Genomic DNA, 115,343 nt, shown 5'->3' with positions numbered 1-115,343 from the left:
TTTTAAAGTTATTGAATTCGGTATCCAAAAGTTCAAAATTCTCTAAATTATTGGGTGCTGGATGACTGTAATAATAGTTTGTAGCATATTTAAAAATCAAGTTATCATTGATAATCGCTTTGGTAATCGGACTCAATTTCGTGGCATCTAATTCCAAATCTGGTTGAATGCCACCGCCATCATAAACCGTTCGTCCTTTTTTAGTTTTAAAGGCGTTGTAGTTTTCTTGTTTGATACGCGTGGCCTTTCCATTCTCATCACGATTCCAGTAATCTAATGCCTGAATACAACGTCCTGAAGGTGTATAATACCTAGAAATTGTAATTTTCATTTGAGTTCCGTAGGTGAGTTTTTTAGGGCGTTGTACCAAACCTTTTCCAAAACTACGAGCTCCAATCACGACAGCACGATCTAGATCCTGTAAAGCACCAGAGACAATCTCACTTGCTGAAGCACTGGCACCATCAATTAAAACTACTAAAGGAATTTCGGTATCAATAGGATCCTTACTTGTATAATAGGTTTTATTGTATTTTTTGACTTTAGATTTTGTCGTAACAACCAATTGGTTTTTAGGCACAAAAATATTAGTCACATTAACGGCTTCTCTAAGTAAACCTCCAGGATTGCCACGTAAATCTAAAATTAGTTTTTTGGCACCTTGATTTTTTAGTGAGCGAAGTGCACTTATGGTTTCAGAAGACGTTTTCTCGTTAAACTTTCTAAGCACAATATACCCAATGGTTTCGTTAACCATCGAGTAATGCGGAACAGCGTGAATATCTACAGCTTCTCTTTTTATGGTAGTTGTTTCTGTGTTTCCTTGTCTTAAAAAGGTCACATTAACGGTTGTTCCTGCTGCACCTTGTAACAAATTACCTGCATCATCTTTAAAATCGGCAACCACCACATTATCAACCTTTATAATCTCGTCTCCAGCTTTGAGTCCGGCTTTATCTGCGGCATAATCTTTATAAGGTTCGATAATCACCAGCTTATCTTTTAAAGTCAATACATTAGCACCAATCCCAGTATAATCACCTGCGTTATTAATTCTGGCCGCTTCTACGTCTTGTTCATTGTAGTAATTTGTGTACGGATCTAAATCTTCTAACATACTCTTTATCGCCGTATCCATTAAATCGCCAGGATTGGTATCATCAACATAATTCATGTTGAGTTCTTTAAAAAGTGTGGTAAAAATTTCTATTTGTTTAGCGATTTCAAAAAAGTCACTTTTAAAGGCTGTTCCGCTAAAAAAAACAGTAAGAGCCAGTAGCGGAATAAGTATGCGTCGTTGTAGTAGTTTTCGCATGATAATTTTATTTAGTGTTTGGATACCTTTTTTGAAAAAGTATCTAAAAGTTGTTTCATTTTTGTTTCTACGGAATCAAAATCTGTTCCATCCTTACCAAGGTACAAAATCATTAACGCATAACAAGGTGAAATGTTGTTAAAATAAGTCGATTTATGAAGTCGGTAAGCTTCTCTCAATAAGCGTTTGATGCGATTTCTATCGACAGCTTTTTTAAAATTTCGCTTACTTACTGAAACACCTGTTTTAAATTGAGTATCGTCGTCAAAGCTTGTTTTTAAGTAAACCATTCGCAGCGGATAAGCCGAAACCGATTTGCCTTCAGAAAATAATTGCTCTATGAGTTTTTGACTTTTTAGCTTTTCTTTTTTTGGATATGTAAATGACATCTAGCGGCTTTATTTTTGCGAAACGCGTTGTTCTAAACTCTTGATTTTTAATTCTAAATCCTGAAGCTTATCACTCACATCTACAGGTTCGGGCATTTGTTTTGATGCGTACATGGTCACATACCACAATTCTATGATATCCTGAGCATTAATATTAAAATTGGGGTAATTACCATCAGCATTATCACTTTTTAAGGTGAGAAACCCTTGATCTTTTATACGATTGTAAACACGCTTTAAAACAATGCCGTCATTTTTACTTACAACCACATACACCCGACCATCTTTAAGGTCATCAAAGTTTTCTACATATTTTCCAAACACCATATCACCATCGTAAAAGGTTTTTAACATCGAATTCCCCTGAACTTCAAAGCAGCGAAAACTCCCATGAGTAAGTTGTGGCATATAAAAGGCCGGTAAGCTTTCAATAAATTCGGTGTCTTCGTAGCCATTTAAATAACCTGCTCGCGCCTTTGAAGGCACGTAAATCACATTTTCGTCTCCATCAGGTGTGGTTGATATAACCTTTGGTATTCCAGAATATGTTGGAGTTTTAGGGTGTTCCGACTTCAGCATTGATGTGCTTTTTCCGAAGAGATAATCAGGATTGATATCAAATTCATCAATAATAGCCAAAAGAACATCATAACCTGGTTTGGTTTTTTTACGCGAACCGTCGGCTTGAGGCCTTCCGTTAACAATACTGTCTATTGTGGTTCCTGTCACTCCAATACGTTTTGAAAACGCATAATTATTAAGGTTGAAGTGATGAATTATTGCCGTTATTTTTTGATCTATTTGTTCCATAATATTTAAGATTATAAAATTAGTCAAAAATCAAACATTTGTGGTAATATTGACTTTAATTTATAGGTTTCAGAAATTTAATCCTTATGTATCTTGCTTTAGATGTTCATTATAAATCCAATTATGCTAAAAGTGTCGGTGTCATTTTCGAAACGGTTCATGATGCAATTGCTCAACAGGTTGTTATTGCGCAAATTGATGAGGTAAAACCGTATGAGCCAGGTGCATTTTATAAGCGAGAACTACCTTGTTTACTTCAAGTTATTTCTAAAGTGAAACTCGGTTCGTTAGATGCAATTTTAGTAGATGGTCACGTGTACATTGACGATTCACTTAACTATGGATTAGGTGGTTATTTGTATGAAGCACTTGCGTCTAAAATTCCAATAATAGGGATTGCTAAACGTGCGTTTCATTCTAATAGAAATACGGTTAAAGAAGTTTTTAGAGGGTCTAGTGAAAACCCGTTGTATGTATCTGCTATAGGTATGGATTTGGATGAGGCTGCGGCTTTTATTTCTAATATGCATGGTGATTATAGGCATCCTACACTTTTAAAATCTCTTGATACACATACAAAAACACCATAAAAAAAGCCGCAATCAAAGTGCGGCTTTTAGACTATTTTAAAACTAATTTATTATTCTGAAACAGGATATACGTTATTAGCTGCGTTGACATCTGCCATCATGCCTTTTGAATCAATTTGAACAGATTTCACTGTTTTTGAAGCTTCAAAAGTATATGTTGGGAATGCCCAAGCCCAATCCTCAATCGTAGTCGCCTCGGTAGGTTTAGTACCACGCATCATACGCAATGGGATGTAAAAATCTTCAGTTGTACCATCTGTATAAGTAACTGTAAGATCTATAGGCATTGGCATAACACCAAGTCTTTCGAGGGTTACAGTACGACCTTCAACAGCGGTTACAGCATAATCAATAGTATTAGTCGTTTGTGCAAAATCTATTAAATACCAATCTAATTCTAATCCAGAAACACGTTCGGCAGTTCTTACAATATCCATTGGTTTAGGATGTTTAAATGCAAAATCTGTATAGTATTTTTTGATGGTTTTATTGAGGTTATCTTCTCCAATAATATAACCTAATTGAGCCATAAAAACGGCACCTTTACTGTAAGCTGAAATGCCATAAGCCTGATTATAAGTATAACGGTCTGCATGCGTTGTTAAAGGTTGTTCTATTCCAGAATTTGCCAAATACACATAACCTCGATACGAGCCAGTATGTGGATTATCAGAGTTTCGGTCCATTATTTCATTCATGGCTAAGCTGGAAATATAACTTGTAAACCCTTCGTCCATCCACTCGTGTTTAGCCTCGTTTGTTGCTAGTAAAAACTGAAACCATGTATGAGCCATTTCGTGAGCTGTAACACCCACTAAACTTCCATAACTACGTTCTCCGGTAATTAAAGTACACATGGCATATTCCATACCACCATCACCTCCTTGAATAACCGAATATTGTTTATAAGGATAAGGACCAATATGTTCACTAAAATACTGCATAAGTTCTGCCGTTTTAGGCTGTAACTTTTTCCAGTTTTCTAAATTTTCGGCAGGCATATTATTTTGATAGTAAAAATGTAATAACGGTCCGTCTGGAACCTGAAATGTATCATGGATAAAGTCTGGGTCTGCTGCCCAAGTAAAATCGTGAACATTTGGTGCTTTAAAGTGCCAAGTTGCCGTTTTTCCCTTTGCTTGTTTTACCTCATCAGGATTTTGAAGATAGCCAGTACCTCCAATTACATAAGATTTATCTAAGGTAATTTTAACATCAAAATTTCCCCAAACCCCATAAAATTCTCTTGCAATATAAGGGTCGGCATGCCAGCCTTCGTCATCATATTCGGCAAGTTTTGGATACCATTGCGTCATTGATAAGGCAACCCCTTCTTTGTTATTACGACCAGAACGACGGATTTGTACAGGCACCTGGCCATCAAATTCCATATCAAAATTAACAGTTTCTCCAGACTGGATAGGCGACTTTAAATCGACAATCATAACAGTGCCTTCAATCTCGTAATTGAGTGCTTTGCCGTTTTGTTTTAAAGACTTGACTTTTATAAATCCGATTTCGTCGTCTTTTAATTTTGAAATCCGACTTTCAATTTTTGGTGCTTCTTTGGTACCAACATTTTCAGTCATTCTCCCATCAGGATCTTTTATACTTAAGATACGTGCATTCATTTCGCTATCAGGCTGAAATGCGTTAAAGTATAAATGATAGTAAACACGGTCCAATACATCGGGAGAATTATTAGTGTATGCAATTGTTTGTGTGCCTTTAAACTGATAGGTGTTAACATCCATATCAATAGCCATGGTATAGTTGGCTTGCTGCTGCCAAAACCCGTCAGCTTTATAAGTTATAGTGTTATCTTGAGCATTGATTTCCGAAGAAAAAAATGCAACATACCAACACAGTAGAGCTCCAATTTTAAATTTCATAATTTTTGTTTTTAAGCCTTAATTACTTAGCATTTGCCATTTGAGATGCCATAATTAAGGCATTGTAGGCATTGACGATTCTTCCTGAAGTAGAAATTTCAGATAACGTTTTAATGTCTTTATTTTTTCCTACCGTTACTTTTGCTTTGATGGCTAAGCCAGAATCCATAAGGATTTTTTTCACTTGAGCTGCAGTAAGGCTAGGGTATTGTGAACGAATTAATGCAGCAACACCAGCAACATTAGGAGCTGCCATTGATGTTCCGCTGTTAAAATCATACGTGTTATTAGGCAATGTTGAATAAATATCACTACCAGGCGCAAAGACGTCAACATTAACTTTACCGTAATTGGTGAAACTTGATAACAAACCAGCACCATAACTTTGGGTCAATGACCCAACGGTTATAACATTATCAGAGATTTCCGGACCTGTTCCAATAGCATCGTTAGGGAAGTTTTTAGCGCTATCAATATCTTCACTATCATTTCCTGCAGCATGAACAAACAGCACATCTTTTTCAGCAGCATATTTTAGAGCATCTCTAACCCATTCGCTATGTGGAGAAAAGGATTTTCCGAAGCTGGCATTGATGATTTTTGCACCATTATCTGCAGCATAACGAATAGCTAAGGCAACGTCTTTATCGTATTCATCACCATTAGGCGTCGAACGAATTGCCATAATTTGTACATTGTTAGCCACACCATTCATACCTTTTCCATTATGACGTTCGGCAGCAATAATCCCAGTAACATGTGTCCCGTGATCTTCACCTTCTTTCATCGGTCTCGGATTGTTATTTCCGTAACCAATTTTATCATTTAGGTCATCTGGATTATCACCCGTTGTTCGCCCTTTCAGATTTTTATTAAGGTGTACGTTAAGGTATTCATTGATGCCTTCCAGGTCTTTCTTTATTTCTTTTCTGGCAACTGCCATAGACTCAATATCATTGCTAAAAATAAACTGTGCAACTTGTTTCGCCTGATTTAATTCTTCATTATCAGTTTTGATAGCTGATACTTCTTTTTTAGTATAATCGGCTTTTCCGAAGTGAGCTTTTAATTTATCATCAGCCGTAACCACAGCCTGATAAATTTGATCGTATTGCGTTTTGAGTCCGGTGAATTCTTGATACTTCTCATTGTATAAGGCTTCAGCTTCAGCATATCTTGGATTGTTTTTATCACCAGAAACGAGGAGACGCACATATTCAAACTGCTCGTCGTAACCATCGCCTACAAAGTTCCATCCGTGAATATCATCTATATAACCATTGTTGTCATCATCTTTTCCATTATTAGGAATTTCCTTGGTGTTGGTCCAGAGGACATCATCTAAATCTTCATGATCAATATCGATTCCTGAATCTAACACCGCAACAATTACTGTTTGCCCTTTTTTGTTTTTAATAATCTCTTTATAGGCCTTATCAACACTCATTCCCGGAATGGTATCTGTAGCCAGATCTAAATGAGACCAGGTGTTTTTTTCTGTTTCAGTTAACTTTGACTCTTTTATAGGAGAGGTGTCTATATTTTCGACAGGTGTTGTTAATACGCCAGTAGTAGATCCACAACCAAATAGCATTGCAGAAATAGAAAGTGAATAGAATAAGGATTTAAATGTAATGTTCATGTTAGTATTAATTAAAAATATCGTTTGTAGTATATATGTCTTTTAGTCGCACGCCTTTATCGGTGTGTTGAACGGTTATAATTTCATGATGCGCATCGTGTTCTAGAAACAAGTAAAAATTATTTTCAGCAGCTAGATTTAGAAATTTTTCTTTTTCATCTAAAGTTAATAACGGACGCGTATCATAACCCATAACAAATGGCAATGGCAAATGTCCAACCGTTGGCAGTAAATCTGCCATAAAACAAATGGTTTTATTATTATAGTTAATCATCGGAATCATTTGTTTTTCGGTATGTCCATTAGCAAAAAAGATATCAAAACCCAGTTCAGAATTTTTTAAAATATCCAGTTCTGGAAGCGCAGTAAATTTCAAATGACCGCTTTCTTCCATGGGTATAATATTCTCTTTCAAAAATGATGCCTTTTCACGACGATTGGGTTCTGTAGCCCATTTCCAGTGGTTTTCATTACTCCAGAATTGTGCATTTTTAAAAGCAGGTTCATAACCCGTTTGGTCTTTATTCCATTGGATGCTGCCGCCACAATGATCAAAATGCAAATGCGTCATAAATACATCGGTAATATCATCGCGATGAAATCCGTTGGCTTTTAAAGATTTATCTATAGAATCGTTGCCCCACAAGTGGTAATAACCGTAAAATTTGTCACTCTGTTTATTTCCCATGCCAGTGTCGATTAAAGTTAAACGGTTTCCGTCTTCAATTAACAAGCAACGCGCTGCGATATCAATCATATTATTGGCATCGGCAGGATTGGTTCGGGTCCAAAGCGATTTTGGAACAACACCAAACATGGCACCACCATCGAGTTTAAAATTTCCAGCGTTTATGGGATATAAATTCATATATGAAAATAATTGACATGCAAATTACTAAAAGCAATAAACATTCTTTAATTTAGGTCCTATTTATTGAGGGATTTTTAACATATTCAATAAAATATAGTATTTTAATTAGATAGTTTTAAAAAAGAAAATTTTACCAAATGAAAACTACTCCCAAGATTAAGAAGATGAAACTGTTGAGGTTTGGTCGTGACTTTAATCCAGACGAACAAGTTATACTGCGAGATTACTTAGCTATTGAAAGAACCAGACTCGCTAATGAGCGTACATTGTTATCTTATATTAGATCATCATTGTATTTGCTCCTAGGAGGCATTGCGTTTTTTCAACTTAAAGAATTTTCAAACTTTAAATATCTGGCATTTTTATCGTTGCTTTTTAGTGTTATTTTTTTTGTTATCGGAATCTACAGGTTTACATTACTTAAAAAGAGTTTAAAAAGAGTGTATTATAAATCTGAAGAGAAAAAATAGAAATAGTGATTTGAACCAGTAATTGTAATCTACAATGGATTTACTAATAACTTTTGCTATTATTTTAGTTGGTGTTTTTCTCTTTGTGAAAGACTACTTTTCTATAGATACAACGTCCATATTAATTATGGCAATGTTTATTGTAGCCGGCGTATTGAGTCCTGAAGAAGGCTTTTCTGGTTTTAACCATCCTGCAACCATCACCTTAGGCTGTATTTTTGTTGTAAGTGGTGGTGTTTTTAGCTCTGGTGTTTTGGACGGGCTCAGTTTTAAAATTATTAAACTGGCTAAAATTCATTATAGTGTTGCGCTAATTGTGTTTTGCTGTATTTCAGGTTTATTTTCGGCATTTATCAATGATACAGCTGTAGTTGCGCTTTTACTTCCTATTGCCTTAACCGTTTGTCGCGAAACGAATATCAGACCAAGTATGCTATTAATGCCTATTTCTTTTGCGGCATTATTTGGCGGAACTTGTACTTTGATTGGTACGTCTACTAACATTCTGGTGAGCAGTTATGCTAAAAAATATGGCGTCGAAGAGTTTGGAATGTTTGAATTTAGCGGAGCAGCCTTGTGCCTTTTAGCTATTGGATTTGCTTATATTTTTATCATCGGACCCATATTATTACCAAAAAACAGAGGCGACAACAATGAGTTTACAAAAAAGGCTGAAACATACACTACCGAACTTTTTGTTGAAGATCACTGCGAAGATATAGGTTCCTTTTTAGGAAAATCCCAACTGGTAAAAGACTATAATGTCAATGTGCTTTCAATTCTTAGAAATGAAGTTTTAAAACACAATTTTGGTTTAGATACCAAGATACTTAAAGGTGATATTTTAAAGATTATTGCACCACCAGAAACCTTGTCAAGACTTTTAGATATAAAGGGTTATAGTATCAAAGGCTCCAATCGAATGAAAGTTGCCGAAGAGAAGTTCAAATCCTTTAACCTTTACGAGATTATTATTCCTTATGGTTCTAGTTTATCGGGTGTATCTTTAAAAGAAATTAATTTCAGAAAACAATACAATTCATCAGTAATTGCATTACGACACAGAGGTCAAAATAAGTACGATAAATTAAGTCATACAATTTTAAGGGAAGGTGATATGTTGCTCATTCTAGGCCAAGAGGAAGATATTAACAATTTAGAATCCCATAAGATTGTAGTCAGGCTTTCAGAATATGTAAAGAAAAAAACTAGCTACAAAAAAGCCATACCAGCCGTATTAATCGGTGTTGGAGTTGTATTAGCTGCATCATTCAATATCACCTCTATATTAATTAGCGCAATGATTGGTGCATTATTAATGGTGTTGACAGGAATTTTAAAACCCATAGAAGCATATAAAGCCGTAGAATGGAAAGTGATTTTTATGATGGCAGGTGTACTTTCTATGGGAACAGCACTTGAAAAAGTTGGAGGCGCTAGCTTAATTGCCAATTATATTATGGAAACCCTTGGTCAATATAATGCTCAAATCACCTTGAGTATCATTTATTTGGTCACGTTCATTTGTACGAATTTAATTTCTTCAAAGGCAACCGCAGCCTTGATGGCTCCTATAGTGATTAGTCTTTCGCAAGCAATGCAAGTTAGTAACCGCCCTTTTTTGGTTGCCGTAATGTTCGCCTGCTCATTAACATTTATGACACCAATGAGCTATCCAACAAATACCATGGTTTACGCACCTGGAAATTATAAATTCAATGATTTTCTTAAAATGGGTACACCTCTCAACCTCTTAATTTGGATCGCTGCAACATTTATTATACCCTATTTTTTTCCTTTTAATTTGAGCTGATTTTCTTCGGAAATAGATTCTATGGGTGTTTACTAGACTTCCTGTTTTAAATACCAGACCAATTTTACAGGTTTTAGTTACCTAGTTGAAATGTTTCAATTATATTTAACATTTTTAAATACAAACTTATGTTAGAGTTAGCAGGAATCATCATCTTAGGTATATTAGCACAATGGGTTGCTTGGAAATTTAAAATACCAGCAATTTTACCATTAATTTTAATTGGCTTGTTGGTTGGACCGATTGCCGCTGAGTTTTTATCCCAAGATGGCACAAAATGGATAGAGCCCATTTGGAACGGAGAAGAAGGCCTGTTTCCTGGAGAAAGTTTATTCTATTTTGTCTCTCTGGCCATTAGTATCATTCTTTTTGAAGGTGGACTAACGCTGAAGCTGAGTGAAATCAAAAACGTAGGTCCTGTAATTACGAAACTTATTACCATAGGTTCGCTTGTTACCTTTTTTGGAGCCGCAATTGCAGCGCGCTTTATTTTTGAATTAAGCTGGGAGATTTCTTTTTTATTTTCGGGTTTAATTATAGTGACAGGGCCAACAGTAATTACACCAATTTTAAGGAATATTCCACTAAAAAAAGATGTGTCTGCGGTATTGAAATGGGAAGGTATTTTAATTGATCCCATAGGTGCTTTAGTTGCTGTATTGGTTTACGAATTTATTAGCGTTGACGCAGGAGGAGAGTTTACTAAAACCGCACTTATTGAGTTTGGTAAAATTGTACTCTTTGGATCGACTTTCGGATTTACATTTGCACACGCTCTTAATTTTATTTTCAATAAAAAATGGGTGCCTCATTATTTAATGAACGTTTTCGCCTTAGCAGCTGTTTTGGGAGTTTTTGTCTTATCAGATGCGTTTGCTCACGAATCAGGACTTTTAGCTGTTGTTGTGATGGGAATGGTATTAGGCAACTCCAATTCTCCTTACTTAAAAGACATCTTGTATTTTAAAGAATCACTAAGTGTATTGCTTATTTCCATCTTATTTATATTGCTTGCTGCTAATATTAATTTTGATGAATTACTATTAATTTACAATTGGAAAACGGCCCTACTTTTTGCTGCAGTGGTCTTTTTAATTAGACCGCTAGGAGTGCTATTGAGCACACTCGGATCGACCTTAAAGATTAATGAAAAACTCTTTATAAGTTGGGTTGGACCTCGAGGTATAGTTGCAGCAGGTATTGCTTCACTTTTCGGACTCAAACTAGCAAGTAAAGGAGTTACTGGAGCCGAATACATTACACCATTAGTGTTTGTTATCGTTCTAGGAACCGTATTATTAAATGCGACGACAGCACGACTATTTGCCAAATTGGTTGGCGTATTCTTAAAGCAATCTAATGGAATTTTAATTGTAGGCGCTTCAAAAGTATCAAGATTACTTGGGCATTATTTAGAAAGTAACGGAAGACATGTTGTACTTATTGATAGCAATCAAAATAACATAACAAAAGCTAAAGAATTAGGTATTGAAGCCTTAAGTACCAATATTTATTCTGAAACATTGACCGATAACATTGAATTAAGTGATGTTGGTTATTTAATGGCCATGACCGGAAACTCTGATATTAATAAGTATGCAATTAACAAGTTCAGTAAACAGTTTGGTGAGAATGGTGCATTTAGATTGGTCACCACTGAAGAGATGAACAACCCTGAAAAAAACCCAAAAGAAGGCTTGTTTTCTCATACCGATGATTACAATAATCTAGCTGAAGTGACTCGTAAATTTCCATCGATTCAAGAGATTGAAATTGATGATGAAGATCATTATAAAACCCTCATTGAAATTACAAATAATGATAAGGATATGATTCCGTTATTCTTAAAAGATGATAAAGGCGAGTTTCATATTATTTCCTCTCACAATACTGAAATTGATAATATTGGAGATGATTGCAAATTGGTTTATTTAGGAAAACCATTTGATGTTGAAGAAGTGGCTCATGAAGAAGACTAAAAAAAGAGGCTTTAAGTAATGCTAAAACCTCTTCTGATAAAGACCAATTCAAAGTATCAATTTTAAAACACAGTCTTTTATACTTGTTTTATGGTTTTGTGTGTAGTTAAACGGTCTATGTAACGACTCAAAAACTGTGTCTTACAACTATTTTAAAAGGATTATCTTTATTTATAAAGAGCGATGTCCCATCAACTTCAAATTCGCCACCGCTTTCGGGTTTAAATGTAAAACTCTCGTAGATAAATATTGGAAATTGTCCGCCCACAGACCAATCCTCACAAATTCTAATATTTACACCGCTGTAAGCACATCCGATTAGGCCTGTAAAATCATCTTTAAAGCCATTATTATCATTACTTCCAGTTGCATAATTTGCCATAATACCAACCACAAATTGAGTTTCTTGGCTAGGCGTAGCAGCAAAATTATATTGAAGTTTTGGGCCACCTTTAATGACACTCGAGCTAAAATCTCCAAAACTAGTATGTTGATAGCTTGCTTCTGCTCCAATATACCAACCTTGGTCATCACTTGAATTTAGCTGGTATAAATATTCGCCAAATACACAAAAAGTAGTTTCCTCAAAATCCTGTGCAAACCCAGCTCCAATACCAAAGCCAATGGTTTGATCTGGCATCAGGTCATTAATACCTTCAATAGCATTGAGAGCTGCAACAGGATCTATATTAGACGGTTCTTCTTTGTCTTCTTTGTCACCACAGCATTTTAGTGAAAGCACAGAAAGCCTAGAGTTCTTCGGATTCATAAAAGTGATAGTAGAACCCGTTAGTGTTCCTGAAACCGAGGCCGTATATTCATAACTTCCATTTTTTACTTCGGTAGCTAGAGCATCATTATCACAAACACAGTCAACAATTACTGTCGTTTTAAGATCCCAAGTAGCATTAGGATAACTTATCGTTTTTATAGTAATAGTGTTTGTGGAGTTATATCTGCATCTGTCGTTGATATTGTACTCATTGTTAGACTTATAATTTGTTGTTAACTCCTTTAAGGTTAGATAGTAGTCACGCAAAACATCAATATCCTTAGACAATATTTCGCCACGGAATTCTGTTTTGCCTTTAATATCGTTAACACCTTTTCCAGTATATGCTTTCACAAATGCCTCAAAATTAGCATCATTGCTTAAGGCTTGTAATGCTTTATCTGTTAGTGATTCAAATGAACCTTTATCAATAGTTTCACTTATAGCCACAGCTTGAATTCTAGAAAACAAGTTGCGTGTTACAGCATTCAGTTCATTAATACTCAGTTCTAATTGAGACTTATTGATGCTGTTTATTAAATCATTTGCTTTGCAAGGTTTGTTGTCTTTCCAATTGTTTAATGTTTCGGTTTTTAGCATTGTATTAAATGCAGCAGTTAGGTCTTTTTGAGCGTCATACATTTTGGTTAACTCATCGTTAGGATGCTCTTGAGCGTTTAAATGTGGTATAGTTCCGAAAAGCAGTACAATAAATAGAATGATACTTTTGGGTAATTGTGTTTTCATAATAGCTAGTTTTGGATAAGTAATACAGGTTTGATCTTAAAAAGTCTTTGGGTAAACCCCTGCTTTAACAACTAAAGCAAGGGCTCTCCACAAATTATGATTATCTATACGTAACCATAGTTTTATTGACTCTACTTTTAGATTAGTCTAATTTAATTCTAGCATAACCCATAATTAGGTTGTCTTTATTAATGCCTACCCAAGTATTTTGTTGTTCAAATTCAAAGCCATCAGACTCATAGGTTTGTTGTGACCAAGAAGCGATAGGAATAGTAACACCAAGGTCTAATCTAGGACTAAGGGTATAATTTGCTCCAACTTTTAATTCACCCCGATATTCTGTAAGATCTTCCTTGAAGTCAAAATTTTCAAGTGTTCCAAACCCGTAACTAAGGTCAACGCCATAGGTGATGTCTAGTTTACCATTTTTACTGGCGCGATCAAATAGTGTATACCCAACACCAACACGAGTTAGATTTAACTTACGATCATCAGCACTTTGAGAATGGTGCATTGCAAATCCTTTTAAATAGCTGGCCGAATTAAAATTATCTTTAGAAATTCTATGGTTATACCCAGCACCAATGCAAAACGAGGTTTCACTGTCATCCTCGGTAGAATTTAACCCGAAGCCTCCTGATGCTTCTATAAAGTGTTGTGGGTAGGCAACTAATTGATTGTTTCTAAAGTCATCAAGGACCTGTTCTTCAAGCTTTTTAAAGTCGATCATTCCATTTTCATCTCTAGGCATATCTTGTCCATCAAATTCTGCATCAAATAGAGCTGCGCACCCAAAATTTGTAGATAGAAGTCCGAATAATAAAATAATACCTATCGATTTCGTTATTATAGTTTTTGTTTTCATAATATGTGGTTTTAAAATTTATAAATCATCGTTTTGAATCTGGCAATGTAAATACTAGAGTAAGTATGAGGAGGTTGTTTTTGTTTATGAACCCATAAGTTTGATTATTTGTGATTTCATTGCCATCAGATTTTAGAGTTTGTTTTTCAACAGTTAAGAGGTCAGTTTGTATCATCATTGACCATTGTTTTGTCAATAATATGTGGAGCCCAACAAATAATCCGAAGGAAAACCTCGTAAGGTCATTTTTAAATCCGTCCTCAAACTTGTTAGTTCCAAAGGCATATTTTGCAAAAACACCGTATTGTGCACGAACTTGTTGAAAGCGTTTAGAAAGGACAGAAAGCATCATTACTCTTAAAGAGAGGTCAAACAATCCTACGGTCAGGAATTCAGCATTAGTATAATTATACCCAACACCAAGAGCCGCATAGGCTGCTTTATTTGAAAATGTAGCAAACCTTAAATAATATGCCGCGTGAAGGCACCAAAGGGTTTCAAGATCGGTAAACCCGAAACCTGCACCAAATGCAATCATATTAAGAGCAAAAGCGGCTAAGTTTTCTTGAGCGTCATTTTCGGTAATATTTTTTGGAGCCTTTGAGAAATCATACTGAATATCTTCATCTAAATTAATTTCGTAGGTTCTTAAATCTAGAGTTTCCGAAGCCACCATAAATTGATCAAAATCAGTTTTGGTATCGAATACATTTTGAGCGGTTAATGATGTTGTAGTGCTCATAAAAAAAAGAAGCAACACCATTGTTAATACATGTTTAGTTTTCATAATATGTGAATTTTGGTTTGTATTAAAGTTATCTTTTAGAGCAATGAAACTCTATAAAATGTGATAACTGACACAAAAAACAACATATTCAACTTAAAGTGTTAGGCGATATTTGCCTTATAAGTTCTAGAAACAGGTATTTCGATATTAGGTTTTAAAAATAAAGACTTGCTATTTAAAGCATCTATAAAGTTTTTATTGATGACATATGAGCGATGAACTCGAACAAAATTTGGAGGTAAGGTATTGAGAATATCTTTGAGTTTATTACGGTCTATAATGGTCTTATCATCGGTGACAAATTCTAAATAGTTGCCATCAGATTTGATGTACTTGAGTTGATCCAGATATACTTTTGATTTATTGTTAAGAATGACTGCAATTTCTTCGACTTTTTTGGCAATTTGCTCTTTTTCATATTCTGCCGTTTTAAGGCGTTGTATGGAACGCATTAATTTTTGGCCAAGAAAAATAGAAGCCAAAGTAGCAATTAATGCAAATAATGACCATTTCCAGATATTTTTTTGTTTTTTAGAAATAAGTAGCTCTTTGTGCTGGTTTTCCTTTTCGAGAAGCAATATTTCTTTGGCTTGTTTTTCGGTTTCAAATTGAGCGGTAATTTTAGCGATGCGTTCTTTTTCTTCAATTAAATTAAGCGAATCTTTTACGTGGTTAATGGCATTAGATATTCGAAATGCACTTTTATAGTCTCCAGCCATTTCGTAAGCCTTTGCCAAAAGCTGGTTGGTTTCTAATTTAAATGCCCTTTTAGGTGAATTGTCAAGTGCTTTTTTTAAGTAGAAAATGGCTTGGTCATCCTTTCCTAAATGATAATAAGCTTCACCAATACAAGCATAACTTCTATCTTTATTGGACGCATAATTTATACGCTCCTTAATTTTTATGGATTCGAGATGATACTTTATAATATTATTGTAATCGTTTAACGCCACGTAGCTTTGCGCCATATTATAATAGATGATGGCAGCGAGTCTAGAATTGTGTTTGTCGTCAATACCAGAAAGTAATTTTTCAGAGAGCAGCAACTTTTCATGTTCATCATGTGTGGCTGGTTGTATATTATTTTCTTCGGAAGCATGATTATCTGCGCCAGAAGCCATTGATTTATCATAGAAATAATCTGCTAAATCTGGGCGATCGAGTTTGCTGTAAATGACTCCTATTTGTAGATAGGCTTTTTGTAAACCTTTATCAATTCCGCCTTGATTGTAATGAATAATAGCACTAAAATAACTTTCAAGCGCGAGGTCATAGTTTTCTTTTAAGTAGTATATAGAGCCTAAATTATAAAACGTATCACCTTTTAATACTTCGGAAAGTGAATCTAAATGCTTTAGGTTGTAATCGAATAGACGTTCGGCTTCGTCATATTGTTTTTTGGTGATGAGGTAGGTGTTTTTGTAGATGATTGATCTAGCAATTAACGGAACGTCATTTAATGCTCTGCTTTTTGAGTAGGCAATATCGGCATAGTACAAACCACTATCTTGATTTGTCTTATGAAATACAAGTGCCTTACGTAAAAGAGTATCAATTTCAGATTTTGGTGTGACTTGAGCTAAACTGAAAAAAGAAACAAGTAGCAAAGCGGACGGTATGAAGTTTCCCCAATTCCTCATACTTAAAAATACAAAAAAACCGAAGTATTATGCTTCGGTTTGGTATTTAAAATTTATTTGTAAGATTAATCGTTCAGCTTTAAAACAGCCATAAATGCTTGTTGAGGTATTTCTACATTTCCAACTTGACGCATACGTTTTTTACCTTTTTTCTGCTTTTCTAATAATTTTCGTTTACGAGAAATATCACCACCATAACATTTTGCCGTTACATCTTTACGTAATGCTTTTATGGTTTCACGAGAAATAATTTTCGCACCAATAGCGGCTTGGATTGGAATATCAAATTGCTGTCTTGGAATAAGCTCTTTTAATTTTTCGCACATTTTTTTACCAATCGTATGTGCATTATCAGCATGAATTAAAGCCGAAAGGGCATCAACGGTTTGAGCATTTAATAAAATATCTAGACGAACCAGCTTAGAGACTTTCATTCCGATTGGCGAATAATCAAACGATGCGTACCCTTTAGAAACCGTTTTGAGACGATCATAAAAATCAAAAACGATTTCAGCCAAAGGCATTTCAAAGGTTAATTCAACACGTTCTGGTGTTAAATAGGTTTGATTCAGAATCATACCGCGTTTCTCTATACAAAGCGACATGACATTACCTACAAAATCAGCTTTAGTAATAATCGTTGCTTTAATAAAAGGTTCTTCTACACGATTGATTGTTGTGGGTTCTGGTAAATCTGATGGGTTATTTACAATAAAAGCTTCATCAGGATTTTTATTCGTGTAAGCGTGATACGATACGTTAGGAACGGTTGTAATCACAGTCATATCAAACTCACGTTCTAAGCGTTCTTGAATGATTTCCATGTGCAGCATTCCTAAGAATCCACAACGAAATCCAAAGCCTAAAGCAGCAGAGCTTTCGGGCTGAAATACTAAAGAGGCATCGTTGAGCTGCAACTTTTCCATAGAGGCACGTAACTCTTCATAATCTTCGGTATCTACAGGATAAATACCAGCAAAAACCATAGGTTTTACATCTTCAAAGCCTTCTACAATATTTGTAGTTGGGTTCGCAAAATCGGTTATGGTATCACCAACTTTTACTTCTTTAGCCGTTTTAATTCCTGTAATTAAATAACCTACATCACCTGCTTTTACACTTTTTTTAGGGACTTGATTAAGTTTCAATGTGCCTACCTCATCAGCATAATATTCTTTATCTGTAGCAACAAATTTAATTTTTTGTCCTTTTTTAATTTCTCCGTTAAAGACTCTAAAATAGGTTTCAATACCTCGAAACGTATTATAAACTGAATCAAAAATCAAAGCCTGTAAAGGTGCCTCAGGATCACCTTTTGGAGCTGGAACACGTTCTATGATAGCTTTTAAAATATTATCAACACCAAAGCCTGTCTTTCCGCTGGCATGAATCACTTCTTCAGGGTCACAACCTAAAAGATCAACAATATCGTCTGTGACTTCTTCGGGATTGGCACTCGGTAAATCTACTTTGTTGAGCACAGGAATAATCTCTAAATCATTTTCTAGTGCGAGATACAAGTTTGAAATGGTCTGCGCTTGTATACTTTGTGCAGCATCTACAATCAATAATGCACCTTCACAAGCTGCAATTGAGCGCGAGACTTCGTATGAAAAATCGACGTGACCTGGTGTGTCAATCAAATTAAGCACATAGTCTTGACCTTCAAAATGATATTCCATTTGAATGGCATGCGACTTAATGGTAATACCACGTTCGCGTTCTAAGTCCATACTATCTAAAAGCTGGTCTTGTTTTTCGCGAGCAGTTACAGATCCCGTAAAGTCAAGCAAGCGATCGGCTAGTGTACTTTTTCCGTGGTCAATATGCGCAATTATGCAAAAGTTTCTAATGTGCTTCATAACATCTTAATTCGTCTCGATAAAGATTTGCAAATATAATCGAATTATTATGCATTAAATGGCATTATTATTCATAATACGTCTAAAATGTATGGAAAATCCGTAAATAAGATTTAAAAACAAATGCTATATTGCAATCTAAACCCTAACTAAATTTGAAATCCCTACGCCACATTGTCATTTTTTTTCTGTGCTCATTTCTGAGTTATAGTCAGAATACATCGATATCTGGAGTTATTGTTGACGCAAACGGGCCTGTAGAATTTGCAAACGTGATTTTGTTTAGTGAAGACCAAAGCGACGTTATAAAAGGGACCTCTACAGATCTTAATGGCTATTTTATTCTGAATAATCTAGAACACCACACTTATACTCTTAAAGTAAGTTTTATAGGTTATCAAGAGTACAAACAAAAAATTGTACTTACTGGAGCATTAGATTTAAAAACCATTACACTTCTTGAGGATGTAGAAGCCTTAGATGAAATCACCATTAATGCTAAGAAACCAACCTTAGAACGTCAAGCTGACCGACTCGTTTTTAACGTAGAGAATACGGCTTTAGTTGAAGGTAATATGTTGGAAGTGCTGAGAAGTACGCCTGGTGTTTTGGTTCTGGGAGATGAGATTACCGTAAAAAACTCGAATCCTACGGTTTATATCAACAACCGAAAGGTCCATTTGTCTGCAGATGATTTAAATCAATTGTTAGAAGGTTCTTCAGCAAATGCGGTAAAATCGATTGAAGTAATTACCAATCCCTCGGCCAGATATGATGCCGAAAGTGGCGTGGTATTAAATATTGTGATGAGTAAAAACTTGATTACAGGTTACAGAGGAAGTGTATCTGCAAATTATACCCAAGCTGTGTTTCCAAGATATAAAGTAGAAACCAGTCATTTTTTTAAGAATGAAGCCATTAGCTTTAATGTTAATTATAGTTACTCTAAAAATAAAATTAACAGAGATGGTGATGATACTGTGAACTATTTAGATGATTCTAATGCTGTAGAAGAAAGCTGGCGTTCTATCACAAATAGAAATACCTGGTCTGAAACGCATGGCCTTAATGCTAATTTCGACTACTTTATCAACGATAATAATACCTTGAGTTTGTCAACGAACTCTTTATACCTTCCTTATTTTAAGTATCGAATTTCTAATCAGACGGAAATAACAGATGATAATGGCGCTTTTTTATCCCGATTTACAGCCGATAATTTATCGCGTGATGATAAATATAACTTAGGGTTTGATTTAGATTTTAAACATGATTTTACCAAAGGACAGCTGACATTTAATACCCACTTTACCACTTATAATTATGAAAGATATCAAGGTGTTGTGAGCGATTTTTTTGATCAGAATAATGACTTTCAAAGTACTTCCGCATTTAATACCAACGCGAATCAAGACACGCAGATTTTAGCAGCAAAAGTAGATTATACTTTACCATTATCTGAGCATTCAAATTTTGAAACAGGCATCAAATTTTCTAATATTACAACCGACAGTGATATTACTCAGTTTGATGTCGATACCAACACAGGAAATGAGACGATTGATATACAAAATTCGGATGCTTTCGATTATAACGAGCACATTTATGCGGCCTATGTCAATTATACGTTACGGAAAGAAAAATACAACCTTAATGCAGGTTTAAGACTGGAACAAACAGATCTTGAAGGAGTTTCCCCTTTATCAGATATAATGAACACACAAGATTATACTGAATTGTTTCCAAACCTAAGTTTTCAATATAATATTTCTGATAGTTACAGTATAGGTGTCAATTACAAGCGAAGTATTGCCAGACCAGGATATGCCGATTTAAATCCGTTTCGTTTTTTCTTAAATGAAAATTATGTAGTTGTAGGGAACCCTAATTTGGTGCCGACATTTGTAGATTATTATCATATTGGCTCTACGTTATTTGACGGCTTAATTACTATTGGCGCTTATTACCAAAATTTTGATGGCGCCATTTCTGAAATTCCAAGACAAAATAATGACACTAATATTATAGAATACACGTCTGTGAATTTTGACAAAACGATTGAATATGGTTTTGATTTCGAATTGTATCATTCTTTTACCGACAACTGGAGTACTTATTTCGTAACCTCTTTTTATAACCGAGAAGAAGAAACCAATTTTGGTAATGGTTTTGTCAACCAATCCCAATGGTCTAATTATTCTAATTTAACCAACAGTTTGTCTTTGTTAAAAGACAATAGTTTAAATGTCTATTTTGATGTGATCTGGTTAGGCAAAAACCTTCAAGCCTTTCAAACTCTAGAAAACAGATTGGTTAGTGATTTAATGATTTCAAAAACCGTATTTAACAAACAAGGAACTATTTCACTTTCTTTTAGAGACTTGTTTAATATGCAAGACTGGGATGTGGCCACACAATACCAGAATCAATTTAACACGCAGTTTGTTGATGAAGATAATCGCTATGTTAAACTAGGATTCCGTTATAAATTCGGAAACACTAGGTTAGAAACAAATCAGCGTACTAAAGCTACTGAAGAACGCGACAGATTAAATAAAGCGGGTAATTAATTTTTATTCGGAACTATTCTGTCATTCATAAAGAAGCGAAGAATCTCACTTTCAGAGATTTGTAAACCCCTTTAGTCTTGCCACTCTGCAATAAATAAATTGGTATCTCTTCCGCCTCCATTGTTGCGATTTGAAGAGAATGCTAAATACTTTCCGTCATTAGAAAATACCGGAAACGCATCAAAAGTTTCACCATGCGTCACACGTTCCAAATTCTTTCCGTCGATATCAATTAAGTATAGATTAAATGGAAATCCGCGTACAGCCTCAAAGTTTGAAGAGAATAAAATTTTCTTTCCTGAAGGGTGAAAAAACGGACTCCAATTAGCATTCCCTAAATCGGTTAACTGACGCAAATCACTTCCGTCAGCATTACAGATGTACAGTTCCATTTCGGTAGGTTCAACCAAGCCTTGAGCTAATAAATCTTTATAGTCTTTAATTTCTTGTTCAGTTTTAGGACGAGACGAACGGAAAATTAATTTGGTTCCGTCAGGCGAAAAGAAAGCACCTCCATCGTAACCCAATTCGTTGGTAATTTGCTTCACATCAGAACCATCAATATTCATAGTATATAATTCTAAATCACCACTTCGGGTTGAAGTAAATACAATTTTATCACCTTTAGGAGACACGGTTGGTTCGGCATCATAACCAATTTCGTTGGTTAATTGTTTTACAATATTACCTTCTAAATCGGCAACAAAAATATCGTAACTATCATAGATGGGCCAGATGTACTTTCCGTTTTTACGCAACGGTGTATCCGGACATTCGTCTTGCTTTAAATGTGTTGACGCATAAATGATATGCTTGTTATCTGGTAAGAAATAAGCACAAGTGGTTCGCCCTTTTCCGGTACTTACCATGGGAGGAACCTGATCTTTAAAAGTCTGGTCAGCATCCATCAAAAACATTTGATCACAACCTACATTCCAGGCTTTGTTATTAGATTGAAATACCAGTTGTTGATCATCAAAACTCCAATAAGCCTCAGCATTATCACCACCAAAAGTCACTTGACGAATTGATTTAAAATGTTTTTCTTCGGGATAAATTAAAGAATCATTTGCAGGTTCAATGGTTTCCGTTTGAACTGTTTTCTCTGCTTCGGAAATGGTTTTCGTTTCATTTTTACAATTGAAAAGTAATATTCCGAATATAATTAGGTATGTGTATTTCATGCTAATATTGACTAAATTTGTGCAAAATTAAGATTTCATAAGATGAAAAACATATTATTTGTACTTTTTTTGACGGTTTTTGTTGGCTGTAAATCAGATTCCAAAGAAAAAAATCAATCGGTAAGTATTAAGGAGGACGTTACTTTTTTAGCCGATGATAAACTTGAAGGTCGCCAAACCGGAACCAAAGGAGAAAAAGCAGCTGCAGGTTATATTGCTAAACGGTTTAAAAATTTAGGTCTCAAAGAAAAAGGGACACAAGGTTATTTCCAAACGTTTTCATTCAAACCTAAAACCGATCCACATCAAGAAGTAAACTACACCGTCAAAGATGGTGATAGCACCATTACAGGAACTAATGTGGTAGGTTTTTTAGATAACCAGGCCGAACATACCATTATTATTGGTGCGCATTATGACCATTTAGGTTATGGTGCTGAAGGCTCTTTATACAGAGGCGAAACAAAAGCAATTCACAATGGAGCCGATGATAACGCAAGTGGTGTTGCAGTATTGCTTAGTCTTGCCGACAAGTTAAAGTCTGCCAACAAAGGCAACAACTATTTGTTTATGGCATTTTCAGGTGAAGAAATGGGGTTGTTAGGTTCTAATTATTTTACTAAAAATCCAACCATAGATTTAAAAAAGGCAAACTATATGATTAATATGGATATGGTTGGTCGCTTAAAACAAGACAGTACTTTAGCGGTTTATGGTGTTGGAACATCTCCTATTTTAAAACAAGTTGTTAAAGCCAATAATTCAAAGTTTAAAATTATAGAAAACGAATCTGGTGTTGGTCCAAGTGATCATACGTCGTTTTACAACAGTGATCTTCCGGTGTTACACTTTTTTACAGGTCAGCATGAAGATTATCACAAGCCTGGTGATGATTCTGAAAAGCTAAATTATAAAGGTATGGCTACGATTTCAGACTATATTTTTGAAATCATAACCGATTTGGATGATAATGGTAAGTTGCCATTCAGAAAAACCAAAAACGAAAGTGAAGATTTGCCACGATTTAAAGTTGGTTTAGGTGTAATTCCCGATTATTTATTTGATGGCGAAGGCATGCGAATTGATGGTGTCAGTGAAGAAAAACCAGCACAAAAAGCCGGTCTTCAAAAAGGGGATATTGTTATAAAACTGGGAGAGAATTCAGTCACTGATATGGAAAGCTATATGCGCGCATTGTCCACTTATGATAAAGGCGACAAAACCAAAGTAGTGGTTAAACGCGGTGACGAAGAGGTGGAAGCGCTTATTGAATTTTAATAATATATTAGGTTTAAACACCAGCGATTAGCGCACCACAAATACCAAGGCTTATAATTAAATACAGGGCAGCTAAAATAAATAAGACTTTAGCTGCTTTTTTATGTTTTTTATAAACTATAATTCCAATAATGGCTAGTAAAATTGCAGGGCCAAACATGATTAATAAAATCATGACTAACAAGCCGTCAAAGTTCATATTTGGTCCTAAAATCATCATTGTTTCTATTTTAAAATCCGAAGCCTCCACAAATTCCGAAGCCTATAATTGTATATATTGTTGCAATAATTAAAATTATTTTTCCTTGTTTCTTATCTTTTGCGTATTTAATGAACCCAAAGATAAACAAGAATAAAGGAACGATAATTCCGAAGAAAATCATTAAAACAATAAAGAATTCCCAGCCGCTACCCAATATCGCGAATGCGTTCATACATATTCTTTTTTAAGTTCTTCTAAGCGCTCTTTTTTATCGTCGCGATAAAACAAATTCATCGTTTCAAAAGGAATGATTTTATTGTCTTTATCTACAATATGCACACAGGACTTTTTAATGGCGCGAACATCAAAATTATAAGCATCTATAAACTGCATAATAATGATTCTAAACAAATTATCATAACCCAGTTCTGGTGCATCAATATTGGGTAAACAACACATGATTGATTTTAAGTTTTCTTCCGCTTTTTCTACAGAATTTCCTGTGCTAAACAATTCAATCATTTTGCCATGAAGCTGCTCATCCTGTTCGTAAATAATGGTGTTTTTACTGTTGTCTAATAAGTCATTCGGATTGATATAGCGCGTCAACGGAAATACTTCTCCATCTAATTTTAAAGCATATCCCATGACCAAAGCGTCTGGGTTACAAGGCACAGGAAGTAAATCATCACTATTAAAAATTGAGGTTTGTTCCATGATTTTACGGCGTACTTCTGTCAAGGTCATGCGATCGGTTTCCGGATTAAAATTATCTAAACGCCCTGCAATTTGAGTGGGCTGAAACGTGACACCTCGCACACATCGTTGTTGTAAGGCATAATCAATAATTTTTCCGATTTCACCATCATTCAACCCTTTTTGGAGTGTCACTACCAAAGTCGTGGAAAGGTTTAAGCGGTTTAGGTTATCTAAAGCCTGTTGGCGAACGGTATTTAAATCGGCACCACGTAATTCTTGCAGCACCGTGTTTTCAAATGAATCAAACTGAAGGTAAATTTCAAAATCTGGGGCATAGCTTTTAAGGCGTTCAGCAAAAGCGACATCTTTTGCAATTTTAATACCGTTAGTATTCAGCATTAAATGCCTAATAGGTAGTGATTTTGCATAATCCATAATGTCCCAAAACTGCGGATGGATGGTAGGCTCGCCTCCCGAAATCTGAACCACATCAGGCTCTTTTTCATTTGTAACGATGGCATCCAGCATGGCTTTAACCTCTTCTAGAGTACGATGTCTTCCGTAGGTTGGCGACGAACCAGCGTAACAGGTCGGACACGTTAAATTGCAACGATCGGTCACTTCAACAACAGTCAGACAGCTATGTTGCTCATGATCTGGACACAAGCCACAATCATAAGGACAACCATAATGCGTTTTGGTATTAAAAGTATAAGGGGTTTCGCTAGGCTTATTGTAGTTTCTTATGTTTTTATAATACGTAATATCATCGGCAATGAGCACCTTACTATTGCCATGTTCATTGCAGCGTTTTAGCATGTAAACGTTTCCGTTTTCAAATACAATCTTAGCATCTACACGTCGTAAACATTCCGGACAAAGGCTTAGTGTAAAATCGTAATAGGTGTATTTTCTAACTGGCATATTTAAGTTTTATTCTGTAGTTGGGCGTTACCTTTTGCGCTTCTGTAAGTTTTAAACCTCCAAAAATTGGGTTAAAATCTTCCAGAATCACAAAACGTCGGGCTATTCGCTAAATCTTTTTTTCGTACCTCAAAAAAGGATACCGCTGCTATCCCTAACGCGCTTTCAAACGAAGTAATAGTTGAGCAATAGTCTTTGAGTAATACAACCAACAAATTACACATAAATATTGAATAGTACTGAGTCCGAAGATGTAAAATACGTTCGGTTTTAAAAATTCAATACAAAAGCGAAATCCGAAGTAAGCCAGCATAAATAGTTTAAAAAGTGTGCCATTTTTCAGTGTTTTATTTGTCTTAAGCTGTTGCAATGCTATAAATAAGAAGGCCAAAAACACCAATTCGTAAAGCGAAGTTGGGTGTCGTGAGAGTCCGTCACCTAAATCCATCCCCAATATGGAGCTGGTTACATTTCCGTAGGTAAATTCGTTGACACCAGAAAGGAAACAGCCAATGCGACCAATAAAAATGCCCAGAATAATAGGAAACACAAACAAGTCTCCCGAAGATGTTTTTTCACCAATCATTGTTTTGGCAATTTCAACACCCAATAAACCACCCAATAATCCACCCATAATGGTTTTGGTATTGAGAAGCTGAATGATATTCGTTTGAGACACATCAATCAAAGGGTTTTCTAAAAACCCAACCACACGCGATCCAATTAAAGCACCTAAAGCGGCTCCAAGAATAATCGATAAGCGATTTCCTGAAGAGATATGATCATTAGATTTTCGTCGCAATATTACATAATATCTAAAGGCGATAAAAAACGCTACATATTCTAATATCAAATGTATATTAATAGTAATACCAAAAAGTTCGGGCTCAAATGGAATTGTCAAATTGGGATGGTATTTAGTTAAACCTTGTTGAAGATACACAATTACCTAAAAAACTGTAATTTTGCGCAAAATAAATCGAGTTTGGTAAAAATAGGCGATATAGAACTTCCAGATTTTCCGTTGTTGTTAGCACCAATGGAAGATGTTAGTGATCCACCGTTTCGTGCTTTATGCAAGGAACAAGGTGCCGATGTGGTGTACACCGAATTTATTTCCAGTGAGGGCTTAATTCGCGATGCAGCAAAAAGCGTCATGAAACTCGATATCTATGAAAAAGAACGTCCTGTTGGGATTCAGATTTTTGGAGCCAATATGGAGAGTATGTTGCAAACCATAGATATTGTTGAAAAGTCTAATCCCGATATCATTGATATTAATTTTGGTTGTCCGGTAAAAAAGGTAGTGAGTAAAGGTGCAGGTGCAGGCATCCTAAAAGATGTTTGCCTGATGGAAAGTTTAACCGCTGAAATGGTAAAACGTACCAACTTGCCAGTAACCGTTAAAACCCGTTTGGGCTGGGATCACGATTCGATTAAAATCGTTGAAGTTGCCGAACGTCTTCAGGATGTAGGTTGCAAAGCGATTTCTATCCACGGAAGAACACGTGCTCAAATGTATAAAGGCGAAGCCGATTGGAAACCTATTGCGGCTGTAAAAAACAATCCGCGTATGCACATTCCTGTATTTGGAAATGGCGATGTAGATTCTCCTGAAAAAGCAGCACTTATGCGCGATAGTTTTGGCTTAGATGGCTGTATGATTGGTCGTGCGACGATTGGGAATCCCTGGTTTTTTAAGCAAGTGAAGCACTTTTTTGAAACAGGAGAGCATTTAGCGCCCATTTCTATGGCAGAGCGTGTGGATGCCGCCAGACGTCATTTACAAATGTCTATCGACTGGAAAGGCGAAAAACTGGGTGTTTTTGAAACCAGACGCCATTATACCAACTACTTTAAAGGCATTCCAAATTTTAAAGAACACCGTATGAAAATGGTGACTAGTGATGATTCAAAAGATGTTTTTGCTGCTTTTGATGAGGTCTTAGATAAGTTTGGTGATCACCAATTTGTTTAATATGACTTAGCCTTTTACCAGCTTTTTTGTGATTCTTTGTGACGCCAGTTTAGATGCTAAAACTCCTAAGATCACAATGGTTACTAAAACAATTATGATATTAACCACTTTTAATTCCACAGGATAAGGTAACGAAGGTGTTAGCATCACATAATTGGTGGTTTTTTGCAGAAATACTAGAATCAGACCTAAAATCAGACCAATTCCGCCAGCGAGAATCGTCATTAAACTGCCCTGTAAAAAGAAAATACGCCTTACATTGTTTGTGGTTGTTCCGAGATTAAATAAGGTATTAATAGATTCTTTTTTATCTAAAATCATCATAATTAAAGCGCCAATAACATTAAAAAGCGCGATGATGATTACTAAGGTGAAAATAAGATATACCGCAACATTTTCGGTATTGAGCATTTTATAAAGCGCATCGTTAAGCTGTGCTCTATCTTTTGTCGTTATTTTATTTCCGAGAGCCGATTGCAAGGCTTGCCTAATGTCTTCCTGATTTGCATTGGGATCTAATTTAAACTCAATTGACGAGACTTGATTATCATCATAATTGAGTAAATACTGGGCGGTTTCTATATTTGCAAAAACAAACTCGTTATTTAAATCTTCATTGATGTCGAAGAGCCCAACATTAAATGCATTTATAGAATTGAAAGCCCCTTCTACAGAGGTGATTTGCCCTTTACCAGGTTTTGGAACATAAATTTTTTGATGCTTTGTCAGACTTAAAACGCCAAAGGATAGTTTATTAGAAATTCCGCCTCCAGCAACAATTTGATCGGTATAGCGTTCGAGCCATTTTCCGTAGTAGACTTTAGAATCAACAGCGGTCACTTTCGTGAAATTCTCGTCAACACCTTTCATAGTCACCACTTGATGTTTATTATCAAATTCAAGAATGACACGTTCTTCAATGGTTTTTGAATAGCCTTGAATTCCTTTTATAGATTGAATGGCAACCGAATCTTCTTTGGTAATCACAAACGATTTTCCTTCCGAAGGAACTACTTTTAAGTCTGGATCGACCAGTGAAGAAAATTCGAGGCTAAAGTTTTTTAATCCAGCAAAACCCGATAAGACTATAAACAAAGCAGCTGAGGCAATAATGGTTCCTGAAGCTGCAATAATGGTCATAATATTTATGGAATTATTACTGCTTTTAGAAAACAGATATCGCTTTGCTATGTAAAGGGTGAAATTCACCTATTTCTTTTTACGATTTTCCAGGAGGTTTTGATCTTTTATTGGATTGTCTTCACCTTTTAGAGACCTTTCAATACCATCAATATATTCTAACGAATCGTCTATAAAAAACTCTAGATTAGGCATACGTCGCAATTGGTTTTTTGTACGTTGCGCCATTTCATGGCGAATCAAAGGCGTGTTCGAGCGAATCCCTTCGATAAGTTCTTTTCCTTTATTATTAGGGAAAACGCTGAGGTATACTTTCGCCACCGATAAATCTGTAGTAACATTGACTTTACTCACCGAAATAATAACGCCACGTAATCCGCCATCTGTGGCTGCTTTTTGTAAGATATCTGCGAGATCTTTTTGTAAAAGTCCGCCAATTTTTTTCTGTCGTTGTGTTAATTCTTCCATTGTCTTAAAATTTAAGTCGTTATGACCGCATCATCCGTTATTCTAATATAACGACTTTTATCAAAAATAAAACCAAGTCTTGGTTTCGAACTGCAAAAATAGGCGATAATTGAGGAATATGTTAACTTTGAAATAGGAAATGATAGAATCGTTTTACAAAAAGGTTCTATTGCCACGGAAAAACACGTATGAAAAAAATTGAACATATAGGGATTGCTGTCAAAAACCTTGAAGCATCCAATGAATTATTTGCAGCACTCTTCGGAAAAAAGCATTATAAAGTCGAAGCTGTTGAAAGTGAAGGAGTGATGACTTCTTTTTTTAAGTCGGGTCCCAATAAAATAGAGTTGCTACAAGCGACAAACCCTGAGAGTCCGATTGCTAAGTTCATTGAAAAAAAGGGCGAGGGGATTCATCACATCGCCTTTGCGGTAGCCGATATTGAAAAGGAAATTAAACGTTTAAAAAAAGAAGGCTTTAAAATGATTCACGAGCAACCTAAGAAAGGCGCCGATAATAAGCTGATTGCTTTTTTGCATCCAAAAGCTACAAATGGCGTTCTCATTGAGTTGTGTCAGGATATTGACCAATAATATTGACGCAATTTTCTTGTAGAGTATTAAAATATGTAGTAATATTGCAGCCTTATTGGTCCCATAGCTCAGTTGGTTACCTGCCTACCTGGCGGTAACGGCAGGCAGGGAGCACATAAGTAGTAATTTGAAATAATGGTTTTTGTTTACGTACTTAAAAGTTTAGTCGATGGTCGCTTATATGTTGGAATGAGCCAAGATGTCATTAACAGATTAAAAGAACATAATTTAGGAAGAACAAAAAGCACAAAAGGATATCGCCCTTGGATTAAGATTCATGAAGAAGTATATCCAGACCGACCAACTGCTAGACATAGAGAGAAGTATCTTAAATCTGGATATGGCAAGCAGTGGTTAAAAGAAAAATATAAATTGGTCCCATAGCTCAGTTGGTTAGAGCACCTGACTCATAATCAGGTGGTCCTTGGTTCGAGCCCAAGTGGGACCACATCGTGGAAAAGCTTTGCAGAGATGCAAAGCTTTTTTTGTTGAGTGTGGCGAAACAAATCTTGGCGAGAAGTTTATCCCGTTACTGTAGGTCATTGGGAAGCCAATTGGGACGACATAATAGAAAAGCTTTCTGGAAACAGGGAGCTTTTTTTGTTGCCCAAACCCAATTCCTAACGAATTCTAATTCATGCTTAACGAATTCTAGAAGCACCCAAATTTCACATTAATGTCCACATATCTTTGAAGTATCAAACAAGTATAAACCCATAAAACCGAATACTATGAAAACTTTAAAGAACACCAAAACCGTAAACAAAACACAATCCAGAGCTTCTAAACTATTTCAAGCCTTAATGATTCTTGCACTATTTTTTATGGCTTCAGATATCTTCGCGCAAACCAAAGAAGTCGAATTTGATGTCTATACCAACTCAGCAACCAAAGCTTCTCAATATCTTTTAGGAGATGATGTCGCTTTAAGAGATTGTGCTTCTGTAAACTGTGAAAAATTAACCACAATCAAAATTGGCACCAATGTGAGGTTGCTTGCAAAAAGCGAAACACCTCAAACTATAAATGGCGTTACAAGTCGTTTTTATAAAATAAAAATGGGCCCTCAAGTAGGATGGATCTGGGGCGGACTCATATCACAAAAAACGATGGTAAGTCAAATGAACCCAGAAATTAAATTCGTATTTGGTGAAGCCGGAGTCGATTATAAAGGCTACAAACGCTTTCAAATAAGAGCCGTTAGAAATGGTGCCGAAATCGATAAAATCTTCGTAAAATCGGAAACATTAAATCACGATTTAGTGAGTCTGTTAAAAAAGCAAGACCATACCTATCAAGCAGATGTGATTACGTTGTGCAGCAATGAAGGAGAAAGTTGTGATACTACAGATAGTAAATCTTATATCGTATTCAAAAACAACAAGTTGATGCAGACAAATAGTTTAGCTGCTCTAGAAAAAGTAAAACTTGAAAAAACAAACTATGCGTTCTCCTGCGAAATGGATAACCAATAAAAACAAGAATAATTATTAGTTGATGTTGTGATTATGTTTTGAGCGCTGTATATCATTTAGAGTACAGCGCTTTTTACGATAAATAAAAATTGTAGAGACTTCAACTGTAAAAACTGCGTTCAAAATTGTAAGTTGCAATGAGATAACAATACCTACATTGAAAATTAATACCACATATAAGTTAGTCGCTTTTGTTTTCTTCGGAATAACACTCATGCTCCATGGCCAAAACAAACAGTTAAGAGCATTTACTCTTGAAGACGGACTGCCTCAATCTCAGGTTTTTTCTATGATTCAGGATGAAAAAGGCTACTTATGGTTAGGAACACAAGGTGGCGGATTAGCGCAATTTGACGGCAATACCTTTAAGGTGTTTAATGATAAAAACGGGCTCGCATCAAACTACATAAATTCCTTATTAACCGTCAATAATATATTGTATTTAGGGACTAACATTGGGCTGACAATCAAACTCAAAAACAAATTCTTAAATATTGAAACCCCAGAAATCAATAAAATTATTCAACTTGATAATCATGTGTTTTTATTGACCAAACAAGGTGTGTATGAGGTTCGTGATTCGTTTGCCATTAAAAAGCTACAACTCCATCCAGAAATTGACGATTTTCAAGTTAACGATTTACGATTTTCAAATGGCAAATATTGGCTGGCGACACAAGAGGGTTTGTGGCAGTTTACAGGCTCATTACACCAGCCTAAAGCTATAGAAAAACTGGAACGTGGTGACTTTAAAGCACTGGCAGATTATAATACAAAAATAATTGCTTCAACCTTTAACGACGGCACTTTAGTCTTTGAATTTGACGATTTTAATAACCATATATTAATTCGTGAACCTTTACGAATAAATTCCATTTCTATTCTAAATTCCAATCAACTTTGGGTTGCTACAGACGCTAATGGCGTGACTGTGATTGATATGGACACCTATGCTGAATTGTTTACCCTAGAGGGTTCAAACGGATTATCAACACCAAACATAAGGCAGGTGCTTCAAGATCGTCAATCTAATATTTGGATAGCAACTTCTGGTGGTGGTTTGTATAAGTATTTTCAGAATAATTTTAAGCATTTTAATACCGAAACAGGTTTAAATGGAAACCGTGTCTATGCCGTTCATCATTCTAATAATACCATTTGGATTTCCAATTCTGAAAACGGACTCATGAAAATTGATAACTATGGAATTCATGAGGTTGATCTTCCCGAAGCGTTTTCCGAAGTAAAAATAAAAACAATTACAAGTGATCTTAAAGGTAATATTTGGGCAGGTTCTGACGGTCGCGGTTTATTATTTAAAGGAAAAGTAAGTATAGATTCCTTTGCCGTAGATACTTTGAAAAGAACAAAAAAGGCGTTTCCCAAAACTAAAATGATTACTAAAGTATTAAGTACCGATACTGGTTTTCCCTTTGATTGGATTCGGAAACTTCATATCGATAAAAACATCATGTATGCAGCTACCTATTCTAGCGGAATTGTAAGGTTTAACTACGATGCAAAAACAGATAGCTTAACAGTGTTTAAAACCTTTGCGACAGCTGAAGGTATTCAGGATCTTTACCTAAAAGACATGGCTAAAGCTGAGGATGGCCGACTCTGGTATACAACTCAAAATGGGCATTTAGGATATTTACATAATAATACAATCACGCACTTTGGTGCTGTTTTAGATTTAAACGTGCCCATCAACACCATATTATTTCATCAAAACACGATGTTTCTTGGTACGGCTGGAAAAGGAATCTGGTGGTCTAATGATGAGGACTTTAGTACTTTTAAAAAATTAAAAGGTCTAAAATCAGGATCTTCAGAAAATATTTATCAGCTTATTTTTGATAATCAGGGCTACCTTTGGGTTGGAACCGAAAAAGGGGTAGATAAGTTAGAACTTGATAAAGACAACGAAATTAAGGATGCGTTTTTCTTCGGAAGAAATGACGGATTCCTAGGTGTTGAAACCTGTCTTAATGCCGTCGATAAAGATGATAAAGGACATCTTTGGTTTGGGGCGCTTTACGGGCTCACCGAATACCAGCCAACCGATAATACCACCGAAACTGAGCAGCCAACAATTTATTTGGAAGATGTAAAAGTAGCTTATAAAAGTGTCGATTCAATTCACGTGACCAACTGGACCAACACCAATAAGGTATTACAACTCTCACCCGATCAAAAACAAATTAGTTTCTCATATAAAACAGTAGACATAGATCATCCAAATGGTGTTGAGTATCGGTATAAATTGAACGACACCGATTGGAGTCCTTGGTCTACAAGCGAAACTCAAGATTTTTCTGAACTAAATTATGGTGCGCATAATTTTATCGTGCAATCTAGAAATCATAGATGGAAAGAAAGCGAACCATTGCGTTTTTCATTCCATATTGAACGTCCGCTCTATAAAAAAGGATGGTTCCAATGGACCATCATTGGTTTAGGTGTTTTGCTGTTAGCGGCAATTACCTATCAATATATAAAGCGTATAAAGCGCAAAAATGCACAAGAAAAAGAACGATTAGAATTAGAAAACCATTTACTTACATTAGAACAAAAGGCCTTGCGATTGCAGATGAATCCACATTTTATATTTAATGTACTCAATGGCATAAAGGCAATGGCACCAACCAAGCCTGAAAAAATGAACGAAACGGTAAATAGTTTCGCAACATTATTAAGAGAAACGTTGGTGAACTCTAGAAAAGACACCATTAGTTTAGACCAAGAATTAAAAACCCTAAAACATTATATTGAAGTTGAGCGTCTCATGGCCGAAAAACCATTTGAGTATACCATAACCTTAAACACCGATTTAGATGAAGAGGAAATCCTTATTCCACCAATGCTTATCCAGCCTTTTGTTGAAAACGCCATACGTCATGGCATTTTAAAAGGTCCGAGAGCAGGCGAACTTCGTATTCAATTTGATACAACCGATGATGTTTTAAAAGTAAGCATTTCCGATAATGGCATAGGCATTTATAATTCTCAACAACAAAAGCCTAAAACCGATCATCAATCTATGGCTTTAAAAGTAACCCGAGAACGCTTAGAATCGATTTCGGGGAAAGAGGCTTTAGAAATTTCAGAATTAAAGAATAATGACGGAACGATTAGTGGTACGACCATTGTATTTAGAATTCCGTTAGAAACCGATTATTAAATATGTTAACAGCAATCATAGTAGAAGATTTATTAGATGCAATGCAACTTCTAAAACGAGACATCGAAACACAGCACCCAGAATTAAAAGTAATTGACACAGCACAAAGTGTTGTTGAAGCAGCAAAAGCACTTAGAAAAACACAACCCGACATTTTGTTTTTAGACATTATGCTAGGAGACGGAACCGGTTTTGATGTGCTTGAGATTTTCCCAGACTTAAAATCAAAAATCATTTTTGTAACTGCCAGTGATGAGTATGCGATTAAAGCTTTTAAGTTTGCAGCTATTGATTATGTGTTAAAACCCTATTCTAATGAAGAACTAGCTCAGGCTATTGAAAGAGCCAAACAACAAATAGAGCCAAGTAAAGAACGGCTGGAAATTTTAAAAGAAACCCTATCAGCTCCAGAAAAGAAGCCAGATAAAATTTCGTTACATACGCTGGATAAAATTATAATTGTCAATTTAGACGATATTGTTCGCTGCGAGTCTGATAGTAATAATACCATGTTTCATCTTCAAGATCAACGAAAAATATTTGTGACTAAAACTTTAAAGTATTTTGCAGATATGTTAAAGCCTTATGGGTTTTTAAGAATCCACCAAAGTCATTTGGTGAATTTACAATGTATTAGTGCCTACATTAAAACCGATGGAGGCTATTTGATGCTTAAAAATGGAGAAAATGTTCCTGTTTCTGTACGTAAGAAGGCCGAAGTTATTGAGATTTTAGATCAAATGCATCGTTAATTTGAACTCTTTTTTTCAAAAAAACCATTGAACGAGTTATTACGTAGATAATAGTGTAAAACGCATGATAACAATAATTTAAAACTAAAAATATGTAGATTTTGTTTTGATTATCGTAAAAAAGCATATATTTGGTTTTAATATAAATTTAACGCAAAACACACAAAATCGTGCTTTTCGTCGAAGTTTTTTGCGTTTTATGGATATTTTTTTGCTATTTAATTTTGTTGAGACCTTTTTTTTTATACATTTACGCCATAATGAGAATACAAAACAAGAAAATCCTAGCCTCGATCTTATTTGTATTAATAAGTTTTGTATGCGTAGCCCAAGGCGGTGATCCACCACCTCCTATGCCACCACCACCTCCAGGTTTACCTATTGATGGGTTTACTACAGTGGCCGCTATTTTGGGTGTTTTCTTCGGAATTAAAAAGACAATCGATAATTCTAAGAAGTAGTTATAATCGCGCTTCGTAAAGTTTCTGAATATATTTTCCTAACACATCAAACTCAAGATTCACTTTTGAACCTATTTTGAAATACTTAAAATTAGTATGTTCATAGGTATACGGAATAATAGCAACACTAAACCTGTTTTTTTCCGAATTAACTACGGTTAAGCTCACACCATTAACAGTTGCCGAGCCTTTTTCAATAGTAACATTTCCAGAGCTGCTATCATACGAAAAAGTAAATAACCAGCTACCATTATCTTCTCTTATGTCTTCACATATACCAACTTGATCCACATGCCCTTGCACTATGTGTCCATCTAAGCGATCACCAAGTTTCATGGCGCGCTCTAGATTAATAATATCACCTATTTTTAAATCCCCAATATTTGTTTTGTTAATGGTCTCTTTTATAGCGGTGACTACATAGCTGTCTTCAGTAATAGCCACAACTGTTAAGCAAATCCCATTATGAGAAACACTTTGATCAATTTTTAATTCTGAAGTTATTTGACTCTTTACTGTTAAATGAAGATTATCCTGCTCGTTTTTAAGATTAGTAACAATGCCTAAATCTTCAATGATACCTGTGAACATAGTGTCGAATAATTGGTTAAATTTGTGACTATAAAATTACATACAATAGATAATATCTTAATGGAAAAAGACAAAAAAATAAAACTCGGGATTTCAATTGGCGATTTAAATGGTATTGGTTCAGAAATTATTATAAAAACATTCGAAGACAATCGCATGTTAGAATTTTGTACACCAGTTATTTTCGCTTCTATTAAAACGATGTCTTTTTTCAAAAAACACTTCAAGAGCAATCTTAATTTTCATGGCATCAATCATACAGACCAAATCATTGATGGAAAAATCAATGTATTAAATGTCTGGAAAGAGAATGTAAACATCAATTTTGGAGAGGAAGACTTAAAAATAGGCACCTATTCTGTAAAATCTTTAGAGGCAGCAACACAAGCTTTAATAAATGAAGCTATTGATGTATTAGTGACGGCTCCAATTCACAAGCATAATATCCAATCGGATGATTTTAAATTTCCTGGTCACACCAATTACCTGGCCGAAAAATTAGGCGGAAAAAGTTTAATGTTTATGGTAACCGATGCATTAAAGGTAGGATTACTTACCGATCATGTTCCTGTGAAAGATGTACCCAGTCACATTACTTCGGAGTTAATTAACGAAAAAACCAATACAGTATACCAATCATTGAAACAAGATTTCAGGATTAGTAAACCCCGAATAGCTGTCTTAGGAATCAATCCGCACGCTGGAGATAATGGTGTTATTGGAGAAGAAGACGATCAAGTATTAAGACCTACACTTCAGGATATAAGAGACAAAGGTAAAATGGTTTACGGCCCTTATTCAGCAGATAGTTTTTTTGGTTCTGGAAATTATAAAAACTTTGATGCTATTATTGCTTCTTATCACGATCAAGGCTTAATTCCCTTTAAAACCATAGCGTTTGGACATGGGGTAAATTATACGGCTGGACTTCAGAAAGTAAGAACGTCTCCAGATCACGGAACAGCTTTTGAAATCGCAGGAAAAGGCGAAGCCGATAACGGTTCTTTTAAAGCCGCTGTGTTTATGGCGATAGAAATTTTCAAGAATCGAAACGAATATGGCGAATACTCCAAAAACCCTTTAAAAAAGGCCCCTAAAAAAAAGCAATAAATGTTATAAACATTTTTTGTTTATAACCCTCGTTTAATTAATTAAAATTTATATATTTGCAGGCTCAAAATGAATGCGATGATGAAGCCGTTAAAGGAATATACGATACCATTTGTTGGTCTCAAAGTAGGAAAGCACCATTTTGATTATCAGATTGATAAAGCGTTCTTTGAACATTTTGAGTATGATGATTTTAATGATGTAGACGTAAAAACAAGTTTGCTTTTTGAAAAGAAAACAACCTTGTTAGAGTTGTATTTTGAAATTTCAGGTGTAGTAAATGTCAATTGTGACCTAACCAATGAACCTTATAACCAAAGTGTTGAAGGCGAATTTAAACTGGTTGTGAAGTTTGGCGAAGCATACAACGACGAATTTGAAGACATCCTAATCATTCCGCATGGCGAGTACGAAATTAATGTGGCACAATACATTTATGAATTAATCATATTGTCTATGCCAGCTAAACGCGTTCATCCAGGTGTTGAAGACGGAACATTAGATTCAGACATACTTAAAAAACTAGAAGAATTAAGTCCAAAAGGCTTAGAAGAAAAAGAAGAAACATCAGAGGAAATAGATCCTCGTTGGAATACATTAAAAAAACTATTAACGGATAAATAACATATAAAATGGCACATCCTAAGAGAAAAATATCTAAAACAAGAAGAGATAAAAGAAGAACACATTATAAAGCATCTGTTCCTACAATTGCAACGTGTCCTACAACAGGAGAAGCACATCTTTACCACAGAGCTCACTGGCATGAAGGTAAATTATATTACAGAGGTCAAGTATTAATTGACAACTCAGAAGCAGAAGAAAATTTAGCATAAGTATTATGCATGCATATAATAAAACGCTCAGTAATGGGCGTTTTTTTTATGTTTAATTTCTCTAAGTCTTAAAAACGACTTAATTTGCACCATATTCGTTCAAAATTTAGTAATTTCATTATATTATTACCCTTTTTTGATGATTTTTGTCTTTTTGGGACTGTTTTTTAAAAATACAATATGAGTAAAATCACAGCTGCAATTACAGGAGTAGGCGCATATTTACCAGAATATAGATTGACCAACCAGATTTTGGAAACCATGGTCGATACCAATGACGAATGGATTACCACAAGAACAGGTATCAAAGAACGTCGTATTCTTAAAGAAGAAGGTAAAGGAACTTCACATTTAGCTATTAAAGCGGCTCAAGACCTTATCAATAAAAAGGGAATTGATCCTAAAGCTATAGAATTAGTAATCGTTGCAACAGCAACACCAGATATGAAAGCTGCCTCAACCGCAGCTTTTACTGCCACTAATATAGGCGCGACTAATGCTTTTTCTTTTGATTTAGAAGCTGCTTGTTCTAGTTTTCTCTTCGGAATGTCAGTAGCCGCAAGTTACATTGAATCAGGAAAATATAAGAATGTACTGCTCATTGGAGCCGACAAAAACTCGTCTTTCATTAACTATAAAGACAGAGCAACTTGTATTATTTTTGGTGATGGTGCAGGTGCTGTTTTGTTTGAACCTAATGAAGAAGGTCTTGGACTTCAAGATGAATTATTGAGAAGTAATGGTGAAGGGCGTGAATTTTTACAAGCGACTTATGGCGGATCCTCTTATCCAATTACAGCAGACACCTTTAATGAAGGGAAGCATTATGTTTTTCAAGAAGGAAAAACCGTATTTAAAAATGCGGTGTTTAATATGGCCGATGTTACCGAACGAATATTAGAACGAAATAATTTAACTAATAACGATATTTCATGGTTAGCAGCGCATCAAGCCAATAAACGTATTATTGAAGCGACTGCAAACAGAGTGTCATTAGAGCCTGAAAAAGTAATGATGAACATTCATAAATACGGAAATACAACTTCAGCAACATTACCGTTATTATTACACGACTATGAATCGCAATTAAAAAAAGGCGATAAAATTATATTCGCTGCTTTTGGAGGCGGATTTACTTGGGGCTCAATTTATTTAAAATGGGCCTATAATTCATAACCAAACTTTTAACTAACTAATTAAAACGACTAATAATTATGGATATTAAGGAAATTCAAAACTTAATCAAATTTGTAGCCAAATCTGGTGCAAGTGAGGTTAAACTAGAAATGGATGATGTTAAAATCACAATACGAACAGGATCAGATGACAAAGGCGATTCTACGACTTACGTTCAGCAAATTCCGGTAAACCAACCGGTTGCTCAGGCAGTACCAGCTGCAGCACCAATACAAGTCGCTGCAACAACTGAAGCTCCGGCTCCTGCTGCTGCATCAGAAGATTCAAAATATATCACAATCAAATCACCTATAATTGGTACATTTTATCGAAAACCATCTCCAGACAAACCTGTCTTTGTTGAGGTAGGCAGTACTATTGGCGAAGGAGATGTGCTTTGTGTGATTGAAGCCATGAAGTTATTCAACGAAATTGAATCTGAAATCTCTGGAAAAATTGTTAAAATCTTAGTAGACGATTCTTCTCCAGTAGAATTTGATCAACCTCTATTTTTAGTAGATCCATCATAACCAAATTTAAAATTCCAAAGCACAATTCCACTTGTATTGGAGTTTGGAATTTGAAATTTTAAATAGTATTAAGTTATGTTTAAAAAAATATTAATAGCTAATAGAGGTGAAATAGCACTACGTGTTATTAGAACCTGTAAAGAAATGGGCATTAAAACAGTGGCTGTATACTCTACAGCTGATGCCGAAAGTTTGCATGTAAAATTTGCAGATGAAGCCGTATGTATTGGCCCACCTTCAAGTAGTGAATCCTATCTTAAAATACCAAATGTTATAGCTGCAGCAGAGATTACCAATGCTGATGCTATTCATCCAGGATATGGGTTTTTATCTGAAAACGCTAAGTTTTCTAAAATTTGTGAAGAACACGATATTAAATTCATTGGTGCTTCTCCTGAAATGATTGACAGAATGGGTGATAAGGCCAACGCTAAAGCAACAATGCTTGAAGCTGGTGTGCCTTGTGTTCCAGGTAGTGAAGGGGTTATAGAAACTTTTGAAGACTGTCAAAAAATAGCCAAAGAAACCGGTTACCCAGTGATGCTTAAGGCCTCTGCTGGTGGTGGTGGAAAAGGTATGCGTGCTGTTTGGAAACCTGAAGACCTTCAAAATGCGTGGGAATCTGCTCGTGCTGAATCAAAAGCTGCTTTTGGAAATGACGATATGTACATGGAAAAACTTATTGAAGAACCACGTCATATTGAAATTCAAATTGTTGGAGATTCTACAGGAAAAGCGTGTCATTTATCAGAGCGTGATTGCTCAATACAACGTCGTCACCAAAAACTGACCGAAGAAGTACCGTCGCCATTTATGACTAAAGCGTTACGTGATAAAATGGGTAAAGCTGCTGTTAAAGCGGCAGAATTCATCAAATATGAAGGTGCCGGAACTGTTGAGTTCTTAGTAGATAAACATCGTAATTTCTACTTCATGGAAATGAATACGCGTATTCAAGTAGAGCACCCAATTACCGAACAAGTTATCGATTTCGATTTAATACGTGAACAAATATTAGTGGCTGCAGGTGTTCCAATTTCAGGAAAAAATTATTCACCTAATTTACACTCTATAGAATGTCGTATCAATGCTGAAGATCCATTTAATGACTTCAGACCGTCTCCAGGACGTATTACAACATTACATGCCCCAGGTGGTCATGGTGTAAGATTAGATACCCACGTTTACGCAGGTTATGTGATTCCGCCTAACTACGATTCGATGATCGCGAAGTTGATTACAACAGCGCAAACTCGTGAAGAGGCCATTAATAAAATGAAACGTGCTTTAGATGAATTTGTCATCGAAGGTATTAAAACAACCATTCCTTTTCATAGACAATTGATGGAACATCCCGACTATTTAGCGGGTAATTATACCACCAAATTCATGGAAGATTTTAAAATCCAACCTGTCAACGAATAAAACAACAACTCCGAAATTAACGTTTCGGAGTTTTTTTTTAGTAAACCCCAGTTTTTAAAGGTTGATGTTTTGGGTGTTTCCTAACGATAGCGTTAGGACCAGGCTATCCGTTATATCTTTTTTGCCTACAAAAAAGGATGCCACTTCTATCCTTAACACATGTCATATTTTGTAGTATCTTTAGAAAATCTAGCACCATTTTAAATGTTTAAAACGAAAGAAACTGTATTTATTTTTGCCCTGTTTTTACTGTTTTTTCCAGTTTATGCGCTATTCAATAATGCCCTTTTGTTTTTGTTTGATCATGCTTTTACTCAAGGTGAAGTCTCAAAAATTTTTAACTATAATTATACAGGAAGTTTACTAGGTTGTCTTGGTGTTACAAAATATAATGAGTTAGCAGTCTCGTTTAATTTTTTTCAAAAAAATGGCGTTTTACTAATTAGTTTTTTGATTTCAGTGCTTAGTTGTTACCTGCTTTTTAAAACGAAAGCTGCACCTAAATATTCGTATAAATGGATTTTAATTTTTTTATTTTCCTTTTTTTTGTTTTTTAGTTTAGAGTATCTATTGAGTATTATTAGAAGCTTTGAACATTTAGATTCAGCGTTTTTAAAAAGATCTTACCTATATCTCTTTGTGACAATAATTACAGTGATACTTGCTTTTTTTATAGCTTTTAAATTATTAAATCAAAAAGAAAAACGCCAAATAGTATTCATCGTTGTGCCAGCATCATTTATAAGTGCTGTTATTTGGTTGGCTTATATTGGCCCAAAAATCTTACCGTTATAAAAAAACTGTAAAACCCTTGTTAATGTAAGCGTTAATAATGTTTTTTTAGTTGTGTATCTCATCAAAACCTATTAATTTCACAAAAAATATACTTATGAAAAAAAATACACTAAAAAGGCACATCTTATTCGTGGTGTGTTTAAGTTTTTGCTTTTCCGCTTTAGCTCAAAAAAATCAATGGAAAGAATTATCAAGCGACACCCAGTTGTCTCAAGATAAGTGGCAAAGAGATGTTGCCCCATCTACAAGTAAATTATTCTCATTAAATCTTGAAAATATTAAAGATAGGCTTGCCAATGTTCCAAGCCGAAAAGAGGCGACTATCAGTTCTGGTGTGCTTTTAGATTTTCCAAATGCTGAAGGAGCTTTAGAGACATACAGCGTTTTAGAAGCTTCTGTGATGCATCCAGAACTCCAGGAGAGATACCCAGATATTAGATCTTATGTAGGACAAAATGTTGACAAACCATATATCACCATTAGATTCAGTATTTCTTATAAAGGATTAAATGCAATTATTTTAAATTCTGAATTAGGATCACAACATATTGATTGTTTAACTAAAGATCAAACGATCTACCAAGTTTATAAAATAAAAGATGTTCCGGTTCCTAGTGATGCATTTGCTTGTTATACTGAAGACGAGGGTGTAGATTTAGCAAATCGAATGCCATCACAAAATGACCTTTTAAGAAATGCAGACGACGGCACTCTAAGAGAATATAATTTAGCGTTAGGATGTACTCAAGAATACGCAGATTACCATGTTACGGAAGCAGGATTAAATATGGCTACAGACGCTGTTAAAAAAGCAGCTATTTTAGCGATTATGAACGATATGATGACGAGAGTAAATGCTGTGTATGAAACAGATTTATCGGTTACGATGACTTTAATACCAACAAACGAAAACATCATATTTTTAACAGACACCTTTTTATCTAATGATAATTTAAATGCATTAATTGATGAAAGTCGAAACTTTCTTCCATCACTTGCAGGTTCAACATTTGAAATTGGGCATATGTTAGCAGATACCTCAGGAGGTTTAGCGTATGTAAGTCGAGTTTGTGACAATTCATTTAAAGCTGGAGCGGCTTCAGGTCGCTTTGGTGTACCATCTGGTCTTGTTCATGAAAATATTATTAGACATGAAATGGGCCATCAATATGGTGCTTTGCACACTTACAATTCTAATAACTGTGCAGGTCCATCTACGCCTTCAACAGCTTATGAGCCAGGTAGTGGAACAACAACTATGTCTTACGCAGGAATTTGCGGACCTTCTTCAAATGTGATTGCAACTAACGACTTGTATTTTCACCAAATTAGCTTACAACAAATATGGGCCAATATCGATTCAGGAGCATTTGACTGTTCTACAAACACACCTAATAACAATGCATTGCCAACTGTAGAGGCAGGTGCCAATTATATCATTCCTATTGGAACTCCTTTTAAACTTACAGGTGTCTCGAATGATGCTGATGGTATAGAATCACACACCTATTGCTGGGAACAATTTGACTTAGGACCTTCAATATCAAATCCAGGTGAAACAACAATGGAAGGACCGGTTGTCCGCTCGTTTTCACCAAGCCCAAGTCCGACACGTTATATTCCTAGGTTAGAAGATGTTGTTGCTAATGGCGGAAACTCTACCGCGTGGGAAAAATTAATGTTAATTGCTAGAGATTTAAACTTTAGATTAACGGTTAGAGATAATGGAGTAAATGGTGGTCAAACGGTTTTCGATGGTATGACGGTAACGACGGCTCAAACAGGATTTTTTAGAGTAACATCTCAAAATACCAATGGGATTTCTTATGATGGTGCTACGACACAAACGGTAACATGGAATGTTGCTGGAACTACAGGTTCAGGTATTAATACCTCTCAGGTTAATATTTTACTTTCTGTAGATGGTGGTGTTACTTTTGACACAATTCTTCTTGAAAACACAGATAATGACGGTTCAGCCGATGTTGTAATTCCTAATGGAATTAATTCAACAGAATGTAGAATAATTGTAGAAGCAGTTGGAAACATTTTTTACAATATAAACCAATCAGAGTTTGAAATAGAAAGTACGCTTAGTGTAGATGACCAAAACTTGAATGATTACTTAACAGTTTATCCAAACCCAAATAAAGGGGAGTTTAATATTAAATATACTAACGGATTTAACGAAGGCTTACAAATTGAAATTTATGATATTAGAGGACGTTCTATCTTATCAAAAACTTTCGATAATACAGGAGACTTCAATGAGACGATTAAAATTCCTAATGCTACTTCTGGAGTGTATATCATAAGATTTACCGATGGGGATCAAAAAGGGATTAAAAAATTAGTAATTCAATAAAAAACATCTTGAATTAAAAAAAAGCTCCTAATTTTAGGAGCTTTTCTTTTTTTATGAATTATAGTTACTGGGAAATAAAATCGTGGTTTACCGATATAGATTACACTATAGTTGGCAGCGGTATCGTGGGTCTTAATTGTGCCTTACAATTAAAAAGACGTTTCCCTAAAGCAAAAATCTTGGTTCTTGAAAAGGGGATGTTGCCTCAAGGTGCAAGCACTAAAAACGCTGGCTTTGCTTGTTTTGGGAGCTTAAGTGAAATTATTGATGACCTTAAAACGCACACAAAAGAAGAGGTCTTTCAACTCGTAAAAAAGCGTATTGATGGCTTACAATTATTACGTAGTACATTAGGCGACACAAATATAAATTATCAGCAATTAGGAGGCTACGAATTGTTTTCTAAAACAGATGATTTATTTGAAAAGTGCTATTCCAAAACTGATGACATCAACCAATTGTTATACCCATTGTTTAATGATGAGGTTTTTAGTTTTAAAACGAATGCATTCGGTTTTAAAAATTGCCACGAGCGTTTGAGTTTTAATCAGTTTGAAGGCCAGATCGATACAGGTATGATGATGAATGCTCTAATCCAAAAGGTCTATGGTTCAGGAATTAAAATACTTAATAATATCACTGTAGAGCAGTTTTCTGAAGCTACAAATTCAGTTAAAGTCAAAACGAATGCTTTCGAATGTTCAACATCAAAATTACTCATTGCTACAAATGGCTTTGCTTCAGGTTTAGGTATTTCCGAAGTCAAACCTGCCAGAGCACAAGTGCTAATAACGAAACCAATCCAGGATTTGCATATTAAAGGAACCTTCCATTTAGACCAAGGCTATTATTACTTTAGAAATATTGACAATCGTATCTTGTTTGGAGGCGGTCGAAACCTCGATTTTAAAGGTGAAGAAACGACAGCATTTGGTCAAACAGAACGCATTCAAAATGAACTTGAACATCTTTTAAAATCAACGATTTTACCTAACACTGCTTTTGAAATCGATCAGCGATGGAGCGGTATTATGGGTGTTGGTCAACAAAAAAAACCGGTGGTCAAACAGCTCAGTAATCATGTCTGTTGTGGCGTGCGTTTGGGCGGAATGGGAGTGGCTATTGGAAGTCTTATCGGACAAGAATTAGCAGATTTGGTACACGCTTAAAAAATGAAATTTATAAAACGCTTTTTTAGATTTGTGTTCAAAACCTTGTTCTGGGTTTTTATATTTTCTATTCTAATTGTCGTGGTATTTAAATGGGTTCCTGTGCCTATAACTCCATTAATGGTCATTAAAAACATAGAGCAAACCGATGCTAATAAAAAAGGCTGGCAACACGATTGGGTACCATTAGAAACCATATCACCCAACTTACAACTGGCCGTTATCTGCAGTGAAGACCAGTTGTTTTTAACACACAACGGATTTGACATTAAAGCCATTGAAAAAGCTTACGAAAACAACAAAAAAGGACAGCGTATTAAAGGCGCAAGTACCATAAGTCAGCAAGTCGCAAAAAACGTATTTCTTTGGCCAGAACGCAGTTGGTTACGCAAAGGTTTAGAAACCTATTTTACATTTTTAATAGAACTTATTTGGAGTAAAGAGCGCATAATGGAAGTTTATCTCAATAGTATCGAAATGGGTCCTGGTATTTATGGCGCAGAAGCCGCATCTCAATACTGGTTTAAAAAAACAGCGTCAAGATTATCTAAGGATGAAGCCGCTGCAATTGCCGCTATACTGCCTAATCCAACACGCTATCAAGCTAATCCAGCAACACCGTATATTTCAAGTAGAAAAGGATGGATTACCAAACAAATGCGTTATTTTGGAAGTCTACACTATCCAAAACGAGAAAACGATGAATAGCAGTCTTAAACAAACCTTATTTAAACAATGCCAGCAGTTTGTAGACGGTCGCTTGAATGCTATTCAACAAACCATAAACGAGATTCAGGAGTCACTTACTTCTGAAACCAAAAGTTCGGCTGGTGATAAGCACGAAACTGGTCGTGCTATGCTTCAGTTAGAGCGTGAAAAAGCAGGACAACAATTGGCTGAAATTCAGAAACTAAATGAATTATTATCTAAGATAGACCTGTCTAAATCTTCCAATACAATTGGCTTAGGCAGCCTTATTTTTACAACTCAAGCTCATTATTTTATAATAATTAGTGCTGGGCAACTACAAGCACAAGACCAACAATTTTATGCGATTTCAGCAAATACTCCCATTGCAAAATTACTTCTAGGAAAACAAGCAGGTGACTTAATTACATTCCGCAATCAAGAATTTAAAATTATAGAAGTCCGTTAATTTTAATCTCACTCAATTTCGACTTATCTTTAAGGAAATTGATTAAGAAAAAGATATTGAATACAAATTCCTCAACCTTTGATGTGATTATCGTTGGCGGTGGATTGGCTGGGCTGTCTAGTGCAATTCACTTGTCAAAGTATAATCTCAACGTCTTAGTTATTGAAAAAAACAAGTATCCAAAACATAAGGTTTGTGGTGAATATGTGTCAAATGAAGTCTTGCCGTATCTCAATTTTTTAGACCTTGATGTGTTTCAATTAGGCGCTAAAAGGATTGACACATTTCAGTTATCTACTAAAAAAAGCAAACTTATTTCTGCTACATTGCCCATGGGTGGCCTCGGGATTAGTCGGTTTTGTTTAGATGCTGCATTAGCTGAAAAAGCAATAGAGCATAACGCTCAGATTTCACAGGATACTGTTGAAGATATTCAGTTTTTCGATGATAGGTTTTCCGTAGCTACCAAAAACAGTAAAAGCTATAAAGCGAAAATAGTGATTGGTGCTTATGGGAAACGTGCTAATGTCGACCTAAAACTCAACCGGAAATTTATAAAAACAAAGTCGCCATACTTAGCTGTAAAAACGCATGTTACAGGTGAGTTTCCTGACAATGTGGTCGCTCTTCACAATTTTGAAGGAGGCTATTGTGGTGTTTCTAAAGTTGAATATGACCGTATCAATGTGTGTTATATTACTAATTATAAGTCTTTTAAAAAATTCAAGAGTATAGAAGAGTTTCAACATGAAGTGCTGTTTAAAAACAAACATTTAAAGCACATTTTTAATCACACATCTCCCGTTTTTGAACAACCACTCACCATAAGTCAGATTTCATTTGAAAATAAAAAGCCTATTGACCATCATATCATTATGTGTGGTGATACTGCCGCACTTATTCATCCTTTATGTGGTAATGGAATGAGTATGGCTATAAAAAGTGCGCAAATCGCCTCTCAGCTTATTGTTAAATATTTTAATTCGGAAATTCCTAATAGAGAAGCCTTAGAAAAGCAGTATCTTAGAGAATGGAACGCCGTTTTTAAATCGCGTTTAAAAACAGGTCATAGAATAGCAAACCTATTTAATCACTCTAAACTTTCCGAAGTTTCGATGCAAGTATTACAATGGTTTCCCATGATTTTACCACATATTATAAAACGAACCCATGGAAAATTAATGCAGGTGAAATGAGTTTACTAGTGAACACAAAATATAGAAGTGACCAGCAGGAAATCATGGATGATCTGGACTATGATGGTCCGATACTCTTAGACGCCTTAGATAAACTGGCAAAAATAAATCAATGGCTTGGCGGGAATGCTGTGACGATTAACGGACTAAAAAACGCACTAAAAAATCACCCAAAAAGCGAACCTGTTACTATTATTGATTTGGGCTGTGGTGGTGGCGATATGCTTAGAGAAGTCTCGCGATTTGGAAAGCGCTATGGCTACCGTTTACAATTAATAGGAATTGATGCCAATCCCAATACAATAAGTTATGCGGAGTCCCAATCTAAAACCTATGATAACATACAATTTAAAACAATTGATATTTTTTCTGAAGCGTTTGAACAACTCGATTATGATGTGGTTTTAGCAACACTGTTTTTACATCATTTTAAAGATGAAGCGCTTATTTCGTTTTTGAAATCAGTTTTAAAACAAGCTAAGTATGGTATTGTCGTCAACGATTTACACCGACATAAATTAGCGTACTATTTATTTAAGGTGTTGTGCACAACGATACAAAACAAAACGATTATTGAAGACGGACTCACCTCTGTATTACGAGGATTTAAACGAAAGGAATTAATTCATATCTCGGAAGAACTAAATGCCAATTATCATATACGTTGGAAATGGGCTTTCCGTTATCAATGGATATTGAAGCAAAACTAATATGAGCGTAAAAATAACATCAGTAGCAAAACAGCTGCCTAAATACACGAGAGAAACCAAAGATATTATTCCGTATTTAAATCTGTGGTTATCGGGTCAGGAGGAACGTTTTCAGCGAAAAGTCATCAAGCTTTTTGAGAATGCTGGTGTGGACCGTCGCTATTCTATTATGGATGCCGAAGCCGTATTTTTAAAAACATCTTTTGAAGAAAAAAATGCTATTTATGCACGTGAAGTTGTCAAACTGGCCGAGCAATCCTTAGTCAAAGCTTTAAATAAAGCCAAGCTACAACCTACCGATATAGATTACATTATTACGGTTAGTTGCACCGGAATTATGATTCCGTCCATGGATGCCTACCTAATTAATAACCTCAAAATGAAACAGGATATCGTTAGACTTCCTGTTACAGAAATGGGTTGTGCAGCAGGCGTTTCAGGAATTATTTATGCTAAGAACTTTTTAAAAGCCAATCCCAATAAACGCGCTGTGGTCATTGCTGTAGAATCACCAACGGCAACCTTTCAGTTAGATGATTTCTCAATGGTGAATATCGTGAGTGCTGCTATTTTTGGTGATGGCGCATCAAGTGTTATTTTATCCTCTTATGAAGATGAAAAAGGTCCGAAAATCATTGATGAAGCGATGTATCATTTTTATGATGCCGAAACGATGATGGGCTTTAAACTCGTCAATACAGGATTACAAATGATTTTAGATAAAGCGGTTCCTGAAACTATTTCTGAACATTTCCCAAAAATTGTCCATCCGTTTTTAGAACGAAATCACAAAACGATTGCAGATATAGAGCATTTGATTTTTCATCCTGGCGGCAAAAAAATTGTCCAAACCGTTGAGGATTTATTTGGATCACTTGGAAAAAATATAGACGACACCAAAGCAGTTTTAAGAGATTATGGCAATATGAGTAGTGCCACTGTTTTATATGTTTTAGAACGCTTTATGGATAAACAATTGCCACAAGGAGATCTTGGATTAATGTTGAGTTTTGGTCCAGGATTCTCGGCACAACGTATATTATTAGAATGGTAAGAGAATTTAAAAATAAAAACTATTGGGCACTCATCTTAGGAGGTTCCAGCGGATTAGGTTTAGCAACAGCCAAAAAACTGGCAGCACATGGGATGAATATTTGTATTATCCATAGAAATTCAAGAACTCAAGAGGCCGAAATAGCTTCAGAATTTGAAACCATTAAAGCAGAAGGCATTCAGTTTAAATCATATAATGTTGATGCGTTTAAAACTGAAAAGCGCGCACAAATCATTTCAGAATTAAAACCCATTTTAGGTTCCGAAGGACGCATAAGAACCCTCGTTCATAGTGTCGCCAAAGGCAACTTAAAACCGATGATTTCCGAAGATAATCCAACCTTAAAAACCGATGATTTCAACTTAACCATTAATGCGATGGCCATTAGTTTATACGACTGGAGCAAAGCCCTTTTTGAAGAAAAATTATTCGCACAAGATGCTCGAATTATCAGTTTTACCAGCGAAGGAAACACTAAAGCCTGGAAACATTATGCGGCTGTTTCTGCAGCTAAAGTCACTTTAGAAGCCATCACCAGAAACATCGCTTTAGAATTTGCACCTTTTGGAATAAAAGCCAATTGTATTCAGGCTGGTGTGACAGATACAGCCTCTTTACGGATGATTCCAGGAAGTGATCAAATTAAAGCACATAGCCTAAAACGCAATCCGCATAAACGTTTAACGCAGCCTGAAGATGTCGCCAATGTCGTGTATCTTTTATCTAAAGATGAAGCGAACTGGATTAACGGTTGCGTGATTCCTGTGGATGGTGGCGAACATATCAATTAACCATGACAGCACAAGAAATCATAGCCCTTTTACCTTATCAAGACCCGTTTTTGTTTGTGGATACATTGACTGAAATTACTTCGGAAGGTATCACCGGACAGTACACTTTTAATAAAGACGCCTATTTTTATAAAGGTCATTTTAAAAACCATCCCATAACGCCAGGTGTTATTTTAACTGAATGTATGGCGCAAATCGGACTCGTTTGTTTGGGGATTTATATGCTGAAGGAAGAATTACGAGGAAATGATATTCCGCAAATTGCACTTACTTCCAGTCAGGTAGATTTCTTTTTACCAGTGTATCCTGGAGAGCAGGTGACCGTCGTATCTGAAAAAGACGTATTTCGGTTTCATAAACTGAAATGCAATGTGAAACTTTATAATGAAAAAGGCGAATTAGTCTGTCGCGGAAAACTATCAGGAATGATTAAAACTCCCGAAAAGTCTGAGTTATAATATGAAAAACAGAGTTGTTATTACAGGGTTAGGAGTTGTTGCACCAAATGGTGTCGGACTTGATGCGTTTAGCAAAGCTATCAAAAATGGCCACTCCGGAATCACACATCACCAACAATTGGCCGACTTAAATTTCTCCTGCTGTATTGGAGGTATTCCGCACATTTCTGAAGACAAAAAGCTGGAGTATCTTACACCTTTACAATTAAGAGGCTTCAATAGTTCGGGTATTTTGTATGGTTGTTTTGCAGGAATTGATGCCTGGAAAGACGCCGGATTTTCTATAAATAGCGATAGTAAGCTGGATTTTGATAGTGGCACAGTCTTCGGAACAGGCACTTCGGGTGTTGAAAAATTTAGAGAGGCTATTTATAAACTTGATGATGGTGATGTAAAACGCCTCGGAAGCACTGTTGTGGTTCAAACTATGGCAAGTGGCATAAGTGCATTTCTCGGTGGAATTCTAGGATTAGGCAATCAGGTAACAACCAATTCTTCAGCATGTACCACAGGAACTGAAGCTATTTTAATGGGTTATGAACGGATTAAAAACGGACAAGCTAAACGTATGCTCGTTGGAAGTTGTAGTGATGATGGCCCTTATATTTGGGGCGGATTTGATGCTATGCGTGTCATGACTTATAAGCATAATGAATCTCCAGAACAGGGTTCGAGACCCATGAGCGCAAGTGCCTCAGGTTTTGTGCCAGGTGCTGGTGCTTTAGTTTTAGAATCTTTAGAAAGTGCTTTAGAGCGTCAGGCAACAATTTATGCTGAGGTTTTAGGGGGACATATGAACTCGGGTGGTCAACGTGATGGCGGAACCATGACAGCGCCAAATGCCGAAGCGGTGCAACGTTGTATCACAGATGCTATTACTAATGCTCAAATTTCTGCAGCAGCTATTGATACCATTAACGGCCATTTAACAGCCACTTCAAAAGATAGCTTAGAGATTGAAAACTGGACCAAAGCCCTACAAAGAAAAGGTGATGATTTTCCTTATATCAACTCCTTAAAATCGATGGTTGGTCACTGTTTGGCTGCCGCAGGAAGCATTGAAGCTGTGGCGACTGTACTTCAGTTGAAAGACCAGTTTGTCTTTCCAAATATCAATTGTGAAGATGTACATCCGGAGATTTCTGCATTGATTTCCGAAGAAAAAATTATTAAAACAGCATTAGATACAGAACTAAACATTGCCGCAAAAGCCAGTTTTGGTTTTGGCGATGTCAATGCTTGTGTTATCTTTAAGAGCTATAATTAAGTTATGACAAACGACGAATTAATTGCCAAGTTAAAAACCATTGTTCAACCTTATATTCAAGATGAAGCGGCTTTTGAAACACTTTCAGAAGACACTGATTTTATTAACGATTTAAAGATTAATTCTGCGAATCTCGTCGATGTGATTTTGGATGTTGAGGATGAATTTGATATCAGAATCGAAAATGAAGACATGGAAAAAATGACGTCTGTAAAGGCGGCAATGGCTATTGTTACTGAAAAATTAGCAGCCAATGATAGGTAACGATATTGTCGATTTAAAACACAGTGCTTCCAATTGGAAACGACAGCGTTTTTTAGATAAAGTCTTCACTAAAAAAGAACAGTTCCTTGTTTTGTCTTCTGAAAACCAACATCAAATGTTTTGGTTGTTATGGAGTATGAAAGAGGCAGCGTACAAAGTTTATGTACAGCAGTTTGGTGAACGGTTTTTTAATCCGAAACGTTTGGTGTGTGCGCTCATTTCCGAAGCGAAAGGCATTGTAAGTATCAATAATATTAAGTATGTCACAATCTCAGAAATTACTGAAGATTATGTGTATACCATTGCAAATGCAAACCGTCAAAAAGCTGAAAAAAGCTTCATTTTTAAAGCGGAAATACATCCGTATCGTACGCAAAGTAGCTTACTGAAACAAGCTTTTATAGAATCGGTTTCTGAAACTAGAAATATAGAACCGAATGTGTTGAACATCAAAAAGACAAAACGAGGCGTTCCGCAGTTATTTATAAATTCTGAAATATCAACCCTTTCCTTTTCATTAACCCATTGCGGCCGATTTTCTGGGTTTGCGTATTGACTTATGAAAAAAGAACCGGATTATACCATTATAAAATCACTACACCAACCATGAGAAACTTATTTAACTTATTGATACTTGCGATACTATTTACTAGCTGTCAAAAAGAAGAATCCAAAAACATAACCTCGCTAACTATTAAAACCAATCTTGATTCTATAGCTAGTCCAAAGTTATTTAGACCCATTAATGGTATTTTGATGTGGGACAATAATGTAGATAGTCTATCCATAACTAATGATAATATGTTTTATGGCGAATATAATGTTGAATCCCCAGAGTATGTAAGATTTCTTTTAAACAAGAAACGACATGGCATGATATTGTTAGCCAATCAACATTATACCATCACTCTAGAGGATAAGGATCTTGTATTTTCAGGAGACAATGCTAAAGGGCAGCAGTTTTACCATAATTTGGATCGTACTCCTACAGGCGCATTTTCTTTTTTAAATAGGTTTGATGGTGATACAACTGCAGTTTTAATACAGCATCATATAGATAATTTAAAAGGCGAAGAGATATCCCAAATAGATACACTATTACAGGAAAAAGCCATAGACCAACCGTTTTATGAATTACTAAAAAATGACATTAATTACTATTACGCCAATGCGATTTTTAGTCTGGCAGATTATAGAAAAAATCAAGTAGAAAGTGAATACAAAAAGCGTTTTGAAGATCTAATGATTTCAACGATTGAAAATTACCCTTATGCAGTAGCAAACAAACCGTATAATTGGAATGACTTTGTTATGGAAACTCAAATTTATCCGGAGCTTCAAAGTAAATATTCACAAAATCAACGACAAGATTTTTATGCTAAAGATAGTATTCATCCAATTTATATAAGTACAATCAAAAGCCTTATTAAAGAACCTTATAGAGAAGACTTACTTGCAAATTATATTATTAATAATTCTAAGCAATCAAATTACGAACAAAGTTTAGTTGTTGCTTTTGACGATTTTAAGACTGATTATCCCAATAGTAGCTTCACGCCATATCTTGAAAATGATATCGATATCATAAGAGAATATCGCAAAAAGACACAAAGTAAGATGCCATCAAGTGTGACTTTTGTAGAAGGGGAAGATATCAATAGTTTAGAGGACTTACTTAAGGAGTTTGAGGGTCAAAAACTATATATAGATGTTTGGGCTACTTGGTGCAGCCCATGTAAGAAAGAGTTTTCTAATAATCATATGATTGCAGATATTCTGAAACAGAATGGCTATAAAAAACTATTTATTTCAATAGATGAAGAAAACAGAAAGACAAAATGGACAGAACTCATTAAATATTATGATTTGTCAGGATATCATCACTTAGCAAACCAAGCATTTGTTAAAGATTTTGGTGCGAAGTATTCACGAATAAAAAACGGTCTTTCAATACCTCAATATCTAATTGTTGATGAAAACGGAACTATAGTAACCAATAATGCTCCAAGACCAGGCGCTCCAGATGAGGTTTTAAAACTATTGAATTAGAAAATTTCAGTCATTGCAATAGATACTATTTACTTCATCAATGTGTTGTTCAATAATATGTGCGCCAAGATTTAACCATCGTTCAGAGCGATCTAATATCCAAGCATCAGAACTTACAACAATTTGATTACTCTCCGCTAAATGTTTATCCGGATTGTTCTCTAAAATGATGTCCCAATTAAAATTGTGGTGCTTTGCAAATTCTCTAAGCATGGTTTTAAGTTTTCCACTATTAGAAACAGGTTGATCGAAAACCCAAATAACTTTGTTGTTTTTAAGAAGCTTTCCAACCAAAAGTAAGGCGGTTTCGGTTTGTTGTACACGTTTATATGTGCCATGAACACCAGACAAATCGCGATAACAATGATCTAAACCTTTAAAAATATAAGCACCAGATAAGGCGCTTTCTAGGATAATTAACAGATTAAAACCGTCAATAATGATGGTTTCAGTATTTATATGATCAAAAGTGATTTCGTGTGATTGTCGTCGCGAAACTTGTTGTTGTGATGCACTCATGCCTCTAACTGCTTGTTGCTGTCTTACATTAAGTCGATAGTTATTACCAACCAATTGTAAGGATGATTTTTCGGCATAACCCCTACTGAGCAAATAGTGCATATCAAGGATAGCTTCTTTTAGTTTTTTCTGAATAGCTTCGGAACCAAACAATTGGTCGTCATTACTGTTTTTTCCTCTATTTCTTCGGTTGGGCATAGTGTTGTTTTCTGATTTTGAATTTAGCTGTTTCTGTTGAAAAACAAAAGCAGACCAAATGGAATTGATCTGCTAAGGCCTAAATTAAGCTTCCCACCATAGTGTTTTTCGATATAATGGAAATTCAATATCCTGACCATTCAATTGCTTTCTTAAGACAACTTTACATTTATTTCTAAATTGTTGTCTCGTGAATCTGCGATATTCCCATTCATTACTTTTCCACCAAATTTTAGCACTTCGGGTTCTTTTTTTTCTCTTGTGAACACTTTTGAAATTATAAAATTTCTTGTTCTTGTAAGATGTCATTGTATTATATGTTTAAATTAAAAACTTAATACAGAGCCCCTTTTTTGTTTTGCATGATGTTGTGTTTTTATAAAAAGCAGACTAACCCAAGTCAGTCTGCTTTTTCCTTTCTAAGACCTATTATTTACGCTTTTTATCTTGGCGTCTTTTGTTTTTCCAAGGCGCATTTTTTTGCCAGTCGCCTGCCATGATACAACCATAAGGCATGACTTCGTCAATAACAGTGCCCAAACCGTAATCGTCCATTTGTTGTCTTACAGCATTCGCATTTTTGTAGGCGCTAGGCAACTCGGTAATATCGATTTCTTTTGAGAAAAACCGAACATCCAAACCTCGCGTTTCTTCTTTAAAGATTTGCATGATGGTTCCTGTTTTACTTTTCCGATGTTGTGTTCTGCTCACATTACGACCAGCACCATGAGGCGCAAATCCTAAATTGGTTTTGGTGGTCGCACCTTCAACAATCAAAACAGGCTCGCTCATATTTAACGGAATCAATCTCGGACCTGTAATATCTGGCATAAACTTCGCATCTAAAGGTGTGGCGCCTTTGGCGTGGTAAAATAAATCACCATCCTTGAACACAAAATTATGTTCGTTCCAGTATCGGTTTTCGATGTCAATATCCAGTGTTTCGGCAACCGAATTATGCAAAACTTCGTGATTCGCTTTGGTCCATTGTCTAATAATTTGCAAGGCCTCCCAATACGATTGTCCTTCTTCAGTTTCAAATGGAATCCAGGCGTTTTGCTTTTTAGTTTCAGGAGATAACTCCTTTCTGAAACGTTCGGCGATTTTCATCCCTTTGGAATACAATCGCGCTCCCGGACCTCTAGATCCATGATGAGTGACCAGCATGGTATGTCCGGTTTTTTTAGAGGTTCCAACAAATAAGAAATGGTTACCATCACCTTGAGTTCCTAAGTGTGATCTCGCAATCTGAATCATTTGTCCGTCATTCAATAAATAGTTCGCTTCAAAAGCCTCTAATAGTTCCTTTGGAAATCGAAACTGTGCATTTCTATCGCGTCCACCAGGACCAAAATGAGTGTTCGCATGTGCTGCATCTAGAATGGCTTTTGGATCTGCTTTACCAAAATCGGTAAGCATGACCGAGCAGCAAATATCAGCACTATGCATACCTGGATGAATGGCATTTTTGGCCACGGCAACACCACCAACAGGAATGGTTCCGTCTGGACCTGCAGGACAAGCATCTGGCATAATAGCACCATCCACTAAGGTTGGTGTTTTCATCAAGGTTTGCATGGAGTTGATGACTTTAGAAACGTTGTCTTCTTCGAGTTCGTTTTCTGCTTTTATATTGATAGAAAAATCAACAGGCTTTGCATGCAACGCTATGGGATCTGGTGACTTGAATTGCTCAAGGTATATTTCCATTGCAGCGCCTTTCAAACCATTCTCATTAATATGAGCGATGGCTTCTTTCATCCATTTACCTTGTTTAAAGCCTAAAGCGATAATGTCTTTTCCTGTAATTTTTGTTTCCATGTTTTCTAATATCTTAATTATACTACAAAGATGATACTGTGTTACGCAATGTTTTTGCGTAGTTAATTTTTTTCTTAATTATTTTGATGAGATTCTGAAATTGAAGATTCATGAATACCTTAATTGGAAATAAATATTTATGAATAAATAAATTCAGAATGACGTTGATATTTACTGATCTCGCGTTAGCGATTGCAACGGCATCCTTTTGCTTTTTTGCAAAAGATATAGTGGAAAGCGCGACCCTCTGAAGCTTTTCAGCGAAAGAGGGTAACGCCCTAACACTAATTATTCACCGAGAAAATGTCTTTTAATTGCTCGATTACGTTGCCCTTACCAGCAACCGTAATTTCGCCAATTTTATCGGCAATTTTCTCAACGTATTCCATCTCTTTTAATTTAAACAACATCGTGTTGTCTTCCATTAATTTAGCGGTATTTAACAAGCTACGAGTTGACGCTGTTTCTTCGCGACGTGTCACCACATTGGCTTGTGCTTTTTTGTGAGCAATTAATACCTGATTCATAATATCTTTCATGTCTCCTGGTAAAATCACGTCACGCATACCTGTATGCAATACGGTTACACCCAAAACATTGGCTTGTGCTTTTACATCGTTAAAAACGGCTTGAGCAATGCTTTCTTTTTGCTCTAACAATTCGTCTAATGTGTAGGCACCAACAAATGCTCGCAATGCCAATTGTAAGGTAATATACAATTGCTTTTCGTAATCTTTGTTGCGCATTAAAGCGATTTCAATATCGGTGACTTTATATTGCGCGTAAAAATTAATACGAACGGTTGCTTTGTCTTTGGTCAATAATTCCTGACCAGCAACTTCTAATTGCAACTGACGCATATCTGCTTTAAGGATTTTAATGGTTTGATCGTTTTTCCAGAAATGGTAGGTACCATGCTCAAGGATTTTAACGAAGGTATCATTAACAATCATAATGGCTTTTTCGTAAGCCGCTACTTCAAATACACGAATGTATTGACGCAATTGCATATGGCTAAATAATGTTTTACTGATGTCTTCTGTGATGTCAATTTTGCTCAAATCGGCAGTCACAAATTTATAATCGACCAAGCTATTCCAAAACGCATAACGACCAGCGGTTAATACACGCTTAAAGTTATTGTCTTCGTATACCAAAACGATTTCATCATCTTTAACATCGATGATGGTTAACATGTTGGCCAAAGCTTGATCTTTAAGTAAGATTTCTAATGCTTTTGGCGCATTGAATGCTTGTGTCAAATCGTAGGTTACGACTTGTTCGCTAAATCGGATCCAATGCTTTCCAGCATTAATAACACGTGTGTAATTACCATTTTTAAACACCAAACCTACCATACCTGCATAAACTCTTACTCTTTGCATGATTTCTATTTTTTTTGTTCTGTAGTTTCTTTTGTTTACTTCAGAACGGTTAAACATTTATAATAGAGTTCCGCCTAGCGGAATGACTATTCAAAAGATCCCGCTTTTCAGCGGGATTAGTTCAACTTACGTTTTCTGAAAAGTCTAAAAAGACTTGTTCATAAATCGAGTTTCACTAACAAAGCGAAAGAAAACCATCTTTCAAACGACGGAAATACAACCGATTACAAGTGTTTTACGTGTTGTTTTGCAGACGATTAATTAGTTTGGACTTAAGCTAATTTTCAAATCCTTACCCAAAAATGAATCTTTAAAAGAACAACTAAAACGGCTTTTAATACCTATGTATCTCAAGGTGTTTTCTGGATTGCTTTGTCAATAAATTGCAAAAGCCAGTTTTAATTCACTTTGTTTTTGTCATTTAAAGTGTGACGCACTTGGTGACCTATTTTTAAAAGCTGGTCTTCTTTTCTAAAGATGGATTTAAAGTCCATTTTAAACTGTAACCTAAATACAGCGCGTCTACCATTCCGCCACAAGACCATCTGATCTTGGTAGGATTCGAACCTACACTTGTCTATTGCTTGACCGCTAAGCTATCCCGAATTTTCGGGAACAGGATTCGAACCTGTGTACATAGATGGAGGTTATTATTTGGCTAACAACCGAAGCCTTCAAGTCAAGTTGCATATAAAAACCTGATACTAAACAGTAAGGATTTATACAATAGTGCTATATCGAAACACCTAACAAGACCTGCTTGATATTATGTCCTGCAAAAGCAGGTAATCCAGTCTGAGAAGCAGGATATAACTTCGTTTTTCCTGCAATGCCTCATCTTCAATCAAATTCAAATACATTTGATTTGATTATTTTGTCTGAGAAGCAGGACTCGAACCTGCAACCTCTCGCATCCAAAGCGAGTAAACAGCCAATCGTTATCTTCTCAGGTTTTTTTAAAAGAACTTTTATTAAGCTCCGCCAGTTCCCTCGACTGGCGGAGCACTACTACCAAAGTCTAACGTATAAGACTTCTTTATGATTACACTGCAAATATTTAACCCTATTGCGCAATCTTTTTGCGTAGTAATAAAAATTTTGAAAATTTATTGAGATGCATACATTTTGTCTCTCCTGTCTATTTCGCCTAAGGGGCTTCCTTTGAAGGTTAAAATGTTTACAAACCCATTCTCTTCAACGATTAAAGAATCTTGTTCTTTAACAGCACCTATCGTTTTGTTTCCATAATCTCCAGTGAGTTTATTGGTTGCTGGATCAACGTCTCCCCAAAGTTTATCTGGTTTACCGTTGTCTATGGGTTCAACAAAATAGGTGATACCTGTTATTTTTGAACTCACAATAAATCGTCCTGTTTGATCGGTTCTGCTTAGGAATCGTTTCATTAATTCTTGTCGTTTCATCATCTTAATTTTTAAATGGTGGTTCCCATGTTTTTAAACTCATTATACGTTTGACTTCCTCGTAGCTTATCGGATAGAAATCGTGACAATCGACACCAACGTCAAAGCTGTTCATTGTTGGGTCATCCTGTAGCGTACCATGTGAATGACCGTACAAATGCCATGTACCTCTAAAGCTTGATCGCCAAACGCGCATTGCATAATGCAAAAGGATGATTTTTTGTTTGCCATTAGGCGCATCTGCATCATTGACATTGAGCTCGAAATAATCTTTAATCCATTCAAATCGGTTAGGATTTGCTAAGGCAGCACCTTCGTGATTGCCTCTTATAAGAAAGATTTTTCCGTTTAGTTGCTCAAGAATGTCTCGTAGTCGTTCTGCTTTACAGAGTCCGAAATCACCTAAATGATATACTTTGTCGTGTTTGTTGACGCGACTGTTCCAGCGTTTAATGAGTTCTTGGTCCATGTCTTCTACACTACCAAATGGACGATTGGTGAATTTTATAATATTCTCATGACCAAAATGATGGTCTGAAGTCAAGTATATGTTTCTTGTTTTATTCATATGTTCTAATTGTTTTTACTGAAATTCTCATAAGATTTTCAGGTTTATTTTTTCTTCTTTTTTGACTTCTCTTTTTTCGTTTTTTTCTTTTTGGAAGTCTTCTTTTTCTTTGGTTTTATTTTGTCTTTAACCCTGTTGATTTCAGAATCTACAAACGTTATAAAACTGTTGTTATAAACAAACAACTTCGCTTTTTTAAAAGTTTTTAGTGCTTTTTTATACGCTTCCTGACATTCAAAAAGCTGCGCTTGTAAAACTAAAAGCTCGCCTTTGCCAACCGCTTTCACATTATGAGCAAAGTCTATTAATTTTTGCGCTTCGTCGAAATCGTGATTCCAGATTAAAACCAAGATGTACATTGGGTACACTTTAATAAAATCCATTTTATTTGCCAGTGCTTCGGCAAAATAGGACTTGGCTTTTTCATAATCTCCAAACTGTTCTGCTTGTAAACGTCCCATGAGGTATAAGGCGTAGGCATTATGACGCTCGTATGACAAGGCGTAGTTTAGATTTTCTACGGTTTCTTCTAAATCGTATGGATAAGCATCTATGGCTTTTAACACGTAGTTGTTTAACAAATTCGTGTCCATTATGTTATGTTTTAATAATTCTTTTTTGCGATATATATCGCTTGAGCCCAGTTACTGAGCTTTGTATTCTAACTGTTTTGGAGGAGGTTTAACCGAATGGTTAACGATTGAAAACAAAAAATCCGAAACAGTTTTAATTGGCTTCGGATTTTTCATATATAAATTTGAAAAGTTTATCTAACGATAGTCGCGAAGCATCACAAAAGGCGGTATTCCTTTTGGACTGTTTTGATATGTTACAAATAAACTCATAGTTTCTAATTTTTAATTCAACTTCTGTTTGTTATGTTTTGGTTGAAATGCGTTGCAAAGATTTAGATTAATTTTTTAATTTTCAAAATTTATTTTTGGTTTCACTCAAAAATTGAGCACATAATACGAAGTATTATATTTTTTTAAAAAAAGCAAATAATTTTTGTTTTAATGTCAAATTCTTGTCTAAATGATAAAATTTTGATGCTCCAAATGCCTTTTTAGCGCTCCCATGATTTTTGTATTTAAGGCAAAGATCAAGACTAGTTGCGCAATCGTTTTGCGCACTAAAAATTTTCAGTTAAATTGAAGTCTAAAATCTTATAAAATGGCCGTTAATAAAAATGCATTAATTCGCTATAAAACCATTGACAAATGTCTTCAGAATCATTTCAGACCATGGACACTCAATGATTTAATTGAGGCTGTTTCTGATGCGCTTTATGAATATGAAGGTAAGGATGTTGATGTGAGTAAACGAACGGTTCAGTTAGATCTTCAAATGATGCGAAGTGATAAGTTAGGTTATAATGCACCCATTGAGGTTTATGATCGAAAGTATTACAGATATGCCGATGAGGATTATAGTATTACTAATAGTCCGATTTCCAATCAAGATTTAAGCAAATTATCAGAAGCGGTTTCATTTTTAAAACAGTTTCAGGGCTTTTCTCATTTTTCAGAGTTAGGAAGTATGGTTCAAAAACTGGAAGACCATGTATACACTCAAAAAACTCATGCAAAGTCTTTAATAGATTTTGAAAAAAATGATAATTTAAAAGGCTTAGTATTTTTAGATCAATTGTATCAATTTATTCTGAAAAAACAAGCGATAGAAATGACTTATCAATCGTTTAAAGCGCGTCATGAGAGTACGTTTGTTTTTTACCCTTACTTGCTTAAAGAGTTTAGAAACCGATGGTTTGTTATTGGAAAACGAAAGTCTAATGAAGGGATTATGAATTTAGCTTTAGACCGCATCATTGCTGTCAAAAAGAGTGATAAAACATTTGTTGTTGATAATGATTTCGATTCTGAAGCTTACTACAAAAACGCTATTGGTGTTTCTGTGAGTCCGTCACTAAAACCCGAAACTGTTGTACTTTATGTCCATCACAAACAAGCGCCATACATTTTAACCAAGCCTTTTCATCATACTCAAAAAGAAATAGCTAGAGATAATTATGGTGTGACGATTGCTTTGGAAGTTCAGTTAAATTTTGAACTTGAAAAAGAAATTTTAGGCTTGGGCGAAGGGATTAAAGTAGTGGCGCCAGAACGCTTAAAGCGATCAATTAAAGAGCGGTTGTATGATGCTGTTGATGTTTATGAAACCGAAATTAACGACAAAAATCTACGTACAATATCCAAACGATTAGAGTACAAAGGTTTTGGGATTTTAAATCATGTCTATACCAAGCGTGATATTAGAAAATTAAAGGCAAAATTAGAGGCCTATATCAAGCATCATAACGAACAAGCTTTTGGCATGCGCGAAGTCCTTTTGAAAATGCCAGAACTAAAGGATATCCTGTTTAATAAAAATTTCAAAAAGCTTATTAAGACCATAAATAAAGAAGCATTTTTAACCAAAGCCATTTATTTTGATAAATCTCCTCAAGACAATTGGTATGTGAGCTGGCATCAGGATGTGCCTATTAATGTTTTGGAAAAGATTGAAACCAAAGGCTTTACATCGTGGACCAACAAAAAGGGTGTGATTGGTGTGCGTCCTCCTGAAGACATTTCAAAAAAAACATTTGCCATGCGTATTCATTTAGATGACACGACGGTTAAAAATGGCGCTTTAAAAGTGATTCCAGGGTCTCATCAAAAGCGTTTAACAGATGAAGAAATTAAGTTGATTACGACCAATTCAATACCTTTTGTAAGTGAATTGGGAGCAGGTGGAGTTCAGTTATTAAAACCTTTATTATTACATGCCTCTTCGGCATCTAAAGTACAACGACGCCGACGGGTTTTGCACTTAGAATTTTCTTCAATAGAATTACCAAACGGGTTGCAATATGCCGAACGCGAAGATTTATAATTCTATTTTAAGGTAGATATTTTGGTCTTTTTGAAGTTGAATAAGGCTCTCAAAAAACACCTTTTCGCCATTTAAATCTGCTTCAACTAAATAGTAATTGCCTTTAAAGTAGCAAGTAATTACTGTCGCTTTCCACTTAGAATCGTTGACGACTTTTAGTTGATGCGCATAAACAATTTGGTTGTCAATTACATTAAATTCGTCAAAAAAGGAAGCGATTAAGGGTGTTTTTGGAGTTTTATATAAAGCTTCGGGTGTATCGTAGGCTTCAATTTGATTGTTGTTTAAAACGATGATATTATCTGCAAATCCGAGGACGTCATTTTTATCATGTGTAGCAACCATACACGTAATATTTTTCGATTTCAGATATTTAAAAACATTACGTCTAAGCGATTGTTTTTTAAAGTTATCAATATGACTAAAAGGCTCATCCAGTAATATGATTTCGGGTTGTTTTGCCAATGCTCTTGCTAATGCCACACGTTGTTTTTGTCCGCCAGAAAGTGTCTTCACTTTAGTTTTAGAAAAAGCTGTTAGTTCAACAACTTCGAGGAGTTCTGCGGTGCGTTCTTTTTTTTCCGTCGGAAAGAAATTAGAGAGAAACTTTCCGATATTTTCTTCGACGGATGTAAAAGGCATTAAATCAAATTCCTGGGCGACGTATTTCATAAAATCATAACCAATAACGAGATTGTGTTTTGGTCCTAAAATTTCGGTGTCTTTCCAATAAATATTTCCGAAGTTTACATCGTATTCGCCGTAAAGCACTTTTAGAAGCGTGCTTTTTCCAGAACCACTTTCGCCAATTATAGCCAAGTGATCCCCTTGCTGAACTTTAAAAGAGAGGTCTTTTAAAACCGGTGTTTTATGATATGAAAATGTAAGATGTTTTACCTTGAGCATGACGGTGCAAAAATACTATAAAAAAAAGCCGCTCAACAGTAGAGCGACTTTTAAATAGATATATAAAAGATTAACCTTTTACTTGTTCTTTTGTTTTACTAGGTAAGACATCAAATCCCATGTTATAGAGCGTAAATCCGAAAATATCGGCATACTGTTCGATGGTTTTAGAAACAGGTGTTCCTGCGCCATGACCAGCATCGGTTTCAATACGGATAAGTGTTGGATTATTACCAGATTGTTTGGCTTGTAATTCGGCAGCAAATTTAAAGCTATGAGCAGGTACAACACGATCGTCATGATCGCCTGTGGTCACCATAGTCGCTGGATATTCAACACCTTCTTTAACATTATGAACAGGCGAATATCCTTTCAGGTATTCGAACATTTCTTTGTTATCATCGGCAGTTCCGTAGTCATAAGCCCATCCAGCGCCAGCAGTAAAAGTGTGGTAGCGTAGCATGTCAAGAACACCAACTGCAGGCAAGGCTACCTTCATTAAGTCTGGACGTTGCGTCATTGTTGCTCCAACTAATAAACCACCGTTTGAACCACCTCTTATGGCCAGATAATCACTAGACGTATAGTTGTTTTCGATAAGATATTCGGCAGCAGCAATAAAGTCGTCAAAAACATTTTGCTTCTTTAATTGTGTACCCGCTTTATGCCATGCTTTTCCGTATTCTCCACCACCACGAAGATTAGGAACCGCATAAATACCGCCTTGTTCCATCCAAACGGCATTAGCGATACTAAATGATGGGGTTAAACTAATATTAAAACCACCATAACCGTAAAGAATTGTTGGGTTTTTACCATTGAGTTTTAGGCCTTTTTTGTGTGTTATAATCATTGGAACTTTAGTTCCGTCTTTCGAATTGTAGAATACTTGTTTGCTTTCGTAATCACTAGGATTGAAATCGATATCGGGCTTACGGTATAATTCTGAAGTTCCTTTTTCAATATCATATAAGTAAATACTTCCAGGTGTTACGTAGTTAGTAAAAGAATAGTATAGTTCTTTATCTTCTTTTTTAGCGCCAAATCCACCAGCACTTCCAACACCAGGTAATTTAACTTCTCTTACAAGTTTACCATCATAATCGTATTGTAAAACTTTTGAAACCGCATCGACCATATATTCGGCAAAAAAGTAGCCACCACCCTTAGAAGGGCTTAGGACATTTTGTGTTTCGGGAATGAAATCGACCCAGTTTTCTGGAGTAGGATTAGAAGCGTCAACAGTTACAATCTTTTTATTTGGCGCATTGAGATTTGTGACCAAATAAATCTTACTGCCTACGTTCTCAATTGGATAGGTGTCACTATCGGTATGATCTAAAATTGTTACTAAAGGACTGTTAGGTTTTGAAAGATCTTTTAGAAATAATTTATTACCAGAAGTTGATACACTCGCCGAAATAAAAAGATATTTATCATCCTCAGAAACGGAGCCACCAATATAACGGTGTTTTTCGGAAGCTTTTCCTCCAAAAATCACCAGATCATCTTTTTGTGAGGTTCCTAATTTATGATAGTAGACTTTATGTTGGTCGGTTTTAGCAGATAATTCGCTTCCTTTAGGTTTGTCGTAACTGGAATAGTAGAAACCTTCATTTTTATACCAAGACATCCCACTAAATTTGATATCAACCAGAGTGTCTTCAATAATTTTTTTGCTTTCGGTATCCATAATTAGGATTTTTCGCCAGTCGCTACCACCTTCAGAAATCGCATAAGCTAATGTTTTTCCGTCTTTAGAAAAACTAGTACCTCCAAGTGAAATGGTACCATCTTCTTTAAATGTATTAGGATCTAAAAAAACAGTTGCTGTACTTGGGTCCTCTCCGGTTTTATAACGGTAAATGACATATTGGTTTTGTAAACCATCATTTTTATAGAAATAGGTGTAATCTCCTTCTTTAAAAGGCGCGCCTACTTTTTCGTAGTTCCATAGTTTGGATAAGCGTTCTTTGAGTTCTTCACGATAAGGAATGTTGTCTAGATACCCAAAGGTGGCTTGGTTTTGAGACTTCACCCAACTTTCGGTGTCTTTACTTCTGTCGTCTTCTAACCAGCGATAAGGATCTTTGACATCTGTACCAAAATAATTCGTTACAGTATCTACTTTTTTTGTTTCAGGATAATTAATCACGATGTCTGATTTTTGTTCTTTAGCATCTTCTTTACAAGCGCTAAAAGTAACAATAGCCAATATTAATAATGAAATTTTTTTCATTTTGATTTTGTCTTTAATTAGTTATTCATAAAAGTAACGAAAAAAGCCTCTACAAATAATATGTAAAGGCTTTTTTAAGAATTTGTTAAGACAATTTATTGCTTAATAAATTTCTGACTTTTAATCGTATTTCCTGAAACAATTCTTAAGATATAGTTTCCAGTATTAAGACTTCTTACATCAATTGTATTTTGATTTAACTTTGAATTTAAAACACGTTTCCCGTTGATATCAAATATGGTATAAACAGCATTATGAAGCTCATCAATAGTGGAGATGTTTAATACATCTTTAGTTGGGTTAGGGTATAAAATTAAATCATTAACAAATGAGTTTTCTAAAGTTAATGTTGCGCCTTCAATCACTTCAAGCGGTTCATTAATGTCAGGATTAGAGATGGTATCAATCACACCAGATGGCCAGTAGATTACAACACTGTTAATTGAAGTTTCGGTACCAATTCCGAAGTGTGTATTTAAAGTACTCATAAACTCAAAGCCTTCTCCACTTCTTACGTCTCTAATTTGAACACCAGCATTGGTATAAAGTTCAACTCTAGCTCCAATACCATCAATATTACTTTGTACCCCAACGGTGTTAATAGTTATCCAGTTATTTGGTGTCGTAAGGTTCCAGTAAATATTTCCATTATAATACGCATCAATGAATCCGTCACTATTTAAATCTCCAAAAGACCCATTTTTATAATCTAATTGATTGCTGTCGGCATCTTCAAAAGTAAGATCTCCTTTTCCGTATAAGATCGTACCATTACATAAGATGTCTAGATAGCCATCATTATCAATATCATAACTTACATTTTCATGTCCAGTTGGCGCAACACTTACACCAGAGCCAGCGGTGACGTCTGTAAATGTTCCGTCCATGTTATTACGCATGAGTTTATGATTTCCAGAACTAGCACCAACAAAAAGATCCATATCTCCATCATTATCAAAATCTCCCCATGACGAAGACCAAGTTTGCATTGGGTCATCTAAGCCAAGAGCAGCAGCATTTTCAGTATAAGTATTGTTGCCATTATTGGTTAACATATTATTTCTTCTACGAGCAGTTTCACCACCACATTTAGCGATAAACATATCTAAATCGCGATCATTATCGTAATCAATCCATATGGATCCGTAGTTACCACCAGAAGCATAATCTCCTAAATTTACAGGAGCACCAGGAGTCACGTTAGATTGGTAGAATGTTAAGTTTCCAGAGCCATCATTGATATAATAAACATTAGGTTCAACATCATGACAAACAAAAGCATCTAAATGCCCATCATCGTTAATATCTGCAAAATTTGATCGTTGAGAAAACACATATTCAGACGTTGAGATTTCAGTAAAACCAGTACCTGAAGCATTTTGTTTCATAAAAGTAACTCCGTTACCTGCAGCATAAAGTAAATCGGTTTTTCCATTTCTATCAAAATCGGCCGCAGCCATACTCCATCCTGGTAAGTAATTGGCGCTAGGTGTCGAGATATTAACTTCATTAAAGCCACCAGTACTTAGTTGATAATGTACATTCACATTATTGGTGCTTGCTGATACAATATCATCGAGGTGGTCCCCATCCATATCAACAACGGTTAAATCGTAACCACCAATAGACATTGATTCTGTAGTGAAATTAACACGTGCAGGATTTAATGTAGAAAAAGCGATTGGTCCAATCCAGTTACTGTAGTCTGATCCTCCACAGAATCCTCTAACGTATATCTCATAGTTAGTACCAGGTGTTAATCCTGTTAATGGATAAGGGTTATTAGATGTTGTTGAGGTGCCAGAACCAGAAGGGATTCCTGATCCAGAAGCCTGCAGAGCAACTTCCCAATTAGATTCTGAACCACCAGCTTGCCAATAAGCATTTGCTGAATTAACAGTAACGTTGGTGACAGTAAGTTCAGAAATATTTGGGCAAGCAGGAGGTGTTTGAGAGCTTATAGTTGGGGATTGTATACAAAAACCCCATCCCCAAAAACCACCAACTTGCGCATCATCATAGTAAAATCTGTATCTGAAATTACTTAATTGATTTGTAGTAAATGAAGAAATATTTAGTACACTTGAGTTAAAGCTAACAGCAGTTCCAGAGCAAAAATTATCGCTTATATTATTTGTTGTTTCCGTAAAGGCATCTCCCCAATCAACCCAAGATGCACTATCAGCATCCCAATATTGAAGTTGTAATTGGTCACCTAAAGCACGATAAACGTAACTTGTTCCTACAGTAACCCAATTTTCTCCAGCAGAGTTAGCTGCAGTAAGGTTAATGACAGGTGATTCAGCAGAAATATTGTCTTGATGTCCTTGTCCGGCAGCATCATCATTATATGAAAAACTATTAGATGTTGTTGGGTCTCCTTCCAAAGCGTCAGAAGTTGCAATATAGTTACCGTCAAGTGTCCAATTGGCATTAGGCCAATTTGCAGGTTGGTTTAGTGTTTGGGAGAAACTAAAAAATACACTTAAACAAAAAAGTGCGAGGGTAATTTTTTTCATAAAGATTGATTTATTAATTAATGAAAGTCCATAAAAGTAAGAAAAAAGCCTCTAAATTATTGGTAAAGAGGCTTTTTTATTTAATTTTTCACAAACTTTTGACTTTTTATTTGAGTTCCAGAAACTATTCTTAAAATATAATTTCCTGGAGATAAACTTGAAACATCAATTGTTGATGAATGAAGTTTTGCATTCATTATTCTTTTCCCAGTGATATCGAAAATGGTATAAATCGCTGAGTTATTAAGTTCTAAATCATTGATATTTAAAACATCTTTAGTTGGATTTGGATAAATAAACAAGGCATTAGTAAGTGAGTTTTCTAAACTCAAAGTAGCGCCTTCAATAATCTCTAAAGAGTCATTTATGGTCGGATTGGAAATGGTGTCAATTATGCCAGAAGGCCAGTATACAACTATCGAATTAATGCTTGTTTCTGTACCAATTCCTATATGCGTATTGAGTGAATTCATATATCTAAATCCGTCACCACTCCTCACATCTCTGATTTTTACACCTGAATTGGTATGTACTTCAACACGCGCACCAATTCCATTAATATTACTTGCAGTTCCAACAGTGTGAATTTTGATCCAGTTATTGTTACTTTCGGCATTATTCATATAAACGCTACCAGAATTAAATGCGTCAATATAACCATCATTATTTAAATCGCCATAAGATCCAGATCCAGGAAAAACACCAGTATAAACATCAAAAGTCATGTTGCCTTTACCAAAAAGGATATTGTTTCCTGAGACTAAATCCAGATTTCCGTCATTATCAAAATCAAAGGTTACAGTTTCGGTAGAAGTGCTAGAAAGGACACTTACTCCAGAACCAGAGGTAATATCTGTAAATATTCCGTTGTCATTACGCATCAACTTATGAGAGCCTGTACTCGCTCCTACAAATACATCCATATCACCATCATTGTCAAAATCTCCCCAAGCTGCAGACCAGGTTTGCATAGGATCATCTAAGCCAATAGCAGCTGCATTTTCAGTATAGTTTCCAGATCCATCGTTGGTAAGCATTTGATTGGTTCTTCGTGCTATATTTCCTCCACATTTTGCGATAAACATATCAATATCTCTATCATTATCGTAATCAACCCATATCGACCCGTAGTTTCCTCCAGATGCATAATCTCCTAAACCTCCTTGGTTGAAGGTTAGGTTTCCACTACCATCATTTAAATAATAGACATTAGGTTCAGTATCATGGCAAACAAAAGCATCAAGATGACCATCGTTATTAATGTCTACAAAATTTGAGCGTTGTGAAAATACATCTTCTGGACCAGAAATTTCTGTAAAACCAGTTCCTGTTGCATTAGCTCTCATAAAAGTGACACCACTACTTGCTCCGTATACCAAATCATTGTAGCCGTTTCTGTCATAATCTGCAGCGGCCAAACTCCAAGTAGGAGCAAAGTCTGGATAAGTTGTTGTAATAGTAGATTTTTGAAAGCCTCCAGTAGGAAGTTGATAGCTTATGAATACATAAGGTCTAGGGACACTTACATTCCCACTACCATTGTTATAAATAGAATCTTTATTAACACAAACTAAATCGTCTAAATGATCACCATTCATATCAACAGCTCCAATTTTATAAGCACCTGAAGTTCCTCCAGCTTGTCCGCTAAAAGTGACGGGCATTGGTGGTGGAGGTGTATAATTTAAAGCCTCTAGACAAAAGCCTACATCGGATGTAGATCCTACAAAATCATAAATTTGAATGATAAGATCGTCGCCTATATTCCAGCCTGTTAAGTTGTCTGTTTCAAAAGTATCAGCACAGTCAATTTCGACAGTACCTGTAGAATCCCAAATTACAGCGCCAGGATTTCCAGGGCTTTGAGACGAAAAATATAAGGCTGTTGTCGTTGCAGTCCAAGTAAAGAATTGATCCAATCCAGAGGTTCTACAACTTCCTTGAACGCCACTATCGGTAGTCCCATCTGTTGAAAAAGGTAGGTTAAATGTTGTTACAGAGCAACCCGTTCCTTCTGGAGAGGGAGTTATAGGTATGGCTCCACTAATGTTATCATTAGCAGGTTGCCCAAAAGTTTGAGAACAAAATGCTAAAGATAAAATGGTTAATACTAGTAGTTTTGATTTCATAATTTTGTATTTGTTTTTATTCGCATTCTCCGTTAAGAGTGTTTATCCAATCATCAATTAATCTCACACCTTCAAAGTGTGTCATAGTTCGTCCTAATAAAGGCATTCGGTTTTGTTCTTCAATAGAATTGATTCTAAATCGAAGAACAGAGGCGTCTATATTATTAGGTACAATAATATGTGAGGTGCCAGAAATTTGGGTGTCTGGAGGGACACATACTCCTTTATTTGTATCATCATCATTTTCATTAAACGCAAAACGCATCGGTCTGTATTCACAATAACTTTCTTCAGAATGACAATGTGCACAATTAATATCTAAGTATGATCTTACCCTTAATTCTAGATCTAATGATTCGTCTTCCCAATTGACAGTTGATACGATTGAAGTAGGTAAATTATTTTCTAAATAGCCTACCTCTATCCATTTTTGCAATTGATTGTTGGTGCCTTCCGGATAGCTAAGGTCTCTGTTTAAATTTTGAGGTTTCGGGCCTATTGGAACCGGTGTATCAAATTTATTATGGCAGGTAAAACATTCGCTTCTTGAAGGAATTCTATAGGTTACATTGTTTGTGTTTCCGTTTTCTATCCACTCTACATTTGTAAAGCTACCTGCATTGGTAAAGCTTGCTTCTGTTTGCTCGTCATTCCATACATATTTTGCAAAATCCCAACCGTCTTCTGTCATATACATGAGTCGTGTTTCAATAATTCTAGTCGAATTACTTGGCTGTACATTGTCATAATAAAAATTCTTAATAAGGACTGATCCGACGGGAAAATCTAAAGGTGTGAAATCACTATTGTAGTTCGCTTTTGTACCCTCTGGCATCCAAACAAAACGTTTTTTATGTGCGTAATCTGAAAAAAGCGGAGAGTTTAAATCGTACGGTAAAACTCCAAATACAGGATCTAAGTCTTTTAATTCACCATCAAAAAAGTTGTATTCTGAAAGTGTAGCGTATGGCATATTGTCTAAGTCAAGACTTACAGGCGATACTGGAGAAACTGTAACAGTAACCGTTCCTGTTGCACAATTATTATTGTCATCACAGATGGTGTATTGAAATGTATCGCTTCCAACAAAGTCAAAATTTGGTGTATACAAGATAACATCATCAGAAGGGTTGCTTGGTGTTGCATTAGAGTCTATGACTTGTGTCGTTCCATTGCTTCCATTTTCAGTAGTTAAAATACCATCATTAGGAACATTGGTGTCATTTGATAGAACATCAATAGTTACAGTACTATTTTGAGACACTTCAGCAGCATCAGTATTGGCTTGAATTACTATAGGCACATAATTATCGTCCTCGCTACAAGAATAGAAGGTTAAGATAAAAGCTAAAACGCTAATAGATTTCAAGTAATTTTTTAACATTTATAGTAAAATTTGGATAGTAAATATACTTACTAAGCGAGCATCTGAATAATTAATTAGTTGTAATGTACTTTTTATCAGACAACAAGAGTCCAAATCCTAAAAAAACTGACAAATAGTTTTTTCATTTTTCAGACTTCGCTTTGTTTATACTATAAACAACTTAAACACTAAAAACCCTACCTAAATATGCAGAAGATTTACAGAAGTTTATGTGCTGTTAAATATTCAGCAATTTGAATGGTGTTGGTTGCAGCTCCTTTTCTAAGGTTATCACTAACAATCCATAGATTTAAAGTGTTAGGTTGGGACCCGTCACGACGAATTCTTCCTACAAAAACATCATCTTTACCATTAGCATAGATAGGCATTGGATAGGTGTTTACATCAATATTATCTTGAACAACCACTCCTGGAGATTCGTTTAGTAATTGTCGTACTTCGGCTAAATCAAAGTCATTTTCAAATTCAACATTTACAGCTTCACTATGTCCGCCAGCCGTTGGAATTCTAACAGCCGTTGCGGTAACAGCAATTGTACGATCGTCAAGAATTTTTTGAGTTTCTCTAACGAGTTTCATTTCTTCTTTGGTATAACCGTTGTCTTCAAAAACGTCACAATGCGGAATAGCATTTTGATGAATAGGATACGGATAAGCCATTTCACCTTTGATACCTGCAAGCTCATTTTCTAACTGTTTTACAGCTTTAACTCCAGTTCCGGTAATTGATTGATAAGTAGAAACGACAATACGCTTAATTTTATATTTTTTATGAAGAGGCGCTAATGCCACAACCATTTGTATGGTAGAACAGTTTGGATTTGCTATGATTTTATCTTCGGAAGTAAGCTTACTCGCATTAATCTCCGGAACAACAAGTTGCTTGCTTTGATCCATACGCCACGCCGAAGAATTATCAATCACTGTAATACCCGCTTCAGCAAATTTTGGAGCCCATTCTAAAGAAGTATCGCCACCTGCCGAAAATAAAGCAACATCTGGCTTCATATTAATAGCATCTTCCATTCCAACAACTTTATAGTCTTTTCCTTTATAAGAAATGTGTTTACCTATAGAGCGTTTTGATGCTACAGGAATTAATTCTGAAACAGGAAAATTACGTTCTTCAAGAACTTTAAGCATAACTTCACCAACTAAACCAGTGGCGCCAACAACAGCTACTTTCATAAGAAAAAAATTAGATATAAATAATAAGAACAAATGTAGTTATTATATCATTTTGAGACCTAAAAAAAGCATAAAAAAAACCGCTTCTTTTAAGAAGCGGTTAAAGTTAAAATATGTAGTGTAGCGATTAGTTACAAACTATTTTTTAAGTGCATCTCTGATTTCAGTTAATAAATCAATTTCAGATGGTCCTGCTGGAGCTGGTTCTTCAGCTGGAGCTTTAGTTTTGTTATAAGCTTTTACAATCATAAACAATACAAAACCAACGATAATTAAGTTAATAATAGCATTAATCCATTTTCCATACATAATGGCATTTTCTGGAGTTGTAACTGTACCATCAGCAGCAACAACTGCTGGAGATAAGACATGCTTCATGTCTTCAAAGCTTACTCCACCTGTAAAGTGACCTACAATAGGCATCATGATATCGGTTACAAAACCGTTTACTACCATTCCCATTGCACCTGCTAGTAATACCGCAACTGCTAAATCAATGACATTTCCTGTCATGATAAATTCCTTAAATTCTTTTAACATAATGTTTAAATATTTTATTAGTTAGTTAATAAATTAGACTCTAATTTAGTTAAAAAGTCACAAAGGATGGTAAAAAAAATCTAATTATCTAAAAATGTACGTTTTACACGTTGTGAAATAGCAGTAATTATTTCATAAGAAATGGTATTTGCAGTACGTGCAAACTCAGCAGCATTAGTTGTTGTTCCAAAAATAATAACTTCATCTCCTTCATTACAAGCAATATCTGTCACATTAACCATAATCATATCCATACACACATTACCAATAATGGGTGCTTTTTGACCATGAATAGTTACAAATCCTTTTTCATTACCATATTGCCGCCCAATTCCATCGGCATGACCAATAGGAATCGTAGCTGTTTTTTGTATATCCTTACTTGTATAAGCTCTATTATAACCAACAGTTTCTCCTTTTTTTATGGTGTGGATTTGCGAGATCACAGATTTAAGTGTGGCTATAGGTATCAAATTTTTATTTTCTGTTTCTGAATTTCCATAACCATAAAGTCCAATTCCAGTTCGAACCATATCGAGATGCGCTTCAGGATAATTAAGAATTCCTGAAGTATTGGTTAAATGGAGTAAAGGTTGATAACCAAGGGCGTTGCTAAACTGTTCAGTAATTGTTTTGAATCGCTTAATTTGTTGTTCAGTAAATTCCTTTTCGTTTAAATCTTCACTGGCTGCCAAATGAGAAAAAAGTGATTTTACTTTTACCGCAGTAGTGGTTTTTAATTTTAAAACCACATCAGTTACCTCATTTTCATCAAAACCTAAACGATTTAAACCCGTATTAAATTTAATATGAACAGGATAATTCTTTTGGTGTTCTTGGGAGGCTATTGTAATAAATTCGTTTAATACTTTAGCGTTATACAAACTAGGCTCTAAACAACGTTCTATTAAGGTTTTAAAGTTAATAGCCTGTGGGTGCAGTACTAAAATGGGTGTTTTTACACCAGCATCTCTTAAGGCGACACCTTCACTTACATAGGCGACAGCAAAATAATCAATATCTAAATTTTGAAGGTAATTGGCAATAACTTCAGCATCACTGCCATAGGCAAAAGCTTTAACAACGGCTAATATTTTGGTGTTGGTTTTAAGTTTAGATTTAATATACTCTAAGTTATGTTGGAGTGCTTTTAAATCGATTTCTAAAACAGTTTCTTTAGCTTTAGGCATTGGATTTACTGTCTTTATTAGAAATTTCTTCGGCATCATTAACTTTCATGTGTCGGATTTTATCTCGTAACATGGCCTTGTAAAAAGCTGCGCGACTTAAAGGTTCGTACTCGTCAACTTCACCTAGTAAAACTAAGGCTTCACTTGTGGCTTTACGATAACTATATTGTGCTAAATTTCCTGTTCTTGTACAAATAGCATGTACTTTTGTTACATATTCGGCAGTTGCCATTAAGTTGGGCATAGGGCCAAACGGATTGCCTTTAAAATCCATATCCAATCCAGCAACAATCACACGAATTCCTTTATTGGCGAGATCATTACAAACGCGTACGATTTCATCATCAAAAAATTGTGCTTCATCAATACCCACAACATCACAACCATCGGCTAAAATAGGAATATTAGCAGCCGCTGGAACAGGTGTCGAACGAATTTCATTAGCATCATGAGAAACGACCATTTCTTCATCGTAGCGCACATCGACAGCAGGTTTAAAAATCTCAACCTTTTGCCTAGCAAATTGAGCCCGTTTGAGTCTGCGAATCAGTTCTTCTGTTTTACCAGAGAACATTGAGCCGCAAATGACTTCAATCCAACCAAATTGTTCTTTATGATTTACTGTATTTTCGAGAAACATTTTGTAATTTTAACACTAAAACCAACCGAGAGTTCGTTTTGTATAAAGGTGGCGTAAATTTATTAAAAAACAAAAACCTAATTGGGAATAAAAATTAAAAAGTTATGAAGAAGAAGTTGGAAGCTGAATTAGTTAGCATTGCACATAGAATTTTAAAACTAAAAGGTAAGGAAGATGTGATAAAATTGCATGCTGAAGCTGGTGCGCTTTATGAAAAATTATGCGTTCTCAAGTTTGCCCATGAAAATTTTGAAGGCGATTTACCAACCATTGGGAGTGATTCTTCATTTTTCGGAATGTTGGATGTCGCATTCAACAATAAAATTAGTGATAATATAGAAATTGAAGATAAGATTTACATCAATCTTGATGAGAAAGAAGATGACCATATTTATGAGCCTGTCATGGAAAAAATTAAAGATATGGTAGCCCAAATGCCTCATGAAACCCAACAAGTTGATGATATGGTGGAAACAGCTGTTGTTGAACCAAAAACTCAAGAACACCTCGAGGATATCACTGCAGGTTTTGAAGAAATCCCAGAATTTGAACCTGTAAGTGAATCGACTGAAAATTTTAAAAAATCATTGAATGATAAATTAAAAAATGGCGGATTGAATATTGGTTTAAATGACAAGCTTGCGTTTATAAAGCACCTGTTTAATGGTAAAATTGAAGACTATGAGCGTGTATTGTCACAATTAAAAACCACCAGTTCCTACCATGAAGCGTCACACCTAATCAAAGACATTGTCAAACCAGATTATAATAATTGGGAAGGTAAAGAAGAATTTGAAGATCGGTTTTTAGCTATCGTTGAACGTAAGTTTGATTAGTTCCGTTTTTTTGCAACAAGAACAAGCTAATAATTAAGATACACCCAGCCAAAAATAGGCTGTTCCCCAGTGTTTAAATCCAGAATATAATAGTAGGTACCAACAGGAAGTAAACCTGATGTTATTGGCAGACCCATATTGGGCCTACCATCCCAGTCATTCTGATAGTTTCGCTGTTCATAGATTTGTACGCCTAATCGATTATAAATTTTCAGAAGATTGTCAGGATATTCTTCAATGCATTGTATCGTAAAGGTATCATTTAAATTATCGCCATTTGGTGATAAGCCCTCAGGAATAAGTAAACAAAAACCAACAACAACTTCAGCAGTATCACTATTATTAGTATCATCCCGATCAGGTTGATCAACAGCATTGAGTATAGCAGTATTTAAGAGTTCAGAACTTGAAATAATTTGAGCGATAATGCTTAAGGTTTCCGATTGGTTGCTGATTAAAGTATCAATAGACCATATGAAATTTGTGGAGTCAAAGGTGCCTTGTGAAGTTGTGGCAGAAATAAAGACCATTCCATTAGGCAGCAGGTCAACTACCTCAATTCCTGTCGCTTCAGTAGTTCCAATGTTTGTAGCTGTAATTTGAAATGTAACCTGATCTCCTATGATGGCTTCTTGCTGAGAAACACTTTTTAAAATTTCAATATCAACATCAGATGTGTCTTCTAAAACCGTTAAAGTAGCATTAGTTTGTGAGGTGTCAATATTGTTTTGAGCTTCAAAATTTGTGGCGTCGTTGAGGTAAACTCCCGGAACATCAGATGTGACAACGACACTAAATGTACATGTTGAAACGCCTTCAGGAAATACCAAATCTGTAACACCAGCAAAATGGTCACCTTGATTCCCAATAAATGTGGCTGTACAACCATTACTTTCAACCCAAGTAGGTGGTGATACAACTGTAATTTCAGACGGAAACACATCAGTAAACGAAATATCACTTTGTGAAGGATTGGATGGTAAGTTGGTAATAGTAAATGAAAGTGTGCTTTCTTCTCCTACAATAATAGTTTCTGGATTATAGCTTTTTTGTAAAACCGGAGCGACTATTTGAACATTACTAATAGACGTATTGGTTTCTGGTGAAATCTCCAGATTGTCATTTTCATCAGGAGTTGCTATGGCAATATTGTTAAATGCGCCTCCAAAATTAGGCGCTATAACCGGAATTGTAATTCGTATTGTCGAACCAGCGTCCATGTTGGCAATATTTCCTGTCACAATATTCCCATTGGTGGTTAAATCGGTACTGCAGCTAGCGGTTCCGTTGGTCACCACACATGTTGGTGTTCCTGTAATTGTAAAGACTTCATTTATCATGTCTTCTACAAAAATATTGATAGCATTAGAACTGTTCTCACTATTGGTGATGTCGATAATCCAATTAAAAGGTTGGTTGACATTAACTTGTGTAAACTCTGGAAATGTTTGAACGACTAAATCGACACAAGGCGCAATAAAGCTTATCGCTTCATCACTATTGTTAGATGTATTATTATCAAAAGCACTGTCGGCATGATTAATTTCTACACGATTAAAAACAGGGATGGCATTTATATCACATTCGGTTTCCCAAGCCACAGTAGCTTGAAATGTCACCGAACTATTGGCTGGTAAACTCCAGTTATCTTCGGCTACAATTTCCCAAAAAGTATCAGGTTCACCATTAAGAGAAATACCATCCAGCGGTAGGCCAATATTTGTATTATTAATTGTAAAGCATTCGGCACTTCCTGTAGTAGCAATACATGAAACAGAAATAAGTGTTCCTGTGTACCCAACATTTCCTGAGTTTTCGGTGAAATCAATAAGTTCGATGATAGCATCTGTATCACTTTCGTTTGAAGCCGTAATTTCATAGGTTACCTCACCAGCTTGCATCGTGTTATCTGGTGATCCTCCGTTTGGTAATACAGGGTCGATTTGAGTTTTGGTCACGCTTAAATCAACCACCGGACAAGCTTCAGTTGCGGGGAGCATTATAAAATCGGTTTGAGCACTGTTTTCTATGACATGATCAAAAATATCTGCTTCTAAAACATTGGTACCACTTCTAACATTGGCCATACTTATTTCAGTGTTTAGAGAACATTCGGGTTCTAAAAACTGAACAATAGTCGTAATGGTAATAGTCGCACCAACAGGCATCACAAATGGTTCGCTCACCCAAAATTGATCATTGATGTTTATCGTAATATCTTCACAATCGATTGCACCAGTGGTTTGAGTACAAACAACTGATATAATTTGCCAATCTATCGCAGGTGTTAAGTTTTGAAGAAAAAAGGCAACGGTAGCATCTAGCGGACCATTATTACAAACGGTTGTTTCAAAAGTAATATCTTGATTCCAGTTAGCGATGGTACTAGGATCTGGATCGATTTGAATGGTATCAATACAAATATCTGTAACCTGACATAATTCTGATTCTAATAAATTTGTTATAACACTATTCGACGTATTTGAAGATACGTTTTCATGGTCTAAAGTTATTGAGACTTTACTCGAAACAGCAATAGGTAAGAGTTCTATAGCACAGGATGGGTCTAAATATTCGTAAACCATTTCAAAGGTTGCCGAACCTCCAGCCGTAAATACATGAGAAGAAGAAAACGAAATTAATTCGGTGGTGCCACTTATTAAAGAGGTTTCGCCTGTTGGGATACCAGACACATCTGGGCAAGTTGTTCCTCCTGTGGTTCCGATACAATTAATAGATTCAACTCTAACATTTGGTCTTCCATAATCAATATTAGAAACCAAAGAAAGTTCAGCTTTAAAACTATTAATAGGAAAATCAATAGCGCTATTATTGGTAATTGTAAATTGGTAGGTGACCGAACTGTTCCATGACGGAATAGCAGTACCTTCTGCTGGCGAAATCTGCGAATGTGTTACGGTGAAATCGATTTCAACATCAATCACATCAATAGATATCAGGGATTGGTTATTTGATAAATTTAGGTCTGTTGTTCCTTCAGGCGGAGAAATAATAGCATTAATAGCGATGCCTCCAACTGTTGAAGGCGCCGTAACATCAATTTTAATTTCTACACTCGAATCGGTAGGTAAATTAGCGACTGTTCCTGTGAGAACATTATTAGTTAAAACTAAATCTGAAGCATTTGACGCGCCTCCAGAGTTATTTTGTGAACTGATATTATCACTATTTAAATTTTGAAGGTTATTTGATAAAGTAATTTCAAAAGTGGCATTATTTACAGGGCTTCCCGAATTTATAATCGTAATGAGATACTGAAAATCTTGAAAAATCTCAACTTGAGAAACACCAATTCCACTTGTAGTTTGTGCTTGAGCAACTATAGATAAATCGGTAGATTGACCATGCAATTGCATACTTATTAAAAGAAGAAAAAATAAGCGGAAACGTTTTCCAATCATACAATAATAGTGTTGTCGGGTATTATAAGAACTCAAAGCCTCAAAACTATAACAGATAAATATTGAATTTTCCTACTATAGTGTTTTACGTATTCTGAGAAACAAATAACAGATAAGCTTGGGTTAAGATAAACGAAAACATTGTAAATTTGAAAAGAAATCTTTTACAATGAGTAAACTCTTCCTTGTACCAACACCTATCGGAAATTTAAAAGACATGACTTTTCGTGCTGTGGATGTTTTAAACGACGTCGATTTAATTTTAGCTGAAGACACGCGAACTTCAGGAAAATTACTTAAGCATTTTGAAATCAAAACGCCCATGCAAAGTCATCATATGCACAATGAGCATAAAATGGTCGATCATGTAATTCAAAAACTTAAAAGCGGACAATCAATTGCTTTGATTAGTGATGCTGGGACACCTGCGATATCAGATCCTGGGTTTTTACTCACAAGAGCTTGTGTTGAAAATCAAATTGAAGTCGATTGTTTACCTGGAGCTACTGCATTTGTTCCTGCACTTGTAAACTCCGGATTGCCTAACGATAAATTTGTTTTTGAAGGCTTTCTTCCTGTTAAAAAAGGACGACAAACACGGTTAAAATTGCTTTCTGAAGAAACTCGTACCATGATTTTTTATGAAAGTCCGCACAAACTCATAAAAACACTTTCTAATTTCTGTGAGTATTTTGGAGAAGACAGACCTGTTTCAGTCTCTCGGGAACTCACAAAATTATATGAAGAAACTATTCGGGGTACAGCAACAGAAGTCTTAGCACATTATACCAATAAACCACCAAAAGGTGAAATTGTAATTATTGTTGGCGGACGTAAATAGCTCCTTATGGCAAAACGTCATTCTGAACGTGTTTTTTCATGAATCTTTGATTTCAGAATCTCACTATTATGGAAACACTTTTACACGACATACGACAATGCCGAATTTGCGAAGCGCATCTACCGCTTGGGCCACGACCTATCGCCACAGGTCATCCAGATTCTAAAATTGTTATTATTGGTCAGGCACCAGGAACTAAAGTCCATGCTTCGGGAATTCCTTGGGATGATGCCAGCGGAAAACAATTGCGTAAATGGTTAGATGTTACTGATGAAGATTTTTATGACGAAACCAAATTTGCAATTATTCCGATGGGATTTTGCTATCCAGGAAAAGGAAAAAGTGGTGATTTACCACCTAGAATAGAGTGTGCGCCTCAATGGCATCAACCATTATTAGACCATATGAAAAATGTAGAATTGGTGATTTTGATTGGTATGTATGCTCAAAAGTATTATTTAAAAGACAAAGCTGAGCGCACCTTAACCGAAACGGTTGCCAATTATAAAGCCTATTTACCTCAGTATTTTGTACTACCACATCCCAGTCCGAGAAACCGGTTTTGGCTGGCTAAGAATCCGTGGTTTGAGACTGAGGTTTTGCCAGAATTAAAAAAGCGTATTTCAAACACCCTCTAGATTTAACAAAAAACCCCTCCATTTCTGAAGAGGTATATTATAAAATCAGCTAAAAACTGTGACTGATTACTGCTTACTAATACTGCGATCCATCGTGTTTCCCAACTTCATAACCATGTTTACCTAAATACTTATTGCCACTTTCCACAGCACCTTCTTCGATATCGGTTCCCATAGAATCATTCCAGCGGTTGAGGTAACCAAAAAGAGAAATAACACCTAACATTTCTACAATTTCCCCTTCGTCCCAATGCTCATATAGACGTTTTTTAATATCGGCATTTACGGCATTTGGTACTTGAGAAGCAGCCAAACTAAAATCTAGAGCAGCACGTTCAGCATCAGAAAAAGCAGGATGTGTTCTGTACTCCCAAATGTTGTCTAATTGTTCTTGTTCTGCACCATAACGTTCCGCAGCGCGAATGGCATGTGCCTGACAATAGCGACAGCCCGTTGCATTACTAGAAACCCAGGCAATCATCCGTTTTAAAGCAGAAGTTACGCGACCTTCATTAGCCATGACAGCCTTATTTAAATTGATAAATGCTTTCGAAATCGCTGGGCGACGTTGCATTGTTAATACTGAATTTGGGCAAAACCCGAGCGTTTCATTAAAAAACTCAGCGAGTTGTTTTGTTTCCAAATCATGTTCTGCAGATAAAGGAGTTACTAATGCCATATATTGTGATTTTTAGTGGTATTTTTGAGTTAACAATAAACGAAAAATTCTTTAGATATGTCTCATAAAGTAGTCACACATTGGAAAGGAAACTTACAATTTGAATCAGATAATCCGAGTGGAAAATTACTCACCATGGATACCTCATCTGAAGATGGCGGTCACAATTCTGGATTAAGGCCTAAAGCGATGATGTTATCATCATTAGCAGGTTGTTCAGGCTTGGATGTCGTGTCTATTCTGAAAAAAATGAAAGTCCCTTTTTCAGATTTTAGAATTGATACTTATGGTGAATTAACCGAAGAGCATCCGAAATACTATCATACCGTTTCGGTTGAATATCATTTCTATGGCGACAACCTCGATGAAACCAAAATTAAGAAAGCAGTCGATTTGTCTATTGAAAAATACTGTGGTGTGATGGAAATGTTCCGAAGGTTTGCCGACGTAAAAACTTCTATTCATTATCACAATGTGTAGCGAAAATTTTCTATATTAGTACATGCGTTGGACACTCAAACCAAAACCAAACCCTGAAACGGTTGAAGTTTTACAAAAAGAACTTCAAGTAGAACATTCTATTGCCATGTTATTAGTGCAGCGAGGCATTGAAACTTATGAAGCTGCCAAGACGTTTTTTCGCCCGAGTTTAAAAGATTTGCACGACCCGTTTTTGATGAAAGACATGGATCTTGCGGTACAACGTATTGAACAGGCTTTGGCAAATGATGAAAATATATTAGTCTATGGCGATTATGATGTTGATGGCACCACTTCTGTGGCCTTAATGTCCTCTTATTTAAAAACAAAATCAAATCAAATCGCTACCTATATTCCTGATCGTTACGATGAAGGCTACGGAGTTTCTTTTAAAGGTATTGACTTTGCTCACGACAATGATTTTTCATTGATTATCGCTTTAGATTGTGGCGTTAAAGCCATCGATAAAGTAAACTATGCTTCAGAAAAAGGTATCGATTTTATCATTTGTGATCACCATAGACCAGGAGCCGAACTTCCAAAAGCTGTGGCTGTTTTAGATCCAAAACGTGAAGACTGCGAATATCCGTTTAAAGAATTATGTGGTTGCGGTGTTGGGTTTAAACTCATTCAGGCTTTAGCATCAAAAGACCATAAAACTGTTGAAGATTTAGGGGAATATTTAGATTTGGTGGCGACTGCAATTGGTGCTGATATTGTTCCTGTAACTGGTGAAAATCGCGCTTTGGCTTATTTCGGATTGCAAGTTATCAATACCAATCCAAGACCAGGCATTAAAGCCATTCTGGCTCAAGTTAAAAAACCAGAACTTACCATTACTGATGTTGTGTTTATTGTTGCGCCGCGGATTAATGCTGCGGGACGAATGAAACACGGTAATTATGCCGTGACCTTACTCACTGAAACAGATGACTTTTTAGCTGAAACATACGCCAAAGAAATTAACGAATTCAATCTCGACCGACGAGAAGCAGATCAACAAATCACAAAAGAAGCCTTAGCCCAAATTGAAGCAAATAATGAGCAAGACCGATTGACTTCTGTGGTATATCACGAGTCGTGGCATAAAGGAGTTATTGGTATTGTGGCTTCACGATTAACCGAGACTTACTACAGGCCAACCTTAGTGTTTACTAAAAGTGGTGATAGCTTAGCCGCTTCAGCACGATCTGTAAAAGGCTTTGATGTTTATAATGCGTTGCAAGCTTGCAGTGAATATATTGAACAGTTTGGTGGCCATAAATATGCGGCAGGTTTAACCTTAAAAGCTGAAAATTATGAGGCTTTTAAACAAGCTTTTGAAGATGAGGTGTCTAAGACCATAGATAGGAATTTGTTAATTCCAGAAATTAAAGTAGATGCACAAATCAACCTGAGTGACGTTACACCTAAGTTTTTTAGAATTATTCGGCAGTTTGCACCTTTTGGCCCAGGTAATATGACACCAATATTTATGACCAAAAACCTAAAGGATACTGGTTATGGGAAATGCGTTGGTGAGGATGAGAACCATTTGCGATTAACCGTAACTCAAGGTCAAGAACGCTTTGTTGGCATAGGGTTTAATTTGGGTGATAAATTACCTTTAATTCAAAATAAGCAACAATTTGATGCCGTTTATTCTATTGATGAAAACCATTGGCAAGGTCAGGTGAGTTTACAGTTAAAATTACGAGATATAAAACCATAATATTTGTATTTGCTTTTCGTTACTTCACTATGAAACTTAGCGCCTCGATTCTTTTTTGTTGTCTTCTGAAATTGTCTTTTGCCCAAAACTTAGTGTACAATCCTAGCTTTGAAGATTTTCAGGATTGTCCAAGAGATATTAGTTTTTTTCATCTTAATGTTAAACACTGGTCCATTCCAAACAATGGGACAACCGATTATTTTAATGCTTGTAGCTCGACGATGGGATTTGATAATTTTATGGGTTTTCAAAAAGCTAAATCGGGTAAAGGTTATGCAGGAATACACGTCTATTTTAAAAAGAATTATAGAGAGTATATTCAAGGGAAATTAACTGAGACTCTGCAAAGAGGCGAGCAGTACGAAATTACCTTTTACGTTAGTTTAGCTGAAAAATCTACACATTCGATTAAAGCTATAAACCTTCAGTTTTACAATACAAAAGTTGTCAATTTTTCAAAAGAGAATTTAAGCAAGTCTGTTTATAAAATACCTGAAATCCAATATTCAGAGGCGTTAGACACTTCAGAAAACTGGATAGAATTAAAAGCAACCTATACGGCTGAAGGCTTTGAAAATTATTTTATCATAGGAAACTTCGACAAGAATACCAACCTGGAGAAAATGCGAATTCCGGGCTCAAAAGGACCTTCAAAGTCTTATTATTTCATTGATGATATTTCTATTCGCCCCAAACACCCTAAAGTTCTAAAACAACCTGAAGATATTTCAGAAACACCAGAGATCAAACACAATCAAATCTATACTTTTAACCATGTATTATTCGATTTTGACCAAGCAGAATTATTAGACCATTCTATTGAAGAGTTAAATCAACTCTATCAGTATCTCAGTGAAAACCCAGATTTGAGTATTGAAATTTACGGACATACAGATGCTATTGGTTTGGATAAAAGAAACAAAGAATTATCTGAACAACGTGCTAAAGCTGTGGCAGATTATTTAATTTTGCAAGGCCTTCACGTGTCTAGAATCACCTATTTTGGGTTTGGAAGTTCTAAACCCGTCTTAGCCAACGACACAAAAGAAGGGCAACAACAAAACAGACGTGTTGAGTTTAAAATAATCCAAGAATAGATTTTGTCAAAAAAAGACCCATACGCAGCATTGCGATTTCGAGAATTTAATATGTTTTTGGTGGTGCGTTTTGCATTAATTTTTGGATGGTCTATGCAATTTGTTATTATTGAATGGCAAGTTTATAAGTTAACAAGTGACCCTTTATATATTGGATTAATTGGCTTGATGGAAATCATTCCGGCCTTAACAATGGCGCTGTTTGCAGGTCATATTGTCGATCAAAAAGAAAAACGAAACCTTTTAGCAATTTGTATTGCTGCTTTTTCATTAATTAGCTTTGGTTTGTTTTGGTTGACGTCAGAAAGCATCTCACAAAGTTGGTCTGTCAAAACCATTTTATATTGCATCTATGCGCTCGTATTTTTTGGAGGCTTACTGCGCTCTTTTTTTAGTCCGACCATATTTTCATTAGTCGCCCTTATTGTTCCGAAAAAAATATATCCCAACGCAGCCACCTGGAATAGTTCTACCTGGCAAATGGCTCGTGTTTTAGGTGTTGCTTTTGCTGGATTTTCAATTAGCTGGCTAGGTGGTGGCGTCGATGATCAAAGAGGTGTACATTGGTCCTTGTGTATTGTTTTTGGATTAGTTTTGTTTTCGTTACTTATGCTTTTTCAAATAAAACGAAAGCCTATTTTAAATCCTAAAATTGGTGAACCTGTCATGGAAAGTTTAAAAGAAGGCATCAATTTTGTGATTAAAACCAAAGCTATTTTAGGTGCACTAACTTTAGATATGGTGTCGGTATTATTTGGTGGTGCAATTGCTTTAGCGGCTGTTTTTGCTGAAGATATTCTCAAAGTAGGATCGCAAGGTTTTGGACTTATTGTCGCTGCGCCTTCTGTTGGTGCATTTTTAACCATGTTGGTTACGGCTTATATTCCGATTAGTAAAAAGGCTGGTTTAAAACTTTTGGTTGCTATTTTTGGTTTTGGTCTGTGTATTATCATTTTTGGACTTTCTTCTGTATTTTGGATTTCTGTTACCGCATTATTCTTCAGTGGTGTCTTTGACGGCGTGTCTATGGTGATTCGTCAAACCATTCTTCAGCTAAAAACACCCGATCATATGAGAGGTCGTGTATCGTCGGTAAATTCTATGTTTGTTGGATCGTCTAACGAATTGGGTGCTTTTGAGAGTGGCGTTACAGCTAAATATATGGGAACGATTAGTGCTGTTGTTTTTGGAGGAACAATGACTTTGTATACTGTTTTAATGACAGGAGTGGTTATTCCTTCCTTTCCAAAATTAGATTTAACAAAGGATATCGAAGAACATGAAAAGGAAGATGAGGTTTAGTAGGTTTTTAATTCAAAATACTCTCCATCAAACACGCCATAGGTGTAATATTTAATCCAATCGCCCAGATTGATATAACGCGACCTGTCATTAAGGTCAATTTCTAGCGGTAAATGTCTGTGACCAAATACAAAAAAATCGCGATGCTTGGTTTCCAGTTTTCGTTTACAATACTGTACCAGCCATTCGTTGTCTTCGCCCAAAAATTTAGCATCTTCGTCGCCAGAAATCATTTTATTTTTTACCGACATATAATGCCCAATACGCATCCCGAAATCAGGATGTAACAAGCGTCTAAATAACCATTTACAAACCGGATTTGTAAATATTTTTTTCATGCGTTTATAGCCTTTGTCTCCAGGCCCTAAGCCATCGCCATGACCAATAAAAAAAGTTTTGTTATTGAATGTAAATTCTTTTGGTTTGTGGTAGACCGGAATATTAAGTTCTTCTTCAAAATAACCATTCATCCATAAATCATGATTGCCAACAAAGTAGTAAATAGGAATTCCAGAATCTGAAATTTCGGCTAACTTTCCAAGGGTTCTTGTAAAGCCTTTCGGAACCACACGTCTGTATTCCATCCAGAAATCAAACAAATCGCCTAACAAAAAAATAGCAGCAGCATCTGATTTGATGCTATCAAGCCAGGCAACAAATTTCTTTTCACGAGGTAATGACGCTTCCTTTGTTGGGGCACCTAAATGATTGTCTGAAGAAAAATAAATTTTCTTTCCCTTCGGAATGGTTATGTGGGTAGGACTAGTCATTATCTGAAGCAAACCACTGCGCATAAGAGGTTGCTGTTTCCTGAAGCTTTAATGAGTGTAATTTGATATTATCGGGTAGGCGTTGTTTTATTTTTTCAGCAAAATCAATCACCATCATTTCACTCGTTGGCTGGTAATTTACCAGGAGCACATTATGGCCTCGATCTTCCAGTTCTTTGGCTAATTCAACATGAGGTGTATTTTTATTAAATACAGTAGCATGGTCAAAAACATCGACGATTTCTTCTTTCACGATTTTTTTAAGATCGCTAAAGTCAATCACCATCCCAAATTTCACATTAGAATGATCATTTATAGGTTGTCCAATAACAGTAACATCCAATCTGTAGCTATGACCATGAACGTTTTTACATTTTCCGTCATAACCGTAAAGGGCATGACCAGTTTCAAAAGAAAACTGTTTAGTGATACGAATGTTGCTCATTACCTACGTTTATATCTGTTGTAGAAATAAATTATAATTAACACGATGGCTAAAAGAAGAAATAATCTATTGCCCATAATTTTAATATTAAAAGTTAATGTAAAGTTACGTCTTTTGTGAAAGGGACAAAAATAGTTGTCTGAATTTTATAATTAGCGGCACACCTCTGGCAATTATCCATACGGTTAGAGCACTAAAGACAGCATATAACTTTAGCTCAAAATAATCTAGTAGAAATAAGATAGGAATAAACACCAAGCCTGTTGAGAGCAGCAGTAAGTTTCTTAAAAATTTCATTTTACCCATGCCTTTAAACATGCCGTCAAAAATAAATGCGAGCGCACATAGAGGTTGCATGAGCAACACAATCCAGAATACCTTATAAAACTGTTCTAAAACAGCCTGTTCTTTAGTGAAAACACCTCCAATACTATTATAAAAAATAAAGCCAGTAATGGCCAGAAGGACTCCAACACCAATACCACATTTAATTAAAAACCGGCTTAATTCTATAAGCTTTGAATAGTTTTTAGCACCTAAAAGTTTTCCAGAGAGGATATTACCAGCACTGGCATAACCATCGATAATAAAAGCGCCTAAAAACCATAAATTGATTGCAATGGTGTAGGCTGCAATATATTCTGTTCCGTAGGATGTTGCGAATCTGGTCGCAAAATAAAGCGTTGCATTAAGCGCTAAGGTTCTAACAAAAAGGTTAAGAATCATGATAATAAAATTCTTAATTTCTGTATTAAACGGAAACGTCATACGTAATGAAATATCTGTTTTTTTCAGCAAAAAATAAGCAGAACATAATGCCATAACGATTTGAGCAATGACACTTGCCCAAGCGGCTCCTTTGATGTGCATCGGACTGATAACACCTTCAATTCCATAAACAAAAGCAATATCCAGAACAATATTTACAATCGTACCAATGATGGCTATAATCATAGGATAAAAGGTGTTTTGGAGTCCTCTAAAGGTTCCAAAAATCGCAATCGTAAATAAGGTAAAGGGAAATCCGAAAACACGAATACTATAATAATCAACACTATAATCCAAAATTAGTCCTGAAGCGTTGTAGAGTTTAAAAATTCCAGAAGCAAAGGGCAAGGTTGCTATAATGATTAAAACACTTATGGATGTAATGATAAAAATGGCCTGAGCAGGAAGGTTTTTTACCTTGTCTAATTGACGGGCACCTAAATGCTGAGACACAATCGATGATATGGCGCTTCTGGTTTGCCCTAATACCCAAATAAGCATCGAAATAAAGGTTCCAACAATACCAACAGCAGCCAGAGATTCGGCAGCGTTATAATCGACATTACCAATGATTGCTGTATCAGTTAAAGACAGGATAGGCTCGGCAACTCCCGAAATTAATGCAGGAATAGCCAGTTTGTTGATATTTTTAAAGGTGATGTCTGTTTTCAAATGACTAATTCATAGCAGTAAAAAGGATGCTCACTTTGCTTCGGAAAATAAATAGTTCCCAAGCGTTGATATCCTCGAAGTTCATAAAATGTTTGGTTGCGTTTGTTTTGAGAAAAGGTATCTAAACGAATAGAAGTCGCTTTTTGTTTTTTGGCAAGTCCCTCCGCAAAATCCATAAGCTTTTGAGCATACCCTTGTCCTTGAAATTCAGGATGAATAGCTAAACGATGGATGTACATATTATGCTCATTAGGTGTTAACCATGTCACAGGACTATACTCATCGTCCATAAAAGTAGACACAACCACACAACCTTTAATAGTCCCTTCTAGATCTAGAACATAAAGTTCGTTTCTCTGAATATCATTTTCAAAAGCAGTCGGATTTGGATAGTGTTCGTTCCATTGAAAAATACCATTGCTTATCATATGTTTCGCACACGCTTTGGTCATTTTTATAATACCTGCTACATCATTAAAAGTTGCTTTACGAATCATTTGCAATTATAATAAAGTCATAATTAGTTACCTTTACCCAAAATTTATGCAAAGTTACTTTTAAATATTTTATTATGAAGTCTATTCTTGTTCCTGTTGGTTCCTCTAAAAACGCCGAAAGTCATTTGCAGTATGCTGTTGATTTTGCTAGAGCTTTTGGAGCTAAATTATATGTTGTACAGATATATAATGTTTACACTAAAGCAGGCACGATGATTAAGGTAGATCATATTTTAGAGCGTGAAAGCCTTGCCTTTTTAAAAGGACATGTTTCTAAAATAGACACCAAAGGCGTTGATGTTGTTATTAAAACATTTAAAGGAAAACTTGTAGATACTATTGAGTTGGCTTGTAAAGCTTTGAGCGTAGACCTAATAATATTAGAGCCTAGAACCAACTCGATTAAAGATGAAGTGTATTTAGGAAAAACATCTGGAAAGATTGTAAAGCAAACCAATATACCGGCTTTAATCGTTCCCGAAGGCTATGTATACAAACCTATAGTAAAAATATTGTTGGCGGTTAAATCTGCAATCATCAGAAAAGAAAATGCTTTAGATCCGCTGAAAGCTATTAAAAATCAATTTAAAGCGGTTTTAAATTTACTGCTGGTAAAGACGCCATTTCACAATGAAGGTGATTTTGATATCAACGACGACTTATCTCGTTTAATCACTAATACTACCATTGCTGAAAATGCGACGACCTATCAAGGAGTCTTAGAACATTATAAAAATAACAATCCGGACTTATTGTGCGTTGTAAGGCGTAAACGCGGATTTTTTGCTAAGACATGGGAAAAGAATACGATACTAAAGAAAGATTTTAGTAGCGCGTTACCTGTTTTAGTATTAGGCGGATTGAAATAACATAACTGGGGCATTAGCTCATTTGGCTAGAGCGCTACGCTGGCAGCGTAGAGGCGATCGGTTCGAATCCGATATGCTCCACTATAATCATAACCAGTTAGTTGACTCTGAATGCAACGTTTAAATTGTCTAATATGCAGGTGAATCAAATCCAATAGATGTGATGAAAGTATCTATTAATGGCTTGCGGGTTGATAAAAGTTTAATAAGCGTAAACTCCGGACTCAATTATGGAAGGTTTGATTATACAAATCTAGAGGTTTCCAAATATAAAATCATTCTAGCTAGTCATGAGTTTATCGCCCTTATTGAAGATACTTATAACAGTGTCAGAGACGAAATAAAACAGGATGATGAAGCACAAAATGAAACCTCAGCATTTACAACCATTAATTATGGTTCAATAACTCAGTTATTACAAAACCAACAAGCTTTACAAGACATTACTACGACCTATTTAGACCTGATGCTATTTGATAAGCTGTTTACACAATCTAACAATCCACATTATATTATTAATAGTACAGAACAGGTAGAAATGATTAATGATAATATTGAAATTTCAGGCATAAGTTATCGTAAACAATAAAGTGTTTAAGACTTTTGTACAGAGGTTTTTTTATCCGTGTGTTTAAAGAACACTTTCTTAAAAGACTACCATTCTGATAGGTTTTTAGCTACCCAATGAGGTCAATACTCTCATAATTAGTTAGTTCATTTATTGTTTTATTTCTAAAACACATCAAATAATATTCAATTTGACGAGTGCAGCTTAAATAATTTCGTAAATTAAAAATTAAAATTTCAACAATGAAATTCAAAATAGCAATAGTAATACTCTTCATGATTCCATCTATAATTCTAAGTCAAAGCGTTATTCTTGAAGCTGAACCTGTGACTGAAGCGCAAAAGCGAGTTCAAGCAATTAGAGCAGCACTTAAAAAACTGGAAGATGACTATGCAGCATCGAAGCTTCAGCATGAAAAAAACACAAGATCTTTATCGCCTAATTCATTCAGTTTAAATTCTGATAAAAAAATATTAATCCAAAAGAAAAAAGATATTCAAGCCGTATTGTATTCAATTCAAGAGAGCGGTTTAAAAGAGAAGGCAAGAGAAATTGACATACTCCGCACATCATTAGGTAATAAGTTTAGTTACAGTTTAGCCTTACAAAAACGAATAGATAGACTTAACGATAATTTCAAAAAAATTAACAATCACTTAAATGGAATTAAAAAAGCGGAAGGCGAAGAAGAAACAGATAGAATAAAACATGATGTTGAGGTTTCTAAATTAGATCAAGAGATTTCAAATCTGGATGACTTATTAGCAGCGTCTAAAGTTGAACCGAAAAAGAAAACAAAAAATCTGGATGATTTTTTAAAAGAAACGGGACGAACAAATAAACCTAGTTCCAATAACTTGGATGACCTTTTAGATGGTGATTCTGACAGCAAAAAAAAAGTATCAAATAATCTGGATGATTTATTATCGAGTAGTAGTGAGGCATCAAAAACTAAAGATAATAATTTAGATGCGATGCTAGATTCTGCAGAAGACGATACCGACTTTAAAATTGATTATAAAAATGGATTAACAGGTGTCATTAATAGTCGAGGAAAACCTTTAATTCCTTATCGAGACTGGGAAATATTAGAATATAAAATGGGTATTGCTAAGGTAAGAAAAGAATTAGAATCAAAATTTTGCTATGAAACTTGTACGGCCTATAAAGTAGGGTTTGTTGATTTTAATGGAGAGTTTATTGATGATGGTTTTGAAATTGATTTTTCTTATTCAAGAGCTCATACTGGAGGCCCATTGAAATTAATAGCAATAGAAAGTCACGACCCTAATAAGGAGACCTTTCAGCAGTTTAGTGCTCGTAAAGAAAGAGAAGAAAAGGCAAGGGAACGGAAAAAGGCATTAGAAAAAAAGCAAAAAGAAATTAAAAAGAAAAAATGTAAAATCGAATTATATAACTGGCAAAATAGTATAAAATCAAGATACAGATAATTATGAAAAAAATAATCGCAATATTTATTATAGCCCTGAGTTGTTTTCAATTTGTTAATTCGCAAAATCTGGATAAGGCAACAATAAATAAGATAAAAGTTAAAATTATAAGCGCTGAGAAATTATATGAGCAAGGTAAATATTGGGATGTGTTGGATAAAATAAAAGAAATCGAAGCAATTTCAAAAGGAATGAAATCTGCGAAAATTCAAAATTTAAAAGTTAAGACCTATATGAAGGTTGAAATGTTTCAGCGTAGTAAAGACGAATTGAACAAGCTTTATAATATGAATCCAGACGATAAAGTGATAGAAGATATTGCTTCCTACGAATCGCTAATCGATCAGGGAATCATGGAGGAGAAGGCAAGAAAAGAACGTGAGCGTTTAGCCGAAATTAGACGAGCCGAAGAAGAAAAAGCTAGAATAGAGCGAGAACGACTTGCAGACCTTAGACGAGCGGAAAAAGAAAAGGAAGCTAAAGAACGTGAACGTTTAGCCGAAATCAAACGAGAAGAAGAACGAAAGGCAAGGCTGGCTCCATTTGCAGAAAGATTTAAGTATTTAAAAAGAAAGCTTCCTGATTTAAAATACATGAATATAAAAATAAACGGAGGTTTTGCCTTTATTAATGAGCAAGGAGAGCAGGTGTTAAATTCTCATGACATTGAAGGTGATTTTGCGAGACGGAATATACATGAAGGCGTGGGAGAAGATCTTTTTCTTGTTGAAAAAAATTATAAATATGGGTATGTTGATATTAATGGCAATCTAGTTATATCATTTAAATATAATAATTCCTATGGGTTTAGTGAAGGATTAGCAAATGTTCAATTAAATGGTAAATGGGGCTTTATAAATAAAAGTGGAGCTGTTGTTATTCCAATAATATATGATGATGTCGATGCTTTTAATGATGGATTAGCAAAAGTAGAGTTAAATGGCAAATGTGGACACATTGATAAAAATGGGAAAGTTATTATCTCTATTGATTATGAGGAATCATCTATATTTTCAGAAGGATTAGCGAGTGTTAAATTAAATGGTAAATGGGGATATGTTGATAAAGCTGAAAATGTCATTGTTCCCTTTCAATATGATGAAACAGCTTCTGACTATGGTGATCCAACTTCTTTTTCTGATGGATTAGCAGGTGTTAAATTAAATGGTAGTTGGGGGTTTATTAATAAAGAAGGAACTATTGTTATCCCAGCAATATATGATTTTGCATATGCATTTAAGAACAAATTAGCAAGTGTTGGATTAGATGGTAAATGTGGGTGGATTAATACTAAAGGGAAAGGCGGTGTTCCAATAATATATGACCAGTGCTCCGATTTTGATGATGGTTTAGCATTGGTTCAGTTAAATGATAAGTGGGGATTTATTAACAAAGAAGGAGAAGTCGTTATTCCTATCATATATAAAAGAGCCTATTATTTCTCATTTACAGATGGTCTTGAAAAATCAAAAGTAGAATTGTTTAATGGAGAAAGTTACTACATCAACAAGAAAGGTGAACGGGTAGAATGAGCACTTAATCATCATTATAAATCGACTCCAAAATAAAATTCCATGCATCATACTCAAATAGTATTCGTTTTAACCGTTCTATTTTCTTTAGGTGATATCAGCAGTCAAAATGTTGATGTGTTGATTCAAAAGGCCGATTCTGGAGATGTCTCTGCGCAGTATCAAATAGGAATGGTATTCTATAATACCAGTTTAAGCTTGGAGCCTAATTCAAACTCAAAGAGTCTTAAAATGTATTATCAAAAGCAGCATGCCTTAGACCCAGTACGAGAATTAGATTCTTTAGACAATCAATTTTATAAAGAATGGGTGGAAGATAGTTATGAGTATTATATAACTAAAAGCGCCAAACAGGGTCACGATAAAGCACAACTCCAATTAGGTAAATATTACGAAAATTTAGAAGAATTTGGTTCAAAATTACGAGCGTATAAATGGTATGCTAGTAGTGCTAAAAAAAAGAACACTGAAGCTATTAAATGGATTAACGCCAAGAACAACGAAAAGTATTTAAAACAGTATATAAATGAAGAAGATTATAAACGAATAGACTTTTATGTAGATGTCCTTGATTTGTCTAATCGATTATGCTCTTTAGTAGATAATGATGCATTTAATAACACTTTAGATACGAGTATTGAAAATGAATTATTACAATTCCTAAAACTTACTAAGAAGGATAGCACTTACAGAACAAAATTGATTGATTTTTGGAATGTTTACAATAAGTTTTTTATTTGTGTTGATAATGATACAGTTACAGTCGAACATATCATGAAAAAATCACTAAAGACATTATTTTATAAGCACAATCAAATCCTTTTTGATTGGTTAATGGACTTGAGTGCAACCAAAAAAATAGACTTCAATCAAGTCATATATTTTGATGGTCACCCAGAAACTATTCTTGATTTCTTGGATGCTATTTTACAAAATAAAAACATGTATCAACAATTTGAGATCTCAGCTATAAGAGAATTAAAATCAAAACTAATTAAAGACTTTGGTGCCAAGAATTTCTATCAAATAAAGCATTAAACATTGGGATGAAATTGAGCTAAAACGTGTTAAAAACTATTCAATATTAGCATGAAACGGACTTATACTATAAAAACAAGCGTGTTTCAGCTTGGTTTTTGTATTCTTAAGGCGACTGCTTTTATAGATATTAAGCTGTAATTATTGTGTTTTTTACTGTAACAAAGTGAATTACACCCTATAAATAGGTGATTTATCGATTTTTAGCTTTAAATAAAATCATTATTAATTTTTTTCTCGTATGTTGTTCACAGTTAAATGCCCCAAACATGAAACTAACACTACTACTTACCTATTTTATAGGTCTTAGCGTTTATGCTCAAGACTTACCATTCAATCCGCAAAAAAGTAAAGGACAACTTTACGAGTACGCCGAATTTACAAATGTCAAAACTCAAGATTTTGATGTGTTAACTGTAGTAAACGACTCCTCTAAAGTTTTTCACCCTTTTAATTCTGAAAACCAAAGTGTCGGATTTACATCTGATAATTTCTGGGTTCGATTTCAACTCGAAAATACGTCTGATGAACAAGAAACGTATTATTTAGAGACGGCAAGACCAATCACAGATATTGCAAATTTGTATCAAGTTTCAGAATCTGAAGTTGAAGTATTTAAAAGTGGTGATCAAGTTGCTTTTTCTGAACGCCAAGTAGCACACAGACTTACCGTTTTTAAAATTACGCTGCAACCCAATGCGATACAAGAGTATTATTTGCATTTTAAAAGTGATGGAGAAACTATTAACATGCCTTTAAACCTTTATGACGAATCGTCTTTTTGGATGATGAATTATAAACAACAATTGTTTTTAGGATTGTTTTATGGACTACTCTTTTTGGCTAGTATCATTTACTTATTCTTTTATTCAAGCCTCAGAGAAAAAACCTTTTTATACTATGGTATTTATGTGTTTTCTATTGGATTAATGCAGGCAGCACTAGATGGTTTTATTTTTCAATACATATTACCAGAAGGTGGGTTTTTAAATAGTAGAGCTGTTTTGATTACAGCATTATCATCTAACTTTTTTCTTTTAAAATATTGTGAGTATTTCTTAAAAGTAGATACGCAACTGGCATCATTTAAAAAGGCTTATAATCTTATTTATGGCGTTTTAGCCGTTCTATTTGTGATGGTATTTATAAGTCCGAAAACATTAGAACTAGTTTACCCAATAAGTAATGTTAATGGTTTGTTCAGCTTAATTTTAATATTGGTAACAGTATTTAAAATGCGTATTAAACGTATGTCTATTGACCCTTATTTTTCTGTTGGAATATTTTTCTTAGTTCTGGGTTTATTAGGTTTTGTGATGAATAACTTAAGTTTAATTCCTAATAATTTCTACACCTTGAACAGTGCTAAATTTGGTTCTGGTTTTGAGGTCATTTTCTTATCCTTATCAATGACCAATTTATTGAGAAGATTGCGAGAAGAAAAAGAACATTCACAAGAAGAAGCGCTTCAAAAATCTGAAGAAATAAGTGAGCTGAAAACCTACTTTATGTCTAATATAAGTCATGAATTACGTACGCCAATTAATGCAATTATGGGTATTGCCGAATTAGAACTAAAAAGCCCAAAACATACTTTAGAAGACAGAGAGCAATACCAAGTTATTAAAAATGCGTCATTAAGTTTGTTGAGCAATGTTAATGATATTTTAGACTTTGAAAAGATAGAAAAGAATGAGCTCAAACTTAAAAGCGAAGCCTTTAATCCGTCCTTACTAGTCAATCAAATTAGTAATAACTGGAAATCCGAAGCAGAGAAAAAAGGTATAAGCTATAAGTTTGATATCGATTATGAAATTCCTACGACGATCATTGGAGATGCTGAGCGCTTCATACAGATTATAAATAATGTGTTGAGTAATGCTGTAAAGTTTACTGAAAAAGGACAGATTAAGTTTAAACTAAAATGCTCTCCCCAACCCAATCATATCTCTCGTTTTTCAATTCAAATAGCTGACACAGGAATTGGTATGGACGACAACAGTAAAAAGAACGTTTTTGATAGTTTTAATCAAATGCGTTTAAATCATAAGCGTCAATTTGGAGGGATTGGTCTGGGATTAACAATCGTTAAACATTTAGTTGAATTATTTGAGGGTTCCATTCAAATCGAAAGTAAATTAGAACAAGGAACCAATGTATTTATTGAATTACCATTACAGTATATAGAAGACGTTGAAGCACCTAAAGTACAATCTCGTCAACACGCAAAACTAAAGCAACATGTTTTAGTGGTTGAAGACAATAAGATGAATCAAATGGTGATAAAAAAGTTGTTGTCGACCAATTCTCAAATGAGCTTTTTTGTAGTTAACAATGGTCAGGAAGCATTAGAAGCATTAAAAAATGATGTTTTTGATGTGGTATTAATGGATCTTCAAATGCCTGTAATGGATGGCTATGAAGCCACAAAAATTATTAGAAGCGGACAATTAGGTCATACTATTAGTGAGATACCAATCATAGCTGTTACTGCTGATGCTACGGAAGAAACTCAGCAAAAAGTCATGGCTTTAGGTATGAATGATTACATGACCAAGCCTATCAATAAAGACTTGTTATTTAAAAAGATGGAAGCTTGTCAAGTACAACCGAAGCTTAAAATTGCTTAATTTTTAATAAACTTGATACTTTCTTCAACCACGAGTTGTAAGGCTTCTGGCAGTTTATCTTGTGTCCACGGATGTCTAGTATCAAAGACGTGATTTGAACCTTCTATCGGAAAAAGTTTATGGTTAGTATTACAGGCTTTTAAAATTTCAGCTTCGTTAAAAGATACCGAAGGATCCCCTTTTGCATGAATGATAAGCACTGGAGTTGTAATGCGTTTAATCGCTGCTTCTATATTCAAACGTTGTTCATTGGCTTTAAAATCTTCATAGAATTGATAGTTATGCGGCATGTATTGTTTTGTTCTTCCGTTTAAAACGTACTTGACGCCCTCTTTTTTCCATTGTTTTAAATCCCCTGTCGTTGAGGTTCGTTTTCCAAAGCTACTAACACTCGCCCAAGTGATTAATTTTGTAATGCGCTGGTCTTCAGATGTTTTTAATATCGCTATTCCGCCACATCTGGAGTGTCCGATTAGCGTTATATTGTTCGTATCTATCTCTTGTTTAAATTCAAATGCTTCAGAAGTGATAAAGTTTAGAAAGTCATCTAAATCATCAAGTTCTTTTGAATAGTTATTTTCAGCAAAAGCCTCTAAATCTGGAAAGTCAATAGGATTGTCGACCGTTCCTCCATTATGTGAAAAGTTAAATTTGATAAAGAACACATCATGTTTGCTAAAGGTTTCAGCTACCAAGTCCCAGGCTCCCCAATCTTTAAAACCCTTATAGCCATGGCAGAATACTACAATAGGTTTTTGGATGCCGCTAGATTTAAAAAACGCATCCCAAACAATGGGCTTTTTATGGTCTCGATATACTACTTGGTTTTTTGTTTTCACTATATTTCTTTTTCAATAAAATCTATGTCAGGATTATAAAGCTCTGAAATTAATGATTTGAGTTCCACCTCAAAAGCATCTAATGTTTCAGAAGTAATGGTGTAATCTTTAGATTTGCTTTGAGGTATCTTTTTAGCAAATTTTAATACTCCAGAATTCAAACTTTTAAAAGATATTATTCCCGCTTCAACAGGCAAAGAAATTACATCACTTTTATACATCATATAAGCATACATTAAAAGTTGAAAGCTTTTACTGTATTTGTCATAATCGGTCGTGATATCTTCCCAATTGGTAACTTGAACTTTACCAGGTTCGACCCTTCCTGTCTTGTAATCTATAATTCTTAAGGTTCCGTTGTACGCATCGACACGATCAACTTTACCTGTTAGAAATACTGTCTTTGAAATATTATCTAGATTTATAGCGACCTTGTTTTTAGTCTCTATCGCTATAATTTTAATGGTATTTCCTTGTTTGAGATCTTCAATTTCAAGATTTAAAAAATTAGCTATATACCGTTTGGCAATTTCAAAGATGATGAGGTTTTTTCCACTACTAATATCTCCTTCTTTAAACTCTTCTTTAAAATGATGGGCAACCACAGTATCAATCTGAGATGCCATGGCTTTTAGGTGTTCAGTTGTAAGATTTTCGCCTTCTAAGGGCTCATAAAAATCTTCCAAAGTATTATGTATAATTGTCCCTAAGGTATTAAAAGCGACATTTTCTTCGACATCTTCGTATTGATGAATTCCGAGTATTTTTTCATAATAAAAGTCGATAGGATTTCTTATATAATTCGTTAAGGATGAAGGTGAAAACCCCTTCTCTGCAACCCGATCAAGGGCTTGGAGAATTTCAGGTGATTTTTTTATAGATTGTAAACTGCGCTCTATTGAAGGGACTTCAGATGAAAGCACATACGATTTGATATTGTGTATGCCTTCAATTTCTAATTGTGTGATAAATCTGCTTTTTTCCCCACCATTGAGTACATCTGGTTCGGTATTATAAAGTATATAAGCTGTTTTAGCACGTTGTAATAAATGGTAAAAATGATAGGTATAAACGGCATCTTTTTCTTTGTATGTTGGAAGCTTGTTTTCGATTTTAACATCAAAAGGAATAAATGAACTGTTGGTTTTTCCGGTGGGTAAAATGCCTTCGTTTACCGACGTTATAATCACAGTTTCAAAATCTAAAACACGAGATTCTAGCATCCCCATAATTTGCAAACCTTGTAGTGGTTCTCCTTTAAAATCTAAGGTTTCTATTTTAATTAATTCTCTGTAAAGGCTAAACAGCGTTGAAATACTAGTAATATGAGTAAAGGATTGGTTTAAGCTTTCCAGACTATTAAAAACCTGATTAAAACGATATAAATACTCTAAAGGCAATACATTATTTTGTTTGTCTGTATCTAAATCAGATTTGAGCTTAAGAATAAGTTTAGAACAATTTTTAATAGCAATGTTGGGTGTATCTGCCCAAGAACCAAAAAGAAGGTCAATAATGTCTTTGTGCTGAGGCGTTAATTGTTTTAAATGTTCCAGCCCAAGATAGGTTTTGTTGTTTGTGCGTATGTATTTAATAATTTCCTCAGCGTCTTGATTTAAGAGTGAATTTATAAACGGGTTTGATAACACATTTATCACATCTTTATAATACAAGTTTTGGCTAGCGGATTTATGAATATAAAATAAGGTTTCAAAAAGTGATGCTAAAGGAATGACCCTTAAAGGCAATCCCATAGTAATGTTTATGGCGTTTATAGATTTTGGAATCGAATTGAGTAATGGTAATAATAAGCTTTCGTCACCTAATACGACCGCTGTATTTTGGAGGTTTTGTTTTTTATTATAAATGGTTTCTAAGAGTTCACCAACATATTTTACCTGACTGATATTTTTAGGTGCTCCAATACAATGGATTTCTTTTTCTTCGGAATAGTGGTTAGTTGCCCAATTAAACTCATGTTTATCAAAGTATTTCCAATGGGTTTTATGATGGCGTGTAAAAAGACCAGCATCATGTACAGGATTGGTGATGAAGCTTGTATCAATATCCCAGTAAATGAGTGCTAGTTCTTGTTGTAATAATTCCTGAATGATGAGTTCTTCGGCTCTGTTTAAGGCGTTAAAACCAACAAAAACGTAAGTGGTATTAGAATGTACGGAAATAAACTGTTCTAGGTTATTTACAGCCTCTCTGTATACTAAACCTTGATAGCCTTTTTTCTTGGACGTGAGTTGTTTTTGAAATTCATAATAATAGAATTTTAAACGATTCCAGAACAGTAAATAGTTTTTTATATAAGGTGTTGGCTCTTCATCAAGAGACCAATGTTGGTGTTCAATTTCTTTAATAGCACTTAAATAGTCGAAAACTTGATCCTGCGGAATAAGATAACGATCTATTTCATTAAAATCCTGAAGCAGCAATTGCGCCCATTTGGAGAACTTGTCAAAAGGTTCTATTTGATCTTTAGGCGTCTGTTTTATATAAACGTCATAAAACTCAAATAACAGTTCGGCATTAGTGGCATATTGAAAGTCTGATAAGGTTTCTACAAATGATTCAATAGAAACAATTTCGGGAGCAAATAAGGTTGATTTAACATGTTTTGATATGGCGTGCTTTAAAAAAGTTCCGGCACGTTTACTCGGCAAAACAAACGTCAATTGAGAGATATTATACTCTTTATTAATTAAATCAATAATGACGTCGTCGATGAATGTTCTCATTCTATAAAAATAAAAAACGCTCCGAATTTCGGAGCGTTTTTTTTATTTATGTTTGAGTTAAACTTATTACTTAAGTTTTACTTCTACACGTCTGTTGTTTTTTCTACCGTTTCTAGTTTTATTAGAAGCGATTGGGTAATCTTCACCAAAGCCATTAGCTGTTAATCTTTCAGCGCTAATTCCGTTAGCGATTAAGTAATCTCTAACTGCATTTGCTCTTCTTTCAGATAATAATTGGTTTGTAGATTTAGAACCTACGCTGTCAGTATGACCATCGATAGAGAAATCCGCTTGTGGGTATTCTTTAAAGATTGCTGTCATTGCAGCTAATACTTCCATAGATTCTTGCTTGAATGATGCTTTACCTGTATCAAATAAGATAGTTCTAGCATATTCGTTTAATTGCTTCATTACTTCTTCAGTTGGCTTAACTTCAGGACAACCGTTGTTAGCAACAGTTCCAGCTTCGTTAGGACATTGGTCATCTTTGTCTAACACACCGTCACCATCAGTATCAGGCCAAGGGCATCCGTTATTAGCAGAAGGACCTTTTTCGTTAGGACATTGATCATCTTTATCAGCAACACCATCACCATCAGCATCAGGACAACCGTTTAAAGCTTTTAAACCTGCAACTGTAGGACAGTCATCATCTTTATCAGCAACACCATCGCTATCAGAATCAGGACAACCGTTAAACTCAGCTAAACCAGCTTCGTTAGGACAATCATCTTTAGAATCTTCAATACCATCGTTATCAGAATCTGGACAACCGTTGAATGCTTCTAAACCAGGAACATCTGGACAAGCATCATCTTTATCGTAGATACCATCACCATCAGTGTCTTTTCCACCAAATTTGATGTTTAATCCTACAGAATGTTGCCAGTGCTTTGGTAAGTAATCTTCAAAAGCATGTTTGTAAGATGTTTGAACGTTGAACCCAAGATTATCATTGAACCATACATCAAAACCTAAAGTACCGTTTAAAGTACCAGCTCCGATTTCATCAATCCAAGTGTAACCACCACCAACACCTAAATAAGGATCGATAGTAGAAGAATTGATAATGTTTCCAAAGCTGTAAGAAACTGTACCATCAGCAGAGTAGTAAGATAAATCATCAGCTCTTGAATCACCAACCTTTTCTATTTGGTTGAATGCACCTGCAGCCGTAAATGTAAAGCCATCACTTAAATACCTTGAAACTGTTATTCTAGATAACATAGGTATGAAATTGTAATGATCATTGGCATTAAAAAATTCATCAAAGTAGTCACCTAATGGCGCTTCTTCTCCAACTGGGTAAAGGTCAACAGCATTTACACCGATTCCAATTTTCCATGGGTTGTTCTCGTCTTGTGCATTAGCATTGAAGCTTACTACTAGCACTAAAGCGAACAATAATCTGCTAAGATTTTTCATATTCTAAATAATTTTAATTTTAAGTGTTAATTAAAGGCAAAAGTAAGTTGTTAAATTTTATTAACAAAGACAAATATATAAAAATATTGCATATTCCTATTAAAAATAGGGAGTTTGGACTGATTTTAAATAATCTCTAATGTTTTTCCAACCTTTATAAAAGCAGCAATAGCTTTGTCTAAGTGAGCCGTAGTGTGGGCAGCCGAGAGTTGCACACGTATTCTTGCCTTTTCTCTTGGGACTACTGGGAAAAAGAAGCCTATAACGTATATACCTTCATTTAGAAGCATTTTTGCCATGGTTTGCGATAATTTTGCATCGTAAAGCATCACAGGAACGATGGCTGAGTCACCGTCAATGATGTCAAAACCAGCAGCTTTCATCCCTTTTTTGAAGTAATTAGTGTTGCTTTCTAAAGTATCTCTTAAAGCAGTATTATTCGCTAACATATCAAAAACCTTGATAGAAGCACCAACAATTGCAGGTGCTAACGAGTTTGAGAATAAGTAAGGTCTTGAACGTTGGCGAAGAATTTCTATCACTTCTTTTTTAGCTGTTGTATAACCGCCCATAGCGCCACCCATAGCTTTTCCTAAGGTTCCTGTGATAATGTCAATACGCCCTAAAACGCCTTTTTCTTCTAAGGTTCCGCGTCCTGTTTTTCCAATAAAACCAGTGGCATGGCATTCATCAATCATGACTAAAGCATCATACTTATCGGCTAAATCACAGATATCATCTAAAGGTGCTACCAAGCCATCCATAGAAAACACACCATCGGTCACAATAATCTTGAACCTAGCACCATTTTCATTGGCGGCAATAAGTTGCTGTTCTAAATCCTGCATGTTATTATTTTCATAACGGTAGCGAGCTGCCTTACAGAGTCTTACGCCATCAATAATTGAAGCGTGATTTAACGAATCGGATATAATAGCGTCTTCTTTGCCTAATAAAGGTTCAAAAACACCACCATTGGCATCAAAAGCAGCAGCATAAAGTATGGTGTCTTCAGTGCCGTAGAAATCGGCAATCTTCTGTTCGAGTTCTTTGTGAATATCTTGAGTACCACAGATAAAACGTACCGATGACATTCCGAAGCCATGCGTATCCATAGCATCTTTAGCCGCCTGAATCACTTCGGGATGAGAGGATAATCCCAGGTAATTATTAGCACAAAAATTTAAAACAGTTTCACCTGTGCTCAGCGTAATTTCTGCACCTTGAGGCGAGGTAATAATGCGTTCTTCTTTAAAAAGACCGTCGTTTTTTATAGTTGTAATTTCACGTTGTAAGTGTTCTTTTATTTTTCCGTACATGGTGGTTTTAATTTTTTACAAATTTAAAATTCTTTTATAGTAATAACATCATTTATATAGATAAGGATTTTTTTTATGACTGTAAACCCCATGTCTTCGAGCAGGTCTTGATAGTCATAAAGTTGTTCCTTGTGTTTTGAGTTTTCTAAACCTGTTTTGTAGTCTATAATGGTGGCTTGGTTTTCGGTATTAATGACTATTCTATCTGGGCGTAGTAATTGACCGTCTTTAGAAATAATATCTTTTTCATTATAAACGGTGAGTTGGCCATCAAAAAGGTGTTGTAATTGTTGGTGCGTTACAATAGTATGAATTGTCGGTTTTAAATCTTCCAACTGTTCTGCATTTATGAGTCCGAGATCCAAGAGATGATTTAATGCAAAATCAATATCCTCTTTAGTGGTGATAAAGGACATAATTTCATGGACCAAATTACCGCGTTCAATAGCGCGTTCTTGAGCTGTATCCCAAAGTGATCCTGAACTGGTTACAATGTTGAGATTATGCGTTTCTTTTTTTGTAGAGATGAATTCTTTTTGTTCAATGGTTTCAAGCTGTTCTTTGGGAGCTTCGGAAGGCTTTTCAGCACGCCCAAAACTGTATTCTAATTGCGTATTGTTCCAGACGCCAATAGATTTTAAATAATTGATAAATAACCCAGAATACCATGTAACTTTTTCATTTTGAGAACGGTCAACATCATAATCTGAAATTATATACAGTTGTTCTACGGCTCGAGTTAATACCACATAAAGTAAATTAAGGCTATCCAATTCTAATTGTGAGCGATAATCATTATACAATTGTTCGCCAATGGGATTAAAGGCCTCTAAATCTTTATTCATGTTGAGATAGAGGTGTGAAAAGCCATTAAACAATTGTTCATCTACCGGAAACCAAACCTTCGGATTAATATCGAAATAGATATCTTGATTGGCATAAGGAAAAATAACAACAGGAAATTCTAGACCTTTAGATTTATGAATGGTCATAATCTGAATCGCATCTTTACCTGTTGGAGATGCAATAGTAAGTTTGTCTTTTTTACGTTCCCAATGCTCTAAAAACCCTGAAAAACTAGCATTATACTGTTGTGAATAATCAAAAATTTCATCCAAATAAAACTGAATATAAGCATTAGGTTTTTCATTTAAATGGAATCCTCTTATGATACTTTCAACTGCTTCGTAAATGGGTAATTGAGCGAATTCATAAAAGTCAAAATCAAAGCCAGAGCTATTTAACGTTTTAAAAAAGGCGGCGGCATCTAACCGAATTAAGTGATCGAAAAATTCATGGGTATTATCCAATTGAAGTTTTTCTGCAATAAACCTTAGAAGCAGCGCTTTTACTTCATCATTTTTAGGCTGTAAGCTAAAAGTTATTAGGTTATTGATAAACTGAACTTCGCGAGAATTATTGATGAGTAAGCTTTCCGAAGAAATAATAGGAATACCCATATCACTTAGTTGTTCGGCAATGGTAAACCCATCTTTTTTTCGCCTTACAATGATACAAATGTCTTTAAGGGAAAAACCGTGATCTTGTGCTTTTTGGATGGTTTTTAAAACGGCTTCGCAATGCAATTCATTTTTATCTTCATCTTTGGTATCTAAAAAGGATAATTCAACATAGCCTTCCTGGTTTAAACATATATTTTGCGTAGCATTCTTATAAATGTCTCGATGCTGTTCGTTTGTAAAAACAAAGTCGGCCACATGATCAAAAAACTGATTATTAAATTCGATAATCGTTTTACAACTTCTAAAATTAGTCGGGAGATTTTTAACCGTTTTTTGGACATGAAACGGATTCCCGTCAGCGTATAAATCTATAAACTGTTCAGCACGTCCGCCACGCCATCTATAAATTGCTTGTTTGGCATCGCCTACAATCATAGCTGTTCCAACTTCACCTTTTTCATTTTCGCCAACGATAGCATTGCTTACCAAAGGAATTAAATTTTCCCATTGTAAGGCCGAAGTATCTTGAAATTCATCAATAAAATAATGCTTGAATTTTTCGCCAATACGTTCGTAAATAAAAGGAGCCGGTTGTGCTTTAATTTCGGCATTGATGATTGAGTTAAATTCGGAAATGAGTAATAAATCATCATCATCTTTAATTTCCTGAAGCGTTTTGGCAATGGCACTCAAAACCGATAAAGGCGTGATATTTTTTAGTGCATTTTTCAAAAATTTAGAGGCGAATACCAATCGCTTTATGGCAAGGTAATTGATTGCAATTTGAGGTAATATACGATCTATTGTGGCTGCTTTATGAGCATCTAAACTCTTATTGTAAATGGAGGTATTTTGCTCTAAATTTTCTTGTAGTTTGTTATCGTAAAGTCTTTCAAAGTCTAGATTACCGGCTTTTTTAAAATGATTTGGTAAGGTTTGTCTGCTAAAATCAGTGGCTTCGAGATTGTTGTTTTCAATAGATGATAAGGTGCTGTTTGCTAAGGCTACAATTTGCTTTTCGACATCGTTTTGCTGCTTTTGTAAATTGGTTTTAAGCGCTTTAAAATCGGTTAAAGTTTTGTCTTTTAATTGTTCTAAATACCTAAGGTCATTTTCGTTAACCAAAAGGCTTGCAATGGCATTAAAATCGTAGGCAATATCCCAGCTTCGGTCATCATCAGCTTTTTCAATAGCAAAGTCGACCAATACTTTGGTAAGTTCATTATCACTTCCAGCTTGATCAATAAGTTGATCTACGGCTTTGCTCAGTAAAGTTGAAGTGTCTAGCTCTACTTCAAAGTTCACTGGGAGTTTTAAATCGTAGGCAAAAGTTCTAATTAGTTTATGATTAAATTTATCAATAGTAGAAATGTCAAAAGCAGCATAGTTGTGTATAATGGTTTGTAATATTGCTTTAGAACGGAGATGAAGTGCTTTGGGTTCCATATCAAGTTCTTCGACCAGGTGCTCAAACATACTGTTAGAACTTTGAAGAATTTCTTCCTCAGAAAAGGCTTTTAGCATATTGATGATTCTTTCTTTCATCTCACCAACAGCTTTATTGGTAAAAGTAAGCGCTAAAATATGCCTAAAGGCTAACTTACTTTTAGATGTAAATAAAATCTTGAGGTAATCTTTAACCAATGTGAAGGTTTTTCCACTTCCAGCAGAGGCATTATAAACTATAAAAGGAGATTGATTTTGCACGCTTAAAATTATAAAAACTATCTATGAGTTCATAAGTATTTAATATTTTTAATTGCGCTGTTTTATGCGTAAATTTGAGGTTATTAAGTATTAACAATTAAAAAACTAATTATTATGGCTTTCGAATTACCGAAATTAAAATACGCATACGATGCATTAGAACCACATATTGATGCACGTACAATGGAAATACATCACACTAAACATCACAATGGCTATACCACTAAATTGAATGCCGCTATTGAAGGCACTGATTTAGAAGGAAAATCTATAGAGTCTATTTTAGGAAATCTAGACATGGATAACAAAGCTGTTAGAAATAATGGTGGCGGTTTTTATAACCATTCATTATTTTGGGATGTTATGAATCCTGAAGATAAAGGGTATTTATCTGGAGATTTAAAAGATGCTATTGAGGCCGAATTTGGTTCAAAAGATGCCTTTGTTGAAGCTTTTAGTAAAGCTGCTGCAACGCAATTTGGATCGGGATGGGCTTGGCTTTGTGTTCATAAAGGTGGAAAAGTTGAGGTTTGCTCGACACCTAATCAAGATAATCCATTAATGCCAGGTGTTACTTGTGGTGGCACACCAATTTTAGGATTAGATGTTTGGGAACACGCTTATTATTTAAATTATCAAAATAGACGTCCAGACTATATTGACGCTTTCTTTAAAGTTGTTAACTGGAATGAAGTTGAGCGTCGTTATGCTGAAGCGAAGTAAGTATTTCAAATTTTAGATACATAAAAGCAAACTCTATTAGAGTTTGCTTTTTTTTATATCTGTTAGTTGGCTTCGGAAACTAAAAAGGCTTATTTGGATTAGACTTAAAATGAAAAAAGCCGGACGAGAGTCCGACTTTTTTGCCCCAAATCTACCATAAACTTAACCTACTTATGTTATGGTGAAACAAATATAACAGCACTTTTATTTAATAATTTAATTTATTAGACCAACGACGAATAAATTGGCTTAAACGGAAAAAACGGTGGTCCTGAAGGTTGAACAGCTTGAATAAACATGAACTTTAAGTAATCATATAAATGCGTTGACTTGTAATGCGTTATAAAAAAACAAAACGGAAGTGATTTTTTTAGGTTTAATTTAAGAAGTGTTTAAACCTATGTCCATAAAAAAAGGTGAACAGAAGTTCACCTTTTTTTGCCCCAAATCTACCATGAACTTAACCTACTTATGTTATGGTGATACCAATGTATGTGTTTATTATCTAAGATTTGTTAAATATTAGACGAAATGCACTTTTATCGGGCGAAATGCACTTTTTTGGGATAAAGTGCCATAAATGAGCCGTTTATCTAATAAGCTCTTTCTTGATTTCCTTCATAAAAATTCACGAAAGCTCTGTTAACCACTCGGTTACCACCATCGGTTGGATAATTTCCAGTGAAATACCAATCTCCTAAATTTTTCGGACAGGCTTTATGTAGATTTTCTATAGGTTGAAAGATTGTCTTCACTTTTGCTTTTACAGTATCATCTGAAATTAACTCTGCAATCTTATCAGAAATTTCATCAGCTGTAAATTCACTATATAAGTCTTTGACAAAGTTTTTAACCTCACTATCTTTTAATTCCAGTTGAGCTTTACATTTATGATAGACCTCTTCAACTAAATGGTATTTGTCACGCTCTTTTAAAAGTTCCAGCATGGCTCTAAAAGCGATAAGGCTTTCAAGGTTAGCCATATCGATTCCGTAGCAATCAGGATATCTAATTTGCGGTGCTGAAGACACTACAACGATTTGTTTTGGATTCAAACGATCCATCATTTTAATGATACTCTTTTTGAGCGTAGTTCCTCTTACAATACTATCATCGATAATGACTAAATTGTCTGTTGATTTGATGACACCATAGGTTACATCATAAACGTGAGCAACCAAGTCATCCCGACTACTGTCTTCCGTAATAAACGTCCGAAGCTTAACATCTTTAATTGCAATCTTTTCAATGCGTGGTCGTTCTGAAAGAATTTCAGTGACACGTTCTGCAGATAGTTTCCCGTTACCATCTAAAATGGCCTGCGTTTTCTTTTCGTTTAAATGTTTTTCAACAGTTTCTATCATTCCGAAGAAAGACGTTTCCGCGGTATTTGGAATATAAGAAAACACGGTATTCTTAGTGTCGTTATCAATTGCCTCTAATACGTTTGGCATTAATAGTTTACCAAGGTTTTTACGTTCTTGATATATTTCGGCATCACTTCCGCGGGAAAAATAAATACGCTCGAAAGAACACGCTTTTCGTTCTAAAGGCGTTATGATTTCTTCAATATAAACCTCCCCAGATTTTTTAGTAATGATGGCATGACCAGGAGCTAGCTCTTTAACATCATCAAAATTGACATTAAAAACGGTTTGTATGACTGGACGCTCTGAAGCGACAACTACAATCTCATCGTCTTCATAGTAATAAGCTGGGCGAATCCCAGAAGGATCACGCAAAACAAACGAATCTCCATGGCCTAAAAGTCCTGCCATCGCATAACCACCATCCCAGTTTTTTGATGATTTTTTTAAGATTTTAGCAACATTAAGTCGTTCGGCAATTAGTGGCGAACACTCGTTTTTATTATAACCTTCTTTTTTAAGTTTTTTATAAATCTTAGCGACTGCATCGTCTAAAAAATGACCAATTTTTTCCATTATAGTAATGGTATCAGCCTTTTCTTTTGGGTGCTGACCTAATTGTACCAAACCATCAAACAACTGATTTACATTAGTCATATTAAAATTACCAGCTACGATAAGATTTCTATGCATCCAGTTATTTTGTCTTAAAAAAGGGTGAACACTTTCAACACTGTTTTTTCCAAACGTTCCGTAGCGTACATGTCCTAACAGTAATTCGCCAACATAGGGAATATGTCTTTTTTGTAAGGCTACATCGTTTTGATATTCGGGATGTTCGGTAAGCTCATCATTTATACGCTCATTAATTTGAGCAAAAATATCTTGTATAGGTTGCTGCGCAATAGAGCGTACACGACTTATATAACGCTCTCCAGGTTTGGTATCTAATTTTATGCTTGCAAATCCAGCACCATCTTGTCCGCGATTGTGCTGTTTTTCCATCATGAGATACATTTTATTAACGCCGTAAAATGCACTACCATATTTTTCTTTATAATACTCTAATGGTTTTTTAAGTCTTATGAGTGCAATTCCGCATTCATGTTTTAAAGCATCGCTCATTGTTGTGTTGTTGTTTTTGCGTGTACCAAAATTATAAAATTTCGGATTTAGTATTAATTAAAAAACGCGCTCAATGTTGAGCGCGTTGGTTTATGATAATTCAATATTAAACTGTGTAAGTCGTTTAAACTCTTTTAATCGGTATTCGACATCGTCTTTAGATATGTTTTGCATACGCTCTGTACCAAATTTCTCGACACAGAATGAGGCTAATGTGGAGCCGTAAATGACAGCGTTTTTCATATTTTCAAACGAATAGTCTTCTGTTTTTGCTAAATAACCCGCAAATCCACCAGCAAAAGTATCTCCTGCACCTGTTGGGTCAAACACTTCTTCTAACGGTAAAGCTGGAGCGTAAAACATATGGTCATTATGAAATAATAATGCGCCATGTTCTCCTTTTTTAATCACGACATATTGAGGACCCATTTCATGAATTTTACGAGCAGCGACCACCAGAGAGTATTCTCCTGTAAGTTGTCGGGCTTCTTCATCGTTAATGGTAATCACATCAATATTTTTTATAACCGCATGTAAATCGTCAAGCGCAATATCCATCCAGAAATTCATTGTGTCTAAAATAGCAAGCTTAGGCTTCTTGGCCATTTGATCAAGTACACTTTGCTGTGTAAGCGGATGTAAATTTCCGAGCATCACAACTTCTGCATCTTGATAAGCTTCCGGAACGACAGGATTAAAATGCTCTAAAACATTCAGCTCTGTCACTAAGGTATCTCTCGAGTTCATATCGTTATGATATTTCCCACTCCAGAAGAAGGTTTTGCCGTCTTTTACGATTTCAACACCTTCAATATTAATGTTTTTGTTTACTAATAAATCTAAATATTCCTGAGGAAAATCACCACCAACAACCGAAACTGCTGCTGCATCTACATCAAAATGAGAAGCCGCTAAACCAATAAAGGTTGCAGCACCACCAAGAATTTTGTCTGTTTTTCCGAAAGGGGTTTCGATAGCGTCAAAAGCGACCGTACCTACTATAACTAATTTGCTCATAAAGCGTTTAAAATTTGCTGCAAATATACATTTTTTAAGGACTAAAAAGCGAATTTATTTTCGACCAAAATCTGCAGGAATTTCACCCCAAGCTTTGGTTTCCCATTTTACAATGGTTGTGTTGTATGTATTGTTTTTTAACCAATCTACGGCACGATCAACCAATTCGAATAAGGTTTTATTTTTTGCATTACGCTCTAGTTTGGTATTACAGGTTTTTTTCCGCACCCAACTCATGGCTGTTTTTGAGTCGGTATAAATAATAAAGTCACTGTTTTTCTTTTTCAAAAAAGCCAAACCATGTACAATAGCTAAAAATTCACCAATATTATTTGTCCCTTCTTCAAAAGGACCTTGAATAAATAACTGTTTTTTTGATTTGGTCTCTACACCACGATATTCCATTTTACCAGGATTACCTGAAGAGGCTGCGTCAACTGAGATAGACTTATAATTAGGCTGACCAATTTTTTTGAGTTGTGCTTCGGAAAGTTCGCTGGTAAATTTTTTGCTCTTGCCAATATAATCTTTATAGTTGCCTTTTAAGGCTTTTTTTGCAGCGTCAAAAGTGGCAAAGGATTTATACTGTGCCCCTTGAAAATCCTTGATTTGTGCTTTACAGTCATCCCAAGATTCAAAAACACCAGTGTGGTGTCCTTTCCAAACCGTATAATATTTTTTCTTTTTTTTACTCATCTTTAGCACTCACGAAAGTGGGTGTCTCTTTATATTATTTTGCACTTCATAGCATCTCGACTCTGCTCGATGTGACAGTCATTTATTTTAAAAGCTTTTCCACAACCTTCGGAAAATGTTCCATCTCTAATGTATGAATTTTAGCAGCAACCTCTTCAGCAGTATCCGTTGCATTTACCTTGCATTTCGCCTGAAAAATAATCGCACCTTCGTCATAATGTTCATTTACATAATGAATAGTGATTCCTGTTTCTGGTTCTTTGTTAGCAACAATAGCTTTATGAACATGCATGCCATACATGCCTTTTCCGCCATATTTTGGAAGTAAGGCTGGATGAATGTTAATCACTTTATTAGGAAACTCTGCCAAAATGCTTTCAGGAAATTTCCAGAGAAAACCAGCTAAGACAATTAAACTAGGCTGAACAGATTTTAGAATGTTAAGGACATCACTTGTTTCGGTAAATGCTATTTTGTTGAATGACAGTGCGCTAACCTTTAGTTTTTTGGCACGATCTAAAACTTTGGCATGAGGATTGTTAGTGAGTACCTGAATAACAGAAGCATTTTCTCTGTTGTGAAAAAACTTAATTAAATTTTCAGCATTGGTTCCACTTCCGGACGCAAAGATTACAATACGTTTCATTTACAGACAATCGGTTACTATTATTCAGAACAAAAAAAAGAATAATAATTAACAATTAGAACGCAAAAGCTAAAATCTTCAAAGTAATTTTAGTAAATTACAATCACATTTTTAAATTAAAGGTGTGTATTGAAATAAAGTTTTTTTATTTTTGCGACCTAATTAAAACTTAAAATTAAAAAATTATGTCAGACATTGCATCAAGAGTAAAAGCGATTATCGTAGACAAATTAGGAGTTGATGAAAACGAAGTTGTTACTGAAGCGAGCTTCACAAACGATTTAGGAGCAGATTCATTAGATACTGTCGAGTTAATCATGGAATTTGAAAAAGAATTCGATATTCAAATCCCAGACGATCAAGCTGAAAATATTGCAACAGTTGGTCAAGCTGTATCTTATATAGAAGAAGCAAAATAAGAACTTTATTTTATGGAATTAAAGCGAGTAGTAGTTACCGGTTTAGGTGCACTTACACCAATAGGCAATACCAAAGATGAATATTGGGATGCACTTGTTAGTGGTAAAAGTGGCGCTGCACCTGTGACGCATTTTGATGCTGAAAAGTTCAAAACGCAGTTCGCTTGTGAAGTAAAAAACTTTGAAGTTACTGACTTTATTGATAGGAAATTAGCAAAGCGAATGGATAAGTTTTCGCAGTATGCAATGGTGGCTTCAGATGAAGCTATCGCAGACTCGAAACTTGATCTTGATGCTGTAGACAAATTAAGAGTTGGCGTTATTTGGGGAGCTGGTATTGGTGGCTTAGAAACATTTCAAGAAGAAGTGCTAAACTATGCGGCTGGTGATGGTACACCTCGTTTTAACCCGTTCTTTATTCCAAAAATGATTGCCGATATAGCTCCAGGAAACATATCTATTAAATATGGTTTCATGGGCCCTAACTATACAACAGTTTCTGCTTGTGCGTCCTCTGCCAATTCAATGATTGATGCCTTAAACACAATACGTTTAGGTCATTGCGATGTCATTATTACTGGTGGAAGTGAAGCAGCAGTAACGATTGCTGGTATGGGAGGTTTTAACGCCATGCACGCTATGTCTACTCGTAATGATAGCCCAGAAACAGCTTCCAGACCATTTGATGCTAACCGTGACGGTTTTGTATTAGGTGAAGGAGCAGGTGCTATCGTTTTAGAAGAGTACGAACATGCCAAAGCTAGAGGTGCTAAAATTTATGCTGAAGTTGTAGGTGGTGGGTTATCGTCTGATGCCTATCATATGACTGCGCCACATCCTGACGGAATTGGTGTTGTTGCAGTTATGAAAAATTGTTTGCAGAATGCTGGTTTGAATCCTGAAGATGTAGATCACATTAATACACACGGAACATCAACACCTTTAGGAGATGTTGCCGAATTAAAAGCTATATCTGAAGTATTTGGAAGCCACGCTAAAACTATAAATATTAATTCTACTAAATCTATGACAGGTCACTTGTTGGGAGCTGCGGGAGCTATTGAAGCTATTGCTTCTATTTTAGCTATGGAGCATGGTATTGTACCGCCAACAATCAATCATGAAACGGTTGACGAAAACATAGATCCAGAATTAAATTTAACACTCAATAAAGCTCAGAAAAGAGATATTAAAGTTGCAATGAGTAATACGTTTGGATTTGGCGGTCATAACGCTTGTGTATTATTCAAAAAAATAGATTAAATCCCGAATGAGTTTCATTCGTAACATACTAAAAAATTCCCGTGCTGATAAAGGCGGGAATTTTTTTTTATTACTCAACACTATTTTAGGCTATAAGGTCAAAAATAAATCCCTCTACATTAAAGCATTCACGCATCGTTCTATGAATATTAAGGACAAAAAAGGAAATGCAATAAATTATGAAAGGCTTGAGTTTGTTGGAGACGCTATGTTAAGTGCAGTAATTGCTGCCTATTTATTCGAAAAAGTACCTCATGGCGATGAAGGTTATCTTACAAAAATGCGCTCTAAAGTAGTAAGTAGAGAACACCTTAATGAATTAGGTAAGGAGTTGAAACTGATTGATTTAGTGGAAAGTAAAATTCCGAAATCTAACTTCGGAAATAATATTCACGGCAACCTTTTTGAAGCGCTTGTTGGTGCTATTTATTTAGATAAAGGTTATAAGTATTGTGAACAGTTTATTTACAAACGCGTCATTAAACCTCATGTCGATATCGAGA

General features: G+C 35.3%; 101 protein-coding genes and 3 tRNA genes (2 of these 104 cut by a window edge). 53 read left to right on the top strand and 51 right to left on the bottom strand.

Annotated features, from left to right (window positions below; genetic code table 11):
- The 3 genes in view from N4270_RS05870 to N4270_RS05860 are tightly spaced (at most 11 nt apart) and all read right to left on the bottom strand, a layout consistent with a single transcriptional unit that may run on beyond the window.
- Window positions 1-1,315, bottom strand: partial view of a S41 family peptidase gene (locus N4270_RS05870; RefSeq protein WP_260096002.1) — the 5' portion only. It extends 323 nt beyond the left edge of the window; only the first 1,315 of its 1,638 coding nucleotides appear in the window; its start codon is at window positions 1,313-1,315; its stop codon lies beyond the left edge, outside the window.
- An 11-nt stretch (window positions 1,316-1,326) separates the two neighbouring features.
- Window positions 1,327-1,704 (bottom strand): ribonuclease P protein component, encoded by a 378-nt coding sequence (gene rnpA / locus N4270_RS05865; protein WP_260096001.1) that lies wholly within the window; start codon window positions 1,702-1,704, stop codon window positions 1,327-1,329.
- Between the two features lie 9 nt (window positions 1,705-1,713).
- Entirely contained in the window at window positions 1,714-2,514 is an 801-nt protein-coding gene (locus N4270_RS05860; RefSeq protein ID WP_260096000.1) for a LexA family transcriptional regulator, read from the bottom strand.
- Window positions 2,515-2,600: 86 nt separating this feature from the next.
- On the opposite strand from N4270_RS05860, the gene N4270_RS05855 reads away from it, so the two are divergent.
- A complete protein-coding gene (locus N4270_RS05855; RefSeq protein WP_260095999.1) occupies window positions 2,601-3,104 on the top strand; it encodes an endonuclease V in 504 nt (167 codons plus the stop codon).
- 50 nt (window positions 3,105-3,154) lie between these two features.
- On the opposite strand, the gene N4270_RS05850 is transcribed toward N4270_RS05855, so the two are convergent.
- From N4270_RS05850 to N4270_RS05840, 3 genes are read right to left on the bottom strand one after another with little or no spacing between them, the layout of a single operon-like run.
- Window positions 3,155-4,996 carry a M1 family metallopeptidase gene (locus N4270_RS05850; RefSeq protein ID WP_260095998.1) on the bottom strand — a complete coding sequence of 614 codons (1,842 nt, stop codon included), beginning with the start codon at window positions 4,994-4,996 and terminating at the stop codon, window positions 3,155-3,157.
- 22 nt (window positions 4,997-5,018) lie between these two features.
- Entirely contained in the window at window positions 5,019-6,638 is a 1,620-nt protein-coding gene (locus tag N4270_RS05845) for a S8 family serine peptidase (protein ID WP_260095997.1), read from the bottom strand.
- A gap of 7 nt (window positions 6,639-6,645) precedes the next feature.
- Window positions 6,646-7,506 carry an MBL fold metallo-hydrolase gene (locus tag N4270_RS05840; protein ID WP_260095996.1) on the bottom strand — a complete coding sequence of 287 codons (861 nt, stop codon included), beginning with the start codon at window positions 7,504-7,506 and terminating at the stop codon, window positions 6,646-6,648.
- Window positions 7,507-7,673: 167 nt separating this feature from the next.
- Here N4270_RS05840 and N4270_RS05835 point away from each other — a divergent pair, with 167 nt between their 5' ends.
- The 3 genes from N4270_RS05835 (at window position 7,674) to N4270_RS05825 (ending at window position 11,771) form a co-directional block, all read left to right on the top strand.
- Entirely contained in the window at window positions 7,674-7,979 is a 306-nt protein-coding gene (locus N4270_RS05835; RefSeq protein ID WP_260096138.1) for a DUF202 domain-containing protein, read from the top strand.
- Between the two features lie 34 nt (window positions 7,980-8,013).
- Window positions 8,014-9,792 carry an SLC13 family permease gene (locus tag N4270_RS05830; protein ID WP_260095995.1) on the top strand — a complete coding sequence of 593 codons (1,779 nt, stop codon included), beginning with the start codon at window positions 8,014-8,016 and terminating at the stop codon, window positions 9,790-9,792.
- A 128-nt stretch (window positions 9,793-9,920) separates the two neighbouring features.
- A complete protein-coding gene (locus N4270_RS05825) occupies window positions 9,921-11,771 on the top strand; it encodes a sodium:proton antiporter (RefSeq protein ID WP_260095994.1) in 1,851 nt (616 codons plus the stop codon).
- Between the two features lie 127 nt (window positions 11,772-11,898).
- Here N4270_RS05825 and N4270_RS05820 read toward each other — a convergent pair whose 3' ends face one another.
- The 5 genes from N4270_RS05820 to lepA form a co-directional block, all read right to left on the bottom strand.
- Window positions 11,899-13,290, bottom strand: coding sequence for a hypothetical protein (locus N4270_RS05820; RefSeq protein WP_260095993.1), 1,392 nt, complete (start codon window positions 13,288-13,290; stop codon window positions 11,899-11,901).
- Window positions 13,291-13,432: 142 nt separating this feature from the next.
- A complete protein-coding gene (locus N4270_RS05815) occupies window positions 13,433-14,155 on the bottom strand; it encodes a hypothetical protein (RefSeq protein ID WP_260095992.1) in 723 nt (240 codons plus the stop codon).
- Window positions 14,156-14,180: 25 nt separating this feature from the next.
- Window positions 14,181-14,942, bottom strand: coding sequence for a hypothetical protein (locus tag N4270_RS05810; RefSeq protein WP_260095991.1), 762 nt, complete (start codon window positions 14,940-14,942; stop codon window positions 14,181-14,183).
- Between the two features lie 101 nt (window positions 14,943-15,043).
- Window positions 15,044-16,549, bottom strand: coding sequence for a LytTR family transcriptional regulator (locus N4270_RS05805; protein WP_260095990.1), 1,506 nt, complete (start codon window positions 16,547-16,549; stop codon window positions 15,044-15,046).
- Window positions 16,550-16,647: 98 nt separating this feature from the next.
- Entirely contained in the window at window positions 16,648-18,444 is a 1,797-nt protein-coding gene (lepA, locus tag N4270_RS05800; RefSeq protein ID WP_260095989.1) for a translation elongation factor 4, read from the bottom strand.
- 155 nt (window positions 18,445-18,599) lie between these two features.
- Here lepA and N4270_RS05795 point away from each other — a divergent pair, with 155 nt between their 5' ends.
- Window positions 18,600-21,014, top strand: a complete 2,415-nt coding sequence (locus N4270_RS05795) for a TonB-dependent receptor (RefSeq protein WP_260095988.1) — start codon at window positions 18,600-18,602, stop codon at window positions 21,012-21,014.
- 71 nt (window positions 21,015-21,085) lie between these two features.
- On the opposite strand, the gene N4270_RS05790 is transcribed toward N4270_RS05795, so the two are convergent.
- Window positions 21,086-22,198, bottom strand: a complete 1,113-nt coding sequence (locus N4270_RS05790) for a hypothetical protein (protein WP_260095987.1) — start codon at window positions 22,196-22,198, stop codon at window positions 21,086-21,088.
- A 42-nt stretch (window positions 22,199-22,240) separates the two neighbouring features.
- Between N4270_RS05790 and N4270_RS05785 the strand changes: the two genes are divergently transcribed.
- The gene (locus N4270_RS05785; protein WP_260095986.1) at window positions 22,241-23,476 is read left to right on the top strand and encodes a M28 family peptidase; all 1,236 of its coding nucleotides are present in this window, start codon (window positions 22,241-22,243) and stop codon (window positions 23,474-23,476) included.
- A 13-nt stretch (window positions 23,477-23,489) separates the two neighbouring features.
- On the opposite strand, the gene N4270_RS05780 is transcribed toward N4270_RS05785, so the two are convergent.
- The 4 genes from N4270_RS05780 to N4270_RS05765 form a co-directional block, all read right to left on the bottom strand.
- A complete protein-coding gene (locus N4270_RS05780) occupies window positions 23,490-23,696 on the bottom strand; it encodes a hypothetical protein (RefSeq protein ID WP_260095985.1) in 207 nt (68 codons plus the stop codon).
- A gap of 10 nt (window positions 23,697-23,706) precedes the next feature.
- On the bottom strand, window positions 23,707-23,910 hold the full coding sequence (locus tag N4270_RS05775) for a hypothetical protein (RefSeq protein ID WP_260095984.1): 204 nt from the start codon (window positions 23,908-23,910) through the stop codon (window positions 23,707-23,709).
- On the bottom strand, window positions 23,907-25,301 hold the full coding sequence (locus N4270_RS05770) for a radical SAM protein (RefSeq protein ID WP_260095983.1): 1,395 nt from the start codon (window positions 25,299-25,301) through the stop codon (window positions 23,907-23,909). Before N4270_RS05770 ends, N4270_RS05775 begins: the two co-directional genes overlap by 4 nt.
- A gap of 154 nt (window positions 25,302-25,455) precedes the next feature.
- Window positions 25,456-26,205: a prolipoprotein diacylglyceryl transferase gene (locus N4270_RS05765; protein WP_260095982.1), complete on the bottom strand. Its 750-nt coding sequence runs from the start codon at window positions 26,203-26,205 to the stop codon at window positions 25,456-25,458.
- A gap of 81 nt (window positions 26,206-26,286) precedes the next feature.
- On the opposite strand from N4270_RS05765, the gene dusB reads away from it, so the two are divergent.
- Window positions 26,287-27,279 (top strand): tRNA dihydrouridine synthase DusB, encoded by a 993-nt coding sequence (gene dusB, locus N4270_RS05760; RefSeq protein ID WP_260096137.1) that lies wholly within the window; start codon window positions 26,287-26,289, stop codon window positions 27,277-27,279.
- A 6-nt stretch (window positions 27,280-27,285) separates the two neighbouring features.
- Here dusB and N4270_RS05755 read toward each other — a convergent pair whose 3' ends face one another.
- Complete coding sequence (locus N4270_RS05755) at window positions 27,286-28,419, bottom strand: ABC transporter permease (protein ID WP_279309195.1); 1,134 nt, start codon at window positions 28,417-28,419, stop codon at window positions 27,286-27,288.
- A 69-nt stretch (window positions 28,420-28,488) separates the two neighbouring features.
- Complete coding sequence (gene rbfA / locus N4270_RS05750; protein WP_260095980.1) at window positions 28,489-28,887, bottom strand: 30S ribosome-binding factor RbfA; 399 nt, start codon at window positions 28,885-28,887, stop codon at window positions 28,489-28,491.
- A 188-nt stretch (window positions 28,888-29,075) separates the two neighbouring features.
- Here rbfA and mce point away from each other — a divergent pair, with 188 nt between their 5' ends.
- The 7 genes from mce (at window position 29,076) to N4270_RS05715 (ending at window position 35,352) form a co-directional block, all read left to right on the top strand.
- On the top strand, window positions 29,076-29,480 hold the full coding sequence (gene mce / locus N4270_RS05745) for a methylmalonyl-CoA epimerase (RefSeq protein WP_260095979.1): 405 nt from the start codon (window positions 29,076-29,078) through the stop codon (window positions 29,478-29,480).
- Between the two features lie 135 nt (window positions 29,481-29,615).
- Entirely contained in the window at window positions 29,616-29,864 is a 249-nt protein-coding gene (locus N4270_RS05740; protein WP_260095978.1) for a GIY-YIG nuclease family protein, read from the top strand.
- Window positions 29,855-29,928 (top strand) — tRNA-Ile (locus N4270_RS05735). The genes N4270_RS05740 and N4270_RS05735 overlap by 10 nt, the downstream gene beginning before the upstream one ends.
- 283 nt (window positions 29,929-30,211) lie before the next feature.
- Window positions 30,212-30,955 carry a hypothetical protein gene (locus tag N4270_RS05730; RefSeq protein WP_260095977.1) on the top strand — a complete coding sequence of 248 codons (744 nt, stop codon included), beginning with the start codon at window positions 30,212-30,214 and terminating at the stop codon, window positions 30,953-30,955.
- A gap of 157 nt (window positions 30,956-31,112) precedes the next feature.
- On the top strand, window positions 31,113-34,139 hold the full coding sequence (locus N4270_RS05725; RefSeq protein WP_260095976.1) for a two-component regulator propeller domain-containing protein: 3,027 nt from the start codon (window positions 31,113-31,115) through the stop codon (window positions 34,137-34,139).
- 2 nt (window positions 34,140-34,141) lie between these two features.
- Complete coding sequence (locus N4270_RS05720) at window positions 34,142-34,891, top strand: LytTR family DNA-binding domain-containing protein (RefSeq protein ID WP_260095975.1); 750 nt, start codon at window positions 34,142-34,144, stop codon at window positions 34,889-34,891.
- A 260-nt stretch (window positions 34,892-35,151) separates the two neighbouring features.
- A complete protein-coding gene (locus N4270_RS05715; RefSeq protein WP_260095974.1) occupies window positions 35,152-35,352 on the top strand; it encodes a hypothetical protein in 201 nt (66 codons plus the stop codon).
- Here N4270_RS05715 and N4270_RS05710 read toward each other — a convergent pair whose 3' ends face one another.
- Window positions 35,353-35,943 carry a riboflavin synthase gene (locus tag N4270_RS05710; RefSeq protein ID WP_260095973.1) on the bottom strand — a complete coding sequence of 197 codons (591 nt, stop codon included), beginning with the start codon at window positions 35,941-35,943 and terminating at the stop codon, window positions 35,353-35,355.
- Window positions 35,944-36,003: 60 nt separating this feature from the next.
- On the opposite strand from N4270_RS05710, the gene pdxA reads away from it, so the two are divergent.
- The 20 genes from pdxA (at window position 36,004) to N4270_RS05610 (ending at window position 54,294) form a co-directional block, all read left to right on the top strand.
- Window positions 36,004-37,053: a 4-hydroxythreonine-4-phosphate dehydrogenase PdxA gene (gene pdxA / locus N4270_RS05705; RefSeq protein ID WP_260095972.1), complete on the top strand. Its 1,050-nt coding sequence runs from the start codon at window positions 36,004-36,006 to the stop codon at window positions 37,051-37,053.
- Between the two features lie 81 nt (window positions 37,054-37,134).
- A complete protein-coding gene (locus N4270_RS05700; RefSeq protein ID WP_260096136.1) occupies window positions 37,135-37,677 on the top strand; it encodes a DUF177 domain-containing protein in 543 nt (180 codons plus the stop codon).
- A gap of 8 nt (window positions 37,678-37,685) precedes the next feature.
- Window positions 37,686-37,889, top strand: coding sequence for a 50S ribosomal protein L32 (gene rpmF, locus N4270_RS05695; RefSeq protein ID WP_204344563.1), 204 nt, complete (start codon window positions 37,686-37,688; stop codon window positions 37,887-37,889).
- A 180-nt stretch (window positions 37,890-38,069) separates the two neighbouring features.
- Window positions 38,070-39,065 (top strand): beta-ketoacyl-ACP synthase III, encoded by a 996-nt coding sequence (locus tag N4270_RS05690; RefSeq protein WP_260095971.1) that lies wholly within the window; start codon window positions 38,070-38,072, stop codon window positions 39,063-39,065.
- A 38-nt stretch (window positions 39,066-39,103) separates the two neighbouring features.
- Window positions 39,104-39,595, top strand: coding sequence for an acetyl-CoA carboxylase biotin carboxyl carrier protein (accB, locus tag N4270_RS05685; protein ID WP_260095970.1), 492 nt, complete (start codon window positions 39,104-39,106; stop codon window positions 39,593-39,595).
- Between the two features lie 75 nt (window positions 39,596-39,670).
- Window positions 39,671-41,020, top strand: coding sequence for an acetyl-CoA carboxylase biotin carboxylase subunit (gene accC, locus N4270_RS05680; protein ID WP_260095969.1), 1,350 nt, complete (start codon window positions 39,671-39,673; stop codon window positions 41,018-41,020).
- A gap of 204 nt (window positions 41,021-41,224) precedes the next feature.
- Window positions 41,225-41,815, top strand: coding sequence for a hypothetical protein (locus tag N4270_RS05675; protein ID WP_260095968.1), 591 nt, complete (start codon window positions 41,225-41,227; stop codon window positions 41,813-41,815).
- Between the two features lie 94 nt (window positions 41,816-41,909).
- Window positions 41,910-44,180, top strand: a complete 2,271-nt coding sequence (locus N4270_RS05670; protein WP_260095967.1) for a reprolysin-like metallopeptidase — start codon at window positions 41,910-41,912, stop codon at window positions 44,178-44,180.
- Window positions 44,181-44,233: 53 nt separating this feature from the next.
- Window positions 44,234-45,349, top strand: a complete 1,116-nt coding sequence (locus tag N4270_RS05665) for an FAD-binding oxidoreductase (protein ID WP_260095966.1) — start codon at window positions 44,234-44,236, stop codon at window positions 45,347-45,349.
- Window positions 45,350-45,352: 3 nt separating this feature from the next.
- On the top strand, window positions 45,353-46,057 hold the full coding sequence (mtgA, locus tag N4270_RS05660) for a monofunctional biosynthetic peptidoglycan transglycosylase (RefSeq protein ID WP_260095965.1): 705 nt from the start codon (window positions 45,353-45,355) through the stop codon (window positions 46,055-46,057).
- Entirely contained in the window at window positions 46,050-46,505 is a 456-nt protein-coding gene (locus tag N4270_RS05655; protein ID WP_260095964.1) for a GreA/GreB family elongation factor, read from the top strand. Before mtgA ends, N4270_RS05655 begins: the two co-directional genes overlap by 8 nt.
- Before the next feature lie 56 nt (window positions 46,506-46,561).
- On the top strand, window positions 46,562-47,701 hold the full coding sequence (locus N4270_RS05650) for an NAD(P)/FAD-dependent oxidoreductase (RefSeq protein WP_260095963.1): 1,140 nt from the start codon (window positions 46,562-46,564) through the stop codon (window positions 47,699-47,701).
- Window positions 47,698-48,411 carry a methyltransferase domain-containing protein gene (locus N4270_RS05645; protein WP_260095962.1) on the top strand — a complete coding sequence of 238 codons (714 nt, stop codon included), beginning with the start codon at window positions 47,698-47,700 and terminating at the stop codon, window positions 48,409-48,411. The genes N4270_RS05650 and N4270_RS05645 overlap by 4 nt, the downstream gene beginning before the upstream one ends.
- Before the next feature lies 1 nt (window position 48,412).
- Complete coding sequence (locus N4270_RS05640) at window positions 48,413-49,465, top strand: type III polyketide synthase (protein WP_260095961.1); 1,053 nt, start codon at window positions 48,413-48,415, stop codon at window positions 49,463-49,465.
- Window positions 49,459-50,256: an SDR family oxidoreductase gene (locus N4270_RS05635; protein ID WP_260095960.1), complete on the top strand. Its 798-nt coding sequence runs from the start codon at window positions 49,459-49,461 to the stop codon at window positions 50,254-50,256. The genes N4270_RS05640 and N4270_RS05635 overlap by 7 nt, the downstream gene beginning before the upstream one ends.
- Before the next feature lie 2 nt (window positions 50,257-50,258).
- A complete protein-coding gene (locus N4270_RS05630; RefSeq protein WP_260095959.1) occupies window positions 50,259-50,714 on the top strand; it encodes a 3-hydroxyacyl-ACP dehydratase FabZ family protein in 456 nt (151 codons plus the stop codon).
- Between the two features lies 1 nt (window position 50,715).
- A complete protein-coding gene (locus N4270_RS05625; protein WP_260095958.1) occupies window positions 50,716-51,981 on the top strand; it encodes a beta-ketoacyl synthase in 1,266 nt (421 codons plus the stop codon).
- 3 nt (window positions 51,982-51,984) lie between these two features.
- Complete coding sequence (locus N4270_RS05620; protein ID WP_260095957.1) at window positions 51,985-52,245, top strand: acyl carrier protein; 261 nt, start codon at window positions 51,985-51,987, stop codon at window positions 52,243-52,245.
- Window positions 52,235-52,801 (top strand): 4'-phosphopantetheinyl transferase superfamily protein, encoded by a 567-nt coding sequence (locus tag N4270_RS05615; RefSeq protein ID WP_260095956.1) that lies wholly within the window; start codon window positions 52,235-52,237, stop codon window positions 52,799-52,801. The genes N4270_RS05620 and N4270_RS05615 overlap by 11 nt, the downstream gene beginning before the upstream one ends.
- Window positions 52,802-52,851: 50 nt before the next feature.
- Window positions 52,852-54,294 carry a TlpA disulfide reductase family protein gene (locus tag N4270_RS05610; RefSeq protein ID WP_260095955.1) on the top strand — a complete coding sequence of 481 codons (1,443 nt, stop codon included), beginning with the start codon at window positions 52,852-52,854 and terminating at the stop codon, window positions 54,292-54,294.
- Window positions 54,295-54,300: 6 nt separating this feature from the next.
- On the opposite strand, the gene N4270_RS05605 is transcribed toward N4270_RS05610, so the two are convergent.
- From N4270_RS05605 to N4270_RS05570, 8 genes are all read right to left on the bottom strand, one after another.
- Window positions 54,301-55,011 (bottom strand): DUF434 domain-containing protein, encoded by a 711-nt coding sequence (locus N4270_RS05605; RefSeq protein WP_260095953.1) that lies wholly within the window; start codon window positions 55,009-55,011, stop codon window positions 54,301-54,303.
- 84 nt (window positions 55,012-55,095) lie between these two features.
- Window positions 55,096-55,320: a hypothetical protein gene (locus N4270_RS05600; RefSeq protein WP_260095952.1), complete on the bottom strand. Its 225-nt coding sequence runs from the start codon at window positions 55,318-55,320 to the stop codon at window positions 55,096-55,098.
- Window positions 55,321-55,440: 120 nt separating this feature from the next.
- Window positions 55,441-56,832, bottom strand: a complete 1,392-nt coding sequence (locus N4270_RS05595; protein ID WP_260095951.1) for an RtcB family protein — start codon at window positions 56,830-56,832, stop codon at window positions 55,441-55,443.
- Between the two features lie 284 nt (window positions 56,833-57,116).
- A complete protein-coding gene (locus N4270_RS05590; protein ID WP_260095950.1) occupies window positions 57,117-58,217 on the bottom strand; it encodes a slipin family protein in 1,101 nt (366 codons plus the stop codon).
- Window positions 58,218-59,094: 877 nt separating this feature from the next.
- Window positions 59,095-59,167: transfer RNA gene (locus N4270_RS05585), tRNA-Pro, on the bottom strand.
- 156 nt (window positions 59,168-59,323) lie between these two features.
- Window positions 59,324-59,638 carry a hypothetical protein gene (locus N4270_RS05580; protein WP_260095949.1) on the bottom strand — a complete coding sequence of 105 codons (315 nt, stop codon included), beginning with the start codon at window positions 59,636-59,638 and terminating at the stop codon, window positions 59,324-59,326.
- 4 nt (window positions 59,639-59,642) lie between these two features.
- Window positions 59,643-60,206, bottom strand: coding sequence for a metallophosphoesterase (locus N4270_RS05575; protein WP_260095948.1), 564 nt, complete (start codon window positions 60,204-60,206; stop codon window positions 59,643-59,645).
- Between the two features lie 44 nt (window positions 60,207-60,250).
- Window positions 60,251-60,799: a lipopolysaccharide assembly protein LapB gene (locus N4270_RS05570; protein WP_260095947.1), complete on the bottom strand. Its 549-nt coding sequence runs from the start codon at window positions 60,797-60,799 to the stop codon at window positions 60,251-60,253.
- 580 nt (window positions 60,800-61,379) lie between these two features.
- Here N4270_RS05570 and N4270_RS17185 point away from each other — a divergent pair.
- Window positions 61,380-63,101: a WYL domain-containing protein gene (locus N4270_RS17185; RefSeq protein WP_367399954.1), complete on the top strand. Its 1,722-nt coding sequence runs from the start codon at window positions 61,380-61,382 to the stop codon at window positions 63,099-63,101.
- Here N4270_RS17185 and N4270_RS05555 read toward each other — a convergent pair.
- From N4270_RS05555 to N4270_RS05515, 9 genes are all read right to left on the bottom strand, one after another.
- Window positions 63,096-64,007 (bottom strand): ABC transporter ATP-binding protein, encoded by a 912-nt coding sequence (locus N4270_RS05555; RefSeq protein WP_260095946.1) that lies wholly within the window; start codon window positions 64,005-64,007, stop codon window positions 63,096-63,098. The genes N4270_RS17185 and N4270_RS05555 overlap by 6 nt on opposite strands.
- A 70-nt stretch (window positions 64,008-64,077) precedes the next feature.
- On the bottom strand, window positions 64,078-66,246 hold the full coding sequence (locus tag N4270_RS05550; RefSeq protein ID WP_260095945.1) for a prolyl oligopeptidase family protein: 2,169 nt from the start codon (window positions 66,244-66,246) through the stop codon (window positions 64,078-64,080).
- Window positions 66,247-66,341: 95 nt separating this feature from the next.
- Window positions 66,342-68,765 carry an FG-GAP-like repeat-containing protein gene (locus N4270_RS05545; RefSeq protein ID WP_260095944.1) on the bottom strand — a complete coding sequence of 808 codons (2,424 nt, stop codon included), beginning with the start codon at window positions 68,763-68,765 and terminating at the stop codon, window positions 66,342-66,344.
- Window positions 68,766-68,845: 80 nt separating this feature from the next.
- On the bottom strand, window positions 68,846-70,894 hold the full coding sequence (locus N4270_RS05540; RefSeq protein WP_260095943.1) for an FG-GAP-like repeat-containing protein: 2,049 nt from the start codon (window positions 70,892-70,894) through the stop codon (window positions 68,846-68,848).
- A 16-nt stretch (window positions 70,895-70,910) separates the two neighbouring features.
- Window positions 70,911-72,278 (bottom strand): Ig-like domain-containing protein, encoded by a 1,368-nt coding sequence (locus tag N4270_RS05535; RefSeq protein WP_260095941.1) that lies wholly within the window; start codon window positions 72,276-72,278, stop codon window positions 70,911-70,913.
- Between the two features lie 200 nt (window positions 72,279-72,478).
- Complete coding sequence (locus N4270_RS05530) at window positions 72,479-73,468, bottom strand: aspartate-semialdehyde dehydrogenase (protein ID WP_260095940.1); 990 nt, start codon at window positions 73,466-73,468, stop codon at window positions 72,479-72,481.
- Between the two features lie 138 nt (window positions 73,469-73,606).
- On the bottom strand, window positions 73,607-74,008 hold the full coding sequence (mscL, locus tag N4270_RS05525; protein ID WP_260095938.1) for a large conductance mechanosensitive channel protein MscL: 402 nt from the start codon (window positions 74,006-74,008) through the stop codon (window positions 73,607-73,609).
- An 80-nt stretch (window positions 74,009-74,088) separates the two neighbouring features.
- Window positions 74,089-75,198, bottom strand: a complete 1,110-nt coding sequence (gene alr / locus N4270_RS05520; RefSeq protein ID WP_260095937.1) for an alanine racemase — start codon at window positions 75,196-75,198, stop codon at window positions 74,089-74,091.
- The gene (locus N4270_RS05515) at window positions 75,191-75,838 is read right to left on the bottom strand and encodes a thymidine kinase (RefSeq protein WP_260095936.1); all 648 of its coding nucleotides are present in this window, start codon (window positions 75,836-75,838) and stop codon (window positions 75,191-75,193) included. The genes alr and N4270_RS05515 overlap by 8 nt, the downstream gene beginning before the upstream one ends.
- 104 nt (window positions 75,839-75,942) lie before the next feature.
- Between N4270_RS05515 and N4270_RS05510 the strand changes: the two genes are divergently transcribed.
- Complete coding sequence (locus tag N4270_RS05510; RefSeq protein ID WP_260095935.1) at window positions 75,943-76,674, top strand: hypothetical protein; 732 nt, start codon at window positions 75,943-75,945, stop codon at window positions 76,672-76,674.
- 26 nt (window positions 76,675-76,700) lie between these two features.
- Here the strand turns inward: N4270_RS05510 and N4270_RS05505 are convergent, their stop codons facing one another.
- Entirely contained in the window at window positions 76,701-80,096 is a 3,396-nt protein-coding gene (locus N4270_RS05505; protein WP_260095934.1) for a gliding motility-associated C-terminal domain-containing protein, read from the bottom strand.
- A 169-nt stretch (window positions 80,097-80,265) separates the two neighbouring features.
- Between N4270_RS05505 and rsmI the strand changes: the two genes are divergently transcribed.
- Complete coding sequence (gene rsmI / locus N4270_RS05500; RefSeq protein WP_260095932.1) at window positions 80,266-80,937, top strand: 16S rRNA (cytidine(1402)-2'-O)-methyltransferase; 672 nt, start codon at window positions 80,266-80,268, stop codon at window positions 80,935-80,937.
- Between the two features lie 68 nt (window positions 80,938-81,005).
- Window positions 81,006-81,575 carry a uracil-DNA glycosylase family protein gene (locus N4270_RS05495; protein WP_260095931.1) on the top strand — a complete coding sequence of 190 codons (570 nt, stop codon included), beginning with the start codon at window positions 81,006-81,008 and terminating at the stop codon, window positions 81,573-81,575.
- Window positions 81,576-81,651: 76 nt separating this feature from the next.
- Here N4270_RS05495 and N4270_RS05490 read toward each other — a convergent pair whose 3' ends face one another.
- Window positions 81,652-82,254 (bottom strand): carboxymuconolactone decarboxylase family protein, encoded by a 603-nt coding sequence (locus tag N4270_RS05490; RefSeq protein WP_260095930.1) that lies wholly within the window; start codon window positions 82,252-82,254, stop codon window positions 81,652-81,654.
- Between the two features lie 57 nt (window positions 82,255-82,311).
- Between N4270_RS05490 and N4270_RS05485 the strand changes: the two genes are divergently transcribed.
- The 4 genes from N4270_RS05485 to N4270_RS05470 are packed head-to-tail and all read left to right on the top strand — an operon-like array spanning window position 82,312 to window position 86,844.
- Complete coding sequence (locus N4270_RS05485; protein WP_260095929.1) at window positions 82,312-82,734, top strand: OsmC family protein; 423 nt, start codon at window positions 82,312-82,314, stop codon at window positions 82,732-82,734.
- Window positions 82,735-82,756: 22 nt separating this feature from the next.
- Window positions 82,757-84,445, top strand: a complete 1,689-nt coding sequence (gene recJ / locus N4270_RS05480) for a single-stranded-DNA-specific exonuclease RecJ (RefSeq protein ID WP_260095928.1) — start codon at window positions 82,757-82,759, stop codon at window positions 84,443-84,445.
- A 29-nt stretch (window positions 84,446-84,474) separates the two neighbouring features.
- Window positions 84,475-85,542, top strand: a complete 1,068-nt coding sequence (locus N4270_RS05475; RefSeq protein WP_260095927.1) for an OmpA family protein — start codon at window positions 84,475-84,477, stop codon at window positions 85,540-85,542.
- A 3-nt stretch (window positions 85,543-85,545) separates the two neighbouring features.
- Complete coding sequence (locus N4270_RS05470; protein ID WP_260095926.1) at window positions 85,546-86,844, top strand: MFS transporter; 1,299 nt, start codon at window positions 85,546-85,548, stop codon at window positions 86,842-86,844.
- On the opposite strand, the gene N4270_RS05465 is transcribed toward N4270_RS05470, so the two are convergent.
- From N4270_RS05465 to N4270_RS05450, 4 genes are all read right to left on the bottom strand, one after another.
- Window positions 86,841-87,596, bottom strand: a complete 756-nt coding sequence (locus tag N4270_RS05465; protein WP_260096134.1) for a UDP-2,3-diacylglucosamine diphosphatase — start codon at window positions 87,594-87,596, stop codon at window positions 86,841-86,843. The two genes, N4270_RS05470 and N4270_RS05465, sit on opposite strands and share 4 nt — an antisense overlap.
- Window positions 87,597-87,606: 10 nt before the next feature.
- Window positions 87,607-88,059 (bottom strand): 6-carboxytetrahydropterin synthase, encoded by a 453-nt coding sequence (locus N4270_RS05460; RefSeq protein ID WP_260095925.1) that lies wholly within the window; start codon window positions 88,057-88,059, stop codon window positions 87,607-87,609.
- Window positions 88,060-88,164: 105 nt separating this feature from the next.
- On the bottom strand, window positions 88,165-89,499 hold the full coding sequence (locus N4270_RS05455; protein WP_260095924.1) for an MATE family efflux transporter: 1,335 nt from the start codon (window positions 89,497-89,499) through the stop codon (window positions 88,165-88,167).
- Window positions 89,496-89,996, bottom strand: a complete 501-nt coding sequence (locus N4270_RS05450; RefSeq protein WP_260095923.1) for a GNAT family N-acetyltransferase — start codon at window positions 89,994-89,996, stop codon at window positions 89,496-89,498. Before N4270_RS05450 ends, N4270_RS05455 begins: the two co-directional genes overlap by 4 nt.
- 74 nt (window positions 89,997-90,070) lie before the next feature.
- Here N4270_RS05450 and N4270_RS05445 point away from each other — a divergent pair, with 74 nt between their 5' ends.
- The 7 genes from N4270_RS05445 (at window position 90,071) to N4270_RS05415 (ending at window position 98,084) form a co-directional block, all read left to right on the top strand.
- Window positions 90,071-90,865 (top strand): universal stress protein, encoded by a 795-nt coding sequence (locus N4270_RS05445; protein ID WP_260095922.1) that lies wholly within the window; start codon window positions 90,071-90,073, stop codon window positions 90,863-90,865.
- 7 nt (window positions 90,866-90,872) lie between these two features.
- Window positions 90,873-90,946: transfer RNA gene (locus N4270_RS05440), tRNA-Ala, on the top strand.
- Window positions 90,947-91,028: 82 nt separating this feature from the next.
- A complete protein-coding gene (locus N4270_RS05435) occupies window positions 91,029-91,454 on the top strand; it encodes a hypothetical protein (RefSeq protein WP_260095921.1) in 426 nt (141 codons plus the stop codon).
- A gap of 221 nt (window positions 91,455-91,675) precedes the next feature.
- Window positions 91,676-92,884 carry a hypothetical protein gene (locus tag N4270_RS05430; protein WP_260095920.1) on the top strand — a complete coding sequence of 403 codons (1,209 nt, stop codon included), beginning with the start codon at window positions 91,676-91,678 and terminating at the stop codon, window positions 92,882-92,884.
- A 2-nt stretch (window positions 92,885-92,886) separates the two neighbouring features.
- Window positions 92,887-94,416: a WG repeat-containing protein gene (locus N4270_RS05425; RefSeq protein WP_260095919.1), complete on the top strand. Its 1,530-nt coding sequence runs from the start codon at window positions 92,887-92,889 to the stop codon at window positions 94,414-94,416.
- Window positions 94,417-94,458: 42 nt separating this feature from the next.
- Entirely contained in the window at window positions 94,459-95,454 is a 996-nt protein-coding gene (locus N4270_RS05420; protein ID WP_260095918.1) for a hypothetical protein, read from the top strand.
- Window positions 95,455-95,723: 269 nt separating this feature from the next.
- Window positions 95,724-98,084 carry a hybrid sensor histidine kinase/response regulator gene (locus N4270_RS05415; protein WP_260095917.1) on the top strand — a complete coding sequence of 787 codons (2,361 nt, stop codon included), beginning with the start codon at window positions 95,724-95,726 and terminating at the stop codon, window positions 98,082-98,084.
- On the opposite strand, the gene N4270_RS05410 is transcribed toward N4270_RS05415, so the two are convergent.
- The 5 genes from N4270_RS05410 to N4270_RS17180 form a co-directional block, all read right to left on the bottom strand.
- The gene (locus tag N4270_RS05410; protein ID WP_260095916.1) at window positions 98,081-98,923 is read right to left on the bottom strand and encodes a S9 family peptidase; all 843 of its coding nucleotides are present in this window, start codon (window positions 98,921-98,923) and stop codon (window positions 98,081-98,083) included. The two genes, N4270_RS05415 and N4270_RS05410, sit on opposite strands and share 4 nt — an antisense overlap.
- On the bottom strand, window positions 98,923-101,670 hold the full coding sequence (locus N4270_RS05405; protein ID WP_260095915.1) for a PD-(D/E)XK nuclease family protein: 2,748 nt from the start codon (window positions 101,668-101,670) through the stop codon (window positions 98,923-98,925). Before N4270_RS05405 ends, N4270_RS05410 begins: the two co-directional genes overlap by 1 nt.
- 66 nt (window positions 101,671-101,736) lie before the next feature.
- The gene (locus tag N4270_RS05400; protein WP_260095914.1) at window positions 101,737-103,095 is read right to left on the bottom strand and encodes an OmpA family protein; all 1,359 of its coding nucleotides are present in this window, start codon (window positions 103,093-103,095) and stop codon (window positions 101,737-101,739) included.
- 125 nt (window positions 103,096-103,220) lie between these two features.
- Entirely contained in the window at window positions 103,221-104,414 is a 1,194-nt protein-coding gene (kbl, locus tag N4270_RS05395; protein ID WP_260095913.1) for a glycine C-acetyltransferase, read from the bottom strand.
- A 23-nt stretch (window positions 104,415-104,437) separates the two neighbouring features.
- Window positions 104,438-107,584, bottom strand: coding sequence for a UvrD-helicase domain-containing protein (locus N4270_RS17180; RefSeq protein ID WP_260095912.1), 3,147 nt, complete (start codon window positions 107,582-107,584; stop codon window positions 104,438-104,440).
- A 114-nt stretch (window positions 107,585-107,698) separates the two neighbouring features.
- Between N4270_RS17180 and N4270_RS05385 the strand changes: the two genes are divergently transcribed.
- Window positions 107,699-108,307 (top strand): superoxide dismutase, encoded by a 609-nt coding sequence (locus N4270_RS05385; protein ID WP_260095911.1) that lies wholly within the window; start codon window positions 107,699-107,701, stop codon window positions 108,305-108,307.
- A 593-nt stretch (window positions 108,308-108,900) separates the two neighbouring features.
- Here N4270_RS05385 and N4270_RS05380 read toward each other — a convergent pair.
- The 4 genes from N4270_RS05380 to N4270_RS05365 form a co-directional block, all read right to left on the bottom strand.
- Window positions 108,901-110,799 (bottom strand): amidophosphoribosyltransferase, encoded by a 1,899-nt coding sequence (locus tag N4270_RS05380; RefSeq protein WP_260095910.1) that lies wholly within the window; start codon window positions 110,797-110,799, stop codon window positions 108,901-108,903.
- Window positions 110,800-110,889: 90 nt separating this feature from the next.
- Window positions 110,890-111,816: a PfkB family carbohydrate kinase gene (locus tag N4270_RS05375; RefSeq protein ID WP_260095909.1), complete on the bottom strand. Its 927-nt coding sequence runs from the start codon at window positions 111,814-111,816 to the stop codon at window positions 110,890-110,892.
- A 54-nt stretch (window positions 111,817-111,870) separates the two neighbouring features.
- On the bottom strand, window positions 111,871-112,512 hold the full coding sequence (locus N4270_RS05370; protein ID WP_260095908.1) for a ribonuclease H family protein: 642 nt from the start codon (window positions 112,510-112,512) through the stop codon (window positions 111,871-111,873).
- Window positions 112,513-112,594: 82 nt separating this feature from the next.
- Window positions 112,595-113,158, bottom strand: a complete 564-nt coding sequence (locus N4270_RS05365; protein ID WP_260095907.1) for a phosphoribosylglycinamide formyltransferase — start codon at window positions 113,156-113,158, stop codon at window positions 112,595-112,597.
- A 185-nt stretch (window positions 113,159-113,343) separates the two neighbouring features.
- On the opposite strand from N4270_RS05365, the gene N4270_RS05360 reads away from it, so the two are divergent.
- The 3 genes in view from N4270_RS05360 to rnc are tightly spaced (at most 12 nt apart) and all read left to right on the top strand, a layout consistent with a single transcriptional unit that may run on beyond the window.
- Window positions 113,344-113,577, top strand: coding sequence for an acyl carrier protein (locus tag N4270_RS05360; RefSeq protein ID WP_013750595.1), 234 nt, complete (start codon window positions 113,344-113,346; stop codon window positions 113,575-113,577).
- 12 nt (window positions 113,578-113,589) lie between these two features.
- Window positions 113,590-114,840: a beta-ketoacyl-ACP synthase II gene (gene fabF, locus N4270_RS05355; protein WP_260095905.1), complete on the top strand. Its 1,251-nt coding sequence runs from the start codon at window positions 113,590-113,592 to the stop codon at window positions 114,838-114,840.
- Window positions 114,841-114,847: 7 nt separating this feature from the next.
- Window positions 114,848-115,343: the 5' portion of a ribonuclease III gene (gene rnc / locus N4270_RS05350; RefSeq protein WP_260095904.1), read on the top strand. The gene runs 248 nt beyond the window's last position; only the first 496 of its 744 coding nucleotides appear in the window; its start codon is at window positions 114,848-114,850; its stop codon lies beyond the right edge, outside the window.

The organism is Psychroserpens sp. SPM9 (assembly GCF_025153525.1).
In the GTDB taxonomy this organism is placed as follows: Bacteria; Bacteroidota; Bacteroidia; order Flavobacteriales; family Flavobacteriaceae; genus Psychroserpens.
Note: the sequence above shows the minus strand (reverse complement) of the source record. Positions and strands in the feature narration are given on the sequence as shown.

Bases quoted from the DNA above. Each gene is read 5' to 3' on its own strand.
- rnpA (WP_260096001.1), bottom strand. From the start codon at position 1,704: ATGTCATTTACATATCCAAAAAAAGAAAAGCTAAAAAGTCAAAAACTC.
- N4270_RS05860 (WP_260096000.1), bottom strand. From the start codon at position 2,514: ATGGAACAAATAGATCAAAAAATAACGGCAATAATTCATCACTTCAAC.
- N4270_RS05855 (WP_260095999.1), top strand. From the start codon at position 2,601: ATGTATCTTGCTTTAGATGTTCATTATAAATCCAATTATGCTAAAAGT.
- N4270_RS05850 (WP_260095998.1), bottom strand. From the start codon at position 4,996: ATGAAATTTAAAATTGGAGCTCTACTGTGTTGGTATGTTGCATTTTTT.
- N4270_RS05845 (WP_260095997.1), bottom strand. From the start codon at position 6,638: ATGAACATTACATTTAAATCCTTATTCTATTCACTTTCTATTTCTGCA.
- N4270_RS05840 (WP_260095996.1), bottom strand. From the start codon at position 7,506: ATGAATTTATATCCCATAAACGCTGGAAATTTTAAACTCGATGGTGGT.
- N4270_RS05835 (WP_260096138.1), top strand. From the start codon at position 7,674: ATGAAACTGTTGAGGTTTGGTCGTGACTTTAATCCAGACGAACAAGTT.
- N4270_RS05830 (WP_260095995.1), top strand. From the start codon at position 8,014: ATGGATTTACTAATAACTTTTGCTATTATTTTAGTTGGTGTTTTTCTC.
- N4270_RS05825 (WP_260095994.1), top strand. From the start codon at position 9,921: ATGTTAGAGTTAGCAGGAATCATCATCTTAGGTATATTAGCACAATGG.
- N4270_RS05820 (WP_260095993.1), bottom strand. From the start codon at position 13,290: ATGAAAACACAATTACCCAAAAGTATCATTCTATTTATTGTACTGCTT.
- N4270_RS05815 (WP_260095992.1), bottom strand. From the start codon at position 14,155: ATGAAAACAAAAACTATAATAACGAAATCGATAGGTATTATTTTATTA.
- N4270_RS05810 (WP_260095991.1), bottom strand. From the start codon at position 14,942: ATGAAAACTAAACATGTATTAACAATGGTGTTGCTTCTTTTTTTTATG.
- lepA (WP_260095989.1), bottom strand. From the start codon at position 18,444: ATGAAGCACATTAGAAACTTTTGCATAATTGCGCATATTGACCACGGA.
- N4270_RS05790 (WP_260095987.1), bottom strand. From the start codon at position 22,198: ATGAAATACACATACCTAATTATATTCGGAATATTACTTTTCAATTGT.
- N4270_RS05785 (WP_260095986.1), top strand. From the start codon at position 22,241: ATGAAAAACATATTATTTGTACTTTTTTTGACGGTTTTTGTTGGCTGT.
- N4270_RS05780 (WP_260095985.1), bottom strand. From the start codon at position 23,696: ATGATGATTTTAGGACCAAATATGAACTTTGACGGCTTGTTAGTCATG.
- N4270_RS05775 (WP_260095984.1), bottom strand. From the start codon at position 23,910: ATGAACGCATTCGCGATATTGGGTAGCGGCTGGGAATTCTTTATTGTT.
- N4270_RS05770 (WP_260095983.1), bottom strand. From the start codon at position 25,301: ATGCCAGTTAGAAAATACACCTATTACGATTTTACACTAAGCCTTTGT.
- N4270_RS05755 (WP_279309195.1), bottom strand. From the start codon at position 28,419: ATGACCATTATTGCAGCTTCAGGAACCATTATTGCCTCAGCTGCTTTG.
- rbfA (WP_260095980.1), bottom strand. From the start codon at position 28,887: ATGGAAGAATTAACACAACGACAGAAAAAAATTGGCGGACTTTTACAA.
- mce (WP_260095979.1), top strand. From the start codon at position 29,076: ATGAAAAAAATTGAACATATAGGGATTGCTGTCAAAAACCTTGAAGCA.
- N4270_RS05740 (WP_260095978.1), top strand. From the start codon at position 29,616: ATGGTTTTTGTTTACGTACTTAAAAGTTTAGTCGATGGTCGCTTATAT.
- N4270_RS05730 (WP_260095977.1), top strand. From the start codon at position 30,212: ATGAAAACTTTAAAGAACACCAAAACCGTAAACAAAACACAATCCAGA.
- N4270_RS05720 (WP_260095975.1), top strand. From the start codon at position 34,142: ATGTTAACAGCAATCATAGTAGAAGATTTATTAGATGCAATGCAACTT.
- N4270_RS05715 (WP_260095974.1), top strand. From the start codon at position 35,152: ATGAGAATACAAAACAAGAAAATCCTAGCCTCGATCTTATTTGTATTA.
- N4270_RS05710 (WP_260095973.1), bottom strand. From the start codon at position 35,943: ATGTTCACAGGTATCATTGAAGATTTAGGCATTGTTACTAATCTTAAA.
- pdxA (WP_260095972.1), top strand. From the start codon at position 36,004: ATGGAAAAAGACAAAAAAATAAAACTCGGGATTTCAATTGGCGATTTA.
- N4270_RS05700 (WP_260096136.1), top strand. From the start codon at position 37,135: ATGAAGCCGTTAAAGGAATATACGATACCATTTGTTGGTCTCAAAGTA.
- rpmF (WP_204344563.1), top strand. From the start codon at position 37,686: ATGGCACATCCTAAGAGAAAAATATCTAAAACAAGAAGAGATAAAAGA.
- N4270_RS05690 (WP_260095971.1), top strand. From the start codon at position 38,070: ATGAGTAAAATCACAGCTGCAATTACAGGAGTAGGCGCATATTTACCA.
- accB (WP_260095970.1), top strand. From the start codon at position 39,104: ATGGATATTAAGGAAATTCAAAACTTAATCAAATTTGTAGCCAAATCT.
- accC (WP_260095969.1), top strand. From the start codon at position 39,671: ATGTTTAAAAAAATATTAATAGCTAATAGAGGTGAAATAGCACTACGT.
- N4270_RS05675 (WP_260095968.1), top strand. From the start codon at position 41,225: ATGTTTAAAACGAAAGAAACTGTATTTATTTTTGCCCTGTTTTTACTG.
- N4270_RS05670 (WP_260095967.1), top strand. From the start codon at position 41,910: ATGAAAAAAAATACACTAAAAAGGCACATCTTATTCGTGGTGTGTTTA.
- N4270_RS05665 (WP_260095966.1), top strand. From the start codon at position 44,234: ATGAATTATAGTTACTGGGAAATAAAATCGTGGTTTACCGATATAGAT.
- mtgA (WP_260095965.1), top strand. From the start codon at position 45,353: ATGAAATTTATAAAACGCTTTTTTAGATTTGTGTTCAAAACCTTGTTC.
- N4270_RS05655 (WP_260095964.1), top strand. From the start codon at position 46,050: ATGAATAGCAGTCTTAAACAAACCTTATTTAAACAATGCCAGCAGTTT.
- N4270_RS05645 (WP_260095962.1), top strand. From the start codon at position 47,698: ATGAGTTTACTAGTGAACACAAAATATAGAAGTGACCAGCAGGAAATC.
- N4270_RS05640 (WP_260095961.1), top strand. From the start codon at position 48,413: ATGAGCGTAAAAATAACATCAGTAGCAAAACAGCTGCCTAAATACACG.
- N4270_RS05635 (WP_260095960.1), top strand. From the start codon at position 49,459: ATGGTAAGAGAATTTAAAAATAAAAACTATTGGGCACTCATCTTAGGA.
- N4270_RS05630 (WP_260095959.1), top strand. From the start codon at position 50,259: ATGACAGCACAAGAAATCATAGCCCTTTTACCTTATCAAGACCCGTTT.
- N4270_RS05625 (WP_260095958.1), top strand. From the start codon at position 50,716: ATGAAAAACAGAGTTGTTATTACAGGGTTAGGAGTTGTTGCACCAAAT.
- N4270_RS05620 (WP_260095957.1), top strand. From the start codon at position 51,985: ATGACAAACGACGAATTAATTGCCAAGTTAAAAACCATTGTTCAACCT.
- N4270_RS05615 (WP_260095956.1), top strand. From the start codon at position 52,235: ATGATAGGTAACGATATTGTCGATTTAAAACACAGTGCTTCCAATTGG.
- N4270_RS05610 (WP_260095955.1), top strand. From the start codon at position 52,852: ATGAGAAACTTATTTAACTTATTGATACTTGCGATACTATTTACTAGC.
- N4270_RS05605 (WP_260095953.1), bottom strand. From the start codon at position 55,011: ATGCCCAACCGAAGAAATAGAGGAAAAAACAGTAATGACGACCAATTG.
- N4270_RS05600 (WP_260095952.1), bottom strand. From the start codon at position 55,320: ATGACATCTTACAAGAACAAGAAATTTTATAATTTCAAAAGTGTTCAC.
- N4270_RS05595 (WP_260095951.1), bottom strand. From the start codon at position 56,832: ATGGAAACAAAAATTACAGGAAAAGACATTATCGCTTTAGGCTTTAAA.
- N4270_RS05590 (WP_260095950.1), bottom strand. From the start codon at position 58,217: ATGCAAAGAGTAAGAGTTTATGCAGGTATGGTAGGTTTGGTGTTTAAA.
- N4270_RS05580 (WP_260095949.1), bottom strand. From the start codon at position 59,638: ATGAAACGACAAGAATTAATGAAACGATTCCTAAGCAGAACCGATCAA.
- N4270_RS05575 (WP_260095948.1), bottom strand. From the start codon at position 60,206: ATGAATAAAACAAGAAACATATACTTGACTTCAGACCATCATTTTGGT.
- N4270_RS05570 (WP_260095947.1), bottom strand. From the start codon at position 60,799: ATGGACACGAATTTGTTAAACAACTACGTGTTAAAAGCCATAGATGCT.
- N4270_RS17185 (WP_367399954.1), top strand. From the start codon at position 61,380: ATGGCCGTTAATAAAAATGCATTAATTCGCTATAAAACCATTGACAAA.
- N4270_RS05555 (WP_260095946.1), bottom strand. From the start codon at position 64,007: ATGCTCAAGGTAAAACATCTTACATTTTCATATCATAAAACACCGGTT.
- N4270_RS05550 (WP_260095945.1), bottom strand. From the start codon at position 66,246: ATGAAAAAAATTTCATTATTAATATTGGCTATTGTTACTTTTAGCGCT.
- N4270_RS05545 (WP_260095944.1), bottom strand. From the start codon at position 68,765: ATGAAAAAAATTACCCTCGCACTTTTTTGTTTAAGTGTATTTTTTAGT.
- N4270_RS05540 (WP_260095943.1), bottom strand. From the start codon at position 70,894: ATGAAATCAAAACTACTAGTATTAACCATTTTATCTTTAGCATTTTGT.
- N4270_RS05535 (WP_260095941.1), bottom strand. From the start codon at position 72,278: ATGTTAAAAAATTACTTGAAATCTATTAGCGTTTTAGCTTTTATCTTA.
- N4270_RS05530 (WP_260095940.1), bottom strand. From the start codon at position 73,468: ATGAAAGTAGCTGTTGTTGGCGCCACTGGTTTAGTTGGTGAAGTTATG.
- mscL (WP_260095938.1), bottom strand. From the start codon at position 74,008: ATGTTAAAAGAATTTAAGGAATTTATCATGACAGGAAATGTCATTGAT.
- alr (WP_260095937.1), bottom strand. From the start codon at position 75,198: ATGCCTAAAGCTAAAGAAACTGTTTTAGAAATCGATTTAAAAGCACTC.
- N4270_RS05515 (WP_260095936.1), bottom strand. From the start codon at position 75,838: ATGTTTCTCGAAAATACAGTAAATCATAAAGAACAATTTGGTTGGATT.
- N4270_RS05510 (WP_260095935.1), top strand. From the start codon at position 75,943: ATGAAGAAGAAGTTGGAAGCTGAATTAGTTAGCATTGCACATAGAATT.
- N4270_RS05505 (WP_260095934.1), bottom strand. From the start codon at position 80,096: ATGATTGGAAAACGTTTCCGCTTATTTTTTCTTCTTTTAATAAGTATG.
- rsmI (WP_260095932.1), top strand. From the start codon at position 80,266: ATGAGTAAACTCTTCCTTGTACCAACACCTATCGGAAATTTAAAAGAC.
- N4270_RS05495 (WP_260095931.1), top strand. From the start codon at position 81,006: ATGGAAACACTTTTACACGACATACGACAATGCCGAATTTGCGAAGCG.
- N4270_RS05490 (WP_260095930.1), bottom strand. From the start codon at position 82,254: ATGGCATTAGTAACTCCTTTATCTGCAGAACATGATTTGGAAACAAAA.
- N4270_RS05485 (WP_260095929.1), top strand. From the start codon at position 82,312: ATGTCTCATAAAGTAGTCACACATTGGAAAGGAAACTTACAATTTGAA.
- recJ (WP_260095928.1), top strand. From the start codon at position 82,757: ATGCGTTGGACACTCAAACCAAAACCAAACCCTGAAACGGTTGAAGTT.
- N4270_RS05475 (WP_260095927.1), top strand. From the start codon at position 84,475: ATGAAACTTAGCGCCTCGATTCTTTTTTGTTGTCTTCTGAAATTGTCT.
- N4270_RS05460 (WP_260095925.1), bottom strand. From the start codon at position 88,059: ATGAGCAACATTCGTATCACTAAACAGTTTTCTTTTGAAACTGGTCAT.
- N4270_RS05450 (WP_260095923.1), bottom strand. From the start codon at position 89,996: ATGATTCGTAAAGCAACTTTTAATGATGTAGCAGGTATTATAAAAATG.
- N4270_RS05445 (WP_260095922.1), top strand. From the start codon at position 90,071: ATGAAGTCTATTCTTGTTCCTGTTGGTTCCTCTAAAAACGCCGAAAGT.
- N4270_RS05435 (WP_260095921.1), top strand. From the start codon at position 91,029: ATGAAAGTATCTATTAATGGCTTGCGGGTTGATAAAAGTTTAATAAGC.
- N4270_RS05430 (WP_260095920.1), top strand. From the start codon at position 91,676: ATGAAATTCAAAATAGCAATAGTAATACTCTTCATGATTCCATCTATA.
- N4270_RS05425 (WP_260095919.1), top strand. From the start codon at position 92,887: ATGAAAAAAATAATCGCAATATTTATTATAGCCCTGAGTTGTTTTCAA.
- N4270_RS05420 (WP_260095918.1), top strand. From the start codon at position 94,459: ATGCATCATACTCAAATAGTATTCGTTTTAACCGTTCTATTTTCTTTA.
- N4270_RS05415 (WP_260095917.1), top strand. From the start codon at position 95,724: ATGAAACTAACACTACTACTTACCTATTTTATAGGTCTTAGCGTTTAT.
- N4270_RS05405 (WP_260095915.1), bottom strand. From the start codon at position 101,670: ATGAGAACATTCATCGACGACGTCATTATTGATTTAATTAATAAAGAG.
- N4270_RS05400 (WP_260095914.1), bottom strand. From the start codon at position 103,095: ATGAAAAATCTTAGCAGATTATTGTTCGCTTTAGTGCTAGTAGTAAGC.
- kbl (WP_260095913.1), bottom strand. From the start codon at position 104,414: ATGTACGGAAAAATAAAAGAACACTTACAACGTGAAATTACAACTATA.
- N4270_RS05385 (WP_260095911.1), top strand. From the start codon at position 107,699: ATGGCTTTCGAATTACCGAAATTAAAATACGCATACGATGCATTAGAA.
- N4270_RS05380 (WP_260095910.1), bottom strand. From the start codon at position 110,799: ATGAGCGATGCTTTAAAACATGAATGCGGAATTGCACTCATAAGACTT.
- N4270_RS05375 (WP_260095909.1), bottom strand. From the start codon at position 111,816: ATGAGCAAATTAGTTATAGTAGGTACGGTCGCTTTTGACGCTATCGAA.
- N4270_RS05370 (WP_260095908.1), bottom strand. From the start codon at position 112,512: ATGAGTAAAAAAAAGAAAAAATATTATACGGTTTGGAAAGGACACCAC.
- N4270_RS05365 (WP_260095907.1), bottom strand. From the start codon at position 113,158: ATGAAACGTATTGTAATCTTTGCGTCCGGAAGTGGAACCAATGCTGAA.
- N4270_RS05360 (WP_013750595.1), top strand. From the start codon at position 113,344: ATGTCAGACATTGCATCAAGAGTAAAAGCGATTATCGTAGACAAATTA.
- fabF (WP_260095905.1), top strand. From the start codon at position 113,590: ATGGAATTAAAGCGAGTAGTAGTTACCGGTTTAGGTGCACTTACACCA.